The sequence below is a fragment of the Streptomyces sp. NBC_00045 genome, assembly GCF_045041095.1.
Lineage (GTDB): Bacteria > Actinomycetota > Actinomycetes > Streptomycetales > Streptomycetaceae > Streptomyces.
The window spans coordinates 6,318,996-6,433,000 of the sequence record NZ_CP108271.1; the positions used below are offsets into that span (position 1 = coordinate 6,318,996).

Below are 114,005 nucleotides of genomic sequence, written 5' to 3' on the forward strand. Positions count from 1 at the left end.
GGGGTCGAACTTGTCGGCGGCCGCGGCCAGCCCGTCCGGGGCCAGCCGCAGCACGCCCCGGGCCGGGAAACCCGGCCCGCGAAGGGCGAACTGGTCCCACAGCCGCCAGCGGCCGCCAGGTACGTAGGTGTCGGTCATGGCCTGCCCCTCATGCCCGGACGAAGTCGGCGTGGACGACGTCGGCGAGGTCCGCGGGCGACGGGTAGGCGAAGACCAGCGCCACCGGGACCTCGGCCCCCAGTGCCTCTTCGATCCGTGCGGTGATCCGGAACGCGGCCAGAGAATCGCCGCCCCACTCGTAGAAGTCGCTCTGCTCGTCGAGGTCGGCCACCCCCAGCGTCTCCCGGTAGATGGACACGACCAGCTCGGTCAGGGCGGTGGCGGTCAGCTGCGCGGTCAGGTGCGCGGTCTCGTTCACGGTCATGGTCATGAGATCTCCTCGAAGAGCGAACGGGCGGTGTGGGTGGTGCGGGTGGCGCGGTGGGAAGGGGAGGCGGCGGCGGCCGCGGCGGCCGCCGTCAGGGCCGCGGTGGTGTTGCCGCCCGACACGACGGCGACGGAGCGGCCGGTGCCGCGGCCCGCTCGGATCGCCCCGGCCAGCGCGACCGCACCGGAGGGCTCGGCCTCGAACCCGCGCCGTCGCAGCAGCGCGGCAGCGGCGAGGACCTCCGCGTCGGACACGGTCATCAGGTCGTCGACCCGGTCCCGGATGATCGGATAGGGCACGGCCCCCGGCTGCTGGCCGCGCAGCCCGTCGGCGACGGTGTCACCGGGCGGCAGCCGTACGGGGTGCCCCGCGGCCAGGGACCGGGCGTAGCGGGGGGTACCGGCGGGCTCGACGCCCACCACCCGCACCGGGTGCCCGTACGCGGCGAGGCACACCCCCGCGAGCAGCCCGCCCCCGCCGGTCGGCACGTACACGGTCTCGACGTCGGGTGCCTCGGCGAGGATCTCCAGGCCGACCGTGCCCTGCCCGGCGACCACCAGTTCGTGGTCGGAGGAAGGCACGAGGACCGCGCCCGTCTCCTCGGCCAGCGCCTGCGCCCGGGCGTCGCGTTCGGCGACGCCGCCCGGCACGCCGACCGTCCGCCCGCCGAGGGCCCGGATCAGGGCGATCTTGGCGGGGTGCGCCCCGCCCGCCAGCACCACGGTCAGCTCCGCGCCCAGCGAGGCGGCCAGCCGGGCCAAGGCGATTCCGTGGTTGCCGGAGGAGCCGGTGACGATCCGCCGGGCTCCGAGCGCCAGGACGGCGTTCGCGGCCCCGCGCAACTTGAACGACCCGCCGTACTGGAGGTGTTCGGCCTTCAGCAGCAGTCGCCATCCGACCCGGCGCCGCTCGGGCGCGGGCAGCCCCGGCAGCAGCGGTGTGCGGCGCACGTGGCCGGCGATCCGCGCGGCGGCGGCCGCCACGTCGGCCGGACCGAGCGGGACGCGCACGGCGCCGGCCGCTCCGCCGGCCGCGGCGGGGCCCACGGGAGCCGAGGGGGGCGAGGCGGCGCCCGGGCGGGGCGCGGGCGGCGCCGGCCGGCGCCCGGGCGCGTGCGACACGTGGGACGCGGGGGAGCGGGGCGCGTGTGCCGGGGATGCGGCGGGTGCGCTGGTCATGGCCGGCCTCCGGTCTGTGACAGGGCGCGGCGGTCGGCCTTCCCGCCGCGGGTGGTGGGCAGTTCCGCCAGCCGTGCGAAGCGGCGCGGCATCAGGTGCGGGGGCAGCGTGGCGCCCAGGTGGGTGCGCAGCGCGGCGTCCTTCACGTCCTCCAGGTCCCCGGTGAGGTGCGCGACCAGGAACACCCGCCCCTGGGCGTCGGTGTCGGAGGTGACCACCGCCCCCGTGACCCCGGGATGGGCGAGCAGTGCGCCCTCGACCTCGGCCGGGTCCACCCGGTATCCGCGGATCTTGACCTGCCGGTCGCGGCGACCCAGGTACTCCAGCCCGTCCGGGCCCCGGCTCGCCAGGTCGCCCGTCCGGTACATCCTCGCCCCCGGCGGCCCGAGCGGGTCGGGGACGAAGCACTCGGCCGTACGGGCGGGCAGCCCGCGGTAGCCCCGGGCCACGCCCACGCCGCCGATGCAGACCTCCCCGACGGCCCCCTCGGGCACCGGCGACAGCCCCGAGTCCAGCAGGTGGACCACCACGCCGTCGATCGGCGTGCCGACGAGGTCGCTCACGACGTCCGGCTCGGCCGGTACGGGGTACCGGGTCGAGGTCATCGTGCACTCGGTCGGCCCGTACTGGTTGACCAGTGACCCCGGCACCAGGGCCCGCCCTCCGGCGGTCAGGAAGGGCCGCAGCGACTCACCGCTGGACACCACCACCCGTACCCCCGCGAGCAGCCCGGACGCGTCCGGCTGCCCGGCAAGGAAGGCCAGGAAGGACGGCGTCACGCTCAGCAGCGCGGTCACCCGGTGCTCGCGCACGGCGGCCCCGAACTCCTCGGGCCGCAGCAGCGCCGAACGCGGCACCACCACCAGCCGCCCGCCCGCCAGCAGCGGGGCGAACGTGTCCCGCAGGGAGGCGTCGTAGCCCAGCGGGGCCACTTGCAGCGCCACCGTGTCCGGCCCGAGGCCGTAGTCGCGGGCGACGAACCGCAGATAGGAGTCCAGACCGGCGTGCTCGACGAGCACGGCGCTGGGTTCCCCGGTGCTCCCGGAGGTGTGGCTGACGTACGCGAGCGCCCGCCCGCCGAGCGGCCCGCCGGCCCCCGGCTCCTCCCCGGCCACGCTCCCCGGGCGGTCCAGCAGTACGGGAGTCCCCGGAACCGGCAGGTCGAGCCGGCTCGCCAGGGCCGAGGAGGTCAGCAGCATGTCGGCGCCGCCACTGCGGACCAGCGCCGCCAGCCGGGCCGGCGGCTGCTCCGGGTCGAGGCCGAGGAACGCCGCCCCCGAGCGCACCACCGCGGCCGGCCCGACCACGGCGTCGACGCCGCGCTCCACGGCCACCGCGCACACCCTTTCCGGGCGGGCGCCGCGCGCCCGCAGCACCGCCGCCAGCGCGTCGATACGGGCGATGAGCTCCCCGTACGTCACCTCGCCGGTCGGGGTGGTCACCGCGATCCGGCCGGGCGTGCGGGCGGCGTGCGCGGCGATGTCGTCGACGAAGGTCCGCATCACGCTCCTCCGCCTGCGGTCCGGTCGCCCGCGGTCCGGTCGACGGCCGTCTGGTCGACGGCGACGAAGCGCAGCTCCGAGGTGAACGTGTCGCCGAGGTCATCGGTCAGCCAGGCCTGCTCCGGCGTGGGCAGCATCTCGCTGACCTTCAGCTTGGCCCCGGGATCCTTGCGGGCCAGCCTGCGCGCGGCCTTCGCGAGGATGCTCAGGTACACCGGGCTGTCGAAGTCCACGTAGAACGGACGGGGTTCGGTCGGGGAGACCACGAACACGAAGCGCGGCAGGTCGTGTTCCTCCCGCCAGTGCCGGGCCCTCACATACCGCTTGGCCTCGGACTTCTCGTCCGCGAAGGCCAGTTCGGACGCCGGGAAGGCCCACGTCTCGCGCGCCACCACCATCTTGTCGATGCTGATCCGCGGGGTGTGGTCGCCCTCGGGGCGCAGCGTGAACCGGTCCATGACCTGCTGGGTCAGGGTGTTCGCGTACACGTCGAGCAGGTCGAACGCGGCACCGTCGGGCAGCACCGCCGTCAGCCGGCCGCCGCGGTCCTCCACCGTGACGTCGGCGCACAGGACGGTGCGCGGGCGGTGCGGGTCACCGGTGTCGTCGACCAGGGAGACGTAGTAGTCCTGCGGCCGGTCCAGCGAAGGCCTGCTGCGCGTCGACCACTTGAGCGGCAGCTCCTTGGGCAGCATCGGCAGCAGCCGCGGACCGGGGAAGTCACGGGTGGTCTCGGCGATCAGCTCGTCGCGGTCGGGATGCTGGTGGACGAAGAGGGAGGCGCCCATCGTGTTGAGCGCGCTGTGCATCTCGCCCAGCACCATCTCGAAGTCCCCGCGCGCCACCGCGTCCGCGTCCTCGGCGAGCAGCAGTACGTCCGGGCTGAAGTAGCGGGCCAGCGACCAGCCCGCGCCGGGCTCCTCGAACTCCGCGCGCACCCGCTCCGCGATGTCCGCCGAGGACACCCGTACCCGGCGCGCCCCCTCGGGCACCGCCAGGATCCGCGCCCATTTCTCCCGCAGCTCCGCCTGGACGGCGTCGAGGTCGCGGCCCGCCTCCGGGTACGGCGACGGCAGACAGCCCAGCCACATCGCGCCCAGGTCCACCGGACCGGCCGCGCTCAGCCGCTCGTACACCTCGCGCAGCCGGGTCACCACCCGCTCGGCGAACCGGTTCGTCATCCAGCGCGCCGCGGTCAGACACTGCGCGAGCGGGGTCAGCTCGTCCAGCAGGGCGGTGCCCAGGGTCGCCGTCGCCGCACGCCGGGCGTCGGAGTACACGAGCCCCCGGCACGGCGCGGTCCGCGCGCCCTTGGAGCGCTGCGCGTCGGTGGCGGTCAGTGCCGCGAAGTCCGCCTCCAGGGCGCCGATCGCCGAGGTCAGCGCCTCGGCGTTCTGTCCGGCCGCCTGCACGCCGTCCCGGCCGCGCTCCAGGACGGCCAGCTTCTCCAGGGCCGGTTCCCGCAGCGCCGGATCGCCGATCCGCTCCAGGACGGCCCGCAGTTCCCGTTCCGGGTAGGTGCCCGTCGGCACGTCGAGCCGCCAGTGCACCCACCGCTTGGCCAGCAGCCACTGCACCGTCTCGGTCGCCTCCGCCACCGGGATGCCCAGCTGCCCGGCGATCCCGGCCACCGGACGGGTCCCGTCGCACAGGTCCAGTACGGCGCGGGCGCTCTCGCCGATGGGCTGCGGCGGCCGGCCCGGCAGGTGCACGGACAGGCCCTCGGCCCGTACGAAGGACACCCGGCGCGGCGGTATCCACGCACGCAGCGCAGGATCGGCGTTCAACGACTTGGCCAGCGCGTCGATGGCCCAACTGGCGAAATAGACCCGCGAGTCGGCGAGGAACCCGCCGCTGCCGGGGTCGACGCGGACGCCGTCGGTGGTCAGGTCCCAGCGGCCCCAGCCGACGGGTCCGAAGAACCCGATGGTGTCGTTCTTGACGCAGAACCGCTGCCAGTAGTGCGCCACCAGCTCTTCGCGCTGGCGGGGCATGCTGGTCCGGCCCGCCGCGGTCGGCGTCCAGTTCAGGAACGGGGCGATCCCGGTGCGCAGCACCGCCGGGTTCTGCCAGGCCACGGCGGCCCGGAAGCGCGGCGAGGCCGCGATGTCCTGGAGCAGGCCGGCGGTGCGCACCGCGCCGGTGTCGAAGGCCCCGGTGAACGCCTCCCAGTCCGGTCCGGCGAGCTGGTCGCCCGGCCCGAACTTGGCGGCGGCCAGGGCGAGTCCGGGCGGGGCCATGCGCAGGACCCCCTCGGCCGGGAAACCCGGACCGCGGAGTGCGAAGTGCTCCCACAACCGCCACCCGCCGGTGGGCAGGTGCACGGTCTCTGGGGTGTCCGACATGGCGGAGCTCCTTCCAGCCTGATGGGGTGGCGTGGCCGGCGGCGGTGTGCCTCTCGGACGCCACCCTGGCTGCCCCGAACACTGCCGCCGCGCACACCGGCACCACCAGGGAAGGAGCGGCAGCACCGACCGCCGGTCCTTCTGCGCGTTTGTCCCTATGGCGGGTCGGGGCCGGGGCGGCACGCTGTGACCCGCTGACCGAATGAGCGGGAGGACCGAAGCGATGAGTGACACCGACGAGAACGGCTACCGGGTCGTGCGCAACGACGAGGAGCAGTACTCCATCTGGCGTGCGGACCGGGAACTGCCGGCGGGCTGGCACGCCGAGGGCACGACGGGCACCCGGCAGGAGTGCCTCGACCACATCGCGGAGGTGTGGACGGACATGCGTCCGCTGAGCCTGCGCCGCCGCATGGCGAGCGCCTGAACGGGGGCCCGAACGCCGGTCGGCGCGGCTGAGCCGCGGGGGAACGGAGCCCCGCCGACCGGTGCAACACCACCCCGCGCGGCCCCGCCGCTAGCGGGCGGACACCTCCCCGGGGCCGTGGGCGGGGCTGGGGGCGAGCGTGGTCAGGTAGTCGTCCAGGGTGCGGTGCGGGGTCCAGCCCTGGGCGCCGGCCCGGGTCAGGTCCAGGACCACCGGGTGCGCCAGCTGGTCCACCGCGTAGCGGCTCAGGGCCGGTTCGCCGCCCCGCGCGAGCAGCTCCGCGGCGCGGGCCGCCGTACGGGCCACCCCGACGGGTAGGTGCCGGATGCGGGCCACGACGCCGTGCGCGCGCAGCACCCGGCGCACGGCCGCGTCGCGCGCGTAGGGCGCCGCGTCGGCCACGTTGTACGCGCCGGGCGCCCAGCCGGCCGCCGCCAGCGCGGCGTCGGCCAGGTTCTCCACCGCCGTCAGGCTGAGCGGTACGTCCGGCCCCGGCAGCAGCAGGGTCCCGGCCCTCACCCGGGAGAGCAGCCGCGGCAGCAGCGTCCCGTCGCCGGGGCCGTAGACGGCCCGCGGCCGCAGCACGACCGCCCCCGCGGCCAGCGCGAGGGCCTCGCCCGCCGCCTTGGTGCGGCCGTAGGCGTTCAACTGCCCGGCGCGCGGATGGTCCTCGTCGACCAGGCTGCGGTCGCGGCGCGGATCGTAGACGCTGGCACTGCTGACCCAGACCACGGGCCGGCCCCCGGCGGCCCGCAGCAGCCGTTCGGTGCCGCCGACGTTGACGGCGTACATCTGCGCCTCGGCCGGGGAGCCGGGCGCCGGGTCGCCGACCGCCGCCGCGCAGTGCACGACGACGTCGACCCCGGCCAGGTCCGGCAGGGCGCGGGCCGCGTCCCAGGACCGGTGCTCCCCGACGGGCCCGGGCCGCCGCCCCGGGCACACCACCTCGGCCCCGCGGGCCGCGGCCGCCCGCGCCACGTGGCCCCCGCAGAACCCGCTCGCCCCGGTCACGGCCACCCGCAGCCCGTCGCTGCGGCCGGCGGTCACGAGGCTGCCTTCACGGTCAGTACGCGCCAGCCCGGCAGGGCGGCCCGGCGGTCGACCCGGGCGCGGCTCACCACCGGCCGGTACGGCGCCAGGGCCGCCAGGGCGTCGGCCAGCTGGGCACGGGCCAGGCGGGCGCCGGGGCAGGCGTGCGGCCCGGCGCCGAACACCAGGTGGGCCCGTGCCGGATCGGCCGGGGCGAGGGCGTCCGGGTCGCGGCGGTGCGCCTGCGCCGCATGCCGGGTGACCAGCAGCAGCCGGTCGCCGCCGCGGACCGGGCAGCCGCCGACCGTGCCGTCGGCCGCCGCCGCGCGGGGCAGCAGCGGCGAGGCCGCCGTGACCCGCAGCAGCTCGTCGACCAGCCGCGGGCGCAGCACCGGGTCCGCGGCCTGGTCCCACAGACCGGCGTCGGCGCACCACGCCACCGCCCGCGGCAGCGCGGCCACGGTGGTGTTGACGGCGGCCACCGCCACCATCGCGGCGAGCGCCGGGTCCGTCCCGCTCCGGCTCGGCCGCCCGGCGGCCGCCCTCCTGCCGCCGGACTCCGCGGCGTCGCCCGACGGCGGCAGCGCCGCGGCGCTCTCCCCCGGCGGGGCCTGGGACTCGCCGATCGCCGGGCCGCCCGGCGGACGCCCCGACGCGATCCGGGCCGGCCGGCCGGCGAACGGGGCGTCGGTCGCCGGTGCCGGCGCCGGGGCGAGGAGCTGTTGGAGGGCGTGGGCCGTGCGGGCGGCCGACGCCCTGGCTCCCGGGCGGGGCGGGCCCGGCAGGTGGGTGCGCACCGATGCCGCGGCTGCGGCCGCCGCAGCCGTCGCCACCGCCGCCGGATCCGCGTCCGAGCCCAGTAGCCGGCACACCACCGCCCCCGACAGCTCCCGCGCGAGCGCGACCACGTCGACCTCGGCGCCCCGCACGAGCGGAGCCAGCCCGCGCGCCAGCAACGGCTGCCACGCCGTGCGCAGTTGCGCCACCCCGGCCGCGCCGAGCTCCTCCGCGAGGTCCCGCCGGTCCGCCCGGTGCCCGCTGCCGTCCTGGTCGAACAGCACACCGCCCCCTCCCGCGTCCGGGTCCGTCGAACCGGAGAGCGCGGCGCGGGCCGCGCCGCCGGTGGTGCCGGCCGCCGTACGGTCGAGCGGCAGCCGGGTCAGCGCCTCCCGGTACGCTGCCTCCCCGTGCACCAGCAGCGTCCCCCCGAGCCGCCGTACAGGCCGCCCGCGCGTGGCGGCGAGCAGCGCGAACAGCAGCGGGTGGCTGCGTACGTACACTCGGCGGTCGCGCCGCCGCGCCCTCGTCTGCGAAGCCGTCACCGGGTCCCCCTCGGCGCCATCCGGGCCGCCGCGAGCGATGCGGCCGCCGCCCGGTCGGGTTTGCGGGAGCGCCCGGCGAGCGGGATCCGCGCGAACAGCACGGCGTCGGGTCGGGCGGAGCCCATCCGCTCCAGCGGCCCCGCCAGGGCGGCGCGCAGCCCCGGCTCGGACGCCCCGGGCTGCGGCTGTACGAGGGCCACCAGCCGCTCGTCGCCCACCGACTCGGCACCGCGGCCCGCCGGGATGCCGACCAGCACGGCCAGTTCCACCCCCGGCACGTGCAGCGCGGGCTCGTACAGACCCGGGTAGATGTTCTCGGCCCTGCGCAGCACCATGTCCTTGCTCCTGCCTTCGAGGACGATGCGGCCCGCGCCGTCCAGCCGCCCCCGGTCTCCCGTACGCACCCACGGCTCGGGCTCCTCGCCCAGGTAGCGGTGCCGGGCCGCGGCCCCCGCCAGCAGCAGCTGGCCGTCGTCGTCCGGCTTGGCCGCCACACCGGGCAGTGGGGCTCCGACCAGGTCGCCGGGACCCTCGTACGCCGCCTTCTCCCGGGCCTCGACCGCGGCGGCCGGGAACAGCTCGGTGAGCGCGTACACCCCCCACGCCTCCTCGGCGCCGGCGCCCCGCACCCGGGACAGCAGTTCGGCGCTCGCCGGTGCCGAGCCCGTCCACACCCGTCCCCGGAAGCGGGCCCCGGAGGCCAGGGCGTCCCGCAGTTGCGGCGGGGTCAGGTAGGTGTCCCGCGGCCGCAGCCGGTGCAGCTGCCGGGCGAGGACTGCGGGGGACCGGGCAGGCAGGGCGACCGGGGCGCCGTGCGTGAGGGAGGGGACGAGGACGAAGAAGGTGCCGCCGAGCACCGGATCGCCCGCCCGGGCCGGGTCGGCGCCGAACAGCGCGCAGACGCACTCCATCCCGGCGGCCAGGCTCGCCCGGGTGTGCACCACGGCCCGGGGCCGCGAGGTGGTACCGGAGGTGAAGACGATCACCGCATCGGCGTCGGGGTCCCCGTGCGCCGGACGCCCCTGCCCGGGAACCCCGGAGCGCGCGGCGCCCAGGTCCAGCGCGGGCGCGCAGCCGGGCAGCCGCCGCCCGACGGTGGCCACGGGCGCACCCAGCGAGGTCAGGTCCGGTAGGGCCAGCCGGGCCCGCCGGGCCAGCGGGCGCGCCCAGCCCGCGACGGCCTGGGCGGCCGCGTCGGCGAGGACCAGCGAGGGCGCGGCCAGCGCCAGCCGGGCGCGCAGCACATCGGGTCCCGCGCCCGGGTCGAGCACGGCCCCGCGCAGCCCGAGCCGCCACAGCGCGAGCAGTACGGCCAGCGCCCGGGGGCCGGGCCGGACGGCGACGCCGACGGTGTCCCCTGCGCGCAGTCCGCGCGCGTGCAGTGCGGCGGCGAACGCGTCGGCCAGTTCGACGAGTTCGCCGCGGGTGGCACGGACCCGGGTGGCCCCGGTGCGGGTGGCGGTGAGCACGGCGGCCCGCTCGGGGCGGGTGCGCAGCGCGTGGTCGAGTCGGTCGAGCATCAGCGGGGGTCCGTTCCGTGGGTGCCGCTGCCCTGGTCGAGGTACCAGCGGGCCGTGCCGGCGAGCCCGTACGCCTTCAGCCGGCGGGTGGAGTTCTCCACGACCATCCGCCGGCAGTGCGAGATCCGGTCGGTGTGCCGGCGCACGGCGTTGAGGAAGAGCCGGTCGGTGGGCGAGGGCCGCCGCGGCATCCCGCCGACGGCGAGGTACAGCTCGGCGGTGATGGCCATGTTGTTGCCCGCGTGCATCCGGTACGGGGCGCGGAACCCGTTGCGCCGCGCGTGCTCCGGCCGCAGCCGCCCGAACAGTGCGGCGAGCCGCACCAGCCCCGCGAAACCGGCCCGGCCGAGCGGCCCGTGTTCGTCGCGCCGGGCGGTGACGCGCCCGCACACCAGACCCGGGCGGGCCGTGAGCGCGGCGCGCGCCGCGCCCGTCCAACCGGGCCGCGGCAGGCAGTCGGCGTCGGTGCGGGCGAGCAGGCCCGCGCCCCGGCCGATCGCGTACCGGAACCCGGTGTCGACGGCGGAGCCGACGCCCTTCTCCGATTCCTCGATCACCTCGACCGGGAACGGCGCGCGGGCGGCGAACTCCCGGGCGATGTCCGCCGTGCCGTCCGCGGAGGCGTTGTCGACGACCAGCAGCGTGAAATCCCGGTCGCGCTGGGCGGCCAGCGCCCGCAGGGTGTCGCCCAGCCGGGCCTCCTCCTGATGGGCGGGGACGACCACCCACAGCGGCCCGGTCACGACTTCTCCCAGACCATCGTCATGATGCTGATCCCGCCGCCCAGACCCACGCACAACACCCTCTCGCCCGGCTCCAGTTCCCCGAACACCCGGTCCAGCTGCACGCCGATGCTCGCGCTCGCGACGTTCCCGAGCTCCGGCACGGTCACCACCAGCTTCCCGGCCGGCACCCCGGTCAGCTCGGCGAACCGCTCCAGGTACGGCACCGTCACCTGGTGCACCAGCACCCTGGAGAAGTCGTCCCAGCCCATCCGCGTACGGTGCAGCGTCCGGTCGATGACCGCGGTGCCCACCTTCTCGAAGACGCCCCGCAGTTCGTGCCCGTCGCCGCGGAAGTAGGTGTACTCGTCCCCGCGCGGGTGCCGCGAACCGCCGCCCGGGATGCCCCCCACCTCCCAGTGCTCCGAATGCGTTTCGGTGTCCACGTCGAGGATCCCGCCGCGCTCCACCGCCTCCACGACGACGGCCGCCCCCGCGTCACCGAACGTGTACCCCGCGAAGCCCTCGCGGAGCTCCGCGAGGTCGGCCGGCGCGTACTGCACCGCCCGGCTGGGGGTCTCCCCGGTCACCACCAGCGCCCGCCGGGCCCGCCCGGCCAGGATCACGGACCGGGCCAGGTCGATGCCGTTCACGAAGCTGTTGCAGGCGTTGGTGACGTCCAGGGCGTGGGCGCGGGAGCCGAGTTCCGCCTGCACGATGTGCGCGGTGGCAGGTTCGACCACGTCCCGGGACGCCGAGGCGAACAACAACAGGTCGACGTCCATCGGGGTGAGTCCGGCCGCGGCCAGCGCCCGGCGCGCCGCGCCCGCGGCGAGCGTGGAGGCGTACACACCCTCGCCCGCGACCCGGCGGGAGACGATCCCGGTGGCCTGCGTCAGCAGCCTCGGCGGCAGGGTGAGGCCGCTGCGGCGGACCACCTCCCGCTGGACGTCGTCCGAGGAGCGGACCTCCTCGGGCAACAGGCTGCCGACGGCGGTTATCCCGGCGCGCAGCGGCGCGTCACACCGCGCCGGGTCATACGACTGAAGGAACATGCCCCCACGATGCGGCGCCCGCGCCCGCCCCGGCCTGAGTACGGATGCTCAGATCCGCCCCGCGCGCCGCACGGTAGTGCCTGAGTACGAGGGGCCCCGCCGCCGACGACCGGGCTGATCACGCCCAACGGCGGGACAGGCAGGGCCCGTTTCCGTAGGGTGAGCCGAAGACCACGGGGGAGGGACACATGACGGCACCGGGACGCCGGTTACCGGAGCTGGCGCAGTACCGCACCGACGCGGTGACGCGCCATCTGTGCGCGGGCGCACACCTCGACGAGGACTTCGCCCGCGACGTCGACACGGAGCTCACCGAGGACCGGCTGCGCGCCACCGGCCTCTCCCTCGGCATCGACCTGCGGGCGCTGGCCCGCCACGCGCGCGCCGCCGTCCGGCGGATCGACGCACGGGACCGGCGCCTCGCCGTGATCTGCGCCGTCGGCGTGTGGGCGGCGGTACCGGTCCTGCTGTACGCGGTGGCCACCGCCCGATGGGACCTCGCGTACACGGCCGCCGCACTCGTCGTCCTCGCCTACGCGAGCGCCTGGTGGCTGGTGCACCAGGCCGAGAGCCGGGCGCGCACGGCGGCGCTCACCGTGGAGCACGGCGCGCAACGGCCCGCGGACCTGGCCCCGGCCGTCGAACCCGACGTGGAACGGCGACTGCTGGAACAAAAGCGCGCCAACGTGGTCCCGTACACGGCGAGCGCAGAGCGCACCAACCCCTTCGTCGGCAGCGGCTCCAAACTCAAGGAGACGGTCTGGCAGCCCATCGACGTCAGCCGGCCCGCCGAGGACCCGGCGGGCGGCGGCAAACTGGCCGTCAAACCCTTCGACGCGGTCGACCTGCACACCTACGTGGCCCGCGAGATGGAGAACATCGCCGGACTCAAGGGCCTCCAGGTCCGCAACCGGCTCTACGTGATCGGCAACCACGTCCCGTACGTGGGCGCGGAGTTGCTGCCGGACCGGCTGGAGAGGCCGCGCGCCCAGATCCCCAAGCAGCTGGTCCAGGCGGGCCTGATGCAGTCCGGCGCGGGCATGCGGACCTACCTCAGCCTGGTACGGGCCGGCGAGGGCGGTCGGGCCATCGTCTCCATGCACCTGCGGGCCCGCCTCCACCACCCCAGCCTCACCTGGGAGGTCTCGGCGTACGGCATCCCCCCGCTCCAAGCACGCTTCGACCGGGTGAACCGGCTTCCGGTGGACGGCTTCGAGCGCTGGTGGAGCCTGGTCCGCCACGCCACCGGAGCCACCGGGCCCGCCCTGATCGGCGCCGCCTCACGGCTCTCCCGCCGCTTATCGGACCGGCGCCGGCGCGCCCGCGCCCTGGAGAAGACGCGCCGCGAGATCGACAAGCGGCACGTGCTGTACGACTACGGCGCCGTGGACAGCATCCGCGAACGGGTCGCGGACTGGGACCAGTTGGGCTATACCGAGCGCACCGACTCCCAGGACTTCCTACAGCGCCTCCAGCAGGGCGTGCTGATAGCGACCGAACGGTTCCTCAAGGACCACAACGTCGACACCAGCTCCTACGACCAGGCGCAGCAGGTCATCAACACCCACACCTACACCTTCCAGGGCAGTGTGCAGGCCGGTGTCATCGGAGACAACGGCACCGTCAACCACCACAACAACGCGCCAGGCGCGCAGGGAGGGCCCGCGGGCCAGGGTCGCGGCACGCCCTGACCCCGCCCTGACCCCGCCCCCGACCAGCGCAAGCGCAGACAGGAGACCGAGATGGGCACCTTCAATTTCAACGAGAAGGTCACCGCCGGCATCATCGGCGACAACGGCACGATCAACGTCGGGCAGCAGGACGGCGGCGCACAGTCCCTTCGGCTGGCCGCCGAACTCGCCCAGTGGCTCCGCGCGCAGGACGCGGACCCGGGCCGCATCCGGGCGGCCGACGATCTGCACGGCGAACTGGACCGGGCCGCGCAGCAGGGCCGCGCCGCCGAGCCGGGGCTGATCCGCCGCTCCCTGGAGACCATCACCGTCGGCCTCGGAGCCGGGAGCAGTGGACTCGCCCTCGCCCAGGAGATCAGCCGCCTCCTGACGAACTGACCCCCGCCACTGCGCCTACTTCGCCCGTACGACGGCCCGCGCCCCACCGAAGTCCAGCTCCAGGCCCGAGCGCAGAGGCACGGTCTGCCCCGGGTCGATCCGCTGGGTGGAGCCGTCCGCCCGGGTGCCCGTCCACGCCGATCCCGACCGGTTCGCCAGCCCGAACCGGCCCGGCTTCTGCGGGTGTTCGGTCAGCTGCGCCACCAGGGTCCCGTCGCCGTAGTCGTGCCGGGCGGGCTCCGGGGCCAGGTGGTGCGCCTGCACCCGCGAGGACCGGTGCAGCAGGATGTGGTGCTCGGTGCGCGGCGGTGGCGTGGTCAGCACCAGCCGCGGCGGCAGCACCAGCGTGCTCCCGCAGCCCCAGCAGGTGCCCGGATCGGCGGACCGCGGCTCGGTCATGTTCTGCCGCCCGCACTGCGCGCACTCCACGACCGCGTCGAGCACGGCCCGCAGGGTGTCCCGCCACTGCGATTCGCGGACCCGTGTCGTGGGGTCGTGCAGTCCCGCCGTGAAGTTCTTCGTGAACAGGTCCCGCAGGGAGATCGGCGCCGCTGCCCAGGTGGCCAGTACGGTCGACTGCTCGACGGGGTCCGGTGCGTTGGACCGGTCCTGCGGGTCGAAGACGAACAGCGGCTGCTTCCCGTACAGCTTGCGCTCCGCCGCCTCGTCGAGGCAGTGGATCTCCAGCTCGCGCCGTCCCTTGAGCGGATGGTGGTTCATCAGCAGCATGAACAGCAGCACCGACAGCGAGTGCAGATCGCTCTGGGTGCCGGGGGAGACCCCCGGGTCGCCGCGCACCAGCTCGGGCGCCATGAACTCCATGGTCCCCGAGATGCCGGTGCTGTCGCCCTCCACCACGGCGTTGTCGTTGTCACAGACGAGCACGTCGCCGGTGGCCGGGTCGAAGAAGATGTTGCCCCAGGAGATGTCGCGGTACGCGATCCCGCGCGAGTGCAGGGCCTGGTACGCCTCGACCGTGTAGAGGCAGGCCGTCAGCAGGGCGCGGGGCGTGGTGCGCAGCTGCCGCCGGAACAGCAGGGGCAGGCCCTTGAACCGGTCCGGGCGGATGTCCATCAGGTACCCGAACCCGCCGCGCCCGTCGGCCACGAAGTCCAGCGGCCACAGGAAGCGGTCGTCCTGGAAGCCGCGGCCCACCAGCTGGCGGACGATGCCCTCCTGGGCGGGGGTCGCGCAGGCCGGGTAGTACCACTTGAGCGCCTGGTACCCGGCGGGCGTCCGCACCCGGTAGACCTCCCCCTGTCCGCCGGCCCCGAGCAGGTCGAAGACCTCCACGCCCGTCCCGTTGTCGGTCGTCAGCAGGGTCCCGCTGTCGAGCATGCCGCTCATTCGTCTCTCCCGTACGGGTCGGTCGGTGGTGCCGGGTCGGTGGCCGCCGCCCCGGCGGTCCACGTCGTCCCGGCCGGGGGCGCCGGCCCGTCGGCGGACTCCTCGGCCGGAGCCGGAGCCGGAGCCGGAGCCGGAGCCGGGGCCGTGGTCGGCCGGGCGCCCGGGTGCCAGGCGGCCACGAGGGTGGTGTCGTCCCCCGAGTGTTGCGAGGCCTTGGCCAGCCACCCCGGGATGACGGCGCGGACGGTGTCCGCGCCGTCCGCCGACAGCCGGTCGTCCAGCCCGGCCATGAACTGGAGGAACCCCCGGTCCGAGGCGAAGCTCTTGGACAGCCCGTCGGTGGAGAGCGCGACGAGGCGGGGCGCCCGCCAGGGCGCCGTCACCGGGGCCCAGTGCGTCCGTACGCGCAGCCACGCCTCCGGGGTGCACAGCGACTCGGTCTCGTCCCCCAGGTCCGCCTCGGCCGGAGCCAGCGGTACGGTCACCCGCCCGGTGTCGTCCACCACGGTCAATTCGCCGTCGCCGAGCTGCCAGGCCGCGAACACCCGTGGTGTGAGCACCGCGCCGACGAGCGTGCTCCCGTACAGCAGCACCTTGCGCTCCTCGGACAGCCCCGGCTCGTGGTGCGAGCTGGTCCGATCCCAGTTGCCGAGCACCTTCTCCCGCCATGCGCTGACCAGTTGGCGGGGGAAGGCGTGCTCGGCGTAGTGCATCAGCCAGGCCAGGCTCGGCGGCCGTTCTTCACCGCGCGGCTGGGCGAGCGCCCCGAACCGCCGGGCCTCCTCGATGAAGAGGTCCACGGCGAAGCGCGAGCCCAGGTGGCTGCGGGCGTGCACCGCGGAGCCGTGACCGTCGGCCACCGCCATGATCAGCGGCTCTTCGGCCGTGCCGAGGCCAGCGACCTCGCAGTAGTCCTGGTTGCGGGTCTTGTTCACGCCCTGGACGCTCTCCCGGAGCGTGTCCCACAGCTGCCCGGTCGGGAGCCCGGTCGGCGGCCCGGTCGGTGCCACGGGCTGCGGTCCGGACACCGGTGCGGGCGGGGGTACGGACGGGGGTACCGGCGGTGGTTCCGGTGACACGGGCCCGCTCACCACACGTCGTCATCGTCGTCGTCGAGTACCGGCGGTGCGTACGGCGGCTGCTTGGCCATCGGGTCCGAGGACCCGGCCACCGGCTGCGAAGCCGCCTTGACCGCGGCCGTCGAGGCCCAGCGGATGGCCGCCGCCAGCTGCTTGGGGCTGTTCGCGTCCAGGGGCTGGAGCTCCGGATTGCCCAGGAACTCCTGGAGCACGGTGCGGTCGGCGTCCGCCCCGATCGCGATGGCCACCCGTACGGCCTTGCGTCCCCACGGCGTCGCGTCGACGGCCCGCAGCCCCGCCTTCCAGTCGTCCGTCGGCACGCCGTCGGAGACCAACGCCAGCACCGGCTTCAGCGCCCGCTGCGGCATCGGCGGGGTGTCCAGCTCCCGGGCCACCATCTGGAGGGCCTCACCCAGATTGGTCATCCCGTCCACCTGGACGTCCTGCCAGGTGAAGTTCTCCACCGGCACCGGGTCCTGGTGGTGCCAGCGGGCCGTGGTGGAGAACGTCATCGTGCGCAGCAGCAGCTGGGCCGCCGGATTGTCCTGCGCCACCGAACGCATCTCCGGAACGGCTTCTCTGATCGCGTAGTTGAGCTGGCCGATCTTCTCGCCCTGCATCGAATACGAGCAGTCGAGCAGCCAGATGAAGTGGACGGGCCGGTTCGCCATCGGCCCGCCGGGGATGTCACTCACTGCTGATCTCCTTCAACTCCCGAGCCATTGCGGTACGTACCTCACCAACGCCGCCACCCCGGCGGCCGCCGTCATCACGACCGCCGCCACGAACAGGACCAGCATCAGCAGCCGCCCCCGTGCGATCTGCGGTGTCACCATGGGATGTTGCTCCTCTCAGCGACTCTTCGACCCTAGCCTCCGCTCCGGCCCACGTCACAGGCTTGATCGATCCGGTGCCGGTCGGCCGGTCCGGCCGCGCGGCCGGGGCAGGCGCGGAAGGCGTGGTTCCTGTGCCGAGGCCGCCGGGCCGCCGATCCGCAGGCCCGTCCGGGACAGCAGCCACAGCACCGGCTCCGCCGCCCGCCGCTGCTCGGACACCAGCGCCCCCGCCCCGGTGGCCGCATGGGCGCTGACCGCCCAGTAGCGGGCCGCCGCGAAGTCGTGCCCCAGCGCGCGGACGAGCTCGCCCAGCCCGATCTCGGCCAGCCAGGCATCGACCGAACCCTGCGGTCGCGGCAGCGAGCCCAGCCGGTCCAGCACGTCCCGCTTGGTCACCACCGCGGCCACCCCCAGGCGCCGCCGGCGGCCGCCGAGCCCCTGGAGCTCCCCGGTGAACCCCTCGTACGTCTCCACCGGGCCGAGGGCGGCGGGCCGGGCCTCGACCGCCAGCCTCCCGTCACCCTCGCGCAGGGCGCGCCGTACGACGGGCGCGGCCAGCACGTCCGCGACCAGCAGGACCCCGTCGGCGTGCGCGAGGTACTCCTGGCGCCGCGTGGTGTCCGCGTCGCGCAACGACTCGCCCATCGGGTCGTACAGGTACAGCAGCCTTCGGCGGCGCAGCGGTGCGGGCCCGCCGCGCCCGACGAGCAGCATCAGGGCCCGCGGCTGCCCGCCCTGCGTCTTCAGCGCCCATCCCGTCGACTCGACCTGCCGGCCCAAGGTGTTGGCCTCGCGCTGGTCGGCGGGGGAAGCGAACTCCACCGTGAGCGCGGACTCGTGCGACCAGGACCGCAGCCCGTCGAGCATCGCCGCCATCAGCATCGTCTTCCCGGCGGAGGTGCCCCCGATCAACGGCAGGTGCACCACCCGCGTGGTGCCCACCGCCGGTGGCAGCTCCTGGCCGCAGTGCGGGCAGCGGGCCGCGAGCCCCCGCCTCCCCGCCAGGGCGGTGGTGGGCAGGGCCCGACCGCACCGGCAGACGTGCCGCAGCGCCCCGTACCGGCCGGGCCGCAGTTCCCGGTGGGCGGCCCCGCAGTCCGGGCACAGGTGCACGGCCAGCGGGAACGGCCGGTAGCAGCCGGGGTAGGGGCACTTCATACGGATGCCGCGGGCCAGCTTCCACAGCCGCTCCGCGCCCCGTCCGCCCAGCACCCCGGCCAGGGCCGTGCCCCGGACCAGCAGCAGCTGGGCGGCGAACGCCACCGCGACGCCGAGGAGCAGGGCGCAGGAGAGCAGCGCCGACAGCAGTGCGGCCAGTGCCGTCGCCGGTGCGATCAGGCGCAGCAGGAGCCGCCCGAGGACGTGGTCGGCCTCGTCCCCGGTCGTCCCGTGGCGGCCGCGCAGCAGCCGATGGCGGACGATCTCGTCCAGCCAGTGGTGGGCCAGCAGGTACCACACGGCGTACGCCGCGGCGCGTCCCGCGGCCGCCGCGTCGATCCACATCTGCCGCGTCCAGTAGGCGGGCTGCGCCGGCTCCTTGACCGGGTACGGGGTGATCCGCGGGTCGGGGGAACCGGGGGTGCGCCCCGCGAAGGCGGTCGTGGCGGCCCCCAGGGACAGCGCCATGAACCGCCACAGCCCGTACCCGAGGCAGATGGCCACCGCGATCACACCGGTGGCCCACCCGAGGACCTGCGCGATGAACACGAGGTCCACGTCCGGCATCTTCCCCGTGCTCACGGCCACCGTCCGTCCTCGGCGGAGCCGGCCGGCCCGCCGCCGGGGGCGATCGGCCCGCCGGAGCCGCCCCGTGGCGGCGGGCTCCCGAGCGCGCCCCGCGCACCGCGGCGGCCCGAGCCGCCGAAGCGGCCGCGCAGCCGCCCGAAGGCGCCCGGCCGCTGCCAGCCGCGGAAGTCCTCCGCCCAGCGGCCGCCGAGCCGGGCCAGCGCCTCCTCCAGCACTGCCAGCTCCGCGGGCGGCAGGCCCCGTACGACCGGTCGCAGCACCCCGTCGAGCAGGTCCGTGCGGGTCTCCTGCCACAGTGCGCCCGCCTGGGGCTGCGAGGACCAGGTGGCGAAGCACTCCGCCGCGTATCCGGGGTCGAGCCGGAGCCGGTCCGCGACCCGCGGTTCCCCGGCGGCCCGGCGGTACGCCGCCAGCAGCTCGGCGTCATTGCTCTCGATCAGGGCCCGCACCTCGCTCCCGGGCCGGTCCTCGGCGAGCAGCCGTGCGGCCACGGCAGCGTACGCGTGCTCCCGCGCCGTCGGTGTGGGACCGGCCGCGCCCAGCTCCAGGGCCTGACGGACCCAGCCCGGGCCCGTCTCCCGGACCCGCAGGTTCCGGGACAGCTCCAGCAGCAGCAGCGAAGGCCGCAGTGCGGCGGGGAGTTCCGCGGCGAACCGGCGCAGCAGCTCCTGCGCCAGCTCCTCCGCGGAACGGTCGCCGGCCGGGGCGGACACGGCCGCCCGCGCGAGGAGCTCCCAGGTGCCGGCCTCCCGGTGGGCCCGGTCGCCCAGCGCGGACAGGGCCAGCCAGGCCTCGTCCGCACCCGGCGGCTCCGCGTCCCACACCAGCCGCATCGCCGTCCGCAGCACCAAGGGATCCTCCTCCAGCGATACGCCGGAGTGCTCCACGAGCCGGGTCAGCGCCGTCACCCGGTCCCCACCCGCCGCGGGTGCCCGTTGCGCGCACATCCGCAGGTGCGGCAGCACCTCGTCCCCGGCGAGCCGGAGCGGGGTGAGGGCGAACAGTCGGGCCCCGGCGGCCGGATCGCCCGCCGCGAGCCCGTCGAGCCGGTCGAGGACGAGCTGCCGCAGCCGCGGCAGCTCCGTCAGTGCGGCCCCCACCGCCGCCCCGTACGCCCGCTCCGGATCGGCGATCAGGGTCCGGGCCAGCCGCCGGGCCACATCGGGCAGGAGATCGGCGGTGTCCACCCCGAGTTCGGCGGCGATCCGCAACAGCCCGATCCGGTCATCCGGTTCGCGTGCCGGGTCGGTGAGCGATTCCCGCAGCTCCGGTTCCAGTTCGGCCGCGAGCCGCAGCCGCGCGGCCTCGCCCAGGAGCCCGGCGGGCGGAGCGGCGCCGCCCGAGCGGACGGCCCCGGCCAGGGCCAGTTCCACCAGCGGCTCGCTCACCGCCGGGGGTGCCCAGCCGGCCAGGGCCGTCAGCAGCCGCCCGCTCGCGGCGGCCTCCTCGGGCCCCCGGTCCGCGGCCGGCCGGGCCAGCGCCCGGGCCAGCGCGTTCAGTCGTACGTCTCCCAGCGCGCCGCGGTGCCCGGCGGCCCAGTCGGCGGCCGCGGCCCGGCCCGCCGAGTCCAGGCCGACGCCGGCGGCGAGCGCGAGCGCGGCCAGCGGGCCCGCCTCGTACGGCCCCAACGGCTCGCCGGGCAGCCGCCGGACGTCCGCGAACAGTTCCTGCCGCTGCGCCCGCCAGATCAGCGCGGCGGTCTGCGCCCACGGGTCGGGGGCCGGGGCGGGCGCGGCCGCGCGGGCGGCGTCGTACACCCGGTAGCGGTGCTCCTGCCCGGCGAGGCCCAGACCGTCCTCCGGCACCACGCCGATGATCTGCTGCCGGGCGAGCTGCGGCCGCCGGGTGTACGTGGTGAAGGTCAGCCACTGCCCACGCCGGTGCGGCAGCACACTGCACGCCAGCATGATCCACCAGGCCACGGCTTCGCTGTCCTGCTCCACCAGGACGAGCTGCGGGGCGGCCGGATCCTCGACGAGCCGCCGTACGTCGGCGAAGAACCCGGCGAGCCACTGCCCCCGGGCGGCGACGAAGGCCGCCAGCGCGCCGAGGTCGAGCGGCCCGGGGGCGGGCACCGAGGCCAGCTCCGGTACGGGCGCCCCGGCCGGTGGGGAGTCGGCCGCCCACTGCGGGGAGCCCCAGGAGGTGATCGGTAGCTGTCCTTCGGCGGGCCGGCCCGTGCCGGAGGGCTGCGGCAGGTGTACGGCATGGGCGTGGAAGTTGCCCCAGCGGCCGCTGTAGTCGGCGCCCGTGTAGACGGAGCGGGCCAGCAGCCTGCTGCCGTCGGAGAGCACGTTCAGGCTCAAGGCCTGCGGGAAGGAGACCAGTTGCTCCCGGCTCGGGCGCGGCGGGGCGTCCCTCGGGGGCTCGTACCCGATCAGCTGCTCGGCCTCGCGCAGCAGCGAGGCGGGCACCCCGGGGCTGACGGCGGTGAACCGGAAGCCGGAGCCGTCGGGGCCCGGCGGGGCCGAGGTGTAGTGCAGTTGGGCGAGGTTCACGCCTCTCCTCCCGGAACGTGCGGTCCGCCGGCCGCGGCACCCGTGCTCGCGGTCGGCGTCGCCACCGCCGTACGCCGGCCGGCGCCGCCGGTCCCGGTGCGCGGCAGCAGTCCGCCCAGCCCGAGCAGCCACAGGAGCGGGTCCTCGACCCGCAGCGGCTGCGGCCCCGACTTGGGGGCGTCGGCCGGGGCGTGTGCGGGCGGCGGGGAGCCGAGCGCCGAAAGCCCGAACAGCGACAGCTGCGCGAAGTCCCGGTCCAGTTGCCGGAACAGCGCCCCCGAGTCCCAGCCGTCGAAGAGCGCCCGCATCTCCTCGTGGACCGCCAGCCGGTCCTCGTCGTCCACCGCGCCGCCCGCGTGGTCGGCATTGCGGCGCAGCGGGGAGTGGTCCCCCACCAGCGAGAACAGGGAGTCCGTCTTGGTCACCGCCACCGCCACGGGCGTGGTGACCCGGCCGCGCGAGGTGCCCCGGCCGTGGGCCCGCAGCTGCGCGGCCAGGTCCGCCGCGATCTGTTGCGGCGGGGTCTCCACCGTGGGCAGCGGAAGGCCGGCGTCCACCGGCAGCTGGTCCCGTACGGCCCGCATCTGCAGCGGGTCGACCAGCAGGATGATCCCGTCCGCGGCCGCCAGGTAGTGCGTGTAGCGGTCCATGGCCTCGGCGCTGGCGAGGTCCTCGCCCGCCGCGTCGAAGAACACCAGCGCGGTGTGCCGGCTGCCGTCCCCGCGTAACCGGCGGCGCAGCGGCAGGCTCAGCCGGTACAGCAGCGGGTCGTTGAAGCCCAGCGCCGCGGGTCTCGTCGCCTCCGGAAGCCGCAGCCGGTCGTACAGGTCCTCGGCCATCTCCCGGTCCCGGCGCTGGGTCTCGCCGCCCATCGCCGTGATGGAGGCGCCGTACGCGCGCCCCACCCGGTTGCGCAGCTCGTTGATCAGCACCGACACGTACGTGCTCTTGCCCGACGCCTTGGGACCCAGCAGGGCGATGATCCGGGTGTCCTGGTCGGTGTAGTCGCTCGGGAAGTCGCTGTGGCAGCGCAGGCAGAGGCGGACCGGCGTGGACACCCCGCAGTTCGGGCAGTCCGCGCGGGTGCCGCCGCCGAGACGCCCGGCGAGCCCGCGCGGGGCGGTGAAGACGGGACCGCGCATCTTCAGTGCGGGCGGCACGCTCGGGCCCATGAATTCGGCCCATGTCCCGTCGAGTTCCGCGGTGCAGGGTTTGCCGCCGCGCACGCCGGTGGCGGACATCTGGCACCGGAAGGGCAGCCGGGCGGCGGCCGAACGGTCGAAGCAGTAGGGGCAGACGACGGAGGTCATGTCAGCGGACCACCAGGGAGGTGAGGGAGGGCTCGTCGAGCCGGACGGAGGCGGCACGGCCGCCGAGGAGGAAGCCGCGCACGGCGTACGGGCCGCCGGGCGCGGTGGGGACGAGCTCGCGCTCCACGGTCCCCGAGACCGCGAGCTCGGCGCCGGTCACCCGGCACAACTCGATGCCGTCGGCGGCCCGGTGGGGCCGGGCCCCACCGCCCGTTCCGGCGACGAGGACGAAGTCGGGCAGCCCGGGGCCGGGTTCCCCGCCGGGCGCGTGCACGGTCACCCGGAGCACGGCGGGACCGCGCTTGAGCATCCGCCGGGGCCCGGGCAGGACCCGGTAGGCGATGGAGACGTCGGCCGCCAGGACGGCCTGCCCGGCCTCCCGCGGGGCGGCCGCGGTCGCGAGCGCGCTGCGCGGGGCGGCGTACGCGGTGACGCGGACGGCGCCGGGGCCGACGGGCAGCTCCAGTCCCTCGCGCAGGAACACGGCCCGTACGACGGGGTGTTCGGTACGCTCGCCGCCCGGCTCGGGGGTGAGCGCGACCGTGACCCGGCCCGCGCCGTCGGGCCAGTCGAAACTGATCTTGGCCCGGCCGGCGGCGGTCCGCCGGACCGTGAGCCCCGAGACGGCCTCCGGGACCTCGACCGCCACGCCCGGCCCGGCCAGCGCCCGCTCGCCGAGGACCGCCACGGCGCTGACGGTGGCCAGCGTGCCCGGCGGGGGTTCGGCGATCCCGGCCGTGTCCACCCAGGGCAGCGGCGGCGGCAGTGCGCAGGCCGCCAGCTCGGCGCCCTCCGCAGGGGCCGGCTCCGGCCACTCGACGAGCCGTACGTCGGCCCCCGCGGCCCCCGTCCAGCGGAACTCCAGCCCGCCCGCGCCCCGGGCGGCCGCGGCGAGTGCGAGCACCGGATCCGGCCAGGGGTGCACGGTGACCGGCGCCTCGACCCCGGGGGACAGCGCCTCGTCACCGCCGCGGATCTCGTCCGGCCGGTAGCGGCACCGCACCCGCAGCACGTACGCGCCGGGCTCCAGCCGCTCGGCCCGCACCACCTCCCTGCCGTCTGCGGCGCCCGCCCGGGTTCCCGCACCGCCCCCGGGCACGCCGGACGAACCCGCCGCGCCGCCCTGCGGGGTCGTCGCGCCCGGCGTATCAGCGCTGTCCGGCGCGCGCGTCCCGGCGGTTTCCGAGGCGGCGAGTTCCGTGGTGTCCCCGCCGGGCCCGGTCAGGCTGACGCGGACTCCGGACGCGCCGGGCGGCCGCAGCCAGGAGGCTTCGATCCGGGCCCGGCCGTCGGCGAGGCGCAGTTCCGTCACCTCGGGCGCCACCAGCAGCGGCGCGCTGATCAGAGGGGCGCCGGGGGTGTCGGGGGAGCCGGCGGAGCCAGCGCCCGGGAGGGCCACGTACCGGACCTCCCGCCCGAGTGGTGCCCGCAGGTCGGTCAGCGGGCCCGGACCGAGTGGACCCGGTACCTCCGCCAGAGGCGTGGTGAGCGGCTCGCGCCGGGTCAGCCGGACCACCCGCCAGGTCCCGTCCGGGTCGGCGCCGGGCGGCCGGCGCAGGGCGACCCCGCCGGGTACGAGCCGCGCTTCCAGCGGCCCGGGACGTCCTTCGGCCGGCCGGTGGGTGCGGACCAGGCCCCGTACCGCGCGCGGGCAGTCCCAGGCCAGCCGGGCCGCCCGTCCGTACGACACCGCGGCCCGCTCCTGATCCTCCCGGTCCTCGTACTCCCGGGCCTCGTCCAGCAGGGCGTCGGCCGCCCCCACCCGTTCTGCCAGTTCGGCCAGCCGCCCCGCCAGCAGCGGGTCCCCGCCGGCCACGGCCCGCGGCAGCGCGGCGACGCTGCGGGCGGCGGCGCGCACCCGCCCGGCCAGCCACGCGTCCTCCAACCCCTCGGCGGCGGCTCGCTGGGCCCGATCCAGCCGGGGGCTCCCGGCGGCGGCGTGCACGAGGGCGGCGGCTTCGTCGGGGTCGACCCCGAGCCCGGTGGCCGTCTCCGGCACCTGTCCCCGGGGGTGGTCGTGGAGCAGCTGCACCAGCTGGTACAGCAGGATCCGGCGCAGTGCGGCCGGGTCCTGCTCCTGGATCGCGGTCAGCCGGTCCAGCAGCGCGTCGGCAGCGGCCGCCGCGGCGTCACCGCCCGCACCGGCATCCCCCCGGGCGGCCCGCAGTGCGCGGAGCGTGCGCGGTCCCACGTGGCGGCGGCGTCCCGGTCCCTCGACGGCGAATATCCCGTCGAGCACCCGCAGCCGCCCGCCGGCCGGAATCAGAAGCTCGCCGAAGTGGCTTAAACCCAGGGCCTGTTGTGCCGAGACGAGTTCCCCGTACCGTGCCACCAGCGGAGCAGCCGGCAGGCCGGAGAGCGCGCGGGACCACCCGAGGGCATGCCCGAACTCCGTCCCCGCCATCTGCTCTGCGCCCCCCGTGCAGTGTGTTTGGGAGGTCATTTCAGCAGATGCGCGGACCGTCCGGGAGGTCTTTCCGTTCTCCAGCTGTACCGCGTGGTGTCACGAACTGATCTCCGGCCGGTACCCCGGGACCGCTGTCCTTGGGTCGCCCCTCGACACCCCCCCTCACCCGCAGAGGTCGTCCCCCATGGCTGAACTCAATCGCCGCAGGTTCCTGCAGATCGCAGGCGCGAGCGCCGCGGCCTCGATGCTGAACGAGAGCATCGCGCGCGCAGCCGCCATTCCTGCGCAGGGCACCACCGGCACCATCCAGGACATCGAGCACATCGTGGTCCTCATGCAGGAGAACCGGTCCTTCGACCAGTACTTCGGCTCGATGAAGGGTGTCCGGGGCTTCGGCGACCCGCGTCCCGTGCTCCAGGACAACGGGAAGTCCGTTTTCTACCAGTCCAACGGGACGAAGGACATCCTCCCCTTCAACCCGCAGGTCAACGACCTGGGCATGCAGTTCGTCGAGGGCCTGAACCACGACTGGGCCGGCGGCCACCAGGCGTACAACAACGGCAAGTACGACAAGTGGGTCCCGGCCAAGACGGCGACGACCATGGCGTACATGACGCGGAACGACATCCCGTTCCACTACGCGCTCGCCGACGCCTTCACGGTCTGCGACGCCTACCACTGCTCCTTCATCGGCGCGACCGACCCGAACCGCTACTACCTGTGGACGGGCCACACGGGCAACGACGGCACCGGCGGCGGCCCGGTCCTCGGCAACCAGGAGGCCGGCTACGGCTGGAAGACCTACCCGGAGCGCCTGGAAGCGGCCGGGGTCTCCTGGAAGGTCTACCAGGACATCGGCGACGGCCTGAACGCCGCCGGCGGCTGGGGCTGGATCAGCGACTCCTTCCGCGGCAACTACGGCGACAACTCGCTGCTGTACTTCAACAGCTACCGGGGCGCCCAGCCGGGCAGCGCCCTGTACGAGAAGGCCCGTACGGGCACCAACGCCAAGGCGGGCGAGGGCTACTTCGACAAGCTGCGCGCCGACGTCGTGAACGGCACGCTGCCCCAGGTCTCCTGGATAGCCGCCCCCGAGGCCTTCAGCGAGCACCCGAACTGGCCGGTCAACTTCGGCGCCTGGTACATCTCCCAGGTCCTGGACGCGCTGACCGCGAACCCGGCGGTGTGGGCGAAGACGGCGTTCTTCATCACCTACGACGAGAACGACGGCTTCTTCGACCACGTCGTCCCGCCGTACCCGCCGGCCTCCTCGGCGTGGGGCCTGTCCACGGCCGACGTCACGAAGGACCTCTACGCCGGGGGCGGCGGCTACGCGGCCGGCCCGTACGGCCTCGGCCCGCGCGTCCCGATGATCGTGGTCTCCCCGTGGAGCAAGGGCGGCTACGTCTGCTCCGAGACCTTCGACCACACCTCGGTGATCCGCTTCATGGAGAAGCGGTTCGGCGTGCAGGAGCCCAACATCTCGCCGTGGCGCCGCGCGATCTGCGGAGACCTGACCTCGGCGTTCGACTTCACCAAGGCGGACGCGTCGCCCGCGGCCCTGCCCTCCACGGCGGGCTACGTCCCGCCGGACCACAACGCGCACCCGTCCTACCACCCGGTCCCGCCGGCGACGGGCTCGCTGCCCAAGCAGGAGGCGGGCGCCAAGCCGACGCGCGCGCTGGGCTACGTCCCGTACGTGGACGGCAAGGCCACCGTCTCCACCGGCAAGTTCACCCTGACGTTCTCCTGCGGCCCCACCCTCGGCGCGCACTTCCACAGCACCTCGGGCAACCGGACGGACGGCCCCTGGCCCTACACCGTCGAGGCGGGCAAGACCCTCTCGGACACCTGGAGCACCAGCAGCTCCACCGGCAACCAGATCAACCTCACGGTCTGGGGCCCGAACGGGTTCCTGCGCACCTGGAAGGGCCCGGCGAAGAAGTCCGGTCCGGAGGCCACGGCCCGCCACGACGCGGCCACCGGCAACCTGAAGCTGACGCTGACCAACTCCGGTTCGGCGGCGGTGAACCTCACGGTGACCAACTCCTACGACGGCGCGACCCAGACCCTGCGGGTCGCGGCGGGCGGCACGGCCGCGTACACGGCGGACCTGAGCACCACGGGCCGCTGGTACGACGTCAAGGTCGTCTCCGACGCGGACACCACCTTCCTGCGCCGCTTCGCGGGCCACGTCGAAACGGGCGCCCCGGGCCTCTCGGACCCGGCGATCAAGACCGTCTGACGCGGTCGTCCGGTGCGCGCAGCAGCCGCCGTTCCAGGACCGGGAGGTCCCCGGGCCGGTGGCTGCGGGCGTGCCGGAGCAGCAGGTCGCGGGCGGTGTCCGGGACGCGCCGGCGCTTGGGGTGGCGGGTGGTGAACGCCTCGCTCGCGAAGAACCGCACGGCCCCGTCCAGCCCGCCGCGGTCGGTTTCGCGCACCGCCCAGGCGAGCTCGTCCGTGGGCTCGCCGGCGAGCAGCCGCATCGGCGCTTCGACGGCCAGGACCGACGCCGCGTCCGCCTCCTGAGCCCTGCGCGCACCGAGCCAGGAGAAGACCAGGGCGGGGGGCACCCCAGGGCGGCTCGGCTCCTCTCCCCGCGCCATGGCACCGGCGTACCCGCGCAGCCGCGGGGGCGCCGCCTGCGCCCAACGGTCGCGGTGCCGGGCGGGGATCCCCTCCGCGGCGGCGGGAGCGAGGAGGTGCGCCAAGGGCTCCGTGCGGGACAGGGTCACGGTCCGCACGGACTGCCCGCTCGCCTCGTACAGCGTCACGCGGCCGTCATGGCCCTGGCACATGCACTCGACGTGACCGTCGGGCCCGGCGTCGTGCGGCCATGCGGCGAGCAGCTCCCGGATGTCGCCGGGATCGCGGATCTCGTACTCCGCCGGGTGGTGGGGGAGCGGCGGTCCGGCCGCCGGGCCGGTGCTGACGACGGCGAGCACCGCGCGGGATGTCGGCTTCACGGTGTGATCGTAGATCCGATGGGAAAGACGTACGGCGTCCGACTCCGTCACCCCCGTCACCGAGGGAGAATGCATGGCCATCGCCCACCGCAGGATCGGCACCGGCCCCGTCCGCGTCATCGTGCTGCACGACTGGTTCGGCACCTGCGCCAACTGGGGCTCCGTACTGGACTACTTCGATACCGAGGGGTTCTCGTACGTCTTCCTCGACTACCGCGGCTACGGCGACCGCAGGGACGTCGCCGGCCGCTACACCCTTCCCGAGATCGCCGACGACGTCCTCGCGCTCGCCGACGAGATCGGCTGGGACACCTTCTCCCTCATGGGCCACTCCATGGGCGGCAAGGCGATCCAGCAGGTCCTGGTCCGGGCCCCCGAGCGGATCGAGAAGCTGATCGGGATCAATCCGGTCCCCGCCGGGCCGTACGAGATGGACGACACGACCCACGCCCTCTTCGACGGCGCCGCCGCCAGCGCCGAGCACCGGCGGACCATCCTCGACCTCGTCACCGGCCACCGCGCGGGCCGGCACTGGCTGGACCGGATGGTCGCGCACTCGCTCGACGTCTCCCGCGCGGAAGCCTTCGCCGCCTACCTCGCGAGCTGGGCGCCGCTGGACCTGTCGGCCGCCGTGAAGGGCAGTACGGTCCCGGTGCTGGTCCTCGTCGGGGAGTACGACCTCGCCCTCACCCCGGAGGTGATGCGGGCCACGTGGCAGGTCTCGTACCCCGACTGCCGGGTCCACCCCGTCCCCGGCGCGGGCCACTACCCGCCGCACGAGACCCCGGTCGCCTTCGCCGCCGCGGTGGAGGACTTCCTCCGGGGCTAGCGGGTGTCCGGACACGAAAACACCCCTGGGGTACGAGAAGACCTCGTACCCCAGGGGGATAAGGGTGAGTGACGGGACTTGAACCCGCGGCCACCTGGACCACAACCAGGTGCTCTACCAACTGAGCTACACCCACCACGAAGGGCGGAGGACCGCCCGTCGATGTGCACGCACAGCATATCTGATCAGGAGGGTGGTCCCGCCACGCGTTATCCGGCGGTGGCGCGCGCCGCGCGTGCCACCGCCGCCGCCGCGAGCGCCTTCACGACGGGATGCGGGCGGGTGCCGTCCCCGGACAGCTCCGGCTGGAACAGCGTGGCCAGGAAGAAGGGGTGCCCCGGCAGCTCCGCGATCCGCGCCTGCCCGTCCTCGTCGTGCCCCGACAGCCGCAGTCCGTGCGCGGTGAGCACCGGCAGGTACCGCGGCTCCGGCCCGTAGCTGCAGTGGTAGTGCTCCACGGACCGCTCCGCGCCGAGTACGGACTCGGCGAGCGATCCCGGCTCGGCCCGTACGAGGCCCTCGTGGCCGACGAGCGAGCAGGCGAGCGGGGAGATCAACAGCTCCTCGGCCCCCGGATCGTTCTCGGCGTGCGCGACGGCGGACAGCCCGCAGACCGAGCGGGCGTACTCCAGCAGCGCGTGCTGGAAGCCGCCGCAGGTCCCGAGGAACGGGATGCCCTCCTCCCGCGCCACCCGGATCGCGGCGAGCGCCCCCGCCTCGCTGGCGTACGGGCTGCCGGGCAGCACCCAGAGCGCGTCGAACCGGGCCAGGGCCCCGGAGGCGGCCTCGGCCCCGGCGTCGCCGGTGGGGATCCAGTACGCGTCGAGGACGAGCCCGTCGCGAGAGGCGAGGGCGTCGAGGAGGAGCGGGATCCGGGTGTGGGACTTCACGTGCGGGGAGCGGTCGCCGACGAGGGCGATCCGTGCGGTCTGTGCCGTGGTCATGCGGATCATCCTGCGACCCGGACCCGGTTCAGCGCCAACGATCGTTCCTGCACGACCGATCAGCAGATCTGATCACGCGCTACTTCAGTGCGACTTTGGTGGCCACGATGATCAGTCCCAGGACGAGGTTGACCACGCCCTCGCCGACCAGCTGGCGGCGGGTGGCGCCGGCCCGGACCGCACCCACGCAGGCCCAGATGACCTGCTGGGCCACCGCCACGCTCATGGCCAGCCACGCCGTACCCACGTAGTCCAGGTCGAGGGGGACGCTGACGGCGACGGCGGCCGCGGGCAGGACCGCGGCCTCGACGATGGGCCACTCGTGCACGGCGACCCGGCGGACCTCGTGCCGGCTCCACGGGTCGCCGACCAGCCGTTCCCCCGCCAGCTGGGCGTACACGTGGGTTGCCCAGAACACCACCCCCGTGACGAGGAGGAGCAGGACGAGGTGGAGCCGCGGATGCTCGCCGACCACGCTCGCGGTGGCCACCACGGACGTGGCGAGGAGGGAGCCGTACACGGCGCCGGCGGTGTCCGTCCGGGATGAGCCCCGAGGCCCGCCGGGGCCCGCGGGCGGGCCACTGGGGATGCTCACGCCCCCACGATAGGGAGCCCGCGTCCCCCCGCCGCCCGGCCACGCCGAAGCCCCGTCAGCCCGGCCACGCCGAAGCCCCGCCCGGCCCTCGGGCCCGCCCCCGTGCAGGGTCGGGGGCGGGGGTGGTGGCAGGCTGGCCGGGTGGATCCGCATCTGCTTCGCACCTTCGTCGCCGTCGCGCGGCTGGCCTCCTTCTCCGGCGCCGCCCGGGAGCTCGGCTACACCCAGTCCGCCGTGTCCCAGCACATCGCCGCCCTCGAAGGCGACCTGCGCGCCGAGCTCCTGACCCGGCGGCCCGTCGCGCCGACCCCGGCCGGGGTGCGGCTGCTGGAACACGCCGGGCCGTTGCTGCTGCGGTTGGACGCGGCCCGGGCCGATGTGCTGCGGCTCGCCGCCGCGCCGCCCGGGCGGGTCACCGTCGCCGTGTCGCCGCTCGCCGCCGGGCCCCGGCTGCTGGCCGCGCTGCCCGCCACCGGGGTCACGCTGCGGGTGCTGGCGCCCGCCGAGGTGCCGGCCGCCGTCGCCACCGGCGGCTGCGACCTCGGACTGGTCGACGGCCTCGCCGCGCCCAGCGACCCGCTGCGGCTGCCCGACGTGGCCCCGCTCACCGTCACCGGCGCCGGCGAGGACGGGCTCGCCGTACTGCTCCCGGCCGATCACCCCTTCGCCCGCCGCGCCTCGCTCCGGCTGGACGACCTGGCCGACGCCCGCTGGATCGACGCACCCGGCGTGGCACCGGCGCCCGCCGCCGTCCGCACCGCCCCCGCCCTGCGCTACGCCGGCACCGACCTGCACGCCCTGTGCGCCCTGGCCGCCGCCGGGCACGGGCTGGTCCTGCTGCCCCGCCGGGTGGCCGGGGCCGTCGGGGCCGGGGCCGCCGTACCGCTGTCCGAGCCGCGCCTGGTGCACCGTACGGAACTCCTCGCCCCCGGCGCCCCGACGCCCGCCGCGAGCGCCCTCGCCGCCCGGCTCACCGCGTCCCGGTAACCGCTCGCGCGCGGCCCGGCACGGCGGCAGGATCGCACCCATGGACCTCGCACCCGATCCGTTCACACACACCGACTACGCCGCCCGGATGGCCGCCGCCGCACGGAGCGCCGCCGATGCCGGGCTGGCCGGCCTGCTCATCGCCCCCGGGCCCGACCTCGCCCACCTCACCGGCTACCGGCCGGTGGACACCGAGCGGCTGACCCTGCTCGTGCTCGCCGCCGGGCAGGAGCCCGTCCTCGTCGTGCCCGCCCTGGAAGCCCCCGACGCGGCCCAGGCCCCCGGGGCGCCCGCGCTGACCCTGCGCGACTGGGCCGACGGGAAGGACCCGTACGGCGTCACCGCGCCGCTCCTCGACACCGGCGGCCGGTTCGGGGTCAGCGACAACACCTGGGCGCTGCACCTGCTCGGCCTGCAGCGGGAGTTGCCGGGCACCTCGTACGCCCCGCTCACCGACGTCCTGCCGATGCTGCGCGCGGTGAAGGACCGGCGGGAGCTGGAGCGGCTCGCGGCGGCCGGCGCGGCCGCCGACGCGGCGTACGAGGAGATCCTGAAGGTCCCCTTCGCCGGGCGCCGGGAGACCGACATCGCCGCCGACCTGGCCGCGCTGCTGCGCGAACACGGGCACTCCCAGGTGGACTTCACGGTGGTCGGCTCCGGCCCCAACGGGGCCAACCCGCACCACGAGGCCGGCGAGCGGACCATCGGCCACGGCGACATGGTGGTCCTCGACTTCGGCGGCCTCAAGTACGGCTACGGCTCCGACATCTCCCGCACCGTGCACGTCGGCGAGCCGAGCGCCGAGGAGCAGCGCGTCCACGACGTCGTCCGCGAGGCCCAGCGGGCCGCCTCCGCCGTCGTCCGCCCGGGCATCGCCTGCCAGGACGTGGACCGCGCGGCCCGCGCGGTGATCACCGAGTTCGGCTACGGCGACCGGTTCATCCACCGCACGGGCCACGGCATCGGCGTGACCACCCACGAGCCGCCGTACATGGTCGAGGGCGAGGAGCAGCCCCTGGTTCCCGGGATGTGCTTCTCCGTGGAGCCCGGCATCTACCTGCCCGGTCGCTTCGGGGTGCGCATCGAAGACATCGTCACGGTCACCGAGGACGGCGGACGCAGCCTCAACAACGCCCCGCGCGAGCTGGCCGTCGTGGAGTGAGCCACGGCCGCCCGCGCGCTCACGCCTCCCCGGCGACGATCAGGCGGTAGCCGTAGTCCACGCTCTCCTGCTCCAGCAGGTGGGCGTGGCGCCGGCGCCACGCCCCGGAGGCCAGGTCGGCGCGCAGCCGTGCCATCGCCGGCTCCACGACGGAGGCCGGGAGCGTCGCGAAGGTCGAACTGGCCGCCCGTACGACGGGGTCGAGGTAGAACTCGGGCCGGCGCCAGTAGGCCGTCTGCAAACCGTCCGTGAAGTCGTGCGGGATCGGGAACGGCAGCACGGTGTGCGCGTCCATCGCCTCGACGACCTCGGCCAGGGGCGTGAACCGGGACTTGTCCAATGCGCGGATCTCCGGCAGGTATTCCTCCACCAGCCACAGCTCGGGCCGGTGCTCCGGGTCCCAGGTGAAGACGACCTGCCGTCGCGAGACCCGGCGCAGCTCGCCGAGCCCGCGGCGCAGATCGGGCCAGTGGTGCACGGTCAGCACCGCCATGGCGGCGTCGAACGCCCCGTCTGCGAAGGGCAGTTCCTCCGCGCCCGCCTTCACCTTCCGCGGACCGGGATGCTGGTCGAGCATCACCCGGGACGGGTCGACGGCGGTGACTTCGGCGTCCTGCGGCTCGTACGACCCGGTCCCGGCCCCGACGTTGACGACGGAGCGCGCGCCGCCCAGCGCCTGCCGGATCAGCGCCCCCAGCCGGGGATCGGGCCGCCGCACGTTCTTGTAGCCGATCCCTATGTGGTCGTACACGGCCGCCTGCGTGCCCTCTTCTTCCCGTGACTGTTCCATGCGGCCGATCCCATCAGAGCGGGCCGTTCGTGATCAAGTGGCGCCGTAGTGAGGAGGGTTACGGCCCCAGCAGCACCACCGACTCGGCCGGGACGTGCACGCGGCCGTCCGGGCCCGGATGCTCGACCGGCTCCCACGCCGCCAGGACCCGGACCCCGTTGCGGCCGAGCGCGATCGTCACCGGCTCGGGGGACAGGTTCACGGCCACCCGTACGTCGCCCCGCCGGAAGGTCAGCCAGCGGCGCTCCTCGTCGTGGGCGACGCGGACCGCCGCCAGGTCCGGATCGCGTAGGTCCGGGTGGCTGCGCCGGAGCGCGACCAACGTCCGGTACCAGGCCAGCAGCCGGTCGTGCGGTGCGCGCTCCGGCTCCGCCCAGTCCAGGCAGGAGCGGTCCCGGGTGGCCGGGTCCTGCGGGTCGGGGATCTCTTCGGCCTTCCAGCCGTGCGCCGCGAACTCCCGGCGCCTCCCGCTGCGCACCGCCTCGGCGAGCTCCGGATCCGGATGGTCGGTGAAGTACTGCCACGGCGTGCCCGCGGCCCACTCCTCGCCCATGAACAGCATCGGCACGAACGGACCGGTCAGCGTCAGCGCCGCACCGCACGCCAGCAGCCCCGGGGAGAGCGAGGCCGAGAGGCGGTCGCCGAGGGCCCGGTTGCCGATCTGGTCGTGGGTCTGGCCGTAGCCGAGGAAGCGGTGCGCCGGGGTGCGGCGCCGGTCCACCGGGCGGCCGTGGCTGCGGCCCCGGAACGAGGACCAGGTCCCGTCGTGGAAGAACGCCCGGGTCATCGTCTTGGCCAGGGCGGCGAGCGGAGCCTCGGCGAAATCGGCGTAGTACGCCTGGGACTCACCCGTCAGCGCGCAGTGCAGGGCGTGGTGGAAGTCGTCGTTCCACTGGGCGTGCAGGCCCAGGCCACCGGCGCCCCGCGGGGTCGTGGTGCGCGGATCGCAGCGGTCGGACTCGGCGATCAGGAACAACGGCCGGCCGCTCTCCGCGGCGAGCGCGTCCACGGCCTCGGACAGCTCTTCCAGGAAGGTCAGCGCCCGCTCGTCGGCGAGCGCGTGCACGGCATCCAGGCGGAGCCCGTCGATGCGGTAGTCCCGCAGCCAGGCGAGGGCGCTGCCCAGGAGGTACGCGCGCACCTCGTCGGAGCCGGCGGCGTCCAGGTTGACCGCCGCGCCCCAAGGAGTGTGGTGGGTTTCCGTGAAGTACGGGCCGAAGGCCGGCAGGTGGTTGCCGGACGGGCCCAAGTGGTTGTGGACCACGTCCAGCACCACGCCCAGGCCGGCCGCGTGCGCGGCGTCCACGAACCGGGCCAGCCCGGCCGGGCCCCCGTACGGTTCGTGCACCGCCCAGGGCGCGATCCCGTCGTACCCCCACCCGTGCCGACCGGGGAAGGGGCAGACCGGCATCAGCTCCACGTGCGTGATGCCGAGCGCGGTGAGGTGCCCCAGGCGCGCCGCAGCCGCGTCGAAGGTGCCCTCGGGAGTGAAGGTGCCGATGTGCAGCTCGTAGAGGACCGCGTCCTGGAGCCGGATGCCGGGCGCCGGCGTCTGCGGGGCGATCGGCTCGAAATCCACCACCGCCGAGAGGCCTTCCGCCCCGTCCGGCAACCGCCGCCCGCGCGGGTCGGGCCGTACGACCTCCGGACCGGTCGCCACGCCCAGCAGGAATCCGTACCGGTCCCCGTCGGCGGCCGGGGCCTGCCCTACCCACCAGCCGGGCCGGTCCGGATCGCGTCCCATCTCGGACGTCTCGTCCCGCAGCCGCAGCGCGACCCGGTCTGTCAGCGGTGCCCACACCTCGAACTGCACGGACGGTTCCCCTCGTCTGCGGCGGTACCCGGAACGTGTGCCGGACCCATCATCGCGTGGACGGCCGGAGGAGTTCTGGACACTCCGGGCCTGACGGGCCGACAATCACCCTGTGACGTCGAGTTTCGAGTTTCCCGCCTTCCCGGTTCCGCGCCTTTCCGATGTGGAGCGCGACCGGGCGCTGGACCAGCTCCGCGAGGGCGCGGCCCTCGGGAAGCTGTCCCACGACACGTTCATGCGCCGCATGGAACTCGCCCTCGTCGCCAGGCGCTCCGAGGACCTCGCGGTCCTCACCGCCGACCTGGTCGGCCGCGGCGGCGAAGGCCCGTGGACCCGTCGCGTCTTCGGCTGGGTGGGCCGGGCCTCCGCCGTGACCGCCGGGGTCCGACGGGCCTGGACCGCCGAGCGGCTGCCCAAACTGCTGCTGCCGCACCCGAGCGCCCGGGCCCTGCGGATCGGTCGCGATCCCGGCAACGGGCTGCGGCTCACCGACGAGACGGTCTCCCGGGTGCATGCCGAGCTCGGCATGCGCGGCGGCGTATGGGTGCTCACCGACCTCGGCTCCTCCAACGGCACCACGGTCAACGGACGCCGGGTGACCGGCTCGGTGGCGGTCCGGGACGGTGACCAGATCGGCTTCGGCCGGATGAACTTCCGGCTCTCTTCCAGCTAGTCCGCCCGTCCCCCGGATCGCCCCGGGCCCGATGATGGGCCCATGGAAGCCGAAGACCCGAAGGAACACCCGCCCGTGCCGCAACGCCCCGCGAGCCCCGTGGGCTCCGTGCGTCCCGCGCGCCCCGAGGACCTGCCCCGCCTCGTCGAACTCGTCCACGAGCACGTCGCGTACGAGAAGGCCGCTCCCCGGCCCGCCGGCCTGGCCGGCCGGCTGGGCCCGCAGCTGTTCGCCGAGGACGCCCGGCTGTGGGTGCTGTTGGCCGAGGCCCCGGACGGGACGGTCGCCGGGTACGCCGCCTGCTCGGCCGAGTTCGCCTTCTGGGACGCCCGGCACTACCTCCACATGGACTGCCTCTACCTCGCTGAGGAGGCCCGGGGCCACGGCCTCGGCGCCGCCCTGATGGCGGGCGTGGCCGGCCTCGCGCGCGAGCTCGGCCTCGACCAGGTCCAGTGGCAGACCCCGGACTGGAACGAGGGCGCCATCCGGTTCTACGACCGGCTCGGCGCCACCGGCGCGCCCAAGCGCCGCTACGCCCTCTCCGTACCGGCCGGACAGCCCGGGGCCGCTACGCACTGACCGCCCCGTCCGCCCCGTCCGCCCCGTCCGCCCCGTCCGCCCCGTCCGTTCCTTTCGCCCCCGCCGCCGCCACGAGCCGCTCGTAGGCCGCCAGGACCGTACGGGACTGGTGCTCGACCTGCGCGGTCACCGGGATCCGGCGGGCCTGGAACCGGGCGGCGAACTCCTCGCACCAGCCGGTGACGAGCCGGTCCAGCCCGGGGGCGGCCGGGTGGCCCTGGGCGCGGAGCACCCGGAGCAGCATCGCGGCGGCGCGCAGCGACAGGCGCCGCCCGAAGGCGTCGATGCTGGTTATGGCGGCCGCCGTGGCCTCGGCGGGGGCCCCGGCGCCGGTCCACTCCACGGTGATCCGGGGGATCAGGGCGAGCGTCCAGTCGACGGCGCGCAGCAGGGCGGCCGCACCGGGGTCGGTGCCCGCCTGCGAGCCCGGGTCCGGTCCGGGGGCCGTCCCCGGGGCCGCACCCGGTTCCGGCGCCCCGCCGACCCGGTCCCGTACGCGGGCCACGAGCGCGGCGTCCGCGGCGAGCCGGCCGGCCAGGAGCCGTAGCGCGCCGCGCGGATCCGGGTGCGGAGCGGGGTCGTCCACCAGGTCCGAGGCCCACATGGGGACTTCGACGATGGCCGTGGTGCCGGCGTACCGGTGGGCGCGGTACCAGGTGCTGAGCCGGGTGTCCTCTGGGTGGAACGCCCCGGCGGCGTCCGCTCCGGGCTGCGGCATCACGAAGATCCCGGGCCCGGGGGAGGGCCAGCCGGCCGCGTCCGAAGCCCCGGTCTCGACCGGGATCCGCAGCTCGGCGGCCGATTTGGCGAACGGCTCGGCGAGGCCGGGTATGTCCCGGGTGAGCTGCACCCAGGTCCCGCCGAGGTCGGTGCCGTGCAGGGAGACCTGAAGGAAGGGCCGCAGTTCGTCGATGAGGGCGGTCAGGGCGAGGGTTTCGGGCGGCAGCCGGTCCGGAGGCAGTAAAGACGGCGCCCACTCGGGCTGTTCCGGGCCGGGGGGCCGGAAGAAGTTGCGGTGGTATTCGAGCAGGGAGTGCGGGCGGGGCGTGCGGTGCAGGGCTGCTCCGTCGGGGTCGGCGCACAGCACGAAGTGCCAGCCGCGTCCGGCCCGGGTCGTCGGGTCGTGCAGGACGCGACGGGCGAGGGCGAGCGCGGTGGCGCCGCCCACGGGCTCGTTGGCGTGGGCCCCGGCGACGACCAGCACGCCCGCGCCGAGCGGCCGGCCGCTCGGCTCGACGGAGAGCAGCCACAGGGGCCGGCCGCCCCGGGAGGTGCCGGTCCGGCGGAGCCGGGCGTGGCCGGGGTGCTCGTCCGCCAGGGTGCGGGCGGCCAGTGCCAGTTCGGACGGTGTGGGGTAGCACATGTCACGGAGGAGGGTCACGTCTGATGCAATGCCCGCCGTGCACGCCCCCTACTGCTCCGCGCGCCCCACACTTCCCGAAAACCCCTGGCCAACGCCTTGGCCCGAGGCCGCCGCCACCGGGACGGCTACTGCTGGTGGAGGCCGCGGCCGGCCAAGGACAGGAAGGCCTCGCCCACCGCTTCCGACAGCGTCGGATGGGCATGGACGTGGCGGGCCACGTCCCCCGGCTCCGCGTCCCAGCCCACGATCAGCCGGCTCTCCGCGATCATCTCCGAGACGTGCGGCTCCACCGGGTGGACGCCCAGCACCCGGGCTACTCGCCGCCCCCGCCGCCGTCGCGCAGTAGCAGCGCGACCGGGTGGTCCGAGAGCAGCTGCGCCAGCCGGACCTCTCCCTCGTACGCGGCGCCCCCGTCCAGGAGGGCGGTCCACCGGCCCGGCGGGAGGGTCAGGGTGGTGTCCCGCCAGCCGCCGGCCCCGGCCAGCCGGTGCGAGAGCCGGGTGGCCGCCGCCACCAGTCCGGCCGGGCGGGCGAAGGCCAGGCAGTGCTCCGCCGCCGGGCCCCTGGCCGACAGGGGCGTGTAGCCGGTGAACAGCGCGGGCCGGTCGCGGCGCAGTCGCAGCAGGGCGGCCGTCAGCGCGAGCTTCTCCTCCGCCTGCCCCCGCGCCCCGGCGCCCGCGTCCAGCCGGGCCAGGGTCTCGCGGGGGAACCGGGCCGGGCGGCGGTTGTCCGGGTCGACCAGGGCCCGGTATTCCGTCTCGGCGCCCTGGTAGACCTCCGGGACGCCGGGCATAGCCAGGTGCAGCAGCGTCATGCCGAGCAGGTTCGCCCGGGCCGCCGCCGCCAGTTCCGCCGGCTCGGCGAGCTCCTCCGGGTCCGGGACGTACTCCGCGACGGAGGCCTCGTACGCCGGGTCCTGGTCGGTCCAGCTGGTGTGCAGGGCCGCCTCGCGGACGGCCTTGAGGAGCGCCTGCTCCAGGCGCCGGGCGCGCTCGGGCACCTCGCCCAGGCCCAGCGCCGTCTGCCGGGCCACCCAGGCCAGTTGGGGGTCGGCACCGGCGGGCGCGCCCATGGCCTCGGGGGTCTGGGAGAGCGCGGAGATCCGCGCCCGGACGTCCGCGCTGCGTTTGGTGTCGTGGGTGGACAGCACCGTCCCGGAGCCGGGCCAGTCCCGGTCGAGTGTGGCGCAGTACGCGTGGAACTCCGCGGGGGACAGCGCCGGTTGCCCGGGATCGCCGCCGACCTCGGTGGCCGACAGCAGCGGGGCGTGCCGGTAGAAGGCGCGGTCCTCCAAGGACTTGGCCCGCAGCGCCGCCGAGGTCTGGGCGAAGCGCGCGCCGAAGCCCGGATCGCGCAGGACGAGCTCCCGTACGCCGGCCACCGCGTCCGGACCGGCCGGCGCGGCGGCTTCCGCCAGCGCCCGAGCGGAGAGCTCCGGCTCCCCGGGGTACGGCCGGTAGACCGGATAGGCGATCAGCAACTCGCGTACGCCGGGGGCCAGCTCCGGTCCGGCGGCCCGCTCCAGTGCGGCGAGCTCGGCGGCCAGATCGCCGGTCAGCACCTCCCGCGCGCACGCCCGGGCCGTCTCCTCCCAGTCGGCGGTCCCGGTGAACCGCGTGTACCGGCGGGCCAGATCGGCGGCGCCCGCCGGATCGGTGAAGACCCCGTCCACCCGGAGCAGTGCGTCGTACCCGGTGGTCCCCGCCACCGGCCAGAGCGGCAGCCGTTCCTGACGGGCCAGGATCTTCTCGACCACCACCCAGCACCCCTCGCCGACGGCCGCGCGCAGCCGCCGCAGGTAGCCCTCCGGGTCGGCCAGCCCGTCCACGTGGTCGATCCGCAGCCCCTCGACGACCCCGTCCCGCACCAGCTCCAGGATCTTCGCGTGCGTCGCCGCGAAGACCTCCGGATCCTCCACCCGGACGCCGATCAGCTCCGAAATGGTGAAGAACCGGCGGTAGTTGAGCTCGGTCCGGGCATCGCGCCACCAAGCCGGCCGGTACCACTGCGCGGCCAGCAGCTCCGGCAGCGCCAGCCCGGCGGTCCCCGCGCGCAGCGGGAACTCCAGCTGCCCGTGGCGCAGCACCCCGTAGTCCGGGTCGGCGGTGAACGCGCCGGGTTCGGGCGGCCCGGGGAGCACCGGCAGCAGCACCTGGCCGCCGCCCGCCGTCCAGTCGATGTCGAACCAGCGGGCGTACGGGGAGGCCGGCCCGTCCCGCAGGACCTCCCACAGGGGCCGGTTCAACCGCAGTGGGGACGGTACGGCCATGTGGTTCGGCACGATGTCCAGCACCAGGCCGAGCCCGTGCGTCCGGGCGACCGCGGCCAGCGCCCGCAGCCCGGGCTCGCCGCCGAGCTCGGCGCGGATCCGGGAGTGGTCGGTGACGTCGTACCCGTGCGCCGAACCGGGCACTGCCTCCAGCACCGGCGAAAGGTGCAAGTGTGACACGCCGAGGGAGGCGAGGTACGGTACCGCTGCCTCGGCCGCGGCGAAGGGGAACTCCGGTCGTAGCTGGAGCCGGTACGTCGATGTGGGGGCCGGCGGCCGGGCCGCGGATGACGCCGGAGCGACGGCTGCCGGAACAGCAGATTCCATTCGGATGCGTGCGTACGGCTGGCTCATGAGAACGTACGTACCCACCTTCCCGGATTCCGTGCCATTACCCAATGCATCCGGGTGACTGCATCGCGTTAGTGTTGATCAAGTGGCCGGAACCGTCAACACCTATCGAAGAGTCATCGCCCTGACCGGGCCCCTACTCCCCCTCCTTTCCTTCCTCGCGCGACTCCCCGTCGCGATGTCCCAGTTCGGCAGCGTCCTGCTGGTCGCCGAGACCAGCGGATCCCTCGCCACCGCCGGCATCGTCGGCGGCACCCTGTCCGCCGGACAGGTGGTCCTCGGGCCCGTCCTGGGCCGGCTCGCCGACCGCCACGGGCAGCGGCCCGTGGTCCTGACCGCCGCCGCGGTCAACGCCGTCGCCACGGGCGCCCTGGTCGCCGGGGCCCTCGGGGGCCTCGCCACCGCCCCGCTCGCAGCGATCGGCGCCGTCACCGGGGCCTCCGTCCCGCTGATCGGTCCGCTCGCCCGCACCCGCTCCGTGGCCCTCGCCCACCGCGCCAAGGCCGACGAGGGCGTGGTCGGCGCCGTCCACTCGCTGGAAGGCACCCTGGACGAGGTCTCCTTCGTCTTCGGGCCGGCCCTCGTCGGACTCGCCGCGCTCGCCCTGCACCCCGCGGTCGCCCTCGGCGGCGCCGCCGCCCTCGTCGCCGTCTTCGGCACCGCCTACGCCCTGCACCCGACCGCCGCCGTCACGGCCGGTGGGGGAGCGCAGGTGGGTGCCCCGCGGGAGCGGGGCGCCCGCGGCCGGCACCCGCGCGTCGTGCACGCGGTACGGGGCTCCTTGTTCCTCCAGGGCGCCATGTTCGGCGCCTGCCAGGCCGGAATCGCTTCCCTCACCGCTCGTTTGGGCGTCCCCGGCCAGGCGGGCATCGTGTACGCGGCCATGGGTGTCGTCAGCGCCGCCGTGGGCCTCGCCCTCGGCGCACTGCCCGCCCGGTTCGGACTGCGGCTGCGCTGGCGGGCGGCCACCGGCGCCGCGCTGGTGCTCTCCGTCCCGCTGCTCTTCACCGACACCCTGTGGCCGCTGTACGCGGTCGTCACCGTGCTCGGCGCCGCCTACGCGCCCCACCTGATCACCGCGTTCGCCCTCACCGAGCGGGCCGTGGAGCCGGCCCGGCTCGCCGAGGCGACGGCCTTCGCCGCCAGCGCACTCGTGGCCGGACAGGCCGCCGCGCTCGCCGCGTCCGGACGGCTCGCCGAGTGGTACGGGCCCGCCGGGGCCTTCGCCGTCGCCGTCGCGGCGGCCGCGACGGCGCTGCTCCTCGCCCTCGTCACCCGCGTGCCGGCCGCCCGGGCGCACCCCGCCGCGCCGCAGGTCTTCATCCCGGCCCAGCAGACCGCCTCCCCGAACCCGGCCGGGAGCCCGTCGAGGCCCGGAAGCCCCTCGGCTCCCTCGGCTCCCTCGGGCCCCTCGGCTCCGTCGGGTCGTTCGGGTTCGTCAGGCCCGTCGGGTTCGTCCTACGCCGGGCGCTGAAGCACCACCAGAGCCCGTCCCGTCAGCGCCACCCGGTCCCCCGCCGCGAACTGCGGCCCGGTGCCGGGTGGCAGTACGTCCGCCCGCGCCGTGTCCACGACCAGCCGCCACTGCGCCCCGTGCCCCGCCGGGATCGTGAACTCCTGTGGTTCGGCACCCGCGTTGAACATCAGCAGGAACGAATCGTCGGTGATCCGTTCCCCGCGCGAGCCCGGCTCGGAGATGGCTTCCCCGTTGAGGAACACCGTCAGCGAGCGCGCGTGCTGTGCCTGCCAGTCGCGGGCCCGCATCGGCTCCCCGTGCGGGGTGAACCACGCGATGTCGGAGAGCTCGTCGTCGGTACCCTCCACCGGCCGTCCGTGGAAGAAGCGGCGCCGCCGGAAGACCGGGTGGTCGCGGCGCAGCCACACCATCCGCCGGGTGAACTCCAGCAGCGACGGCGGCGGTTTGCCCGGCTCCGGCCAGTGCACCCACGACAGTGCGTTGTCCTGGCAGTACGCGTTGTTGTTGCCGTCCTGGGAGCGGGCGAACTCGTCGCCGTGGCTGAGCATCGGCACGCCCTGCGAAAGCATCAGCGTGGCCGTGAAGTTGCGCATCTGGCGCTCGCGCAGCTCCTGGATCTCCGGGTCCTCGGTCGGCCCCTCGACCCCGCAGTTCCAGGACCGGTTGTGGGTCTCCCCGTCCCGGTTGCCCTCGCGGTTCGCCTCGTTGTGCTTCTCGTCGTACGAGACGAGGTCGTTCAGGGTGAATCCGTCGTGGCAGGTGGTGAAGTTGATCGAGGCCAGCGGGCGGCGGCCGTCGTCCTGGTAGAGGTCCGAGGAGCCGGTCAGGCGTCCCGCGAACTCCGCGAGCGTCCGCGGCTGGCCGCGCCACAAGTCCCGTACGGTGTCGCGGTACTTGCCGTTCCACTCGGTCCACAGCGGCGGGAAGTTCCCCACCTGGTAGCCGCCCTCGCCCAGGTCCCAGGGCTCCGCGATCAGTTTCACCTGGCTCACCACCGGATCCTGCTGGACCAGGTCGAAGAAGGAGGACAGCCGGTCCACCTCGTGGAACTGCCGGGCGAGCGTGGCGGCGAGGTCGAAGCGGAACCCGTCCACATGCATCTCGGTCACCCAGTAGCGCAGCGAATCCATGATCAGCTGGAGTACGTGCGGGGACCGCATGAGCAGCGAGTTCCCGGTCCCGGTGGTGTCCATGTAGTGCCGGGGATCGTCGGCGAGGCGGTAGTACGAAGCGTTGTCGAGCCCGCGGAAGGACAGCGTCGGGCCCAGGTGGTTGCCCTCGGCGGTGTGGTTGTAGACCACGTCGAGGATGACCTCGATCCCGGCCTCGTGCAGGGCCCGCACCGCCGACTTGAACTCCAGCACCTGCTGGCCGCGGTCACCGGAGGCGTAGCCGTTGTGCGGGGCGAAGAAGCCGATCGTGTTGTAGCCCCAGTAGTTGCTCAGCCCGTCGTCGACGAGCCGGTGGTCGTTCACGTACTGGTGCACGGGCATCAGCTCCAGCGCCGTGACCCCGAGCTTGGTCAGGTGCCCGATGACCGCCGGGTGGGCCAGCGCCCCGTACGTGCCGCGCAGCTCCTCCGGCAGATCGGGGTGACGCATGGTCAAACCCTTGACGTGCGCCTCGTACAGCACCGTGTGGTGGTACTCGTGGCGCGGCGGGCGGTCGTTGGCCCAGTCGAAGTACGGATTGACCACGACCGAACTCATCGTGTGCGGCGCCGAGTCGAGGTCGTTGCGCGAATCCGGCCGGCCGAAGTGGTAGCCGTACACCTCCTCGCCCCAGTCCACGCTCCCGGCGATGGCCCGCGCGTACGGGTCCAGCAGCAGCTTCGCCGCGTTGCAGCGCTGCCCGCGCTCCGGCTCGTACGGCCCGTGCACGCGGAAGCCGTAGCGCTGCCCGGGCATCACCCCGGGCAGGTAGGCGTGCCGCACGAAGGCGTCCGTCTCGCGCAGTTCGACGGCCGTCTCGGAGCCGTCGTCGTGGAGCAGACACAGTTCGATGCGTCGGGCGGCCTCGGAGTAGACCGCGAAATTGGTCCCGGCGCCGTCGTACGTGGCGCCGAGCGGATACGCCTGTCCCGGCCAGACCTGCATGGATACGACTCTTCCCCTCGGTGTCGCGTTGACGTTCGGTGCTGATCCGGCGTGGACCGCGTCCCTGCCAGATCTTCCCCGAAAGTGGGCCCGCACGCGGGGACTTGGGATGCTCCTACCGGGTGACCCGGAGAGCTGATATGCGGGTCAGCGGACTATGCGGGCATCCGATAATGGGTCAACGGACCACCGGTGTAAGGGCCATCGGGCTGCACCGGGCGCCGAGCTCGGAGTACCCTTCCGTGATCACTGGAGACGGGCGTCCAGACGCAGAAGGCGGTGCACGGGTGAGCTCGGGAGGTCTGGAGCTGCCCCCTGGTGACAGCGGTCACGAGGGCGGCCCGGCGGACGCCCCAGGAGGTGCACCCGGTGGTGCGCCCGGCGGGGTGTCGGGCGGGGTTTCGGGCGGGGCGCCCACGGGGGTGCCGGCCGGGGCGGTGTCACTGGCCCCGACGGCGGCGAGCCCGCGCGCCGGGGCCGAGCTGGACTGGGGCGCGGACGCGTGGAGCGAGGTCCGCACCCGCGCGCAGCGGGCCGGCCGTGCGTACATTTGGTTGAACCTGATCGAACAGCGGCTGCGCGCCGTCGTCGGCGCGGTGCTGCGGCCGATCTACGAACCGGTGCACGGCGGCGACGACTGGGTGGTCGCGGCCGCCGGTCCCGCCGGACAGGAGTGGGTGCAGCGCGCCGTGGCCGTCCGCGAGGTCAGCCGGCGCAAGGGCTACCTGCTGGACCCGGCCGACGACAACGTGCTGAGCTTCCTGACGCTCCCGCAGCTGCGGGAGCTCATGGTCCAGCACTGGCCGTGCTTCGAGCCGTACTTCGACGACCGCCGGGAGATCGAGCTCGCGCTCGACGAGCTGGAGGTCACCCGGAACGTGGTCTCCCGCAACCGAGCCCTGTCGCGGGCGGTGTTGGAGCAGGCGGAGCGCGCCTCGGCCCGGCTGCTGGAGGTGCTGGGCGGCGGCGCGGGCTCCCCGGCGGCGGACCGGCTTCCGATCGACGCCGTCGAGGACCTGGTGGGCGACCGGTACGCGGACGTCATCTCGGTCCACCCGGACCGGGTGCGACTGCAGCGGCAGCTCCCGGCGGAGGACCTGTTCGGCGGGGCGCGGCGGCTCGACGCCATCGGCATAGGGCTCAACCTGCTGGTGCAGAACTTCTCGGGCCGAAGACTCGTGCGCCTCACGGAGGCCGGCTGCCGGGTCCGGCTGCTGTTCCTGAACCCGGCCAGCAGCGCCGTCAAGCGGCGCGAGCGGGAGCTCGGCCTGCGCAAGGGCGAGCTGAGCCGCTCGGTGGAGATGAACATCCTGCACGTGCGACGGGTGCGCGCGGGGCTGCGGGACCCCTCGCGCTTCGAGATCCACGTCTTCGACGAGACGCCCCGCTTCACCGCGTACCTGGTGGAGGGGGAGTCCTCGGGCATCGCGGTCGTGCAGTCCTACCTGCGCCGGGCGCGCGGCATGGAGGCACCCGTGCTGGTCCTGCGCGGCGGCGGCACCCGCGACTCTTCGCGGGACGCGGAGCACGGGCTGTTCCCGACGTACCGGGAGGAATTCGAGTCGATCTGGGAGGACTCCCGCCCGGTGTCATGACTGTCAGTGCCCCGTGGCAGGCTGAAAGTCGTTGACCGAAGGTGTACGGGGGAGGGGCACGGGGTGGAGGACTGGCGCGACATGGGGGACTGGCACGGCGGCGTGCTGATCGGGTTCGACCTGGAGACGACCGGCACGGAACCGGGCGAGTCGCGGATCGTGACGGCGGCAGTGGTCGAGGTGCGTGCGGGCGAGGTGCGCGAGCGGCGCGGCTGGCTCGCCGATCCGGGGATACCGATCCCGGAGGGCGCCTCGGCGATCCACGGGATCAGCACGGAGCGGGCCGTGGCGGAGGGCCGCCCGGTGCGCGAGGTCGCGGACGAGGTCGCGGGGGCACTGGTAGAGCACTGGCGCCGCGGAGCGGTGGTCGTCGCATACAACGCGGCCTTCGACCTGACCCTGTTGACGGCCGAGCTGGCCCGGCACGGCCTGCCGTCGCTGGCCGACCGGCTGGGCGGGGCGCAGACCGGGCCGGTGGTGGACCCGCTGACGATCGACCGGGCCGTGGACCGCTACCGGCGCGGCAAGCGGACCCTGGAGGCGGTGTGCGGGGTGTACGGGGTCACCCTGGACACCGCGCACGACGCGGGAGCGGACGCACTGGCCGCGGTGCACGTGGCCCGCGCGATAGCCGCCCGCCACCCGGAGGTGGCGGCGCTCACCCCGGCCGATCTGCACGCCCGCCAGGGCGGCTGGCACGAGCGCTGGGCCCGCGACTTCCAGTCGTACCTGCGCCGCCAGGGCACCCCCGACGCGGTGATCGATCCGGCGTGGCCGCTGCGGAGCCTGCTGCCGGCCACGGCCTGAGCGGCAGGGCCGGCTCCCCTACGTGGGCCACTCCTCGCTGTATCCAAGGTGGAGGTCGCGGTCGCAGCAGTGGCAGCGCAGGGTGAGGCAATAGTGCTCGCCCCGGTGGTTGAACACCTGGGCGGGGCCCCTGCGCGCGATGTCCGCGAAGAGCGGGGCGCCGTCCCGGAAGGTCCTGGCGCGGCCGGTCATGAACAGCGTCTCGCTGTGGATGTCCTGGCGGAGCCGGTCCCGGTTCTCCCGGTGGTGAAGGTCCGAGACGTCGCGGTCCGCGTCCGGGTCTGTTCCGGGCCGGTCCACGGTGCGGGGCCGCCCGGGGCCGAGCCGGCCGCGGAGCTCCTTCCACCGGGACGGGGCGAACTGTAGGGAGTGGTGCAGCAGGACCAGGTCGAGCGGGCGCCACCCGTCGGCGGCCCCGTCCGGTTCGTTCTGCGCGTCGGCCCGGATCGGCAGGTGGACGAGCGCGCGCGGCGACGTGGCCGCGAGGGGCCGGAGCCCAGCGGTGGTCTGCGCGGTTTGCTGTTCGAACCACCCGTTGAGGTACCAGTACCAGACGGTGTCGACGAGCACCGCGCGGACAGGGGTCCGGGCGGGGCGGATGACCTTGGGCGGAGGGCGCCGCGGTCGCCCTGGTGGGCGAGGCGCAGCCGCCCCGGATTCGTCCGACGCCGCTTCACCACCCGCTGGTGACCGGCCGTTCGGCGCGGGAAGCCGGGCGGGCCGCGGCTCAGACGACCAGGACCCGGCGCCCCCGGGTGTGGCCGGCGCGACTGTCGGTGTGCGCAGCCGCTGCCTCGGTGAGCGAGTACGACTTCTCGACCGGGATGTGGAGCCTGCCCCGGGAGATGAGGTCGACGGCCTCGGCGAGCGCGTCCGGCACGCTCCCGGCCACGCCGGAGAACCGGACGCCCAGCTGCGGCGCACCGAGGTCGGCGATGGAGATGACCTTGCGCGGGTCCCCGGTCAGCTCGACGAGTTCGCGGATCACGCCCGAGCCGGCCAGGTCGAGGGCCGCGTCGACCCGGCCCAGGTGCCGCACCCGTTCGACCCAGCCCTCGTTGTAGGTCGTGGCGAGGGCGCCCAGGCCGCGCAGGTAGTCCTGGTTCGCAGCCCCGGCCGTGCCGATCACCGTGATGCCGCGCGCACGGGCGATCTGCAGCACCGCCGACCCGACGCCGCCGGACGCGCCGCTGACCAGCAGCGTCTGGCCGGACTGCACGCCGACCTCGCGGATGATGCGCAGCGCGGTCTCCACCACCGACGGGTAACCGGCCGCCTCCTCGAAAGCCAGTCCCTCGGGCATCCGGGCCCAGGCCGACAGCACGGCGAATTCGGCGTACGTGTCGGCGCCTTCGCCGAACACGCGGTCGCCGACGTCGACCCCCTCGACGTCCTCGCCGACCTCATCCACCACCCCGGCGGCGTCCAGTCCGACCCCGGCGGGCAGCTCGACCGGATGGGCTCCCAGGACCTGGCCCTCCCGGATCCTCCAGTCGACGGGATTGACACCCGCCGCCCGTACGGCGATGCGTATCCGACCGGGGCCCGCGTGGGGCTCCTCGGCTTCCACCAGTTGCAGGACCTCGGGACCGCCGAACTCGGCGAAACTGATTTTCCTCATGGGCCGAAGATAGCCCTAACGGTTAGGGTTTCACAACGGATATGGATTCATACCTGATAGTGTCAGGGCATGATCGAGCCGTCCGGACGCCGCGAACGCAAGAAGGCCGCGACCCGTCAGAAGATCGCTGACACCGCGCTGCGCCTCTTCCTGGAGCGCGGGTACGACTCCGTGGGCATCCGTGACGTGGCGGCCGAGGCCGACGTGGCCGTCACCACCGTCTTCGCCCACTTCGCCTCAAAAGAGGCCCTGGTGTTCGAGCGCGACCAGGACTTCGAGCAGCGCCTCACGCGGGCGGTGTCCGACCGACCTCCGCACGAGCCGCTCATCCCGTCGCTGCACCGCGAGGTCCAGTCCCTGGTGCGGCACTGCACGGCGGAGGGCAGTGCCCCCGTCCGACGCATGATCGAGGGATCGCCCGCCCTGCGGGAATACGAGGAGTCGATGAGCCTGCGTCACGCGCAGGCGCTGGCAGTGGCGCTGGCCGCCGATCCCCACCTGTCCCGGAGTGCGACGGCCTGCCGGGCGACCGCGCGGTTCGCCATCGACGCCTACGCGCTGGCCTGCCGGGCGGACGATCCCGGGGCCACGGTGGACGAGGTCTTCCGGATGATCGAGGCGGCCTGGGAAGCCACCGCGCCCTGAGCCGGGGATGCCGGCGCGCTGCGGCCGGCGCCGGCGCCGCACGACACGTGCGGGTTGCCCCGGGCGGCCCGCACCGGACCTGTTCGCCCGATCATGTGACTACCGCCGGCCCGGGCGTCGGGTGGACTCACCCAGTTCGAGCTCGTGCTGGAGAAGGCCCGCGTTCCACGTCCCGAGCCCGCGGACCCCGAAAGACGCCCGGCAGCCCGGCAGCCGACAAGGCCACAGCAACGGACCGTGCCACGACCACCCGCGCAGCCACCGCACCTGGTACACGATCCCGGAGGACACGGCAGTCAGGGCGCCCGCCTGCGGGAGGGCTCCCCCGCGGCGAGCGGCTCGCGGCAGCCCTCGCCATCTGGCTCCACACGTGATCGCCCGGACAGCTCCTCACTAGACCCGTACTTCGCGGGTGACTGTTTCAGGTCTGTGGCCAGCGGGTTTGTGTGATGTCGGGCCGCCTGCTGGCCGGCCGCGACGGCGGTGGAATGGACCAGGATCCGGCGCACGGTCAGCAGTGGATCGCTCTTGCGGCGGCCGGTCAGCGTATGAACGTCTTCCAGGACCCGGTAGGTCTCCCGTTCCGCCCCCGGTTTCCTCTCGTCCCGCGCGGGCACCCAGTCGACGGGCTGTGCCTCCTCAGGATCCAGGACTGCGTAGAACTCGTCCTTGATCTGCGCGGCCGGGACGGGCGCGATGAACTCCACCCCGGCCTGAAGCAGGGCGGTGATGTTGGAGTAGGACACCAGCTTGGAGTCGGCGACCATCAAGAACTCGTGGGTGCCGGCCATCGCTTTGAGGTCTTTCATCGCTCCGACGACCTGGCTGACCTCGGCCGCGGCGCCGTCGAAGACCCGGGAGTGCACGGGGATACCGCCGTCGGCGGACACCGCGAGCCCGGCCTGGACCTGTTTCAGGTCCAGGCGCCGGTCTTTGGGATGCCCGTTGCAGGCGATGAGCGGGTACCGCTCGTCCTGGTCATCGGCGGGGAAGGCGCCATGGACGGACATGCTGGTCATGTCCCAGTGCAGCCGGGAGACGTCGATCCCGAACTCAGTGATGGCCCGGGCACCGACGGTGCCCGCGATGACCTCCAGCTTCGGGGCGATCGCGTCCAGCGCGCGGGCCAGACGGTCGTCGTTGAGCAGGTCCGGTGTGATGCCGAAGACCTCCTCCACCGCCCAGGTGCGGGCCCAGTCCCCGACCCGCACCAGCGGTGCGGGCGAGGTCAGCCGGTTGGCCACCAGTGCCTCGATGACCTGTCCGTGGGTCAGATGGGCGCTCGCGCCGCCCGGACACACCTCATCGACGACCCCGGCAACATCCAGCCGGCGCAGAAACTCGGCAGCGACAGGCAGAGCGCCCAGACGCTTCTCCACCACGGATGTCACCACGCACTCAAAGCGCTGGCGCTGGGACCGTGGCCGCGGGGACCGGGAAGTCATCGACACACCCGGACCAACGCCACACCACCGGTCCGGGACACTCCCGGACCGGTCACACCATACGAATCAACGACCCGCGAAGTACGGGACTAGAAGGCGTGCCACCGCATTTCCGGGTCGCCGTCGCGCAGGGAGGCGACCCGGCGGCGGAATTCCGCCAGGGCCTTCGGGTTGGTCGGGGCGTGCTGGGCGACCCAGGCACAGCTGGCCGTCTCGCGCGCACCGCGCAGCACCGTGCAGCCCTCCCAGTCACGCACGTCCCAGCCGTACTCCGCCACGAAGGCCTCGTACGACGGTGCCGGCAGCCCGTACCGGTCTCGGGCCAGGGCCATCACCACCAGGTCGTGCTCGCGCAGATCGGCCGAGACGGTCTCCAGGTCCACCAGGACCGGCCCGTCCGGACCCACGTGGACGTTGCGGGGGAGCGCGTCGCCGTGGATCGGGCCCGGCGGCAGGTGCGGGGTGAGCGAGGCCACCTCGCCGGCGTACGCGTCGCGCCGGGCCCGCAGGTACGCCGCGTCGGCCGGGTCGACCGCCTCGCCCGCCAGCCGGAGCCAACGCTCGACCCCGCCCAGCAGGTCCCGCGCCGGCAGCGCGAACGGCGCCGCCGGGAGGGCGTGGATCTGCCGCAGCAGCCCCGCCAGGTCCTCGGGACCGGCCTGGCGGACCGCATCCGCCAGACGGTGCCACACCGTCACCGGGTGCCCCGCCACCAGCCGCGGCTTCGGCTCGGCCGCACGGGCCGCCGGGATCCCGGCCCGTTCGAGCCAGCCCGCGACCGCGAGTTCCCGCTCGGCCCGCTCCAGCAGCGCCGCCTCCCGGCCTACCTTCACCACCAGGTCGCCGGCCGCGAACACCGCGTTCTCGCCCAGCGCCAGCAGGGCGGCCGGCCGTGTGAAGCCCGCCTCCGTCAGTACGTTCCGGGCCTGCGCCTCGTCCATGCCGTCTCTCCGGATGCGGATCGTCGTGAATCCGCCAAGTCTCGCATCCCGGTGCGCAGCGCCTTGACGTGCCATCAGGCCCTGCGCACGATGACCGAGCCGGATGCGGATGATCCACCCGTAAGGGGGCCATGTGGCCACGACGTCGGCCGCCACCCGGCACCGCCGGGCCGATCACGGGGCGTGGTTCCTGGTCCTGCCCGCGCTGATCCCGATCCTGCTGCTCAGCGTCGGCCCGCTCCTCTACGGCATCGGCCTCGCCTTCACCGACTCCCAGTCGGGCCGGACCGCGGCGACCCGATGGGCCGGCGTGCTGAACTTCCAGGACCTGCTCCACGACCGGCTGTTCCGCGAGTCCTTCCGGATCGGTCTGCTGTGGGCCGTCGGCGTCACCGTGCCGCAGTTCCTGCTCGCCCTGGGCCTCGCCCTCCTGCTCAACCAGCAGCTGCGGCTGCGCGGCCTGGCCCGGGCGCTCGCGATCATCCCCTGGGCCATGCCCGAGGTCGTCGTCGCCATCATGTGGCGGCTCGTCTACCACCCCGACGCCGGGATCCTCAACGAGACCCTGTCCGGGCTGGGCCTCGCCGGGGACACCGACTGGCTGGCCGGCCTGGCCACCGCCCTGCCCGCCGTCGTCCTCGTCGGCATCTGGGCGGGCATGCCGCAGACCACCGTCGTCCTGCTCGCCGGCCTCCAGAACACCCCGCACGAACTGCACGAGGCCGCCTCCCTCGACGGGGCCGGATCCTGGCGCCGCTTCCTGACCGTGACCTGGCCGGCGCTGCGGCCCGTCGCCCTGTCGGTCTCCGCCCTCGCCTTCATCTGGAACTTCAACGCGTTCGCCCTGGTGTACGTGCTGACCGGCGGCGGGCCCGGCGGACGTACCCGGCTGCCCATGCTCTTCGCGTACGAGGAGGCCTTCCGCTACGGCCAGTTCGGGTACGCCGCCGCGATGGGCTGCGTGATGGTCGCGGTGGTCTCCGTCCTCCTCGCCGTGTACCTCGCGGGCCGGCTCACGGGAGGGGAAGCGCAGTGAACTCCGCGAACGCCGCGCAGGGGAACACCCGTACGCGCAGCCCCGCACGAGCGGCCCGAGAGGCCCGTGCGGCCCGGGCCGGGCGTGCCGGGCGTGCCGGGCGTGCCGGCGGAGCAGCGCGGACGGGCCGGGCAGCCCGGGCCGGCCAGTACCTGGCGCTCGCCGGCTACCTGGCCTTCCTCGCCCTGCCCTTCCTCTGGCTGGTCTCCACCGCCTTCAAGCCCCCGCGTGAGCTCGGCAGCCTGCACCCCACCTGGCTCCCGAAGGACCCGACCCTCGGCAACTTCCGCCAGGCCTTCGCCGAACAGCCCCTGCTGCACGCCGGGTTCAACAGTCTCCTTGCCGCCGTGTGCGCCGCCGTGGCCGCGGTGCTCCTGGCCACCCCGGCGGCCTTCGTCCTGGCCCGGCGCCGGGGGAGGCTGTCGGCCGCGGTCACCGCATGGGTCGTGGTCGGCCAGGCCTTCCCTTTCGTGCTGGTGATCATCCCGCTGTTCCTGGTCCTCAAACAGCTGCACCTGATCAACTCGCTGCCCGGCCTGGTGCTCGTCTACGTCGTGTGGTCGCTGCCGTTCGCGCTGTGGATGCTCGTCGGGTACGTCCGGGCCGTGCCGCCCGAACTGGAGGAGGCGGCGGCCGTGGACGGCGCCGGCCGGCTGCGCACCCTCGTCTCCGTCGTCGCGCCCCTGCTCGCTCCGGGGATCGTGGCCACCGCGCTCTTCGCCTTCATCACCGCGTGGAACGAGTTCTTCTTCGCGCTCGTCCTCCTCAAGACCCCGGAGCAACAGACCCTGCCGGTCGTCCTGACCCATTTCCTCGGCGCGGAAGGGGCCGTCGACCTCGGCCCGCTCGCCGCCGCGGCCCTCCTCGCGACCCTGCCGTCGCTGGTGGTCTTCGCGGTCATCCAGAAGCGCATCACGGGCGGCATGCTCGCAGGGGCGGTGAAGAGCTGATGCTGCGTTCCGCCCTGCGCCCGGCCCTCGCGGCGCTGATCCTGTTGGCCGGGTTGGCCAGCGGCTGCTCCGAGCCCGGCGACGGGCCGGACCGCCTCGGGAGGATCACCCTGCGCTTCCAGTCCCTCGCCTGGCAGCAGGAGTCCGTCGACGCCAACAAGTCCCTGGTCGCCGAGTGGAACGCCACGCACCCCCGCATCCGGGTCGAGTACGTCCAGGGCAGCTGGAGCAGCGTCCACGACCAGCTGCTGACCTCCTTCGCAGGCGGCGAGGCTCCCGACGTCATCCACGACGCCTCCGACGACCTCGCCGACTTCGCGTACTCCGGCTACCTCGCCGACCTGCGGCCGCTGCTCTCCGACCGGCTCAAGGGCGACATCCCCGCCCGCAGCTGGGAGAGCACCACCATCGGATCCGGGATCTACGGGGTGCCCTTCCTCCAAGAACCCCGCGTCCTGATGGCCGACAGCGGGCTGCTGCGCGCCTCCGGGGTGCGCATACCGACCCCCGAAGCCCCGTGGAGCTGGGCGGAGTTCCGTACGGCTGCCGAGCGGCTCACCAGCGACGGGCGGTACGGGGTGGCCTGGCCGCTCAAGGACCCCGTCTCCGCCACCCTCAACCTCGGCCTGTCCGCGGGCGGCCGGCTCTTCCACCGCGACGGCGACGGGAAGGTCGCGATCCGTTGGACCGAGGGCGACGCCGTCGTCCCCTCCACCATCCGGGCCCAGCTCGCCGACGACCACAGCGCCGCCCCGACCACCCTCGGGATGGGCGGCGCGGACACCCTGCCCGGTTTCTTCGGCGGCCGGTACGCGATGGTGCCGCTGGGGTTCTCGTACCGTCAGCAGATCGTCCGGCAGGCCCCGCCGGGCTTCGCCTGGGAGGTGCTGCCGCTCCCGGCCGGGCCGCAGGGCCCCGCTCAGGGCGTCAGCCCGCAGACCCTGTCGATCGCCCGGGACAGCCCGTACAAGGAGGAGGCGGCAGCATTCGTCGACTTCCTGCTCAGTCCGGCCAACATGGTCCGCCTCGCCCGCGGCGACTGGATGCTGCCCACGGGCTCGCAGGCCCTGGCCGACCCGGCCCTGCGCACTCCCGAACTGGGCTGGGCCACGGGCGCGGCGCTGGCCGAGCAGCTGCGTCCGGCGCCGGCGCAGTCGGTGCGCGGTTACCCGGAGTGGAAGGACAAGGTCGCGACGCCGGCCCTGCAGGAGTTCTACAGCGGGGCGATCGGCCTGCCGGAGCTTGAGGAGCGCCTGGTGGTGGACGGAAACCGGGTGCTGGCCCGCTACCAGCGCTGAGTACGGCCGGCGGACGGGTGGCGGGAGGTCGATCGAAACTTCATTGCACGAGACGTATCGTCTCGTTAGGCTCGGTGCATGACCTCAGCCAAGCCCGCCCACATCGCCATGTTCTCCATCGCCGCCCACGGGCACGTGAACCCGAGCATCGAAGTGATCCGGGAACTCGTGGCCCGCGGCCACCGCGTCAGCTACGCGGTCCCCGCCTCCTTCGCCCGGAAGATCGCGGAGACCGGTGCCACACCGGTGATCTGGCACTCCATCCTGCCCACCGACGACGAGCCCGAGGCCTGGGGCACCGAGCTCATCGACACCATCGAACCGTTCCTCAACGACGCCGTCCAGGCACTGCCGCAGCTCGCGGCCGCCTTCGAGGGCGACGAGCCCGACCTCGTCATCCACGACATCACCTCCTACCCCGCGCCCGTCCTCGCCCGCCGCTGGGGCGTCCCCGCCGTGTCGCTCTCCCCGAACCTGGTCGCCTGGACCGGGTACGAGGAGGAGGTCGCGGCACCGATGACGGCCGCGCTGCGCGCCTCCGAGCGCGGGCGGGCGTACTACGCCCGTTTCCGGGACTGGCTCGCAGAGCACGGCATCGACGAGGACTCCGACCGGTTCGTCGGCCGCCCGCGCCGCAGCATCGTGCTCATCCCGCGCGCCCTCCAGCCGAACGCCGACCGCGTGGACGCGTCCGTCCACACCTTCGTCGGGGCCTGCCAGGGCGACCGCAGCGCCGACCAGGGCAGCTGGCAGCGCCCGCAGGCGGCCGACGGCAAGAAGGTGCTGCTGGTCTCCCTCGGCTCCACCTTCACCAAGCAGCCCGCCTTCTACCGGGCCTGCATCGAGGCCTTCGGGGACCTGCCCGACTGGCATGTCGTCCTCCAGATCGGCAAGTTCACCGACGAGGCCGAACTGGGCGCCGTCCCCGCCAACGTGGAGGTCCACCGCTGGGTCCCCCAACTGGACGTCCTGCGCCAGGCCGACGCCTTCATCACCCACGCGGGCGCCGGCGGCAGCGCGGAGGGCCTTGCCACCGGCACCCCGATGGTCGCCGTCCCACAGGCCGTCGACCAGTTCACCAACGCCGACGTGCTCCAGGGACTCGGCGTCGCCCGACACGTCCCGATGGAGGAGACCGACGCCCGGACCCTGCGGGCGGCCGTCCTCGCGCTGGTCACGGACCCCGAGGTCGCCGCGCGCGCCGAGGCCGTCCGCCTCCGGATGGCCGCGGAGGGCGGCACGCGACGGGCCGCCGACCTCATCGAGGCCGAACTGCCCGCAGTGTCGGTGCGCCGTCCTATCGTTCGGGCATGACTACGAAGAAGTACGCGGCCCTGCTGCGCGGAATCAACGTCGGCGGGGCCAAGAAGGTCCTGATGGCCGAACTGCGCGAGGTCCTGACGGGCCTCGGCCACACCGAGGTGCAGACCTACCTGCAGAGCGGCAACGCCGTCTTCGCCTCCCCGAAGCAGGACCCGGCGGCCCTGGCCCGCGAGTTGGAGCGGGCGATCGAGGCCCGCTTCGGCTTCGCGGTGGCCTGCCTGGTGGTCGACGGGACCTACCTGCGGGCCGTCGCCGAGGCCTGCCCCTTCCCGGCCGACGAACTGGAAGGCCGGCAGCTGCACGCGACCTTCCTCTCCGAACAGCCGACCGAGGAGCGGTTCGCCTCGATCGACGGGCCCGCGTACCTTCCGGAGGAGTACCGGATCGGCGACCGGGTCGTCTACCTCTACGCCCCGGACGGCCTGGGCCGCTCCAAACTGGCCGAGGCCCTCTACAAGCCCGCCGTGTTCAAGGGCATCGACGCGACGACCCGCAACTGGAACACGGTCGTCAAACTCGTCGCGCTGACGCAGGAGTAGGAGGCCGGCCGCCCGGCCGCCCGGGGTCCGGGCGAGGTCAGCGGCGGCACAGGGCCGTGTCCGGTGGTGCCGGGGTTCGCCGGCTGAAGTCGACCCGCCGGGCGCCCCGACACCCGCCAGTCCCCTCAGGCCGCCTGCGCGAGCGCCACCGGAACTAGCTCCAGTCGATGTCGGACAGGCTCTCCAGCGGGGCCCGCTCTTCCACGGACTCCGGTACGACCAGGGAGTCCGCCTTCGTCACCACGGCGGGGAAACGGAGGTGCGCACGCTTTTGTATCTCGCTCAGCTTGACCTGGAACACCCGGAACTCGTCCAGTTCGAGCGATTCGGCCAGGACCAGGTTCTGCGTCAGCAGGAACGCCTTGGCCTTGAGCGTCTCCTGTTCCGTGTAGACGAGCACCTTCCAGAACTCCCGCGGTATCCGCACGCCCCGGAACACCCGGTCGTCGTCCTGGAAGACCGGGCCGCCGAACGCGCTCACCTTGAGGTCGTCGACCTCCACGTCCTCGAACACCGCGTCTTCGAGCCGCCCCCAGAGGCCGCCCCGCTTGCTCTGGTTGAAGTCGTCCATCTGCGGAGTGATGTTGCTGTAGAAGAACGAGTCCCGGTTCGCCTTCTCCGCCTCGGGCAGCGTGCCCCAGGTCAGGTCGGCGCGGCGCGCGATGTGTCCACGGTCCAGCCGGTTGCTCGCACCGCCCTTGTACAGCTCGTTGCTGACCTGGGTGTCGGCGGGCAGGCGCGGGTCCTTCGTGAAGTCGATCCCCTTCCGGTCGAGCTTCTTGAGCGCGCCGCCGTCGATGTTCCAGGCGACCCAGATCGCGAACCGGCGCGGCCCGCTCAACGCCAGCGAGAAGTGCGTGTACGGGATGACCGGTGAGCCGTCCAGCAGCACTGCGTCGCCCTTGATCGACGGGTTGAGCAGCGGGGGCCCCACGGGTACCGCGAGGAAGCCCGGGTCGTAACCGGTCAGCGCCTCCAGCGAATCGGACGGAGGCTGCTCCAGGGTGATCTTCAGCTCTTCGAAGACGGCGTGGGGGAAGCAGGCCAAGGCCCGGTCCTCGGGGTTCCCGTCCTCCTCGCCGCCGAAGTGCAGACCGGCCAGTACGTCCGTCGCCTTGCCGGTGCGCCCTTTGAACATCCAGGCGGATCCGGAGTCGCCGGGCAGGCTGATCTCGTCGCCGGCCGCCGGATGCGCGGGGTCGGGCCCTATCTCGAAGCACTCGATCTCGCGTACTCCGACGGGCAGCCCGTAGTTGATGCTCACCTTGGCGAAGGGGCGCGTCACCACCCCGTGCGTGATGCCGGTGGTCCGCCCGCTCTTGACGACCTTGTCGTCGATCTGTGGCTCGCCCAGCTTCGCCGGGGTGACCCCGAGGTCGAGGATGGAGGTGTCGAAGTCGCGTTCGGTGATGCTCGAAACGGCGCAGTCGCCGACCCGGCCGAGGTGGGAGCGCCGCAGCGTGCCGAGCCGGTTCAGCGCGATCCGGCTGTCGTCGGTGGTCCCGGGCTGTACGACCTCGTCACCGATGACGCCCTTGCGACCGTTCAGGACGTGCCAGTTGCTCAGTACGCAGGTCGTGCCGTCGTTCTTGTCGAAGACGATGCAGCCGAGGGTGCCGGCGCCCACCTTGACGTTGCCGACGCTCACCCCGGGACGGACCGGGTCGACGCGCTTCTGCCGCGCGGGCGTCTCCGCCTCGGCCACCACCAGGAAGTGCGGCTTGTAGCTGCGCTGCACGACGTCCGTCGGCACCTTCACCCCGCCGCCTATGTCGATGACGGGAGGTATCTCGACGCTCCCCACGTCGCGTACGCCCTCGGGCCCGACCTTGCTGTCCACCGTGAACTGCAACGCCAGTTCCTTGCTGCGTTTGCCGTTCTTCTCCTTGTAGCCGATGCCGATCGAGGACACGTTCGGGTCGCTGAGGTAGCTCGACCCGCGGGTACGGATGAAATGCTTGAGCGAGGTGATCAGCTCGTCCTGGCCGTTCGCCGCGGGGGCCGCGGGCGTGCCGGGCGCGGTGGCGGACTTGGCGGACGTGCGCTTCTTGGCAGCCATCGAAGGCTCCCTTCGGGCAAGGAGTGCGGACGTGACTCGGGCTCCCCGCTCCGTGCATGCACTTCCAGCCTACGGCCGCCCTGCCGACCGGGCGCGTCGAGGACGGTCGGATCGGCGCCCGCAGAGTGGGGACACGGTTTCCACCGTGCCCCGACCGACACGTAGGACGCCGGGTGTGCCAGGCTCCTGGCCATGCGTTACATCATCATCGGCGCCGGGGCGATCGGCGCGACCATCGGCGGACGGCTGGCGGAGGCGGGCGCCGAGGTCGTCCTCGTCGCGCGCGGCGCCCACGCGGAGGCCCTCACGGCGGACGGGCTGCGGCTCACGACCGCGGACGGCGCCCGGGTACACCGGATCCCCGTGGTCACGGGCCCGGCCGAACTCGGTGAACTGCGACCGGACGACGTCCTGCTGCTGGCCGTGAAGACCCAGGACGCGATCGTCGCGCTCGACGCGTGGGGCGACGCGGAAGTGGCGGGCGGCGGAACGGCGGCGCAGCGGCTGCCGGTCCTGTGCGCGCAGAACGGCGTGGAGAGCGAGCGGCTCGCCCTGCGCCGCTTCGCCCGCGTGTACGGGGTGTGCGTATGGCTGCCCGCCACCTTCCTGGAGCCGGGGGCGGTGTCCGCGCTGTGCGCGCCGCTGACCGGCATCCTGCACATCGGGCTGGCGTCCGGGGGAGCGGACGCACGGGCCCGGCGGATCGCGGCCGACCTGGAGAAGTCCGGCTTCGCGGCGCCGGTCGTCGAGGACGTCATGCGGTGGAAGTACGCGAAGCTGCTGGGGAACCTGGGCAACGCCATCCAGGCGACGACCGGCCCCGAACCGCACCCGGCGAAGGCGGCGCTGCTGGTGCGCGCGCAGCAGGAGGGGCGGGCCGCACTCGGGGCGGCGGGCATCGCCTACGCCTCCGACGCGGAACAGGCGGCGGCCCGCGACGGCAAGGTCGACCATCCTCCGGTCCTGCGGGGCGGTTCCTCCTGGCAGTCCCTGCAGCGGGGCACGGGCTCCATCGAGGCGGACTACCTCAACGGGGAGATCTCCCTGCTGGGGCGCCTCCACGGAGTGCCGACCCCGGTGAACGACACGCTGCGCCACGCGGCGAACATCTTCGCCCGGGAGGGCCTGCCACCGGGGGCGATGTCGATCGACGACCTGACGGCCCTGGCCGACGAAGCGGCGGCCCGGACCTGAGCGACCCGGAGAGCCGGTGCTCCGGGCCGCGGACCCCGTGCACCGGCCGACGGGCCCGTGGCTGCGGGCGGCGGTGGAGCAGGGATCAGGCTGCGGCGAGCAGGGGCACGCCGAGGGGGGCCGTGTCGTAGCGGTGGAGGAGGAGGCGGGCCAGTTCCGGCGCCGCGCCGAGGACGGCGGACACGAGGTCCGCCCCGGCGGTTTCCGCGCCCGCCACGATGCGGTCGGGGAGGCGCCCGGGGGCGATGACGTACGGGGCCACCGCCACCCGGCGCACCCCCTGCGCGCGCAGGGCCCGTACGGCGTCCTCCGTACGGGGCAGCGAAGCGGAGGCGAACGCAGGTCGCACGGCGCACCAACCGGTGTGCCGCCACTCCCGCGCGATTTCAGCGATCACTGCGATCGCCTCCGGGTCAGAGGAACCGGCGGACGCGAGCACCACGCCGGTGGTGGCGCGGTCCGCCGGGGTGAGGCCCGCTTCCGCGAGGCGGCGCTCCAGGGCGCCGACCAGCAGCGGGGACGGGCCCAGGACGTCCGCGATCCGGACCGAGAGGTCCGGCAGCCGGGACGTGGCTTCGGCCAGCACCGCGGGTACGTCGGACTTCGCGTGGAACGCCCGCGTCAGGAGCAGCGGGAGGGCCACGACCTCCCGAACGCCGGACCGGTACAGGTCGGACGTCACCTGCGCCACCGTCGGGGTGTCGAAGTCCAGGAAGGCCGTCTCCACCCGCAGCCCCGGCCGCAGCGCCCGCACCCGCCGGGTGAGGGCGTGCACGGTCGCCGCGTGCCGCGGGTCGCGGCTGCCGTGGGCGATGACGAGGAGGGCGGGGGCGGGGGCGGGGGCGCGGAACACGGGACTCAGCTCTTGACCAGCAGGCCGCGGCTGCGCAGCACCCACCGCTCGACCGGGCTGAAGATCAGCAGGTCGATGGCGATGCCGACCACGAGGATCAGGATGATCGCGAGGAACACGCCCGGCAGGTCGATGTTGTTGCGGCCGTTCTCCAGCAACTGGCCCAGGCCCAGGCCCAGGTCGGGGGAGCTGGCGATGATCTCGGCGGCCATGAGCGAGCGCCAGGAGAAGGCCCAGCCCTGCTTCAGCCCGGCGAGGTAGCCCGGCAGGGCGGCCGGCATGACCACGTGCCGGGCCCCGCGCAGGCCGGTGGCACCCAGCGTGCGGCCCGCCCGCAGGAACAGCGGCGGCACCTGGTCGATGCCGGAGACGAGGCCGTTGGCGATGGACGGGACCGCGCCGAGCAGGATCACCGTGTACATCATGGCGTCGTTGAGGCCGAACCAGAGCACGGCCGGAGGCACCCAGGCGACCGAGGGCAGGGACTGCAGGCCCTGGAGGATGGGCCCGATCGCGGCGCGGACGAACTTGACGCGGGCGACGACCAGTCCGAGCGGCGTGCCGATGGCCAGGGCGAGCAGGAAGCCGAGCAGACCGCGGGAGACGCTGGTCCAGATGACCTCCAGCAGGGTGCCCTTGAGCCACATCTCGGACAGGCTGTCCCAGACCGCGGACAGCGGCGGGAGCTTCGTCGGGTCGGTGACCTTCGCCGCGACGAGGACCTGCCACACCAGGAGCACCAGGCCCACGGCGATGAACGGCGGGAGGACCTTCTTGACGAAGACCTCGCGGGCCGGGGTGCGGTGGGTCTGGACCGCGTCGAGGGCGTCCAGGCCGGCCTCCAGGCCCGCCAGGTCGTCGCTCTTGTCCTTGGCCTTCAGGGTGGTGTCAGTGCTGGCCATGGCGGCGGATCTCCCCACGCAGGTGTTCAGTGATCTCGACGGACAGCTCCGCGACGTCCGCGTCCTCGATGCGGCGCGGCTGCGGGATGTCCACGGTCCATTCCTTCGCGACCCGGCCGGGCCGGGAGGAGAGGAGGACCACGCGCTGGGCGAGGCGCACGGCCTCGCGCACGTTGTGCGTGACGAAGAGCACGGAGACGTCCGTCTCGGCCCAGATGCGGGTGAGCTCGCCGTGGAGGACGTCACGCGTGATGGCGTCCAGCGCCGCGAACGGCTCGTCCATCAGCAGGAGCCGGCTGTCCTGGGCCAGCGCCCGGGCCAGGGCGACGCGCTGGCGCATGCCGCCGGACAGCTCGTGGACGCGCTTGCCGTAGGCGCCGCCGAGGCGGACCAGCTCCAGCAGGCGTTCGGCCTCGGGCTTGCGGTCGGCCTTGGCCACCCCGCGCAGGCGCAGGGCGAGTTCGATGTTCTTGCCCGCGGTGAGCCACGGGAAGAGGGCGTGCTCCTGGAACATCAGGGCGGGCCGGCCGGCGGTCTCGATCGAGCCGGCGGTGGGCTCGTCGAGTCCGGCGACCAGGTTCAGCAGGGTGGACTTGCCGCACCCCGAGGCCCCCAGGATGGTGACGAACTCGCCGGGCGCGACATCGAGGCTGATGTCGTCCAGGACGAGCTGCGATCCGGCCGGACCGGAGAAGGACTTCGAGACGTGCTCGATGCGGGCGGCGTGCGTCTGCTCCGCTACCGTGCCCTCGGCAGCCTTGGCGAGTGTGGTGGCCATGGTCGTCACCTCCTGGGGTTCGTGCGTGCGGGGGGTTACTTGGCGCCGAGACCGGCGTCGGAGACCTCGGGCTTGCCGGCCGCCTTGAGGACCTTGTTCAGGAGCGACAGGTCGTAGATGCCGGCGAGGTCGGGCTGCTCGATGAGCTTGGCCTTGACCGCCCAGTCGGACTCGGTCTTCAACGTGGTGGCCAGCGGGTCGTCGGTGACGAGGATGCTCTTCCAGGCCGGGTCGATGACCGCGGGCTCCAGCTCCTTGCCGCCGAGCGTCTTGAGCGCCGCGTTGGCGGAGGCCTTCGCCTTGTCCGGGTTGGCGTTGATCCACTCGTTCGTCTTCACCGTGCCGCGCAGCACGGCCTCGACGACGTCCGGGTGCTCCTTGAGGAACTTCTGCGACACGATGACGTTCGTGATCACGAACTTCTTGTCGGGCCACAGGTCGGTCTCGTCGAGGAGGATCGAGGCGCCGTCGGAGACGAGCTTGGACGCGGTCGGCTCGGGAACCCAGGCTCCGTCGATCGAGCCCTGCTTGAAGGCGTCCGGGGTCACCTTGTTGTCCGTGCGGACGACGGAGACGTCACCCTTGCCGGACTCCGGGTCGACCTTCCAGCCCTTCTCGGAGATCCAGTTGAGGAACGCGACGTCCTGCGTGTTCCCCTTCTGCGGGGTGGCGATCTTCTTGCCCTTGAGGTCGTCCAGGGTCTTGATCTTGTCCGGGTTCACGACGAGCTTCACGCCGCCGGAGGCGGAGCCCGAGATGATCCGCAGGTTGCTGCTCTTGGACTTCACGTAGCCGTTGATCGACGGCGAGGGGCCGACGAACCCGATGTCGAGAGAGCCGCCGTTGAGGGCTTCGATCTCGGACGGGCCGGCGTTGAAGGTCTGCGGCTTGATCGCGGTGCCGCCGAGCTCCTTGGCGATCAGGCCCTCCTGGATGCCGACCAGCGCGGTGGCGTGCGTCAGGTTCGGGAAGTACCCGATGCGGACCTCGGGGGCGGAGAGCTTCTTCGCGCCGGCGGCGGGGGCGGCCGACGCGTTCGCGTCGTCCTTCTCGGCCTGCGAGCCGTAGCCGCACGAGGCGAGCGCGCCGATCAGGAGCGGCAGGGCGGCAGCGGCGGCGATACCGCGGTGCAGGGACTTGCTGGTGATACCGGTGGCAGGCACGGAGGGTTTCCTCTCACAGCGTCATCTCATGACGCAGGTCTTCGTCTGTGGAGCAGGGTCGGGTACGGCTCGTGGGGGGTGAGGGCGCGCATGCGGTGCGCGTACGTCATCGCGCACATCGCGCCACCCCTCCCTGGCCGCTGCCGAGGCGGCCGCTGCCTACGCGGCCGCCTTCCTTGGCGAAGGTGGAGTAGATGTCGCAGGACATGGTTAGAAGTCCCACCCTTCGTCATCGCCCTGGACCGCCCGTTCGGCGGCCTTCGAGGCGAAGGACTCGCCGGCCATGCCCGCCGCCAGGGTCGTTCCGTCGGCCGGGTCGATCAGCAGGAAGGACCCGGTGCGGCGCGAGTCGGCGTACGCGTCGAGCGCGAGCGGCTCCGCGGTCCGTACGACGACGCGGCCGATGTCGTTGGCCACCAGCTGCCCGGGGTTCGGGTGCTGGGACAGGTCGTCCAGGGTCAGCCGCGAGGGGATCTCCTTGACGATCGCCTTGACCGTGCGCGTGGTGTGCTTGAGCAGCACCCGCGCGCCGACGGCCAGCGGCTGGTCGGCCACGTGGCAGACGGTGGCGACGACGTCCTGCGTGGTGGCCGGGGCGCTCGCGGACGGCGCGATCAGATCGCCGCGGGAGATGTCGATGTCGTCCGCCAGACGGACCGTCACCGACTGCGGGGCCCAGGCGATGTCCACCGACTGGCCGAGCGCGTCGATCCCGGCGATGACCGAGGTACGGCCCGAGGGCAGGACGGTGACGGCCTCGCCGACGCGCAGCACGCCGGAGGCGATCTGTCCGGCGTAGCCGCGGTAGTCGGGGTGCTCGGCGGTCTGCGGGCGGATCACGTACTGCACCGGGAAACGTGCCGGGCAGGCGGTGAGGTCGTGGCTGACCGGGACGGTCTCCAGGTGCTCCAGCACCGTCGGGCCGCCGTACCAGTCCATGTGGGCGGACGGCTCGACCACGTTGTCGCCGGCGAGCGCCGAGATCGGGATCGCGGTGATCTCCGGGACGCCCAGGTCCGAGGCGTACGCGGTGAACTCCTCGGCGATCGACGCGAAGACCGACTCCTCGTAGCCCACCAGGTCCATCTTGTTGACGGCCAGGACCACGTGCGGGACCCGCAGCAGGGCCGCGACGGCGGCGTGCCGGCGGGTCTGCTCGATCACGCCGTTGCGGGCGTCGACCAGGACCACGGCCAGGTCGGCGGTGGAGGCGCCGGTGACCATGTTCCGGGTGTACTGCACGTGCCCCGGGGTGTCGGCGAGGATGAACCGGCGCCGGGTGGTGGCGAAGTAGCGGTACGCGACGTCGATGGTGATGCCCTGCTCCCGCTCGGCCCGCAGGCCGTCGGTGAGCAGCGCCAGGTCGGGGGCGTCCTGGCCGCGGTCGGCCGACACCCGCTCGACCGCTTCCAGCTGGTCCGTCAGGACCGACTTGGAGTCGTGCAGGAGTCGTCCGACCAGCGTGGACTTGCCGTCGTCGACGGAACCGGCGGTCGCGAAGCGCAGCAGCGTGGTCGCTGCGAGGTCCGCCAGGTGGGCGCCCTGCTCGGTGGTGGAGGTCATTTCTAGAAGTACCCTTCGCGCTTGCGGTCTTCCATCGCGGCCTCGGACATCTTGTCGTCGGCGCGGGTCGCACCCCGCTCGGTGAGCCGGGAGGCGGCGATCTCGGTGATCACGGCGTCCAGCGTGGTGGCGTCGGAGTCGACGGCACCGGTGCAGGACATGTCACCAACGGTGCGGTAGCGGATGAGGCGGGTCTCGGTGGTCTCGCCCTCCTTGGGACCGCCCCACTCGCCGGCCGTCAGCCACATGCCGTTGCGTTGGAACACCTCGCGCTCGTGGGCGAAGTAGATCTCCGGCAGCTCGATGCCCTCGCGGGCGATGTACTGCCACACGTCCAGCTCGGTCCAGTTGGACAGCGGGAACACGCGCACGTGCTCGCCCGGCGCGTGGCGGCCGTTGTAGAGCTGCCACAGCTCGGGGCGCTGGCGGCGCGGGTCCCACTGGGAGAACTCGTCGCGCAGGGAGAAGACGCGCTCCTTGGCCCGGGCCTTCTCCTCGTCGCGGCGGCCACCGCCGAACACGGCGTCGAACTTGAGGCTCTGGATCGCCTCCGTGAGCGGGACGGTCTGCAGCGGGTTGCGGACGCCGTCGGGGCGCTCGCGCAGCTTCCCGGCGTCGATGTACTCCTGGACGGAGGCCACGTGCAGGCGGAGGTTGTGCTTCGCCACGGCCCGGTCGCGGTAGTCGAGGACCTCGGGGAAGTTGTGCCCGGTGTCGACGTGCAGCAGCGTGAACGGCACCGGCGCCGGCGCGAACGCCTTCAGCGCCAGGTGCAGCATCACGATGGAGTCCTTGCCGCCGGAGAACAGGACCACCGGCTTCTCGAACTCGCCCGCCACCTCGCGGAAGATGTGCACGGCCTCCGATTCGAGGGCGTCGAGGTGCGACAGCGCGTAGGGCGCGTCGGTCTCTTCGTGCAGGTGAGCGACGGTGGCCGTCATGCCAGACCCCTCTCGGTGAGCAGCGCGTGCAGGGCCGAGGCCGACTCCTGCACGGTCTGCGTGTGCGACTCGATGCGCAGGTCCGGGGACTCCGGAGCCTCGTACGGGTCGTCGACGCCGGTCAGACCGGAGATCTCGCCCGCCGCCTGCTTGGCGTACAGGCCCTTCACGTCACGCTCGGAGCAGACCTCGACCGGGGTGGCCACGTGGACCTCCAGGTACGAGGTGCCCTCGGCGGCGTGCCGCTTGCGGACGGCCTCGCGGCTGTCCGCGAACGGCGCGATCACCGGCACGAGCGCCTTGACGCCGTTGCTCGCGAGGAGTTCGGCGACGAACCCGATCCGCTGCACGTTGGTGTGGCGGTCCTCCCGGGTGAAGCCCAGGCCGGCGGAGAGGAACTCGCGGATCTCGTCGCCGTCGAGGACCTCCACGCGGTGGCCCTCGGCGCGCAGCCGCTCGGCCAGCGCGTGGGCGATGGTGGTCTTGCCCGCGCTCGGCAGCCCGGTCAGCCACACGGTGGCGCCCTGGTCGCTCACGCTCATCGTTCTCGTCTCCGTCGGTTCTTTGAGAAGCGGTTCTTCGATATCGGTCATCAGCCGTGCAGTCCGCACTCGGTCTTGGCCCGTCCGGCCCAGCGGCCGGCCCGCGCGTCCTCGCCCTGCGCGACACGGCGGGTGCAGGGCGCGCAGCCGACCGAGGCGTAGCCGTCCATCAGCAGCGGGTTGGTCAGGACACCGTGTTCCGCGACGTACGCGTCCACGTCGTCCTGCGTCCAGCGGGCGATCGGGGAGACCTTGACCTTCTGCCGCTTCTCGTCCCAGCCGACCACGGGGGTGTTCGCCCGGGTGGGGGACTCGTCGCGGCGCAGGCCCGTCGCCCACGCCTCGTACGCGGTCAGACCCTCTTCCAGCGGCTTGACCTTGCGCAGCGCGCAGCACAGGTCGGGGTCGCGGTCGTGCAGCTTCGGGCCGTACTGCGCGTCCTGCTCGGCCACCGACTGGCGCGGCGTGAGCGTGATGACGTTGACGTCCATCACGGCCTCGACCGCGTCGCGGGTGCCGATGGTCTCCTCGAAGTGGTAGCCCGTGTCGAGGAAGACCACGTCCACGCCGGGGAAGGCGCGGGAGGCCAGGTGGGCGACCACCGCGTCCTCCATGGACGAGGTCACGGCGAACTTCTTGCCGAAGGTCTCGGCCGCCCACGTGAGGATCTCCAGCGGGGACGCGTCCTCCAGGTCCCGGCCCGCCTGCTCGGCCAGCGCCTTGAGGTCGCGCGTCTCCACTGCCTGACTCGTCGTCATATCTGGTCCCCTCCAGCGGTATCGGACTGAACGCCCCGGGCCAGCAGCCCGAGGTACTTCAGCTGGAAGGCTCGGTTGCAGGCCCTGCATTCCCAGGCGCCGTGACCCGTCTCGTTCGGAAACAGGTCCTCGTCACCGCAGTACGGGCAGTGGAACGGGGCCGCGCGCTCGCTCACGAGAGGTCCTCGTCCTTCGCACGGGTCACCCACGCGGCGAAGCGCTCGCCGTCCCCGCGCTGCTCCTGGAAGCGCGTGACGACCCGCTCGACGTAGTCGGGCAGACCGGCCGCGGTGACCTTGAGGCCGCGGACCTTGCGGCCGAAGCCGGCCTCCAGGCCGAGTGCGCCGCCCAGGTGGACCTGGTAGCCCTCCACCTGGTTGCCGTCGTCGTCCAGGACCAGCTGGCCCTTGAGACCGATGTCCGCCACCTGGATACGGGCGCAGGCGTTCGGGCAGCCGTTGATGTTGATGGTCAGCGGCTCGGCGAACTCCGGCAGGCGGCGCTCCAGCTCGTCGATCAGCGAGGCGCCGCGCGCCTTCGTCTCGACGATGGCCAGCTTGCAGAACTCGATGCCGGTGCAGGCCATCGTCCCGCGGCGGAACGGCGACGGCTCGACCCGCAGGTCCAGTGCCTCCAGCGCGGCGACGACGGAGTCGACGCGGTCCGCCTCGACGTCGAGGACGATCATCTTCTGTTCGGCGGTGGTGCGCAGGCGGCCGGAGCCGTGCTGCTCGGCGACGTCCGCGATCTTGGTCAGGGTGGCACCGTCGACGCGGCCTACGCGGGGCGCGAAGCCCACGTAGAACCTGCCGTCCTGCTGGGGGTGCACGCCGACGTGGTCGCGCCACTGGCCGCTGGGCTGCTCGGGCGCGGGGCCGTCGGTCAGCTTGCGCTTCAGGTACTCGTCCTCCAGGACCTGGCGGAACTTGGCCGGGCCCCAGTCGGCGACGAGGAACTTCAGCCGGGCGCGGGTGCGCAGGCGCCGGTAGCCGTAGTCGCGGAAGATCGAGATGACGCCCTCGTAGACGTCCGGGACCTCGTCGAGCGAGACCCAGGTGCCCAGGCGGACGCCCAGCTTGGGGTTGGTGGAGAGGCCGCCGCCGACCCAGACGTCGAAGCCGGGGCCGTGCTCGGGGTGCTGCACGCCGACGAACGCCACGTCGTTGATCTCGTGCGCCACGTCGAGCAGCGGCGAGCCGGAGACCGCGGACTTGAACTTGCGGGGCAGGTTGGAGAAGTCCGGGTTGCCCACGATGCGGCGGTAGATCTCGTCGATGGCGGGCGTGCCGTCGATGATCTCGTCCTGGGCGATGCCGGCGACGGGCGAGCCGAGGATGACGCGGGGCGTGTCACCGCAGGCTTCGGTGGTCGACAGGCCGACGGCCTCCAGGCGGCGCCAGATCTCCGGGACGTCCTCGATCCGGATCCAGTGGTACTGCACGTTCTGGCGGTCGGTGAGGTCGGCGGTCCCGCGCGCGAACTCCTGCGAGATCTCGCCGATGACGCGGAGCTGCTCGGTGGTCAGCCGGCCGCCGTCGATGCGCACGCGCAGCATGAAGTACTTGTCGTCCAGCTCCTCCGGCTCCAGGATCGCGGTCTTGCCGCCGTCGATCCCGGGCTTGCGCTGGGTGTACAGACCCCACCAGCGCATGCGTCCGCGCAGGTCGTTGGGGTCGATCGAGTCGAAGCCCGTCTTGGAGTAGATCGTCTCAATGCGTGTCCGCACATTGAGACCGTCGTCGTCCTTCTTGAACTGCTCGTTGCCGTTGAGGGGGGTGTGGTGTCCAACGGCCCACTGACCCTCACCGCGGTGGCGGCCGGTCTTTCGGCGCGCGGCGGCGGGCGTTTCGGGGGTGGCGGCCATGGCGGTACGTCCTTCTTCGGCGGCTCGGTGCAAGGGCAGGGGGAGGGGCGGCGAGTGCCCCTGGCATCGGCCCTGCTGCTGAAGCAGGTGCGGCCGACCGCCGCCCGATTCCGGTTGTGCCGGTGGTCAGGGCGGTGTTCTGCCTTCGGGGGACTGCGGGCTGGTCGCCTCCGCGACGACGCTGTGCGGGGCGCTGTCCGGCGGTGGCTGGTTCCGTCAGCGCGCCGAACAGATGGCACTGGACATGCGGCCGAGGTCGACGTGCCGCCGACTCACCAAGGCAATTCCAGCTCCATTCATGGCGGAAGCGTGTCATGTGCCGATTGGAGGAGTCCACTACTGTCCATAATGCGGACGATGTAGTCCCGAAATGCGAGATGACGTGACGCCGGTCACGCAGCGGGGGAGCGCGGGATCCGGCCGCCGCTCCGCGCCCACGCTACCCGCCACCCCGCGGGGCGGCGCCGGGGCCGAGGGCGGAGGGGTCCCGGGGACCTCGGGGTCGCAGCGGTGTCGGCGTGGCGGTGATCCCGGCGCCGCCCCGGGGGCCCTCCCGTCGGAACCTCGCCGGCGCACGGCCCGCCGACGTGGTGGCCCGGGAACCGGCCGCCAGGGCGGTGCGCTGCGCATCGGCCCCGTGATGTCCGACGTGACGATCCCCCGGCGCTGCATTCGGGGGCCGCCGTGGTGCGGCCCCGTGCGCGACCGCCCGCCCCGTCCCCTGCGCCGGTCGACATCGGCGTCACAAACGCGGCCGGCCGGCCCGCCCGCCTTCCCGCGGCCCCGCCGCACTCTCGCGAACACCGCCGGCGCCGCATCCGGTCCCCGGTCCTTCGGACAGCCACCCGCCGGGGGTCGGGCGGGACGCCGAGCGGCGCGCGGGGCCCGCAGGCACGCCGCGGGGAGCGTGACGGGCCCGGCCCCCGCGTCCCCGCGCCCCGGATGCCGTACCGGCTACGCCCCCGGCCAGGGGCCCGGCGTCAGGGTGGCGGCCTTCTCCTCCGTCTCCGTCTTGAACACCTTGAAGCCGCGGCGCAGGTAGTTGTCCATGGCCGTCGGGCCGTCCTGGCTGCACGTGTGCAGCCACACCCGCGCCGTCTCCTCGCGTCCCGGCCAGCGGTCGGCCAGGGACCACGCCGCTTCGACGCCCAGCGTCAGCAGGTGGCCCCCGATGCGGCGCCCCCGGAAGTCCGGGAGCAGTCCGAAGTACATGATCTCCACCACGCCGTCGTCCTGCGGGTCCAGCTCCACGTACCCCGCCGGCGTGCCGCGGTCGTACGCCACCCACGTCTCCACGCCGGGACGGTTCAGCTGCTCCACCCACTGCGCACGGGTCAGCGACAGCCGGTCCGTCCAGTGGATGTCACCGCCCACCGAGGCGTAGAGGAAGCGGCTGAACTCCGGCGAGGGGAGCTCCGCCCGCTGGACATGGATCTCAGGCCCTGGGACGGCGGCCCGGACCAGGTCCTGCGGCGAGGTCATTTCCAGGGACCAGGTGGTGAGGGTGATGGTGCTCATGCAGGTCAGGGAATCACGGCCGACCCCGAGCGGCCCAGGCGGGCCTTGATCACAGCCGGCGCCGTGGAGTGGGGCAGCAGCGCCGCCGGGTCCTGCGGGCGGATCAGTTCCACCTCGACGTCGTCCGCGAAGCGGTACGGGCGGTGCGTGAGGACCCCGCCCAGGTGCCGCCGGACCCGGGACAGCTCCGCCCGGACCGTCACCGTCCGCGTCGGGTCCCCGAACAGCTCCGCCGCGAGCTCCGCGGCCGACCGCCCGCGCGGGCCCTCCGCCAGCAGGAAGAGGAGCTCCGCGTGGCGCGGGCTCAGTTCCCGGGACCAGCTCCCTGCGGCCCCGTACACCGTCGCCGACCACGTGCGCGGACGGCTCAGGTCCAGGACGACCCGGCTCGCCGCCGTCGCCGTCCCCGGTGCCTGCGCGACGCGCAGCAGCCAGCCGCCCGGCAGCGGCTCCACCACGCAGTCCCCGAGCTGCGGCACCCACACCCGGCCGGGCCCGAACCCCTTCGGCAGCGGGACCCGGTCCGTCGGCGCCAGGCCCGTCACGGCCGCCGTCCAGCCGTGCGGGTCCACTGCCAGGGCCTGCCCCGGCAGCCTGGCCAGCAGCGGCGCAGCGACCGCCCGCAACCGCTCCAGCGACTCCAGGTGCCGCACCCGCAGCTCCCGCTCCGCGAGCCGGGCCACGGCGCTCACCCACGCCAGGGTGGCCGGGTGCATGGTGGCCAGTGGCCCGCTGACGTCCACCACGCCCAGCAGCTGCCCGTCCCGGGGGTCGCGCACCGGCGCCCCCGCGCAGGTCCACTCGTGGTGGCTGGAGACGAAGTGCTCCGCCGAGAACACCTGCACGGGCTGGCGGGCCACCAAAGCGGTGCCCACCCCGTTCGTGCCGACCACCGCCTCGGCCCAGTCGGCGCCCACCGAGAACCCCAGCCGGTCCGCCTTGCGCAGGATCGACGACGCCCCCTCCCGCCACAGCAGCCGCCCCTCCGCGTCGGCGACGACCATGATGTGCAGTGTCGCGTCCAACGCCGGCAGCAGCCCCTCGCGCAGTACCGGCAGGACCTCCCGCAGCGGCGACACCTGCCGCCGCTCCTCCGTCTCGGCCGCCGACAGCATCCGCGAGCGCGCGTCCCGGTCCGGGTGCACCCCGCGGGCCAGCATCCGGCGCCAGGACTCGGCGATCTCTGGCCGGGGCTCCGCCGGCGGCCGGTCCCCGGCCAGCGCGGCCGCCCGCACCCCCTTGAGCAGACGCGCGGCCTCCCGCGCGTCCATGGCCGAGATGCGTGCCACATCGACCGTGCTGCCTGCGGTGTGGGCCACCGGAACCTCCCCGTGTGGAACAGGACGTACGAGGGAACCGCCCGCGCCGACCGCACGTGCCTTCCCCGGGCACGCACGGCGGACGGTTCCGACTCAGAGGGTTGCAACGGTATGCAACTCTCGCCAAGTCCCGGTCACCCGACGGAAACTGTCCGGACGTCGCCTCGCGACGTGACAGCTCCTCCTCGGGGCTTTCGGTTCAGGGGTGGCGCCGAGTCGGCGCGGCGCCACTCCTGCTCCCGGTCGACGGGTGCCCGGATCCCGGCTCGGACCTGTTTGGGGACAGGGCCCGGAACCTAGCCCGCGATCCGCGCCCGTTCGACCAGCGCAGCCAGTCCCAGGGTGTGCGGCAGCGTGCCGAAGGCCGACCCCCGGTCGCCGCCCAGCCGCGAGGCGCAGAACGCGTCCGCCACCTCCGGCGGCGCCCAGCGCACCAGCAGCGACCCCTGGAGCACCAGCGCCATGCGCTCCACGACCCGGCGCGCCCGCGCCTCGATGCCCTCTAGGTCCGCGAGCTCCGTCAGCAGCCCCTTGATGGCCGAATCCAGCCGGTGGTCGGCGCCCCGCGCCCGCCCCACTTCCTGGAGGAACGCGTTCAGCGCCTGCGGCTCCCGCTGGAGCGCCCGCAGGACGTCCAGGGCCTGTACGTTGCCCGAGCCCTCCCAGATCGAGTTCAGCGGGGATTCGCGCAGCAGCCGCGGCAGCCCCGACTCCTCGACGTAGCCGTTGCCGCCCAGACACTCCAACGCCTCCGCCACCATCGGCGTACAGCGCTTGGTCACCCAGTACTTCGCGGCGGGCACCGCGATGCGCAGGAAGGCCCGCTCCTGCTCCGTCCCGGCGTCGTAGGCGGCCGCCAGGCGCAGCGCCAGCGTCGTGGCCGCCTCCGACTCCAGGGCGAGGTCGGCCAGCACGTTGCGCATCAGAGGCTGCTCGATGAGCCGTGCTCCGAAAGCAGAGCGGTGCTCCGCATGGTGCACGGCCTGTGTCAGCGCCTGCCGCATCAGCGCCGCCGAGCCCAGCACGCAGTCCAGCCGGGTCGCCGCGACCATGTCGATGATGGTCCGCACCCCCCGCCCCTCCTCGCCGACCCGCCGCGCCCACGTCCCGTCGAACTCCACCTCGGCCGACGCGTTCGACCGGTTGCCGAGCTTGTCCTTCAGCCGCTGGATCGCGAACGCGTTGCGCGTGCCGTCCGGCAGCACCCGCGGCACCAGGAAGCAGGTCAGCCGGTCCTTCCCGGCCGACGCCGCCTGCGCCAGCACCAGGAACCCGTCCGACATCGGCGCCGAACAGAACCACTTGTGCCCCGTCAGCAGGTACTCGCCCGTCGCGTCCAGCGGCTTCGCCACCGTCGTGTTCGCCCGTACGTCGCTGCCGCCCTGCTTCTCCGTCATCCCCATGCCGAACAGCACGCCGGCCTTCTGCGCGGGCGGCCGCAGCTCCTCCTCGTACACGTGCGAGGTCAGCCGCGGCTCCCACTCGGCGGCCAGCTCCGGGTCCGCCCGCAGTGCCGGCACGGCCGCGTGCGTCATCGACAGCGGGCAGCCGTTGCCCGCCTCGGCCTGCGACCAGACGAAGAACCCGGCCGCGCGGCGCAGGTGCCCGGCCGGCCGGCCCCACGCATCGGTGAGCCCGGCGCCCACCGCGTGCCCGAGCAGCCGGTGCCACGCCGGGTGGAACTCCACCTCGTCGATCCGGTGTCCGTACCGATCGTGCGTACGCAGTTTCGGAGGGTTCTCGTTGGCCTGCGCGCCCCATCCCTGGGCCTGCGCCGAGCCCGCGGACCGCCCGAGTTCCGAGAGCTCCTGCCGCACCTCGTCGAGGAGTTCGGGCGCCGAGGCCGACAGGTGCCGCTCCACGCCCTCGCGCAGGGCCCGGTCGGTGCCGTAGACGTCGTAGCCCACCAGGGGCGGGGCCTGATTGATGACGGTGTGGGTGGTGGCTGCCATGCGGATACCGTAAGGACGTGCAGCCAGCAAACGAAACACCCGAGCGGGTCCCCGGGCGGCTCCATCGGGCCCGCGCCCTCTACCGCAACGTCTCCAAGCGCAAGATGGCGTGGCTGCTGCTGAAGGACACCGTCAATTCGTGCATCGAGTACCGGATCCTCGGCCTGGCGGCCGAGGCGGCGTTCTTCACGCTCCTGTCGCTGCCGCCGCTGTTCCTGGGCCTGCTGGGCCTGCTCGGGTACGTCGACGGCTGGACGGGCGGCACCTTCGTGGCCTCCATCGAGGAGAACATCCTGCGCGCGGTCGGCACGGTGCTCTCCGACCGGGGCGTCAACGAAGTCGCCAAGCCGATGCTCGACGACGTGACCCGCGGAGGCCGCCCCGACCTGATCTCCCTCGGCTTCGCCTTCGCCCTCTGGTCGGGTTCGCGGGCCGTCAACGTCTTCATCGACACCATCACCGTGATGTACGGGCTCGACGGCCAGCGCGGCATCGTCAAGACGAGGCTGCTCGCCTTCCTGCTGTACGTGGTCGCACTGGTGATCGGCGCGATCGTGCTGCCGCTGATGGTGGCCGGTCCGGACGCCGTCGTCCGCTGGGTGCCCTGGAGCACCGAAGTGATCGCGGTCCTCTACTGGCCGACGGTCACCCTGCTGTCCATCGCCTTCCTGACCACGCTCTACCACGTGTCCGTACCCGTGCGCTCCCCGTGGATCGAGGACGTGCCGGGCGCGCTCGTGGCGCTCGCCATGTGGGTGCTGGGCTCGTTCCTGCTGCGGATCTACCTCACGAACACCGTCGAGGGCCCGACCATCTACGGATCGCTGGCCGCGCCCGTCGCCGTGCTGCTGTGGATCGGCGTCTCGGCCTTCGCGGTCCTGGTCGGCGCTGCCGTGAACGCCGCCATCGACCGCGTCTGGCCGTCCGTGGCCACCGCCGCGGCCCGCGAGGCCAACGAGCGGGCCCGCGAGGCCGAGGCCGCGCAGCTGATCGCGCGCGCCGCAGCCTGGCGGGCGCTGGCCGAGGGCGAATCGGAGGACGACGAGGAGGGCGACGCCGGGATGCCCTCCGAGTTCCCGGAGCGGTGGTCGAACTTCCTGCCGCCGGAGGACTACTCCTCCCGGCTGCGCAAGCACTGACGGCCGGCACCGGCCGCCGGCACTGACCGCCGGGCCCGTGACCGCCGGGCCCGTGACCGCCGGGCCCGTGACCGCCGGGCACCGGCCGCCGGGCCCGCCGTAGCCTGGTGCCGTGTACGAGGAACGGCTGTCCCCGCTGGTGCCCGGCGCGATCGTGTGGCGGCGCTCCGGGGCGCCCGGCGGGCCCGTGCTGCCCGACGGCTGCATGGACCTGCTGTGGGTCGGCGGACGCCTCCTCGTGGCCGGACCCGACACCGGACCCCACCCCGCCGCAGAGGTCCCGGGCGGGGTCTTCACCGGCCTGAGGTTCGCCCCCGGTACCGCGCCCGCACTGCTCGGCGTACCGGCGTACGAGCTGCGCGACCGGCGGGTCGAGCTGGCCGACCTCTGGCCGGGGCCGGAGGTGCGCGGCCTCGCCGAGCGGATGGGCGCGTACGAGGACCCCGGCGCGGGGCTGGAGCGGCTGGCCCGCAGCCGCGCGGCCCGGAGCGCGCCCCCCGACCCCCTCGCCGCACGGGTGGCGGCCGGGCTCCGCGCGGGGGAGTCGGTGGCCGCCGTGGCCGCGGCGGTCGGCCTCGGGGCGCGCCAGCTGCACCGCCGCTCCCTCGACGCCTTCGGCTACGGACCCCGCACCCTCGGACGGGTGCTGCGGCTCCAGCGGGCGCTGGAGCTGGCCCGGCAGGGGATGCCGCAGGCCGAGGTGGCCTACCGGGCCGGATACGCCGACCAGGCCCACCTGGGCCGCGAGGTGCGGGCACTGGCCGGGACCACCCCGGGGGCCTACGCGGCGGCGAACAGCGAGACGCCGCAGCCGTCCGGGTCGCGCACGACGGCGTAGCGCTGCCCCCAGAAGGCGTCCCAGGGCTCCAGATGGCCCTCGTACCCGGCGTCCGTCAGTTCCGCGTACACCGCGTCCACCTCGGCGGGGGAGTCGCACAGGAACGCGAGCTCCCGCCGCCCGTCCCCGGTGGGGCGGGTCCAGGACGGGTCGAAGGAGCGGACGACGTCCTCCGTGTCCCAGGCGATGCGGAGCCCGCCGGGGAGGACGGCCTCCACGTGCGGCTGCTCCTCCGCCCCGGCCGGAACGTCCAGGCCCAGACGGCGGTAGAAGGCGAGCGAGGCGGCCATGTCGGAGACGACCAGGCCGATCAGATCGATTCGGGGAGTCATGCGCCCAGGCTAGGAGCCGCCGGATGCGCCGGTCTTGAACGAATCGGACACGTGCCGGTGGCCGACGGCGGCGCGCTGCGGAAGCGTCCGGAAAAAGAACTGGCATGCGCCGGATCGCACTTGCTACGGTGATCGAGTTCCCGCCGGTGGGCGAGGAACTGCCAGTACGTGCATGACCCGGAGGTGAGTTCATTGATGACTGTCGTCACGCAGGGCGCGAACCGCACCCAGAAGACCATCAATGTCATTTCCGTGGTCTCCGGCTGACCTCACACCCTTCGCGCGCCATCGAGCGCGCGCTGCCGGGGCCACCCTGTGAAGGGTTCCCCTTGTCTTTCTCCACCTCTGCGTCTTCTCCTTCGTACTCGCACGCCCTCACCCCCTTCGGCTGGGACGAGGCGTGGGAGGCCGAGTTCGCCCCGTACGCCGAGCAGGGCCTGGTGCCCGGCCGCGTGGTGCGGGTCGACCGCGGCCAGTGCGACGTCATGACCGCGGACGGCACCGTGCGCGCCGACACCGCCTTCGTCACCCCGCACGACCCGCTCCGCGTCATCTGCACCGGTGACTGGGCCGTGGTCGAGGCGGCCGGCAGCCCCCGGTACGTCAGGACGTACCTGCCGCGCCGGACCGCCTTCGTCCGCTCCACCTCCTCCCAGCGGTCCGAGGGGCAGATCCTCGCCGCCAACGTCGACCACGCGATCATCGCGGTCTCCCTGGCCGTCGAGCTCGACCTGGGCCGCATCGAGCGCTTCTTGGCCCTCGCCTGGGAGTCCGGCGCACAGCCGCTGGTCGTCCTGACCAAGGCCGACCTCGTACCTGACCCGGTGACGCTCGCGCACCTGGTCCAGGACGTGGAGACCACGGCGCCCGGCGTCGACGTCCTCACCGTCTCCTCCCTCACCGGGGAGGGCACGGACGTCCTGGCGGCGGTCGTCGCCGGCGGTACGAGCGTGCTGCTCGGCATCTCCGGCGCGGGCAAGTCCACGCTCGCCAACGCGCTCCTGGGCTCCGAGGTCATGGACGTCCAGGCGACCCGCGACGTGGACGGCAAGGGCCGCCACACGACCACCACCCGCAACCTGCTGGCCCTGCCCGGCGGGGGCGTCCTCATCGACACGCCGGGACTGCGCGGGGTCGGCCTGTGGGACGCGGAGGTCGGGGTCGGCCAGGTCTTCTCGGAGATCGAGGAGTACGCGGCCGACTGCCGCTTCCACGACTGCGCGCACGAGGCCGAGCCGGGGTGCGCGGTGCTCGAAGCCGTCGAGACCGGCGCACTGCCGCAGCGGCGCCTGGAGAGCTACCGCAAGCTGCTGCGCGAGAACCAGCGGATCGTCGCCAAGACGGACGCGAGGCTGCGCTCCGAGATCCGCCGGGACTGGCGCATGAAGTCGGCGGAGGGCCGCGCCAATTACGAGGCGAAGCGCACCGGCCGCCACTGACCGCACCGGCTGACGGGTGACGCCCGGTCCCTGCCCCGCCAGGGACCGGGCGTCACCCGTCCAGGCCCCACGCGAACACCCGCTCCGGGTGGATCCGGATCACCTCCTGGCTGAAGTGCGGACCCAGCGCGTGCGGGCCCACCTCCAGCGTGGCGCGGCCGCGGATCTCGATGCCCCGGACCTTCCACGGCCGCATGCTCACCAGGTCGTCCACGACCAGCGAGAGGCGCGGATTGTGCTGCAAGTTGCGCCACTTCTTCGTCGATCCCATCGCCAGACCGCCGACCAGTACCGTGCCGTCCTCCTGCGGGAAGAACCCCACCGGGTTCGCCTGCGGCTGCCCGGCCGCGTCCACCGTCGCCAGCCGCCCCAGACGCTGCGACCCGAGGTACGCCGACTCCGCCTCGCTGAAACCCTTGAACTCCGTCATGCCCCCAGCCTCGCGGCGCCGCGGGCCCCCCCGCATCGGGCCTGCGCCCGACCCGTCCCTAGGCCCATGGCACTAGGTGTATTGCCCCGGGAGGTTGTGGACGGGTGATGGAGGTCTCGGCTGAGGTCTCTTGAACGGGTGAGGGCCTTCCGGGTTCGGTGTGGATTGCGACATCTCCACCGAACGACAGAAGGCCCTCATGCCCCACCGTAATGCACCTCTGACCGAGACCGGACGGCTGCGTCTGGCCCGCTGCGTGGTCGAGGACGGCTGGCCGTATCGGCGTGCCGCCGAGCGTTTCCAAGTCTCACCGACGACCGCCCAGCGGTGGGCCGACCGCTACCGCGCGCACGGTGAAGCCGGCATGGGTGACCGGTCCTCGCGCCCGCGCCACAGCCCGCGCCGGACACCGTCCCGCACCGAACGCCGGATCATCAAGATCCGCCTCCTTCGCAGGTGGGGACCGGCCCGCATCGCACATCTCCTGGGACTGGTGCCCTCGACCGTCCACCGCGTCCTGACCCGCTACCACCTGGCCCGCCTGTCCCACCTGGACCGGGCCACCGGCCGCGTCATACGCCGCTACGAACGCGACAAGCCCGGTGAACTGGTCCACGTCGACATCAAGAAGCTCGGCAACATCCCCGACGGCGGCGGCCACAAGGCCCTCGGCCGCCCGGCGGGCCGCAAAAGAAGTCCGGCGCCGGCTACAGCTACATCCACACTGCCGTCGACGACCACTCCCGCCTCGCCTACAGCGAGATCCTGGCCGACGAGAAGAAGGAAACCGCCACCGCCTTCTGGACCCGGGCCCAGGCCTACTTCACCGCCTGCGGGATCACCGTCGAACGCGTCCTGACCGACAACGGCTCCTGCTACAAGTCCCACGCCTGGCGCGACCTGCTGGCGGCGGCCGGGATCACCCACAAGCGAACCCGGCCCTACCGCCCGCAGACCAACGGCAAGGTCGAACGCCTCAACCGCACCCTCCTGGACGAGTGGGCCTACGCACGCCCCTACCAGTCAGAAGCCGAACGCCGGGCAGCGTTCCCGCAGTGGCTGCACACCTACAATCACCACCGCGGACACACCGCGCTCGCAGGCAAACCACCCGCCAGCCGCGTCCCCAACCTCACAGGGCAATACAACTAGGCCGTGCCATGTAGTGCCGTGCCGCGCGTGCCGTGCCATGTCGTGCCGCGCGTGCCGTGCCCGTCGCGGATCGTTGTCCGCGCGGCCCGGTCAGCCGGCCAGTACCGCCCCGAGCCAGGCGCCCACCACCATCAGGCATGCCAACAGCTCCACCAGGACGCTCGTCCCCACCGCACGCATCACCGCGCGCACCGAGGCCCGGGCCTCGCCGTGGGTGCCCAGCCGCAGCCGCTCGCACAGGTAGATGCCGCCCACGAACCCCGGAACCGCCCCCAGTACCGGAACCACCACGAAACCGAGCAGCGCACCCGCACCCGCGTACACGGCCATCCGGCGGGTGACGCCCACTCCGCGCAGCCGCCGTGGCGGCAACTCCCACTTGATCACCTGGACCACCAGCAGCAGCGCCGTCGCCGCGACCAGGAGGGACCACGCGAGCGCCGACCGCTCGTGCAGCGTCCACCACAGCACCCCCGCCCAGACCAGCCAGGTCCCCGGAACCCCCGGGACCAGCACCCCGAGCACTCCCAGCAGGAGCACCAGCCCCACCAGGAGCAGCTGAGGCAGATCCATGCGCTCAGCCTGACCGACCAGGACCTATCGGGCCACCCAGCCCCGTTCGTACGCGTGCCAGCCCAGCTGGAGCCGGGTCGTCACCCCGGACAGTTCCATCAGGCCCTTGACCCGCCGCTGCACCGTCCGCAACCCCAGATCCAGGTGCTTCGCCACGCTCGCGTCGGTCATCCCGGCCAGCAGCAGCGTCAGGATCTCCAGGTCCGTGGTGTCGGGAACGCCTTCGGACTCCTCCGCCCCCGCCGCCCCCAGCCGCAGCGGCAGCGCCTCCCGCCACACCGCCTCGAACAGCCCCGTCAGCGACTCCAGCAGCCCCGACGCGTGCACCACCAGCGCCGCGGGCTCCGCCCCGGGCCCCGTCAGCGGCACCAGCGCGAGGGACCGGTCCGCGATCACCAGCCTGGTCGGAACCTGCTGGGTCACCCGGACGCCCTCGCCCCGCGCGAGCGCCGTCGACGCCTCCCGGATCCCGGTCGGCAGGGTCAGTACGTCCCGCTCGATCACCACCCGGTACTCGACGCCCCGCGCGGCGGCCTGCTCCTCCGCCTCGTTGTCCATCGCCGTCACCACCTGGGGCCGGCTGCTGACCAGGGCGCACACCTCCTGCGCCGCGCCGACCTGTAGCTGGTGGAAGCGGTGCGCCACCGCGCTCGCGCCCGTCACCACCTCCACCAGGTCGTGCACGGACGGCTCGGCCGCCTCCGCCCGGTACTCCTGCGCCAGCCGCGCCGCCGCCAGCTCCGCCTGCTCCAGCTCGTGCCGCTGCTGGGTGAGCAGCGCCCCCAACGCCACCCCTGGCGGCGCCGCCACCCACCGCCCCGGCCGGGCGGAGGACTGCGCCGCCAGCCCGTGTCGCTCCAGGTGCCGCAACGCCCGCTCGGTCTGCGGGACCGGCAGCGCCAGCCGGTGCGCCAGGTCCGGTACCTCCGCCGCCCCCAGCGCCACCAGCGCGCGGTACGCCGACTCCTGCCCCTCGTCCAGGCCTATCGCACTCAGCAACCCGTCCACCCACCCTCTTGACGCCGTTCCTGGCGGGAAGCGGCCACGGCGCAAACCCGCCTCGGACATCATCGCCGCACCCCCCGGCCCTCTGCCAAGGTGACGCCACCGCAGCACCAACATCCGCCGGTCAGGAGCCGTTTGCGGGCAGCTTTGCCCTGCAATGCAGCAGCTGGCCGGAATTCACCTGGGGAGAGCGATGCGCCCGACATCGCGCACGGCACGGGGAGCGGCGACCGCGGCCGTCCTGGCCGTCACCTTCGCCGGCCCGTCGGCGGCACAGCCGGTCGACGGAGCGCCGGGAGGAGCGGGGAACGGACCGGTCACCGGGAGCGAGGCGGCCGGAAAGCAGCCGACTGCCCCCGTCACCGTGACCCTGGTCACCGGCGACCGGATCCTGGTGTCCACCGCCCCGGCCGGCGGCACCGCCGCCACCGCGATGCCGCGCGAGGACGGCTCGCAGCCGCTCGTGCAGACCCGCCAGAACGGCAAGCACCTCTACGTCTACCCCGAGAGCGCCGTCAAGGCCCTCGCCACCGGCAAGGCCGACCAGGAACTCTTCAACGTCACCGGCCTGATCCGGCAGGGCCACGACGACGCGCACACCAAGAAGCTCCCGCTCATCGCGGTCTACGACGGCTCCGTCAACCCGGCGCGCAGTGCCCCGCCCGCCGCCGACGACGGCAAGGGCACCGAGGTCGCCGTCCTCGACACCGGCACCGACCTGGTCGGCCGGCAGGTGACGCTGAAGGTGGAGCTCACCCACACGAACGGCGCGGCCGTCACCCAGACGGTCGTGCGGGCGTACGGCATCCGGTAAGTCGTACGAGAGATGCGAAAAGGGGTCCACAGGGCGGCGGCCCGGTGGGCTCCTTTTCGCGCATTCGGCGGTCTCCGCCGCTCCGGGGGGCCGAGAATGGCCCCATGAGTCAGCGGGGCGCGGACGACTGGTGGCAGAAGCTGTACGAGGACCCGGACGCGGAACCGGTCTCGGACCCGGTCCCGGACCCGGGGGACACGCTGGAGAGCCGTTTCCACTCGGCGTCCTCGGTGACGGCCCTCCCGGACACCGTCCCACCTCCGCGGCCCCCGGCCCCACCACCGCCGACTGCGCCGCCCGAGCCGCCCCCGCACGCCGTGGTGCCCGGGCCGCGCCGGGAGGCCGACCCGCAACCGCCGCCACCGTGGGACCCCCCGGCCCCCCGGGATCCCCGGGAGCCCGGCACGACCGGATACGGCCTCGGCAGTGTGACCGTGCCCCCGGCACTCCCGGAGGAACCGCCCGAACTCCCCTCCTGGCGCTGGGGCGTCCCCGACGACGTCCCACCCGAACGGGGCGCCGATGCCTGGCCCGGGACCGGAGCCGGGGTCGCGCCCGGGGCGGGCACGTGGCCGGACCCCGGCTCCGGAGGCGGGGCGGGGCTCCGGGGCGGTGTCCCGGACGGGGCCGGTGGCGACGGCACTTGCGCACCCGGGGAGGCCACGGGCCCCGGAACCGCACCGGGAGCCCCTCCCGGTACCCCGACGGTTGCCGTGGGCGGGGCGGGGGAGTGGCCCGACACCGGCTTCGGCGCCGGGACGGCTGCGCCTGCCGGTACCTGGCCGGTGCCCGGCGGCGGGATCCCGGACGGGGCCGGCACGGAAGGCGGTGCCGCGCCCACGAGTGCCCGGCCGGCCGCCGGTGCGGGAGGCCCGTCCGAGGCATCGGCCGAAGACGCGGCTGATGTCGCAGGACGATCCGGCGTTGCCCGACCGGGCTCCCGACCGGAATCCGGGCAGGGGAGCGGGCCGGGGCTCGGGCCCGGGGCCGATGCCGGCGTCGAGCCGCCGCCCGGGCCGGACTCCTGGCCGGGGTTCGGGGTCCGTGCGCTCGATGTCGATGCGCAGCTCGGGACCGGGCGGGCGGCAGGCGCCGGGGAGCAGGCTCGGCCTGGGGCCGGGGCCGGTGGGGCCGATGGTGGCGCGCAGTTCGGGACCGGTGGGCCCGAGGAAGCCGCGCAGGGCGGGCCCGGCGAGCGGCCCCTCGTGGGATACCTCGGGAATCGGGCGCCGACCTATGCCGCCGAGCCCGGGGCCCTGCCCGTGGCCGATCCGGGGGCGCTCGACGGGCTCGTGCCCGACACCGTCCTGGAAGGGGCCCGGCACGGGGGGTACACCCTGCGGGCGACCTCCGTGCGCGGGGATTCCGCCCGGTTCCGCGGCGAGGCCCGCCGGGACTTCCTGCTGACCGCCCGCTTCGGCACCGGCGACGACGCCCTCGTCCTGGTGGCCCTCGCCGGCGGCGACCGGGCCGCCCCCGGCGCGGCCGAGGCCGCCGCCGAGCTGTGCCGCTGGATCGCGTCGGCCGTCGGCCGGAGCCGGGAGCGGCTGGCCGACGACCTCCGCGCCGGCCGCCGCGACGCCCTGCGCTCGGGGTTGCAGCGGCTCACCGACCGGGGCTACGGCCGTCTGCGCGCGCACGCCGCCGAGCTCGGGCTGCCGGAGGACGCGTACACCGCCGGGCTGCGCGTGCTGCTGCTCCCCATCGATCCCGAGTGCAAGACCCGGGTCTGCTTCGGCGCGGGCGCCGGCGGGCTGTTCCGGTTGCGGGCCGGCGCCTGGCAGGACCTGGAGCCGGAACCGGCACCGGATCCCGCGGAAACCGGGGGCGACGGATTCCGGTTCCGGGCCGCCGTGGCCCGACCCCGGGACACCCTGCTGCTCTGTTCGGGCGGGCTCGCGGACCCCATGCGGGAGGAGGCGCTCCTTCCGGCCGAACTCGCGGTCCGCTGGGCCGACGCGGAGCCCCCGGGCCTGGCGGCCTTCCTCGCGGACACCCAGCTCCGCCTCAAGGGCTATGCCGACGACCGGACGGCCGCCGCGGTCTGGGAGGCGTAACCGCGCGGAGTGTGGATGGATGGGGGCGTCGGGACCGGCAAACGAAGGGCCTCCCTCACGGCCAAGCAGAACGTGGCGGAGCAGTTCGTCGACATCCTCGTACGCGCCGGCGTGCGCCGGATGTACGGAGTCGTCGGCGACAGCCTGAACCCGGTCGTCGACGCCATCCGCAGGACCGGCGGCATCGAGTGGATCCAGGTGCGGCACGAGGAGACGGCCGCCTTCGCCGCAGGCGCGGAGGCCCAGATCACCGGCCGGCTCGCCGCCTGCGCGGGTTCCTGCGGCCCCGGCAACCTACACCTGATCAACGGCCTCTACGACGCCCACCGCTCGATGGCCCCCGTCCTCGCGCTCGCCTCCCACATCCCCTCCGGGGAGATCGGCCTCGGCTATTTCCAGGAGACCCACCCGGACCGGCTGTTCTCCGAGTGCAGCCACTACAGCGAGCTGATCTCCAACCCGCAGCAGATGCCCCGGGTGCTCCAGACCGCCATCCAGCACGCCGTCGGCCGCAGCGGCGTCGGTGTGATCTCGCTGCCCGGCGACATCGCCTCCCTCCCGGCCCCCGAGCAGAGCGTCCAGCACGCGCTCGTCACCGCGCGGCCGACCGTACGCCCCGGTGACGGGGAGATCGAGAAGCTGGTCCGGCTGATCGACGAGGCCGACAAGGTCACGCTGTTCTGCGGCAGCGGCACCGCGGGGGCGCACGCCGAGGTCATGGAGTTCGCGGGCCGGGTCAAGGCGCCCGTCGCGCACGCCCTGCGCGGCAAGGAGTGGATCCAGTACGACAATCCTTAGTGGCGTACGTATCTCGGTGTCACCGTGATGTTGCAGCATGCTCGCGCGGGAGCGCCCCGCAACGCGTGGCTGCGGGGCGACGATCCACTTTCGCAACGGGCCTAGTGGGGTTTAGTCGACCGTCTGCCCGTCGTACATACCGCCCCTGCAGGTCGGGAGCACGGGCGTCGACCGATCGATCGTTCCGCCGTTGTCCGTGCACTCACCCGGGGTGACGCTGGCCGGGGTGACGCTGCCGGCGGTGGCGGTGGCGGTGGCGGCGCCAGAGAGGCCGAGTCCGGCGAAGGCCGCCGTGGCGATGACGGCGGCGAAGATTCGTCGAAGGCGCATGTGGTTCCCCTTTCACGGATTGCCTCGGTTGGGGCACTACTCAGCTTGATCTTCACCCATGTGGGTGGCGCGTTTGGTTACTCCATTCGAGTGACACCTGTCGGGAGCGGGCCACCGGCGACGCAGGGACGGATGGCCGGTGCCGCAACCCGCCGGAGAGGCCTTGCGGGCCGTGCTCGCATTCACGTACGCAGGTATCACCAGTACGACAATCCGTACGACGTCGGCATGAGTGGACTGCTCGGCTACGGCGCCGCCTACGAGGCCACCCACGAGTGCGACCTGCTGATCCTGCTCGGCACGGACTTCCCGTACAACGCCTTCCTGCCCGACGACGTGAAGATCGTCCAAGTGGACATCCGACCCGAACACCTGGGCCGTCGCTCACAGTTGGACCTCGCCGTTTGGGGCGACGCACGGGAGACGCTGCGCGCCCTGAACACCCGGGTGAAGGCCAAGACGGACCGCCGCTTCCTCGACCGCATGCTGAAGAAGCACGCGGACGCCCTCGAAGGCGTGGTGAAGGCGTACACCCGGAAGGTGGAGAAGCACACCCCGATCCACCCCGAGTACGTGGCCTCCGTCCTCGATGAACTCGCCGACGAAGACGCCGTGTTCACCGTGGACACGGGCATGTGCAACGTATGGGCGGCGCGCTATCTTTCCCCGAACGGCAAGCGTCGCATCATCGGCTCCTTCAGCCACGGCTCGATGGCCAATGCCCTCCCGCAGGCCATCGGCGCACAGTTCACCGACCGCGGCCGTCAAGTGGTGTCGATGTCGGGCGACGGCGGTTTCTCGATGCTGATGGGAGATTTCCTCACGCTGGTGCAGTACGACCTGCCCGTCAAAGTGGTCCTCTTCAACAACTCATCCCTCGGAATGGTTGAGTTGGAGATGTTGGTTTCCGGCCTTCCCTCGTACGGAACGACCAATCACAACCCGGATTTCGCGGCGATCGCGCGCGCGGCAGGCGCGTTCGGGGTGCGGGTGGAGAAGCCCAAGCAGCTCACGGGGGCTTTGAGGGACGCGTTCCGGCACAAGGGGACGGCCTTGGTGGACGTGGTGACCGATCCCAACGCCTTGTCGATTCCGCCCAGGATCAGCGCCGAGATGGTGACCGGTTTCGCACTTTCGGCCAGCAAGATCGTGCTGGACGGCGGGGTGGGCCGGATGATCCAGATGGCTCGATCCAACCTGCGCAACGTGCCGCGTCCGTAAGCCGGCAGGAGTGCGGATTGTCCCGGCGGGCATGCATCCCGTAGACCAGTTCGAGATCCGTTGGGACACGGGGGAGGTACATCGCCGTGCGGGTGGGGGCGAAGACCGGAAAGCAGTGGAGGAGAGGGCGGCCCGTGCCGCGTGAACCGTCCGTCGAGGACGGGGGAGCGGTGGACGCGTTGGAGATCACCCGAAGCGTACGCCGGGCCGATCTCAAGGCGGTGGGCGAAGTGCGCCGATCATTACGGGAGTTGATGCGTCACCGATGTCCGGCCGACACCGCCGAGGTGGCCGAGCTGCTGATCACCGAGCTCGTCACCAATGCCCTCGTCCACACGGACCAGGGCGCGGAGGTCTCCGCCAGGCTCGCCGCGGACCGGCTGCGGGTGGAGGTCAGGGACTACGCCGCACGCAGGCCCCGGCCGTACGTACCGACCGCCGACGACGGTACGCACGGCCGGGGGTTGGTGCTGGTGCAGGCCCTCGCCGATGCCTGGGGCGTGGACGCAGCGGTGCAGGCCGGCGGCAAGGTGGTGTGGTTCGAGCTGGACGGCGGCCTCGGCGGCCCTGCGTACGGGGCCGGGTACGACGGTTCGTACGGCGCTGCGTACGACGGGACGTACGACGGAGCGTGACGCGACGTGCTACGGGGGCCCGCCTGACCAGCGGGCCCCCCGCGTGCGGCGGTCGGTCAGCCGAACTGCTGCTCCAGGTCCTTGAGTTTGCGCTCCAGTGAGTCGAGGCGGGGGATGGTCTGGGTGTCGTCCTCGGCGGTGAGGTCCACCGTCCGGGGACCGGTCACCTCAGCGATCTCGGCTCCGTGCACGGCCTGCAGGGAGGGCCGGCGGCGCGGGGCGGGCAGCTGTCCCGTTTCCGCTATGGCCGGCTCCGCGCCGACCGGCGCGGAGCCCGATCCGGGGGTCAGCCCCGGCACGTCGACCTGGCGGGCGCGGGACCGGCCGAACGCCCGGTTCTGCCGGCCCAGGGCCTTGATGCGGGCCCGGTCCAGCCGGTTCTGGTCGCGCCGACGGTGGCGGTCCTGCTCCCGCTCGCGCTTGTCCTCGCGCACTTCGTCCACCGCCTCGTCGAGGGTGCGGACCCCCTCCAACAGCATGAGCGACCAGGCGCCGAAGGTCTCGCGGGGGGCCCGCAGCCAGCGGACCATCCGGATCTGCGGCAACGGCCGCGGGATCAGGCCCTGTTCGCGCAGCGCGGCCCGGCGGGTCTGCTTCAGGGCGCGGTCGAAGAGGACGGCTGCCGAGAGCGACATGCCGGAGAAGAACTGCGGGGCCCCGTCGTGTCCTGCGCCGCGCGGGGCGTGCACCCAGTTGAACCAGGCGGCGGCGCCCGCGAACAGCCAGACCAGCATGCGGGAGCCGAGGGCCGCGTCGCCGTGGCTGGCCTCGCGGACGGCGAGCACCGAGCAGAACATGGCGGCGCCGTCGAGGCCGAACGGAACCAGGTACTCCCAGCCCCCGGAGAGGTTGAGGTTCTGCCGGCCGAAGCCGACGAGCCCGTGGAAGGAGAGTGCGGCGGCCACCGCCGCACAGCAGAACAGCAGGACGTAGGAGGCGGTTCCGTAGACGGCTTCCTTGCGCCGCCGCCGCTCTTCGCTGCGCTCCCAGGTGTCCTCGGTCGCGGCCTTCTCGCCTTCCCGCTTGCCCCGCGCCAGTACCGCAACCGCCGCAAGCACGCCCAGGATCAGCAGGCTGCCGGGCAGCAGCCAGTCCAGCGATATGTCGGTCAGTCTCATGCGGATGTCCCTTGCCTCTGCCTCGCGTGTGCGGCCTTCCGGGAGCCATGGTGGCGCAGAAGATCGGCTCGGCACGCGGGTTTCGGGGCAAGTGGACGCCATCGGGGGGCGTGGCCCGCCGGATAGGGTGTTGTAGCTCGAACTGTCGCTCGTACGACCAGAGTTGTGTTCGATTATGGTCAGTCGTACGAGTGGGTTCAGATGTCAGGCGGCTGTCGTGAGGCGGGCGATGCGGTCCGCGTCGCAGGTGCGGGGGCAGGTGGTGCAGGTGTCCTCGGGCCGGATCGTGTAGAAGAGGCAGCAGCTGGCCCGGTCTCGGGTGGGCAGCCGCTCCCCGCCCGGGCCGGAGAGCGTGCGGAACGCCGCGCCCCCGGTGTAGGGGGCCGTTCTGCCGGGCAGCAGGGCGTCCAGTTCGGCCATGGCTCGGTGCTCCTCGTCCACGAGCTTCCCGAGGTGCCAGACGCCCGAGACGATCTCGTCGGTCACCATGCCCCACAGGGCGCGGCGCCCGCGCCGCATGCGCGGGCCGAAGCCTTCCAGCACGGGTTCGAGGTTCCGGGCCACCGCAGCCCGCACCTCTGCGCGCAGCGCTTCCCCATCGGGCACGACACGGGCCCCGGGGAGGGCGGCCGCCGGATCGTCCGGCAGGCAGGCGAAGGACTCGACGCGCACGCTCATGCGGCCCCCGGTCCGGTGGAACGCCACCTGCCGCGCCGGCAGGTCGGGTACCCGCCCGTGGAGGAACCAGGGGGCCGTGATCAGCAGGCAGGCGGGCCAGGCGTACCGGTGCAGGCCGAAGGTGGCCACGACGTCGGGGCGGGCCTGGCGGCCGTAGTCCCGCAGGACCTGTGCCTCGTCCCAGGCGAGGTAGCCGTCGAGCTCGGCGCCGCCGGCCGCGAGCGCGTCCGCGCCGATCCACCCCACACCGCGAGGGGCGGTCTCGTGCGCGGCGCGCTCGACGACCTGGAGACTGCCGTACACCTCGGACAGCCGTGCGTACGCGTCCGCCACCGGAGAGTCGGCCGGGGGCGGGGCGAGGACGGGGTTGTCGGGCATGGCGGAACCACCGATCCACACGGTCAGAAAGAGAGAAGGTAAGCCTTACCTTAGCTGATCTCGGGTGGCCTGTACCAGCACCCGGCGAATCGGTTCACCTATTCTCGGAGGGCCCAGCTCGAAACCCGGAGGAGGACCGAGTGCACGAAGCGGCCCACGTCAGGGTGACGGCGCTGATCCCCACGCAGAAGGTGCTGCGCCATTCGGTGCGCGGCCAAGTGCTCGACGCGCTGCGCGCGGCGCTCGTCGACGGAGACCTGGTGCCGGGGGAGATCTACTCCGGGCCGGCCCTGGGGGAGCGCTTCGGGGTCTCCGCGACCCCGGTGCGCGAAGCGATGCAGCAGCTGGCCCTGGAGGGGGCGGTGGAATGCCTCCCGAACCGGGGTTTCCGGGTGCTGTCGCGCACGCCGCGGGCGCTGGCGGAGCTCGCGGAGGTACGGGCGCTGCTGGAGGTCCCGGTGATGCTGCGGCTGGCCCGTACGGTCCCGGCGCAGGCCTGGGCGGAGCTGCGGCCGGCGGCGGCCGCCACGGCCGAGGCCGCTGCGGCCGGTGACCTGCCGGCGTACGCGGACGCGGACCGGGTGTTCCACCGGCAGGTGCTTTCCCTGGGCGGCAACGAGCAGCTGGTGTCCGTGGCGGAAGACCTCCACCGCCGGTCGCAGTGGCCGCTGCCGGGCGCCCGGCGGACCCGCCGGGAGGACCTCGTCGCCGACGCGGCGGAACACTCGGCCCTGCTGGAGGCCCTGATCGCAGGCGATCTCCCGGCCCTGGAACCCCTGATCCGCGGCCACTTCACGACCCCCTGACGCACGCCGGGCGGCGCCTCAGGTGGCCGGGGCCGGGTGGAGTTGCTCCGCCAGCCAGGTGGGGATGCCGCCCAGCAGGTGGAACAGGCGACGGGCCTCCGCGCGCAGCCGGGCCGCCTCCGGTTCCGGTTCGGCTTCGGCCAGCGCTGCCAGTGCGGGGGCCGTGCCGATCAGGAAGCCCAGGTCCTCCCGGATGCGCAGGGATTCCGCGAAGCCCTGCCGGGCCTCCGCCACCTCCCCGTCCCTCAGCGCCAGCGCCGCCAGGTGCCGCCAGGTGAACGAGAGCAGCAGGGTGTCCCCGTGCGCCAGTGCCCCCGCGTGGGCCCGGTGGTACGCGGGCCGCGCCGACTGGGGCGCGTCCGCGAGGTGCTCCGCGACCAGGCCCCGGCGGAAGTCCAGCAGGGGCCGCGTACGGGACCCCGGGGACAGCAGCGCCGCCGCCCGGCCCAGCGCGGAACGGGCCTCGTCCGAGCGGTCCCGGACCCCGAGCACGGTGGCCGCGTAGGCCAGCTGCCCGCGCTCGCAGGCCGCCGCGCCCCGCTCGTCGTCGTCCTGGGCGGCCGCCTCCGCGACCCGCAGCGCGTCCTCCGCCTCCGCCCAGCCCTGCCCGGTGAACAGGCACCGCTCGACCAGCAGCGCGGTCCGTTGTACGGCCGCTCCGGCGTCGGGTAGGTGCGGCGTCAGCAGGGCCGCCGCGTCGGTCCAACAGCCGCGCGAGCGCAGCCGCCATATCGCCCGCTGGAGGGGGTCGTCTCCCCCGGCAGTTCCGGCACCGGACATGGCGGTATCCGCCACATTGCCCTCCCCAAAGCAACCAAGCAGCACGTCGTTGAGCCCTGGGCCGAAATGAGAGCACGGATCGACGGCCGCGGCCAAGGGGTTGGGTGAACTCTTTCACAAAGTCCGGACGCCGCGTCAGGCCTCCCTCGCCGCCCCTGGCCGGATCTGCTCAGCTCATCCGCAGTGCCAGGAAGAAGTCGAGCTTGTCCTCCAGCCGCGAGAGGTCACGCCCCGTCAACTGCTCGATTCGCCCGACCCGGTAGCGCAGCGTGTTGACGTGCAGGTGCAGCCGCGTCGCGCAGCGCGTCCACGAGCCGTCGCAGTCGAGGAACGCCTCAAGCGTCGGGATGAGCTCCGCGCGGTGGCGGCGGTCGTAGTCCCGCAGCGGGTCCAGCAGGCGCGCCGTGAAGGCGCGGCGCACGTCGTCCGGGACGAACGGCAGCAGCAGCACGTGCGAGGCCAGCTCGTGGTGGCCCGCCGCGCAGACCCGGCCCGGGCGCGCCGCGGCGACCCGGCGGGCGTGCCGGGCCTCCTCCAGCGCCCCGCGCAGCCCCTCTGCGGAGTGGACGGCCGCACTGACGCCCAGGGTGAGCCGGCCGTCGCCGTCGAGGCCGGCCTGCAGGGGTTCCCGTACGGCGGAGAGCAGCTCGTCGGCGTGCAGGGCGCTGTCCGGGCCGCCCTTCTCCTCGCCGGGCTCCCCGGGCAGGGCGGGCAGCGGGACGAGCGCGATGGCCTCGTCACCCGCATGGGCCACCGCGATCCGGTCCGAGGGCTCGGGCCCCGAAACGGACGGGTCGACCAGGATCTCCTCCAGCAGCGACTGGGCCACCGGGCCGCCGGGGATGTCCCCGCCGTCCCAGTCGACCCGCGCCACGACGACCTGCCAGTGCGGGGCGGTGCCCAGCCCCGGCAGCAGCACCGGGGCCGCGACCCGCAGGCGGGCGGCGATCTCGGCGGGCGGGGCGCCCGTCTGGACCAGCTCCAGCACCTCCTGGGCGAGGCGGCGGCGCACGGTGCGGGCCGCGTCGCGCCGGTCCCGCTCGACAGCGATCAGCTGGGTCACGCCCTGGAGCAGGTCGAGCCGCTCGGCGGGCCAGTCACCGGCGTCCGCCTCGACGGCCAGCAGCCAGTCCGAGAGCACGGTTTCCCGCACGTCACGGGCCCCGGGGCCGCCCGGGCCGCGGCCGGCTCCCCTGATCGGGAACAGGGAGTACGTAATACCCTGGATGGAGATCCGGTGCGGGCCCCTGCGCCCGGTGCGGACCGCCGCCAGGTGCTCGCCGGCCAGCGCCGCACAGACGCCTGGTGCCAGGGGTTCTCCCGCTCCGGCGATCTGCCGGCCCGTGGGGGACAGCACCCAGGCGCGCAGATCGAGGTCGGTGGTGAGCAGATCGAGCACCACATCGGGTCCACCGCCCGCGGGGCCCGAGGTCATCAGACGGCGGTGCCGGTCCACGACGGCCGCGAGGTCTCCCGCGCGCTCGCCCGAGACCTGCCGCACCACGTACTCCGTGATCGTGGCGAATGCAACGTCTTCGTTCACAGCGAACAGTGGCAGCCGGTTGCGCCGACAGGCTGAAACGAGATCGTCGGGGACGTCCCCCAGCTCCGCCTCTCCGGCCGCGAGGCCCGCGACGCCGGCGCTCGCCAGGATTCGTACGAACGGCTCGGAGTCGGCTGAATTTCTTCGCCACGCCAGGCCAGTGAGGACCAGTTCACCTCCGGTGAGGTATCGGCTGGGATCCCTCAGGTCGGTCGTCATGACGCCGCGGACCGTCCGGTCGAGTTCGTCCTCGCCGCCCAGCAGCCGCAGCCCCAGCGCCTCGGTTTCCAGCAGTGCGCGCAGCCGCATGGTGTCGCCGCCGATCTGTCTCGAATGTTGCCGTTGGAAATCGGGCAGGTCGTTGCATCCTGCCTTTCATACGAATCTACAAGACTGGGGAGGCCGCCAGCCAACTCCTTCATGGTTTCGGTGACTGCACCCGGGGGACGCGCGGCTTGTGTACTGGCTCCACACCGCGTTAACAGCACGTGAACGACCAGTCGAGGGCCTCAGGGCCTCCTGGCTTGAAGTGAACGACACGATGAAGAAGAAGAGAGCCGCACATGGACTTCCTTCGCCCCGCCAGCTGGGAGGAGGCACTCGCCGCTAAGGCCGAGTACCCCACAGCTGTGCCGATTGCGGGTGGCACCGACATCATGGTCGAGATCAACTTCGACCACCGCCGTCCGGAGTACCTCCTTGACCTCAACCGCATCGGGCTGCTGCGGGAGTGGGAGGTAGGCGAGGAGGTCACCAAGCTCGGCGCCTCCGTCCCGTACACACAGATCATGGAGAACCTGCGCGGCACGCTGCCGGGTCTCGCGCTCGCCTCGCACACGGTCGCGTCCCCGCAGATCCGCAACCGCGGCGGTGTCGGCGGCAACCTCGGTTGCGCCTCGCCCGCCGGTGACTCCCACCCCGCCCTCCTCGCCGCCGGCGCCGAGGTCGAGGTCGAGTCCGTACGCGGCTCGCGCCTGATCCCGATCGACGAGTTCTACACCGGCGTCAAGCGCAACGCGCTCGCCGCCGACGAGCTCATCAAGACGGTCCACATCAAGAACGCCACCGGTCCGCAGCAGTACTCCAAGGTCGGCTCCCGCAACGCGATGGTCATCGCCGTGTGCGCCTTCGGCCTGGCCCTGCACCCCGACACCCGGACGGTCCGCACCGGCATCGGTTCGGCCGCGCCGACCCCGATCCGCGCGAAGGCTGCCGAGGAGTTCCTGAACGCCGCGCTCGAAGAAGGCGGCTTCTGGGAGTCCGGCAAGGTCATCACTCCGTCGATCGCCAAGCAGTTCGGTGAGCTCGCCACCGGCGCGGCCAACCCGATCGACGACGTCCGCGGCACGGCGAAGTACCGCCGCCACGCGGTCGGCATCATGGCTCGCCGTCAGCTCGTCTGGACGTGGGAGCAGTACCGCGGCACGAACGGCCGCTCGCTCGAAGGGGCTGCGTAATCATGCGCGTCAATTTCACTGTCAACGGCCGTCCGCAGGAAGCCGACGACGTGTGGGAGGGCGAGTCCCTCCTGTACGTGCTGCGTGAGCGCCTGGGCCTGCCCGGCTCCAAGAACGCCTGTGAGCAGGGCGAGTGCGGTTCCTGCACCGTCCGCCTCGACGGCGTGCCGGTCTGTTCCTGCCTGGTCGCGGCCGGTCAGGTCGAGGGTCGCGACGTCGTGACCGTCGAGGGCCTGGCCGACTTCGCCAAGCAGCGCGAGGAGCACGGCCACGGCGGTGCCTGCGGCACCGGCGGCGGCTGCGGCAGCAACGGCGTCTCCACCGACGAGGCCAAGCGCTGGGCCGCCAAGCCCGGTGACTCCCAGACCGGTGAGGGCGTCGAGCTCTCCAACATCCAGCAGGCGTTCATCGACGCCGGCGCCGTCCAGTGCGGCTTCTGCACCCCGGGTCTGCTCGTCCAGGCGGACGCGCTCCTGGAGCAGAACTCCGACCCGTCCGACCAGGACATCCGTGAGGCCCTGTCCGGCAACCTCTGCCGCTGCACGGGCTACGAGAAGATCCTCGACGCGGTCCGCCTGGCGGCCGCCCGTCAGGGAGAGGCGGTCTGACCATGGCTCAGAACACCCGCACCGTGCCCGCCGGTTCGCCGACGAACGTCACCCAGAAGCACAACAAGGGCGGCATCGGCGAGTCCGTCCTGCGTCCCGACGGCACCCTCAAGGTCACCGGCGAGTTCGCGTACTCCTCGGACATGTGGCACGAGGACATGCTGTGGGGCCAGACCCTGCGCAGCACGGTCGCCCACGCCGAGATCGTCTCCATCGACATCTCCGAGGCGCTGGCCATGCCGGGCGTCTACTCGGTCCTGACGTACGACGACCTGCCGGCCGAGATGAAGAACTACGGCCTGGAGATCCAGGACACCCCGGTCCTCGCCAACGGCCGGGTACGTCACCACGGTGAGCCGGTCGCCCTCGTGGCCGCCGACCACCCGGAGACCGCCCGCCGCGCGGCCGCCAAGATCAAGATCGACTACCGTGAGCTGCCGCTCGTCACGGACGAGGCCTCCGCCCTCGCCCCCGGCGCGCCGCTGATCCACGAGGGCCGCGACGACCACCACATCGGTCACGTCCCGCACCCGAACATCGTGCACCGCCAGCCGATCATCCGCGGCAACGTGGAAGAGGCCCGCAAGCGCGCCGACGTCATCGTCGAGGGCGAGTACACCTTCGGCATGCAGGACCAGGCCTTCCTCGGTCCGGAGTCCGGCCTGGCCGTGCCGTCGGAGGACGGCGGCGTCGAGCTCTACGTCGCCACCCAGTGGCTGCACTCGGACCTCGGGCAGATCGCCCCGGTCCTGGGCCTCCCGCCGGAGAAGGTCCGCATGACGCTCTCGGGCGTCGGCGGTGCCTTCGGTGGCCGCGAGGACATCTCGATGCAGATCCACGCCTGCCTCCTGGCCCTCGCCACCAACAAGCCGGTCAAGATCGTCTACAACCGGTTCGAGTCCTTCTTCGGCCATGTGCACCGGCACCCGGCGAAGCTCTACTACGAGCACGGCGCCACCAAGGACGGCAAGCTCACGCACATGAAGTGCAAGATCGTCCTGGACGGCGGCGCGTACGCGTCCGCTTCCCCGGCGGTCGTGGGCAACGCGTCCTCCCTCTCGGTGGGTCCCTACGTCCTGGAGGACGTGGACATCGAGGCGATCGCGCTCTACACGAACAACCCGCCCTGTGGCGCGATGCGCGGCTTCGGAGCCGTCCAGGCCTGCTTCGCCTACGAGGCCCAGATGGACAAGCTCGCGGCGAAGCTGGGCATGGACCCGGTGGAGTTCCGTCAGCTGAACGCCATGGAGATGGGCACGATCATGCCCACCGGCCAGGTCGTGGACGCCCCGGCGCCCGTCGCCGAGCTGCTGCGCCGGGTCAAGGCCCGCCCGCTGCCGCCGGAGCGCCAGTGGGAGACCGCCGGCGAGGGTGCGGACGTCCGCGCGCTGCCCGGTGGCCTCTCGAACACCACGCACGGTGAGGGCGTCGTCCGCGGCGTCGGCTACGCGGTCGGCATCAAGAACGTCGGCTTCTCCGAAGGCTTCGACGACTACTCCACCGCCCGCGTGCGCCTTGAGGTCATCAACGGCGAGCCCGTCGCGATGGTCCACACGGCCATGGCGGAGGTCGGCCAGGGCGGCATCACCGTCCACGCGCAGATCGCCCGTACCGAGCTGGGCGTCACGCAGGTGACCATCCACCCGGCCGACACCCAGGTCGGCTCCGCCGGTTCCACGTCCGCCTCGCGGCAGACGTACATGACCGGTGGCGCGGTGAAGAACACCTGTGAGGCCGTCCGCGAGGCGCTCCTGGAGATCGGTCGCCGCAAGAAGGGCTCGTACCACCCGGCGTGGGCCACCGCCGAGCTGCTGCTCGAAGGCGGCAAGGTCGTCACCGACGGCGGAGAGGTCCTCGGCGACATCGCCGAGATCCTGGAGGACGAGGCGATCGACCTCGAACTTGAGTACCGGCACCACCCGACCGTCCCGTTCGACCTGGTCACCGGCCAGGGCGACGGCCACGTCCAGTACACCTTCGCCGCGCACCGCGCGGTCGTCGAGGTGGACACCGAGCTGGGCCTGGTCAAGGTCGTCGAGCTGGCGACCGCCCAGGACGTCGGCAAGGCGCTGAACATGCTCTCCGTGGTCGGCCAGATCCAGGGTGGTACCACCCAGGGCCTGGGCGTCGCGATCATGGAAGAGATCATCGTGGACCCGAAGACCGCGAAGGTGCGCAACCCCTCCTTCACGGACTACCTGATCCCGACCATCCTCGACACCCCGACCATCCCGGTCGACGTCCTGGAGCTCGCCGACCCGAAGGCGCCGTACGGCCTGCGCGGAATGGGCGAGGCCCCGACCCTCTCGTCCACCCCGGCCGTCATCGCGGCGATCCGGCAGGCGACCGGTCTGGAGATCAACAAGACGCCGATCCGTCCGGAAGCCCTCACCGGCACCCTCTAGGACGGCCTGGTCCGGGGGCCGCGAGGCCCCCGGACCCCCACAGACTCTCCGGGCGGTGTGACAGCGGGAACGTCACACTTCCAGTCGCACCGCCCGGAGCCAGAAGTCCGGAACACGAGAACCGCACCGCTCGCGGTCCGTCCCACCGGCAACACCCCCACCGCAACACCCGGTGGCCCCGGCACCCCGGAGCCGCCACCCGTACCGCAGAACCCCCGCAGTACCCGCAGTACACGCAGTGCACCTTCGCGTCGCCTCGGGCCGTCACCCCGGGTCGTGCAGCCAAACGGAGTTTCCCAAATCCCGCGTCTCCAATCTCCATGCGGGTGCCCCTTTGAACCTTGGGAGTTAGGCACCATGACCCAGTCGTCTGTAGAGCCCAAGACCACCGCGGAAGAGGCCGGCGACGGCTCTCGCACCCCCGCCGGGCGTTCTTGGCTCGACCGGTACTTTCACATCACCCATAGAGGGTCCAACGTCGGCAATGAGATTCGTGGCGGAGTCACGACCTTCATGGCCATGGCGTACATCCTCCTGCTCAACCCGCTGATCCTCTCCGGCAAGGACGTCGCCGGAGACACCATGAGCCAGAAGGCCCTCATCACCGCCACCGCGTTCGCCGCGGCGCTGACCACGCTCCTCATGGGATTCGTCGGCAAGGTCCCGCTCGCCCTGGCCGCGGGCCTCTCGGTCTCCGGCGTGCTCTCCTCCCAGGTCGCCCCGCAGATGACCTGGCCGCAGGCCATGGGCATGTGCGTGATGTACGGCGTCGTGATCTGTCTCCTGGTCGTCACCGGCCTCCGCGAGATGATCATGAACGCGATCCCGCTCGCGCTCAAGCACGCGATCACCATGGGCATCGGCATGTTCGTCGCCCTGATCGGGCTCGTGAAGGCCGGCTTCGTCGGCAAGGGCTCCGAGTTCGGTCCGCCGGTGCAGCTCGGTTCCGTCGGCGAGCTCGCCGGCTGGCCCGTCCTGATCTTCTGCGTCACCCTGCTCACGATCTTCATGCTGCAGGCCCGCAAGGTTCCCGGCGCGATCCTGATCGGCATCGTCGGCGGCACCGTGCTCGCCGCGATCCTCAACGCCGTCGCCCACATCGACGCGAAGGCCTGGCGCAACGGTCCGCCGACCCTGGAGGGCTCCGCGGTCTCGATGCCCGACTTCTCGCTCTTCGGCAAGGTCGAGTTCGGCGGCTGGGGCGACGTCGGCGTCATGACGGTCGGCATGATCGTCTTCACCCTGGTCCTCGCCGGCTTCTTCGACGCGATGGCCACCATCATCGGCGTCGGTACCGAGGCCAAGCTCGCCGACGACAAGGGCCGCATGCCGGGCCTGTCCAAGGCGCTGTTCATCGACGGCGCCGGCGGTGCCATCGGCGGCCTGGCCGGCGGCTCCGGCCAGACCGTGTTCGTCGAGTCCGCCACTGGCGTCGGTGAGGGAGCCCGCACGGGCCTCGCCTCCGTGGTCACCGGCCTCTTCTTCGCCGCCTGCCTCTTCTTCACCCCGATCACGCAGATCGTCCCGGGTGAGGTCGCCTCCGCGGCCCTCGTGGTCATCGGCGCGATGATGATGCAGAACGCCCGCCACGTGGACTGGGCCGACACCGCCACTGCCATCCCGGTCTTCCTGACCGTGGTGGTCATGCCCTTCACGTACTCGATCACCCCGGGTGTCGCCGCCGGTGTCATCTCCTACGTGGCCATCAAGATCGCGCAGGGCAAGGCCCGCGAGATCGGCGCCTTCATGTGGGTCCTGACCGGCGTCTTCCTGGTCTTCTTCGCCCTCCACCCGATCGAGGCGTGGCTCGGGGTGAAGTAAGGCCGGGCCGGTGATCCGGCCCCCGTTCTCCACGCATCCGATACTGGAAACCGAACCTCTCCGAGGAGGCCGCAATGCTGGACATCGCCGAAGAACTGAACCGGTGGGTCGAGCAGGGACGTGACTTCGCCGTCGCCACCGTGGTGGCGGTCGGCGGGAGTGCGCCCCGGCAGCCCGGAGCCGCACTCGCCGTCGACAGCGAGGGCACGGCCATCGGATCGGTTTCCGGCGGATGCGTGGAGGGCGCGGTGTACGAGCTGTGCCAGCAGGCGCTGGAGGACGGCGAGACCGTCCAGGAGCGCTTCGGCTACAGCGACGACGATGCCTTCGCCGTGGGCCTGACCTGCGGCGGGATCATCGACATCCTCGTCACGCCGGTCCCCGTGGGATCCCCGGTGCGGAAGGTGTTCGCGGCCGCGCTGGCCGCGGCCGCCCGCGGGGAGGCCGCGGCGGTCGCCAGGATCGCGGAGGGTCCGGCCGAGCTCAGGGGCCGCGCCGTACTCGTCCGGGGCGAGGACGGCCACGAGGGCGGTTTCGGGGGGCACCCCGAGCTGGACCGCACCATCGCGGAAGAAGCCCGCGCCATGCTCGACGCCGGCCGGACGGGCGTGCTGGAGATCGGCGCCGACGGCAGGCTCTGCGGAGAGCCGCTCAAGGTGCTCGTCGAGTCCAGCGTCCCGCCGCCGCGGATGATCGTCTTCGGCGCCATCGACTTCGCCTCCGCCCTGGTGCGGATCGGCAAATTCCTCGGCTACCACGTGACCCTGTGCGACGCACGACCCGTGTTCGCGACGAAGAACCGTTTCCCCGAGGCGGACGGGATCGTCGTCGAATGGCCGCACCGTTACCTGGAGGCACAGTCCTCGGCAGGTCTGATCGACGGCCGGACCGTGCTGTGCGTGCTCACCCACGACGCCAAGTTCGACGTCCCGCTCCTGGAGCTCGCCCTGAAGCTGCCCGTCGCCTACGTCGGCGCCATGGGCTCCCGCCGCACCCACGAGGACCGCAACGAGCGGCTCCGCGAGGTCGGTGTGAGCGAGCTGGAGCTGGCCCGGCTGCGCTCCCCGATCGGCCTGGACCTCGGCGCCCGCTCCCCGGAGGAGACCGCGCTGTCCATCGCCGCCGAGATCGTCGCGAACCGCCGCGGCGGCTCCGGGGCGGCCCTCACCGGAGCGCACATACCGATCCACCCGGACACCTCGAACACGGTGATCGGCAGGATCGGCTCCGTCGCCTGAAGGACGGCGGGCTCCCCACCGTTGCCGGAGGGGCACCGGAACGGTACTTGAGGAGCCGTCGGGCAGAGCAGGGCGCAATCCCCGTGAGGGTTGCGCCCTTTCGCTGTTCCGCCTATTTTACCGGCCGGTAACAGCGCCTTCCTGCAACGGAGTTGAGCGGATGTCTCGGACCGCACGCACCGCCCGCACCCCCGTACGTACGCTCCTCGCCGGCTGTGTGCTGGCCGCGGCCTCGCTCGTGGCGGGCCCCGCATCGGCGGCCGGGTCGGCCGCCGATGCGGCCGGCCCCGGCGCGCGCGAGGTGCTGTTCGTAGGCAACAACTGGGAGGGCACCGCCGACGTGCTCGCCTCCACCGGCGACCTCGCCAAGGTCGGACGGATCAACATGATCCCCGACAAGGAGGAGCGGCTCCGGGAGATCTACCTCAACCCGATCAAGCTCGCCTTCTTCCTCGGCATCCGGGGCAGCGCGGGCGAGGGCCACGACCAGTTCGTCGACGACATGTACACCACCCCCGACGGCACTGCTGTGGTGGCCTCCCGCCCCAGCTTCGCGGACGTCGTCTCGATCGACGTGCGGACGGGCCGGGTGAACTGGCGCTTCCCCGTCTCCGGATACCGCTCCGACCACATGGCGGTCTCGCCGGACGGCACCCGGGTCGCCGTCTCCGCCTCCACCGCCAACACGGTGCACGTCCTCGACATCGCCACCGGACGGCAGGTCGGTTCCTTCTCCACCGGCGACAAACCGCACGAGAACACCTTCAGCCGGGACGGCCGCTTCCTATGGAACAGCGCCATCGGGGACGTGACCTCCGCCCTGGACGCGCCGTGGCTGGACTGGACGAAGGGCGACCGGAAGATCACCGTCGTCGACGCGCAGACCTTCCGCACGGTCCGCGTCATCGACATGCGCGAGCGGCTGAACGCCTTCGGTCGCCCGGACCTGTCCGACGCCGTCCGGCCCATGTCGTTCAGTCCGGACGAGTCCAAGCTCTACTTCCAGGTGTCCTTCTTCAACGGGGTCGTCGAGTACGACGTGGCCACCGACCGGATCACCCGGATCAAGGAGCTCCCCCGCAACCCCGCCACCAACGCGGACCGCACCACCTGGGTCAACGACTCCCGTCACCACGGCATGTCCATGAGCCCCGACGGGACCAAGCTCTGTGTCGCCGGGACGATGGACGACTACGCCACCGTCGTGGACCGCGCCTCCCTCACCGAGGGGCCGCTGGTGCCCGCCGACAAGCCGTACTGGGCCACCGTCGACGGGGACGGCACCGCCTGCGTGATCTCCGAGAGCGGCGCCGACCGGGTCACGGCCATCGACTTCGCGACGGGGGCCAAGCGGGTGTCCGTCCCCGTCGGCGACCACCCGCAGCGCGTCCGGATCGGCCACGTTCCGGCGGGGTGGACCGGCCCGCAGTAGCAGCCGGCCTCCCCGATCCATCCCACCCCCCCGCAGGGCCGCGCCCGCCCGGGCGGCAGTACCCGCCACCGCCCGGGCGGCCGTGCGCGACGCGCCCCGGCGGGATCAGGTGGGCAGGGAGATCCGGGCCGCCGACATGCCGAAGGAGGGGCTCCCGGGTCCCGGCGTCCGTCCCGGCGTCGGCCCGGCCGGCCTCGGGTACAGGTCTTCGTCGCGGTAACGGCGCGCCTTCTGGTGCCAGTTGAGGACTGCGGCCAGCCAGTCCTCCAGCTCCCGCACGTACGCGTCGAGCGAGGCCCGTGCTTCGGGGCCGAGGCCGTGGTCCTCGTAGAGCACCGGCAGCTGGTCGTCCCGGATGTGCTCGAACTCCTTGGTGCGCTGCACCATCAGGTCGGCGACGATCGCGAACGCCTGTGGGTAGTCGATGTCGAAGAAGTTCTGGGTGACCAGGACGTGGTTGTGGACCTCGCCCTCGACCTCGATCTCCTTCTGGTACGAGAACAGGTCGTTGATGATGCACCCGACGTCCGCCGCCGCGCTCTCCAGCGAGCGCATCACCCCGCTCCGGTAGACCTCGGCCGGGACGCCGTCGCTCTCGTGGCCGAGTCGGGCCAGGAACATCGTCAGGTACGAACCGAAGGTGAGCCGGCGCATCTCGGCGTAGTCGACCGGGTCGGGAATCCGGTTCACGGCGGTGTTGCCGATCTCCCAGACCCAGCTGTCCAGCATTCCGGCGAGGTGCTGGCGGAACTCGGCGCGCATCGCTGCGCCCATCCCGGCGGCGGTCCGCACCCACAGCTCCTGCAGGCTCCGCTCCAGCACGGTGACCGGCGCAGGGGCCTGCGCGGGATCGTCCGTGAGCAGGGAGACCAGCCGGTCGGTCGCCGCCCGGGCCGCACCGGGGGATTTCGCACCGCCGAAGACCTTGGGGTAGTAGTCGTCCGCGTACGTGCCCCACGTCAGCCACTGCGCACTGAGGTTCAGCGCCTCCGGCGAGGCGTCGGGGTCGATGCCCGCCGCGCACAGGGCGAAGTCCATGCCGACCAACTTGGGCTCGTCCCAGATGTCGGAGCCGGGATCGCCGGGTTGCGGTTCCAGCATGCCCATGTCCCGGCACCAGAGCACCAGTTCGCGGCGCGCCTGGTCCAGGTGGGGATTGAGGGTGAGCGGGAACGGCATGGGGAAGTCGGGCAGCAGCGACGGGCCCACCCGCTGGAACGGCACGTGCGTGAAGCTGCGCCGGCGCAGTTCCGCGGAGCGGGGGGCGAACAGCGAGCGCAGGTCGAGGGCGGCGGTGCCCGGTCCGGTGGGCATGAACGGCAGGGTGAGCGGGGCCGGCGTCCCCTTGGCCCCCTTGGCCTCCTCGTTCATGTAGCGGCTGGAAACCATGTGCCATTCGTGGCCGCCGGACTGCCAGTCCTGGAGTCCCTTCGCGTACGCGAGGAGGGACGCCAGCTCGAAGAGGTCGAGGCCGTGCAGGGCGGCGAGCGCGGGGACCTCGGCGAGGGCGGTGTACTCGAACTGCTGGAGGCGTGAGGTCAGCAGGTCGTTCGACAGGTCGGCGGCCTCCTGGGTGGTGCACCCCAGGAAGGTCTCCAGGACCAGGACGGCGTTGGAGAGTTCACCCTCCTGCTCCACCTCGCGCTGGTAGGAGAAGATGTCGTTGCGGATGTGCACCGCGTCGGCGAAGGCGTCGCGCAGCACTTCGAGCGGACGCGTGTGCGCGACCCGGGCCGGCACCTCGGCGGACACGTACTCGATCAGTCCGGCGGACCAGGGGGCGCCGCCGACCTTGCGGCGCATCTCGATGTATTCGAGCGGGTTGGCCACGCGGCCGATGTCGATGTTGTGGAGCTCCCACATCGACTCGTCGAGGAGGTTCCTCGTCGACTCGGAGAACCGTTCCCTCCAGTCCATCGACATCTTGGGCACGGTCCGCGACCACAGGTCCTTGAGGCCCGCCTCGACCGGGTTCGAGGGCTCGGGGAACCCGTCCGCGAGGTCCATCGGCATGAACGCGGCAAGCCCTTGGAGGTACTTCCTGGCGCCCTCGCGGTCCCGGGTGCGCTTGAAGACCTCCAGGAAGTGGTCGTCGAAGAAGAACACCCACACGTACCAGTCGGTGACCAGGTCGAGCGCGGCCCCGTCGCAGTCGGGGTGGGTGTACGAGCACAGCAGTGCGTAGTCGTGCGCGTCGAGGTCCTCCTCGTCCCACACGCCGGACCCCTCCAACATCCCGAAGCCGCGGGCCCACTGCTTGGTGTGCGTTCTCGCGGCCTCCAGGTGGGGGTTCAGTCGTGCCGGATACGGCACGTAGAAATCCGGCAGTCGAAACGGCTGTGTCACGGCGCGACGGGCCTTTCGTCGGGGCGCGGGGGCTGCGGACGCGGCCCCCGCACGAGATCAGCAGGGCCCCTACCCCTGTTGCCGGGGAGACAAGGGGGAGTTCACCGCTTCAGGTGACGGCGGTGTCGTTCCGCGACGGCGGGGTCCGGTGGGAGCTAGAGAAGCCCCTGAGCCAAGCGGGACGCGCGTGCGGGCCCGGCGTGCGGGCCCGGCGTGCGGGACGTGGTTGACCCGGCGATCGAACGCCACATGACCGTGCCGTGATCGCGGGACTCCCCGCAAAGTAGCCAGGCTGACCGGCTTTGTGCGGGTGACGGGTCAATTCCAAAGGGCGCCCGGTATACGTCCCGTCACACGGCGTTCGAATTCATTCGAATGGTGTGGAGGGGTCCTTTCGAAGGTATTGCGCCGAAAACTGGGCTGCGCATGTATCCGGCCACTGGTGGCTGAAAATGGTCAGACCGAAAGCCGGACCATTGACTATCTCCACCCCGTGCGTGTCTACTCGGTGCGCCGGCCACGTAATGAGGCGGATGCACCTCCCGTGCATATCAACTGCCTTGGCCGGTCAATCCATCGATGTGCGTGAGCACGCGTAAAGAGAGGGAATTACATGAACAAGGTTCTTGCAGTCCTGCGCAGCACCCCGATCTGCCGGGATCTCTCGTTCGTCAAGAAGAGCGAGCCGAGCCTGAAGCAGAGCGCCTGGTACTTCTGGTACTAAGCCGAAAATTTTAGAACCGGGCCCGTACCCGGCAGGGCCGGACCCCCGACTCTCCGGCCCCGCCGTGTACGGGCCTTCCGCATTCCCCGGAGCTTTCATATGCCAGCCACGTCCCACACGGATTCGCGCACGCGCCGTGTCACCGTATTCGCCCCGCGACTCCAGGCGCTCATCGACGACCACCTCGGCAAGGACCTCGTCCGACTGGAGCCCGATACCATCGGAATTGCGGGAGCAGAACTCTCCGACCGGATTCTCGCTGCTCGAAAGGCGACCGAGACCGAGCGGCCCACATTCAAGCCCCTGCACGGCCGGTCCATTTCCAAGGCCGAGGCCTCGTCGGTGATGCGCACCATCGGGAAAGACGTGCGCAAAGCCCTGGAAGAACCGATAGCGCAAGACGCGGACCTATCGGGACCGTGGCCCCTGACCGGACACAATTTCCTGCGCGACCTGATCCTGCGCGATGATCCCCACCGGCTGCGGATCTTGATGTCCCGGACGCTGGAGATCGACCCGAAGCTGACCTGGTCCACGATCGTCGCCGGAGCCGCGCTCCCGCGCCGGCCCCGGCCCGGCCCGCACCTGACGCACATCGCCGGCCTGTTCGCCGAGGCCGAGGGCTACCACGACCGCCGGTACGCCATGGGCATGTACCGGCGCGCGGCAGCCCCCGTCTGTTTCACCGTCTCGACCCTCGTCGCCAACGCCCTGTGGCTCGGCGCCCCCTTCGACGACGGCGACTCGAACCGCAACATCCTCCACGAGGCGATGCGGCTGCTGCCGCCCTCCTGGAACCTGCTGCGCAACCGCTGCCCCGAGTACCCCGCCCTCGACTCCCGCATCGGACCCGGCGACGACGTACTGGTGCTGCCGCTGCTCACCCACCGCGACCCCGCCCTGTGGGACGCCCCGCAGGAGTTCCGGCCCGCCCGCTGGGACACCCTCGACCCGGACACCACCCCCGGCTACATGCCGTTCGGCCACGCGAGCGAGCGCTGCTGGGGACGGCACATGGTGATGCCGCTCGCGGAGCTCCTGCTCGACCACATCCGCCGGACCGGGCTCGTCGTCGCCCCGGGCCAGCGCACCGCCGACGTGCCGCTCGTCGGGCTCCTCGGAGTGAAGACCGTCCACATCGGCCACAGGAACCGGGTGAAGCATGCGTGACCGCAAGGCCCAACACCCCGAGATCGTGGAAGTCCTGGACAACGACTGGCACGGCCACGCCCACGAGATCTACCGGAACTGGCGCCGCGACGGCGGCATCCGGTACGTCCGCTACCCCGGCCCCGGCGCGATCGAAGGCTGGGTCGTCACCGGGCACGCGCAGGCCAAGGCCCTGCTCGCCGACCCGCGGCTGTCGAAGAACCAGGCCGTCCAGCGGTTCGGCCGGCACACCGGGCTCACCGAGGGCCCCGGAGCGGCGATGTTCTCGCACATGCTCAACGCCGACCCGCCCGACCACACCCGCCTGCGCAGGCTCGTACAGAAGGCGTTCACCGCCCGCCGCACCGCGAGCCTGCGCCCCATGGTCGAGCAGCTCGTCACCCAACTGCTCGACGCCCTCGACGGCAAGGCCGAAGCGGAGCTGATCTCCGAGTTCGCCCTCCCGCTGCCGGTAGCCGTCGTCTTCGAGCTGTTCGGCGCCTCCGACGCCGACCACGAGATCCTCCGGATACGCGGCAACAGCCTCGGCGGCGGCCAAGACGACGGCGAGGTCTCCGTCTTCACCGCGGAGAGCATGCTGGCCTACCTCCGCGCCCTCATCGCCCTCAAACGCGAGGACCCGGTGGACGACGGGCTGCTATCCGCCCTGCTCACCGCCCGCGACGAGGACGGCGACGCCCTCACCGAGGACGAGATCACCTCCATGTCCTTCCTCCTCGTCGTCGCCGGACACCAGACCACGGTCAACCTCGTCGCGAACGGCATCCACGCCCTGCTCACCCACCCCGACCAGCTGGCCGCGCTGCGCGCCGACCCGGCACGGGCGCAAGGAGCGGTCGAAGAGGTCCTGCGATACGAGTCCCCGTCCGGCCTCGCCTCGCTGCGCTACGCCACCGAGCGCATCACGGTGGGCGGAGTGACCATCCGCAAGGGGGACTTCGTGCAGATCTCGCTGCTCGGCGCCGACCGGGACCCCGCCGTCTTCGCCGACCCCGACCGGTTCGACATCGGCCGGGCCGACGCGGGCCGACACCTGGCCTTCGGTCACGGCATCCACCACTGCATCGGGGCGCCGCTCGCCCGTCTCCAAGGCGAGATCGCCCTCACCCGGATCGTCGAACGCTTCCCCCGCCTGCGGCTGCACGAGGCGCACGAGGCGCGGTGGCAGTCCAACCCCCGCCACCGGGGCCTGCTCAGCCTGCCCGTACGGCTGGACTGAGGGGGTACCGACGAAGGAGCCGCCCTCCGCGCCCCGGCAGGGGAGGGCGGGGAGGGCGGCTCCTTCGCTGTGGACGTCGACGCGCGGACTACTCCGCCTCGCCCTCCAGATTGCCCTCGGTGTCCAGGTACACCTGGCGCAGGGCTTCGAGGACCTGCGGGTCCGGCTTCTCCCACATGCCGCGCGACTCGGCCTCCAGCAGCCGCTCCGCGATGCCGTGCAGGGCCCAGGGGTTGGCTTCCTCCAGGAAGGCGCGGTTCTCGGGGTCCAAGACGTACGTCTGCGTCAGCTTGTCGTACATCCAGTCCGCCACCACGCCCGTCGTGGCGTCGTAGCCGAAGAGGTAGTCGACCGTCGCCGCCAGCTCGAAGGCGCCCTTGTAGCCGTGGCGGCGCATCGCCTCGATCCACTTGGGGTTGACCACGCGGGCGCGGAAGACGCGGGAGGTCTCCTCCACCAGGGTGCGGGTCTTGACCGTCTCCGGGCGGGTGGAGTCGCCGATGTACGCCTCCGGGGCCGTGCCCCGCAGTGCGCGGACCGTGGCCACCATGCCGCCGTGGTACTGGAAGTAGTCGTCCGAGTCGGCGATGTCGTGCTCGCGGGTGTCCGTGTTCTTCGCGGCCACCGTGATCCGCTTGTACGCGGTCTCCATCTCCTCGCGCGCCGCCCGGCCCTCCAGACCGCGGCCGTACGCGTACCCGCCCCACACCGTGTAGACCTCCGCGAGGTCGGCGTCCGTACGCCAGTCTCGGGAGTCGATCAGCTGGAGGATGCCGGCGCCGTACGTGCCCGGGCGCGAGCCGAAGATACGGGTCGTCGCGCGGCGCTCGTCGCCGTGCTCGGCCAGGTCCGCCTGGGCGTGGGCCCGGACGAAGTTCTGCGCGGCCGGCTCGTCGAGCGAGGCGGCGAGCCGTACGGCGTCGTCCAGCAGGCCGATGACGTGCGGGAACGCGTCCCGGAAGAAGCCCGAGATGCGCAGCGTGACGTCGATGCGCGGGCGGCCCAGCTCGTCGAGCGGGATCGGCTCCAGACCGGTGACGCGACGCGAGGCCTCGTCCCAGACGGGGCGGATGCCGAGCAGCGACAGCGCCTCGGCGACGTCGTCGCCGGAGGTGCGCATCGCGCTGGTGCCCCACAGGGACAGGCCGACCGAGGCCGGCCACTCGCCGTTGTCCGTGCGGTAGCGGTTCAGCAGGGACTCGGCGAGCGCCTGGCCGGTCTCCCACGCGAGGCGGGAGGGGACGGCCTTCGGGTCCACCGAGTAGAAGTTCCGGCCGGTCGGGAGCACGTTCACCAGGCCGCGCAGCGGCGACCCGGACGGGCCCGCCGGGACGAAGGCGCCGTCGAGGGCGCTCACCACGTGGGCGATCTCGTCGGTCGTGCCGGCCAGCCGCGGGACGACCTCGCGGACCGCGAAGTCCAGTACGGCCGCCACGTCCGCCGAGTACCCGTCGGCGACCGAAGCCACCGCCTCCGGGGCCCAGTTCGCGTCCTCCATCGCCTGTACCAGCGCGCGGGCCGTCTCCTCCGCCTGGTCGGCGGTCGTACGGGTGGCCGCGGACTCGTCCAGGCCGAGCGCCTCGCGCAGGCCGGGCAGGGCCGTCGTACCGCCCCAGATCTGGCGGGCGCGCAGGATCGCGAGGACCAGGTTGACCCGGGCCCCGCCGGTCGGGGCGCCGCCCAGGACGTGCAGGCCGTCGCGGATCTGGGCGTCCTTGACCTCGCACAGCCAGCCGTCGACGTGCAGCAGGAAGTCGTCGAAGCCGTCGTCGTCCGGACGCTCCTCCAGCCCCAGGTCGTGGTCCAGCTTCGCGGCCTGGATCAGCGTCCAGATCTGGGCGCGGATGGCCGGCAGCTTCGCCGGGTCCATCGCGGAGATCTGCGCGTACTCGTCCAGGTGCTGCTCCAGGCGAGCGATGTCGCCGTACGACTCCGCGCGCGCCATCGGCGGCACCAGGTGGTCGACCAGGGTGGCGTGCACGCGGCGCTTGGCCTGCGTGCCCTCGCCCGGGTCGTTGACCAGGAACGGGTAGATCAGCGGCAGGTCGCCGAGCGCGGCGTCCGGCGCGCAGGCCGCCGACAGGCCGGCGTTCTTGCCCGGCAGCCACTCCAGGTTGCCGTGCTTGCCCAGGTGGATCATCGCGTCGGCGCCGAAACCGCCGTCCTCGGCGCGGGCCTGGATCCAGCGGTACGCCGCCAGGTAGTGGTGCGAGGGCGGCAGGTCCGGGTCGTGGTAGATCGCGATCGGGTTCTCGCCGAATCCGCGCGGCGGCTGGATCAGGATGAGCAGGTTCCCGCGGCGCAGCGCCGCCAGGACGATGTCGCCGTCCGGGTTGGCCGAACGGTCCACGAACATGTTGCCCGGGGCCTCGCCCCAGTGCTCCTCGACGCTTTCGCGCAGCTCGGCCGGGAGCTCCGCGAACCAGCGCTTGTAGTCGGCGGCCGGGATCCGGACCGGGTTGCGGGCCAGCTGCTCCTCGGTCAGCCAGTCCTGGTCGTGGCCGCCGGCCTCGATCAGGGCGCGGATCAGCTCGTCGCCGTCGCCGGACACCAGGCCCGGGACGTCCTCGACCGGGCCGAAGTCGTAGCCGCCCGCGATGAGCGTGCGCAGCAGCTCCACGGCGCTGGCCGGGGTGTCGAGGCCGACCGCGTTGCCGATGCGGGAGTGCTTGGTGGGGTACGCGGACAGGACGAGGGCGATCTTCTTGTCGCGGCGCTCGATGTGCCGCAGCCGGGCGTGCCGCACGGCGATGCCGGCGACGCGGGCGGCGCGCTCGGGGTCGGCCACGTACGCGGGCAAGCCGTCCTCGTCGAGCTCCTTGAAGGAGAACGGGACGGTGATCAGACGGCCGTCGAACTCCGGGACGGCGACCTGCGTCGCGGCGTCGAGCGGGGACAAACCCTCGTCGCTCTCCTCCCAGGCGCTGCGCGAGCCGGTCAGGCACAGGGCCTGGAGGATCGGCACCCCGAGCGCGGCCAGCGCGCCCGCGTCCCAGGACTCGTCGTCACCGCCGGCCGAGGCGGTGGCGGGCTTGGTGCCGCCGGCCGCGAGCACCGTCGTGACGATGGCGTCCGCCGACTCCAGCTCGGCGATCAGCTCCGGCTCCGGCGTGCGCAAGGAGGACACGTACAGCGGGACGGGCGTGCCGCCGGTCTCCACGATCGCGTCGCACAGGGCGTGCACGAAGGCGGTGTTGCCGCTCATCTGGTGGGCGCGGTAGTACAGCACGGCGATCCGCGGGCCGTACGGGCGCACGGGGGTGCGCTCCAGCGGGCCCCAGGTCGGCGCGGCGGCGGGCGGCTCGAAGCCGTGGCCGGTCAGCAGCACGGTGTCGGAGAGGAACCGGGCCAGCTGGTCCAGGTTGGCGGGACCACCGTGGGCGAGGTAGCCGTGTGCCTCGGCGGCGATGCCGATCGGGACCGTGGAGGCCTCCATCAGCTGTGCGTCCGGGGCCTGTTCGCCGGTGAGGACGACCACCGGACGGGTCTGTTCGGGAGCCAGGAGCAGGTCGAGCCCGTCCTGCCAGGCGCGCAGGCCGCCGAGGAGGCGTACGACGACCAGGTCGACGCCGTCGAGCAGCCCGGGGAGGTCGTCGAGGGGAAGGCGGGAGGGGTTCGCGAACCGGTACGGCACGGGGCCGTCCGCGGCGGCGCGGGCGCTGAGCAGATCGGTGTCGGACGTCGACAGCAGCAGGATCATGCGGCGGCAGGCCTTCCTCGGGGTTTCCGCGCCCCGGGCAGTGAGAACAGCGGGAGTTCCTGACTCACCCGGCGGGTTGCTCCGCAGGATTCACAGTGGCGGGACCGCGCCGGATTCGCACCGGGCTTCCTCCCGGCGGGGCCACGTGGCTCCGCCGGTGGTCATCTTAGGTGCCGTTCTCCCTGGCCGGGAGTGGGGGTGCCCCGCCCCGCCCGCGCCCCCGGCGCACGCCCGGCCTTGCGCAACCGTGCCGTTGTGCGCCGCAGCCCGCGCGCCGGGGAGCGCCCGGCCGGCAGGCGCCCGCTCGGTGGGGGCGGCCAACTCGTCGAGCGGGGCCGGTGCAGGGAGTGCGGGAGGTGTCCCGGCAGGTCGAACGGGGAAGGGTGGGGTGGTGACGGCCACAGGCCGGGGCGGGGCAATCGTGGGTATGCTCGCCGCCATGCCGCCCCAGCCCCCCTCCGCCGCATCGCGGGACGAACCCGTCATACGCGACCGCGGTGACGCCTGCCCCGGTGCGCTGCGGCTGCACGCCGCGGACGACGGGTTCCTGGCCCGCGTCCGGATCCCCGGTGGGATGCTCGACGCGGACGCGGCCCTGCTGCTGGCGGACGCCGCGGACCGGCTCGGAGACGGCCACATCGACCTCACCTCACGCGGCAACGCGCAACTGCGCGGGCTCGGTGCCGGCTGCGGCGGCGAGCTGGAGGCCGTGCTCGTGCGCGCCGCGCTGCTGCCCGCGCCCACGCACGAGCGGGTCCGCAACATCGTCGCCTCGCCGCTGACCGGCCTGGACCGGCGTGGACTGCCCGACGTGGCCCCCTGGGTCGCGGAGCTGGACCGGCTGCTCTGCGCCAGCGCGCCCGCGGCCCGGCTGTCCGGGCGGTTCCTGTTCGCCCTCGACGACGGCCGCGGTGACGTGACCTCGCTCGCCGCGGACGTGAACCTGGCCGCCCGGGACGCCGACCGGGCCCTGCTGTGGACGGCCGATCCGGCCGACGCCGTGCTCGTGGCCGCCGCCGACGCCCCCCGGGCCGCCCTCGAAGCCGCCGCGTACTTCCTCGACACCGCCCTCGAAGCCGGCACCCGGGCCTGGCGGGTTGCCGAGCTGCCCGCCGAACACGCCCTGCACGCGGCCGGGTTGGCCGCCCGACTGGCCGCCGCCGGGATCGATGCCGTCCTCGTGGGGGACACCGCCGCCGCGCACGGGCCGGCTCCCGAGCCCGGCCTCGTCGAAGGCCCCGACGGCGTCACCGCGCTCAGCGTGCTCGCCCCGCTCGGCCGCCTGACCACCGCGCAGTGGCGCCGGCTGGCCGGCCTCACCGGCCGCATCCGCCTCACCCCCTGGCGCGGGATCATCGTCCCCGACCTGACCGCGGAAACCGCCGCCGACGCCCTCTTGGGCCTCGCGGAGGCCGGGCTGATCACCGCCGGCGACAGTCCCTGGCGGTCGGTCACCGCCTGCACCGGCCGCCCCGGTTGCGCCAAATCCCTTGCGGACGTCCGCGCCGACGCGCAGGCCGTCGTCGTACGGGCGACCGGTCTGCTGCCCGTGCACTGGTCCGGCTGCGAACGCCGGTGCGGGCACCCCCGCGGCACCGCATGGGTGGACGTGGTCGCCACCCGCGCGGGGTACGACCTCACCGCGGCCGGCGGCACCCCGCGCCGGGGCCTGCGCACCCCCGAACTTCCCGCGGCCCTCGCGGACGCACGCCGCACCACCTCCCACGACGCAGCGAAGAAATGAGCGAGTACACAGTGTTCGAGTACGAGAAGGACGGCGCGGCGATCTACCGCCAGTCCTTTGCCACGATCCGCGCCGAGGCGGACCTCTCCGGGCTGCCCGCCTCCGTCGCCCAGGTCGCGGTGCGCATGATCCACGCCTGCGGAATGACCGACCTGCCCCAGGACCTCGGCTACACCCCGGACGTCGTGCTCCGCGCGCGCGCCGCCCTGACCGCGGGCGCGCCGATCCTCTGCGACGTGCAGATGGTCGCCAGCGGCGTCACCCGCAAGCGGCTGCCCGCCGACAACGAGGTGATCTGTACCCTCTCCGACCCGGCCGTGCCGGCCCTCGCCGCGAAGATGGGCACCACGCGCAGCGCCGCCGCACTCGAAGTCTGGCGCGACCGCGGCCTGCTGGAGGGCTCCGTGATCGCCGTCGGCAACGCGCCGACCGCCCTGTTCCGGCTGCTGGAGATGATCGAGGAGGGCGCGCCGCGCCCCGCCGCCGTCATCGGGGTCCCGGTCGGCTTCATCGGCGCCGCCGAGTCCAAGGACGCGCTCGCCGCCCACGCTTCCGGGCTCGACCACCTGATCGTGCGCGGCCGGCGCGGTGGCAGCGCCATCGCCGCAGCCGCCGTCAACGCGATCGCGAGCGAGGAAGAATGAGCACCGGAAAGCTGTACGGCGTCGGGCTCGGCCCCGGCGACCCCTCCCTGATGACGCTGCGGGCCGTCGAGGTGATCGCCGAGGCGCAGGTCGTCGCGTACCACAGCGCCCGCCACGGCCGCTCGATCGCCCGCTCGATCGCCGCCGGGCACCTGCGCGCGGACCACATCGAGGAGCCGCTGGTCTACCCGGTCACCACCGAGACCACCGACCACCCCGGTGGCTACCAGGGGGCGATGGAGGAGTTCTACGAGGAGTCCGCCGCCCGGCTGGCCGCCCACCTGGACGCCGGCCGGACCGTCGCCGTGCTGGCCGAGGGCGACCCGCTCTTCTACGGCTCGTACATGCACATGCACAAGCGGCTCGCCGACCGCTACCAGGCCGAGGTGATCCCCGGAGTGACCTCGGTGAGCGCCGCCGCCGCCCGGCTCGGCACCCCGCTCGTCGAGGGCGAGGAAGTGCTGACGATCCTTCCCGGCACCCTCCCGGAGGACGAGCTCACCGCCCGCCTCGCCGCCACCGACTCCGCGGTCGTGATGAAGCTCGGCCGGACCTTCCCGGCCGTGCGCCGCGCCATGGAGGGCAGCGGGCGCCTCGCGGAGGCCCGCTACGTCGAACGCGCCACCATGGCGGGGGAGCGGACCGGCGTCCTCGCCGACACCGATCCCGAGAGCGTGCCGTACTTCGCCGTCGCCGTCGTGCCCAGCCGCATCGGCAACCCGGGCAGCGTCCCGTCGGGCCCCGGCGAGGTCGTGGTCGTCGGCACCGGACCGGCCGGGCCGCTCTGGCTGACCCCCGAGACGCGGCGGGCCCTGGCCGACGCCGAGGTGCTCGTCGGGTACACCACCTATCTGGACCGGGTCCCCGGGAAGCCGGGCCAGGTCCGGCACGGCTCCGACAACAAGGTCGAGTCGGAGCGCGCCGAGTTCGCGCTCGACCTCGCCCGCCGCGGCAAGCGGGTGGCCGTGGTCTCCGGCGGCGACCCGGGCGTCTTCGCCATGGCCACCGCCGTCCTGGAGGTCGCCGGGCAGCCGCAGTACAAGGACGTGCCCGTACGGGTCCTGCCGGGGGTGACCGCAGCCAACGCGGCGGCCGCCGCGGCCGGGGCCCCGCTCGGCCACGACTACGCCACCGTCTCCCTTTCCGACCGGCTCAAGCCGTGGGAGGTCATCGCGGAGCGGCTGCGCGCCGCCGCCGCGGCGGACCTGGTGCTCGCCCTGTACAACCCGGGCTCGCGCAGCCGGACCTGGCAGGTCGCCCAGGCCAAGGAGCTGCTGCTGGAGCTGCGTTCGGCGCAGACCCCGGTGGTCGTCGCCCGGGACGTGGGCGGTCCCGAGCAGTCGGTCCGCGTCCTTTCGCTCGGCGAACTGGAGCCGTCCGAGGTGGACATGCGCACCATCCTGCTGATCGGCTCCTCGCAGACCCAGGTCACCGAGCGCCCGGACGGCACCCGCGTCACCTGGACCCCGCGCCGCTACCCGGAGGCCTGACCGGCAGCACGTGCGACCCCCGGGCGCCCCGGAGCGCCCGGGCGGGAGGCGTCCGGGGCCGGGCGTGGCGGGGCGCTCAGCACTGCCAGAGGAACGCTGCCCGGCCGCAGGGCTCGCAGGCGTGCGCATAGGCGCTGCCGGAGCCGAAGTTGGGGGCGGTGACGGGGTCCGGACCTTCTTCCAGCCGGGCGATGAACTCCATCGGGCCGCCGCAGCCCGCGCAGTCGGGCGTCTCGTCGTTCTGAAGCCACTCGGGGGTGCCGCCGAGCTGCCCGAGCACGTGGCGCGGCGGGCGCCCGCTCCGCTCGGACCAGGCCTTGGCGGCAGACCGGTACCCCGGCTGGGCCACCTCCACCCGTTCGACGGCACGGACCGCCCCGAGCTGCCGGACGTCGTCGTCCTCGTCGTCCTCGTCCTCGTCGTCCTCGTCGTCCTCGTCCTCGTCGTCCTCGTCGTCCTCGTCGTCGGGGAGCGCGGGCAGCGGTATCGGCACCAGCCCGGCCGGCGGGAAGAGGTACGCCCTGTTGCCGCCGGCCGTCGCGCTCCATTCGGCGCAGCTGCCCGGGTCGTTCGCGCACATGAAGACCGAGAGGACCCCGCGCCCGCCGTCGAGGACCATCTG

The 114,005-nt window shown here is 73.3% G+C and carries 93 protein-coding genes, 1 tRNA gene, 5 pseudogenes and 1 riboswitch (2 of these 100 cut by a window edge); of the genes and pseudogenes, 40 read left to right on the forward strand and 59 right to left on the reverse strand.

All coding sequences use genetic code 11. The features are described from left to right. The 5 genes in view from OHA65_RS29360 to OHA65_RS29380 are tightly spaced (at most 10 nt apart) and all read right to left on the reverse strand, a layout consistent with a single transcriptional unit that may run on beyond the window. Positions 1–138 carry the start of a lantibiotic dehydratase gene (locus OHA65_RS29360; protein WP_327279195.1) on the reverse strand. It extends 2,154 nt beyond the left edge of the window, so 138 of the gene's 2,292 nt are visible here — the first part of the coding sequence; its start codon is at positions 136–138; the stop codon falls past the left edge of the window. Positions 139–148: 10 nt separating this feature from the next. Beyond that, positions 149–430: an acyl carrier protein gene (locus OHA65_RS29365; protein ID WP_327279196.1), complete on the reverse strand. Its 282-nt coding sequence runs from the start codon at positions 428–430 to the stop codon at positions 149–151. Beyond that, positions 427–1,605, reverse strand: a complete 1,179-nt coding sequence (locus OHA65_RS29370; protein WP_327279197.1) for a pyridoxal-phosphate dependent enzyme — start codon at positions 1,603–1,605, stop codon at positions 427–429. The genes OHA65_RS29365 and OHA65_RS29370 overlap by 4 nt, the downstream gene beginning before the upstream one ends. Continuing rightward, complete coding sequence (locus tag OHA65_RS29375; protein ID WP_405762697.1) at positions 1,602–3,107, reverse strand: amino acid adenylation domain-containing protein; 1,506 nt, start codon at positions 3,105–3,107, stop codon at positions 1,602–1,604. Before OHA65_RS29375 ends, OHA65_RS29370 begins: the two co-directional genes overlap by 4 nt. After that, positions 3,107–5,452 carry a lantibiotic dehydratase gene (locus OHA65_RS29380; RefSeq protein WP_328764133.1) on the reverse strand — a complete coding sequence of 782 codons (2,346 nt, stop codon included), beginning with the start codon at positions 5,450–5,452 and terminating at the stop codon, positions 3,107–3,109. Before OHA65_RS29380 ends, OHA65_RS29375 begins: the two co-directional genes overlap by 1 nt. Positions 5,453–5,675: 223 nt before the next feature. On the opposite strand from OHA65_RS29380, the gene OHA65_RS29385 reads away from it, so the two are divergent. Then, a complete protein-coding gene (locus OHA65_RS29385; RefSeq protein WP_054223070.1) occupies positions 5,676–5,879 on the forward strand; it encodes an MbtH family NRPS accessory protein in 204 nt (67 codons plus the stop codon). Positions 5,880–5,969: 90 nt separating this feature from the next. Here OHA65_RS29385 and OHA65_RS29390 read toward each other — a convergent pair whose 3' ends face one another. The 5 genes from OHA65_RS29390 to OHA65_RS29410 are packed head-to-tail and all read right to left on the reverse strand — an operon-like array spanning position 5,970 to position 11,527. Next, positions 5,970–6,926, reverse strand: a complete 957-nt coding sequence (locus tag OHA65_RS29390) for an NAD(P)-dependent oxidoreductase (protein ID WP_328764134.1) — start codon at positions 6,924–6,926, stop codon at positions 5,970–5,972. Beyond that, a complete protein-coding gene (locus OHA65_RS29395; RefSeq protein WP_328764135.1) occupies positions 6,923–8,188 on the reverse strand; it encodes a cytochrome P450 in 1,266 nt (421 codons plus the stop codon). Before OHA65_RS29395 ends, OHA65_RS29390 begins: the two co-directional genes overlap by 4 nt. Positions 8,189–8,226: 38 nt before the next feature. Next, complete coding sequence (locus OHA65_RS29400; RefSeq protein ID WP_327279202.1) at positions 8,227–9,750, reverse strand: class I adenylate-forming enzyme family protein; 1,524 nt, start codon at positions 9,748–9,750, stop codon at positions 8,227–8,229. Further along, positions 9,750–10,493, reverse strand: coding sequence for a glycosyltransferase (locus tag OHA65_RS29405; protein ID WP_328764136.1), 744 nt, complete (start codon positions 10,491–10,493; stop codon positions 9,750–9,752). Before OHA65_RS29405 ends, OHA65_RS29400 begins: the two co-directional genes overlap by 1 nt. Further along, positions 10,490–11,527, reverse strand: coding sequence for a 3-oxoacyl-[acyl-carrier-protein] synthase III C-terminal domain-containing protein (locus OHA65_RS29410; protein ID WP_328764137.1), 1,038 nt, complete (start codon positions 11,525–11,527; stop codon positions 10,490–10,492). Before OHA65_RS29410 ends, OHA65_RS29405 begins: the two co-directional genes overlap by 4 nt. Positions 11,528–11,715: 188 nt before the next feature. Between OHA65_RS29410 and OHA65_RS29415 the strand changes: the two genes are divergently transcribed. Together OHA65_RS29415 and OHA65_RS29420 are read left to right on the forward strand one after the other, a co-directional pair. After that, positions 11,716–13,218, forward strand: a complete 1,503-nt coding sequence (locus tag OHA65_RS29415) for a hypothetical protein (RefSeq protein WP_405762701.1) — start codon at positions 11,716–11,718, stop codon at positions 13,216–13,218. Between the two features lie 51 nt (positions 13,219–13,269). After that, positions 13,270–13,596 carry a hypothetical protein gene (locus tag OHA65_RS29420; protein ID WP_327279206.1) on the forward strand — a complete coding sequence of 109 codons (327 nt, stop codon included), beginning with the start codon at positions 13,270–13,272 and terminating at the stop codon, positions 13,594–13,596. 15 nt (positions 13,597–13,611) lie between these two features. On the opposite strand, the gene OHA65_RS29425 is transcribed toward OHA65_RS29420, so the two are convergent. The 8 genes from OHA65_RS29425 to OHA65_RS29460 form a co-directional block, all read right to left on the reverse strand. Then, complete coding sequence (locus tag OHA65_RS29425; RefSeq protein WP_329314920.1) at positions 13,612–14,943, reverse strand: protein kinase domain-containing protein; 1,332 nt, start codon at positions 14,941–14,943, stop codon at positions 13,612–13,614. Further along, positions 14,940–15,953, reverse strand: coding sequence for a protein phosphatase 2C domain-containing protein (locus OHA65_RS29430; protein ID WP_405762702.1), 1,014 nt, complete (start codon positions 15,951–15,953; stop codon positions 14,940–14,942). The genes OHA65_RS29425 and OHA65_RS29430 overlap by 4 nt, the downstream gene beginning before the upstream one ends. 77 nt (positions 15,954–16,030) lie before the next feature. Then, positions 16,031–16,693 carry a VWA domain-containing protein gene (locus OHA65_RS29435; protein WP_327285831.1) on the reverse strand — a complete coding sequence of 221 codons (663 nt, stop codon included), beginning with the start codon at positions 16,691–16,693 and terminating at the stop codon, positions 16,031–16,033. A gap of 36 nt (positions 16,694–16,729) precedes the next feature. Further along, positions 16,730–16,858: a hypothetical protein gene (locus OHA65_RS29440; RefSeq protein ID WP_327279209.1), complete on the reverse strand. Its 129-nt coding sequence runs from the start codon at positions 16,856–16,858 to the stop codon at positions 16,730–16,732. A gap of 54 nt (positions 16,859–16,912) precedes the next feature. Then, the gene (locus OHA65_RS29445) at positions 16,913–18,598 is read right to left on the reverse strand and encodes a hypothetical protein (protein WP_405762704.1); all 1,686 of its coding nucleotides are present in this window, start codon (positions 18,596–18,598) and stop codon (positions 16,913–16,915) included. Then, the gene (locus tag OHA65_RS29450; RefSeq protein WP_405762706.1) at positions 18,595–21,102 is read right to left on the reverse strand and encodes a GTPase-associated protein 1-related protein; all 2,508 of its coding nucleotides are present in this window, start codon (positions 21,100–21,102) and stop codon (positions 18,595–18,597) included. Before OHA65_RS29450 ends, OHA65_RS29445 begins: the two co-directional genes overlap by 4 nt. Next, complete coding sequence (locus OHA65_RS29455; RefSeq protein ID WP_327279212.1) at positions 21,099–22,412, reverse strand: TRAFAC clade GTPase domain-containing protein; 1,314 nt, start codon at positions 22,410–22,412, stop codon at positions 21,099–21,101. The genes OHA65_RS29450 and OHA65_RS29455 overlap by 4 nt, the downstream gene beginning before the upstream one ends. A 1-nt stretch (position 22,413) precedes the next feature. Next, the gene (locus OHA65_RS29460; RefSeq protein WP_405762709.1) at positions 22,414–24,816 is read right to left on the reverse strand and encodes a hypothetical protein; all 2,403 of its coding nucleotides are present in this window, start codon (positions 24,814–24,816) and stop codon (positions 22,414–22,416) included. 187 nt (positions 24,817–25,003) lie between these two features. Between OHA65_RS29460 and OHA65_RS29465 the strand changes: the two genes are divergently transcribed. Further along, entirely contained in the window at positions 25,004–27,064 is a 2,061-nt protein-coding gene (locus tag OHA65_RS29465; protein WP_328764142.1) for a phosphocholine-specific phospholipase C, read from the forward strand. Here the strand turns inward: OHA65_RS29465 and OHA65_RS29470 are convergent. After that, on the reverse strand, positions 27,051–27,785 hold the full coding sequence (locus OHA65_RS29470) for a hypothetical protein (RefSeq protein WP_328764143.1): 735 nt from the start codon (positions 27,783–27,785) through the stop codon (positions 27,051–27,053). The two genes, OHA65_RS29465 and OHA65_RS29470, sit on opposite strands and share 14 nt — an antisense overlap. Positions 27,786–27,858: 73 nt before the next feature. On the opposite strand from OHA65_RS29470, the gene OHA65_RS29475 reads away from it, so the two are divergent. Further along, positions 27,859–28,614 carry an alpha/beta hydrolase gene (locus OHA65_RS29475; protein WP_327279216.1) on the forward strand — a complete coding sequence of 252 codons (756 nt, stop codon included), beginning with the start codon at positions 27,859–27,861 and terminating at the stop codon, positions 28,612–28,614. 63 nt (positions 28,615–28,677) lie between these two features. On the opposite strand, the gene OHA65_RS29480 is transcribed toward OHA65_RS29475, so the two are convergent. The 3 genes from OHA65_RS29480 to OHA65_RS29490 form a co-directional block, all read right to left on the reverse strand. Next, a tRNA-His gene (locus OHA65_RS29480) sits at positions 28,678–28,750 on the reverse strand. Positions 28,751–28,823: 73 nt separating this feature from the next. Continuing rightward, a complete protein-coding gene (locus OHA65_RS29485) occupies positions 28,824–29,558 on the reverse strand; it encodes a glutamine amidotransferase-related protein (RefSeq protein ID WP_327279217.1) in 735 nt (244 codons plus the stop codon). 79 nt (positions 29,559–29,637) lie between these two features. Continuing rightward, positions 29,638–30,153 (reverse strand): hypothetical protein, encoded by a 516-nt coding sequence (locus tag OHA65_RS29490; protein WP_327279218.1) that lies wholly within the window; start codon positions 30,151–30,153, stop codon positions 29,638–29,640. 141 nt (positions 30,154–30,294) lie between these two features. On the opposite strand from OHA65_RS29490, the gene OHA65_RS29495 reads away from it, so the two are divergent. Next, positions 30,295–31,140 carry a LysR family transcriptional regulator gene (locus OHA65_RS29495; RefSeq protein WP_328764144.1) on the forward strand — a complete coding sequence of 282 codons (846 nt, stop codon included), beginning with the start codon at positions 30,295–30,297 and terminating at the stop codon, positions 31,138–31,140. Between the two features lie 40 nt (positions 31,141–31,180). After that, positions 31,181–32,302 (forward strand): aminopeptidase P family protein, encoded by a 1,122-nt coding sequence (locus OHA65_RS29500; RefSeq protein WP_327279220.1) that lies wholly within the window; start codon positions 31,181–31,183, stop codon positions 32,300–32,302. A 19-nt stretch (positions 32,303–32,321) separates the two neighbouring features. Here OHA65_RS29500 and OHA65_RS29505 read toward each other — a convergent pair whose 3' ends face one another. Next, on the reverse strand, positions 32,322–33,092 hold the full coding sequence (locus OHA65_RS29505) for a class I SAM-dependent methyltransferase (RefSeq protein ID WP_371645173.1): 771 nt from the start codon (positions 33,090–33,092) through the stop codon (positions 32,322–32,324). A gap of 58 nt (positions 33,093–33,150) precedes the next feature. Further along, entirely contained in the window at positions 33,151–34,905 is a 1,755-nt protein-coding gene (treZ, locus tag OHA65_RS29510) for a malto-oligosyltrehalose trehalohydrolase (RefSeq protein WP_405762712.1), read from the reverse strand. Positions 34,906–35,017: 112 nt separating this feature from the next. Here treZ and OHA65_RS29515 point away from each other — a divergent pair, with 112 nt between their 5' ends. After that, the gene (locus OHA65_RS29515) at positions 35,018–35,578 is read left to right on the forward strand and encodes a DUF1707 and FHA domain-containing protein (RefSeq protein WP_327279223.1); all 561 of its coding nucleotides are present in this window, start codon (positions 35,018–35,020) and stop codon (positions 35,576–35,578) included. A gap of 42 nt (positions 35,579–35,620) precedes the next feature. Next, the gene (locus OHA65_RS29520; RefSeq protein WP_328764147.1) at positions 35,621–36,157 is read left to right on the forward strand and encodes a GNAT family N-acetyltransferase; all 537 of its coding nucleotides are present in this window, start codon (positions 35,621–35,623) and stop codon (positions 36,155–36,157) included. Here OHA65_RS29520 and OHA65_RS29525 read toward each other — a convergent pair. The 3 genes and pseudogenes from OHA65_RS29525 to treY all read right to left on the reverse strand — a co-directional run bounded on the left by OHA65_RS29525 (position 36,147) and on the right by treY (position 40,116). Beyond that, the gene (locus tag OHA65_RS29525; protein WP_329314938.1) at positions 36,147–37,538 is read right to left on the reverse strand and encodes a M14 family zinc carboxypeptidase; all 1,392 of its coding nucleotides are present in this window, start codon (positions 37,536–37,538) and stop codon (positions 36,147–36,149) included. The genes OHA65_RS29520 and OHA65_RS29525 overlap by 11 nt on opposite strands. Before the next feature lie 107 nt (positions 37,539–37,645). After that, positions 37,646–37,840, reverse strand: a pseudogene (locus OHA65_RS29530) (dihydrolipoyl dehydrogenase); the annotation flags it as partial. Further along, positions 37,834–40,116 (reverse strand): malto-oligosyltrehalose synthase, encoded by a 2,283-nt coding sequence (gene treY / locus OHA65_RS29535; RefSeq protein WP_327279226.1) that lies wholly within the window; start codon positions 40,114–40,116, stop codon positions 37,834–37,836. The gene treY and the pseudogene OHA65_RS29530, both read right to left, overlap by 7 nt. 109 nt (positions 40,117–40,225) lie before the next feature. Here treY and OHA65_RS29540 point away from each other — a divergent pair, with 109 nt between their 5' ends. Further along, entirely contained in the window at positions 40,226–41,614 is a 1,389-nt protein-coding gene (locus OHA65_RS29540; protein WP_405762715.1) for an MFS transporter, read from the forward strand. On the opposite strand, the gene glgX is transcribed toward OHA65_RS29540, so the two are convergent. Further along, positions 41,599–43,713: a glycogen debranching protein GlgX gene (gene glgX / locus OHA65_RS29545; RefSeq protein ID WP_371645182.1), complete on the reverse strand. Its 2,115-nt coding sequence runs from the start codon at positions 43,711–43,713 to the stop codon at positions 41,599–41,601. The genes OHA65_RS29540 and glgX overlap by 16 nt on opposite strands. Before the next feature lie 287 nt (positions 43,714–44,000). Here glgX and OHA65_RS29550 point away from each other — a divergent pair, with 287 nt between their 5' ends. Then, positions 44,001–45,308, forward strand: a complete 1,308-nt coding sequence (locus tag OHA65_RS29550; RefSeq protein WP_327279229.1) for an SAV2148 family HEPN domain-containing protein — start codon at positions 44,001–44,003, stop codon at positions 45,306–45,308. Positions 45,309–45,389: 81 nt separating this feature from the next. Further along, entirely contained in the window at positions 45,390–46,115 is a 726-nt protein-coding gene (locus OHA65_RS29555; protein ID WP_327285832.1) for a 3'-5' exonuclease, read from the forward strand. Between the two features lie 18 nt (positions 46,116–46,133). Here OHA65_RS29555 and OHA65_RS29560 read toward each other — a convergent pair whose 3' ends face one another. Then, positions 46,134–46,685, reverse strand: a complete 552-nt coding sequence (locus OHA65_RS29560; protein ID WP_327279230.1) for a hypothetical protein — start codon at positions 46,683–46,685, stop codon at positions 46,134–46,136. 157 nt (positions 46,686–46,842) lie between these two features. Beyond that, positions 46,843–47,736 carry an NADP-dependent oxidoreductase gene (locus OHA65_RS29565; protein ID WP_327279231.1) on the reverse strand — a complete coding sequence of 298 codons (894 nt, stop codon included), beginning with the start codon at positions 47,734–47,736 and terminating at the stop codon, positions 46,843–46,845. Between the two features lie 69 nt (positions 47,737–47,805). Here OHA65_RS29565 and OHA65_RS29570 point away from each other — a divergent pair, with 69 nt between their 5' ends. Then, entirely contained in the window at positions 47,806–48,381 is a 576-nt protein-coding gene (locus OHA65_RS29570) for a helix-turn-helix domain-containing protein (protein WP_327279232.1), read from the forward strand. 296 nt (positions 48,382–48,677) lie between these two features. Here the strand turns inward: OHA65_RS29570 and OHA65_RS29575 are convergent, their stop codons facing one another. Then, positions 48,678–49,763, reverse strand: coding sequence for an IS1634 family transposase (locus OHA65_RS29575; RefSeq protein ID WP_405762718.1), 1,086 nt, complete (start codon positions 49,761–49,763; stop codon positions 48,678–48,680). Positions 49,764–49,915: 152 nt separating this feature from the next. Beyond that, on the reverse strand, positions 49,916–50,767 hold the full coding sequence (locus OHA65_RS29580) for an aminoglycoside phosphotransferase family protein (RefSeq protein ID WP_327279234.1): 852 nt from the start codon (positions 50,765–50,767) through the stop codon (positions 49,916–49,918). A 133-nt stretch (positions 50,768–50,900) separates the two neighbouring features. On the opposite strand from OHA65_RS29580, the gene OHA65_RS29585 reads away from it, so the two are divergent. The 5 genes and pseudogenes from OHA65_RS29585 to OHA65_RS29605 all read left to right on the forward strand — a co-directional run bounded on the left by OHA65_RS29585 (position 50,901) and on the right by OHA65_RS29605 (position 55,913). Beyond that, complete coding sequence (locus OHA65_RS29585; RefSeq protein WP_327279235.1) at positions 50,901–51,803, forward strand: sugar ABC transporter permease; 903 nt, start codon at positions 50,901–50,903, stop codon at positions 51,801–51,803. Positions 51,804–51,955: 152 nt separating this feature from the next. Next, complete coding sequence (locus tag OHA65_RS29590; protein WP_329316457.1) at positions 51,956–52,753, forward strand: carbohydrate ABC transporter permease; 798 nt, start codon at positions 51,956–51,958, stop codon at positions 52,751–52,753. Further along, positions 52,753–54,051, forward strand: a complete 1,299-nt coding sequence (locus tag OHA65_RS29595; protein ID WP_371645187.1) for a sugar ABC transporter substrate-binding protein — start codon at positions 52,753–52,755, stop codon at positions 54,049–54,051. Before OHA65_RS29590 ends, OHA65_RS29595 begins: the two co-directional genes overlap by 1 nt. A 31-nt stretch (positions 54,052–54,082) precedes the next feature. After that, positions 54,083–55,365 (forward strand): annotated as a pseudogene (gene mgt, locus OHA65_RS29600) (macrolide-inactivating glycosyltransferase). Further along, the gene (locus OHA65_RS29605; protein ID WP_327279237.1) at positions 55,362–55,913 is read left to right on the forward strand and encodes a DUF1697 domain-containing protein; all 552 of its coding nucleotides are present in this window, start codon (positions 55,362–55,364) and stop codon (positions 55,911–55,913) included. Before mgt ends, OHA65_RS29605 begins: the two are co-directional and overlap by 4 nt. 154 nt (positions 55,914–56,067) lie before the next feature. Here the strand turns inward: OHA65_RS29605 and OHA65_RS29610 are convergent, their stop codons facing one another. Continuing rightward, positions 56,068–57,972 carry a DNA/RNA non-specific endonuclease gene (locus OHA65_RS29610; RefSeq protein WP_327279238.1) on the reverse strand — a complete coding sequence of 635 codons (1,905 nt, stop codon included), beginning with the start codon at positions 57,970–57,972 and terminating at the stop codon, positions 56,068–56,070. Positions 57,973–58,164: 192 nt separating this feature from the next. On the opposite strand from OHA65_RS29610, the gene OHA65_RS29615 reads away from it, so the two are divergent. Then, positions 58,165–59,166: a 2-dehydropantoate 2-reductase N-terminal domain-containing protein gene (locus tag OHA65_RS29615; RefSeq protein WP_327279239.1), complete on the forward strand. Its 1,002-nt coding sequence runs from the start codon at positions 58,165–58,167 to the stop codon at positions 59,164–59,166. An 85-nt stretch (positions 59,167–59,251) separates the two neighbouring features. Here OHA65_RS29615 and OHA65_RS29620 read toward each other — a convergent pair whose 3' ends face one another. The 14 genes from OHA65_RS29620 to OHA65_RS29685 all read right to left on the reverse strand — a co-directional run bounded on the left by OHA65_RS29620 (position 59,252) and on the right by OHA65_RS29685 (position 73,319). Further along, complete coding sequence (locus tag OHA65_RS29620; protein WP_371645188.1) at positions 59,252–60,019, reverse strand: sirohydrochlorin chelatase; 768 nt, start codon at positions 60,017–60,019, stop codon at positions 59,252–59,254. A 5-nt stretch (positions 60,020–60,024) separates the two neighbouring features. Next, positions 60,025–60,921, reverse strand: coding sequence for an ABC transporter permease subunit (locus tag OHA65_RS29625; protein WP_329314946.1), 897 nt, complete (start codon positions 60,919–60,921; stop codon positions 60,025–60,027). Continuing rightward, a complete protein-coding gene (locus OHA65_RS29630; protein ID WP_327279242.1) occupies positions 60,908–61,699 on the reverse strand; it encodes an ABC transporter ATP-binding protein in 792 nt (263 codons plus the stop codon). Before OHA65_RS29630 ends, OHA65_RS29625 begins: the two co-directional genes overlap by 14 nt. A gap of 35 nt (positions 61,700–61,734) precedes the next feature. Beyond that, positions 61,735–62,862, reverse strand: coding sequence for an aliphatic sulfonate ABC transporter substrate-binding protein (locus OHA65_RS29635; RefSeq protein ID WP_329314948.1), 1,128 nt, complete (start codon positions 62,860–62,862; stop codon positions 61,735–61,737). 210 nt (positions 62,863–63,072) lie between these two features. Further along, positions 63,073–64,425: a GTP-binding protein gene (locus OHA65_RS29640; protein WP_327279244.1), complete on the reverse strand. Its 1,353-nt coding sequence runs from the start codon at positions 64,423–64,425 to the stop codon at positions 63,073–63,075. Positions 64,426–64,427: 2 nt separating this feature from the next. After that, entirely contained in the window at positions 64,428–65,366 is a 939-nt protein-coding gene (gene cysD / locus OHA65_RS29645; RefSeq protein WP_327279245.1) for a sulfate adenylyltransferase subunit CysD, read from the reverse strand. Next, positions 65,363–65,908: an adenylyl-sulfate kinase gene (gene cysC, locus OHA65_RS29650; protein WP_327279246.1), complete on the reverse strand. Its 546-nt coding sequence runs from the start codon at positions 65,906–65,908 to the stop codon at positions 65,363–65,365. Before cysC ends, cysD begins: the two co-directional genes overlap by 4 nt. Before the next feature lie 50 nt (positions 65,909–65,958). Further along, entirely contained in the window at positions 65,959–66,666 is a 708-nt protein-coding gene (locus OHA65_RS29655; protein ID WP_327279247.1) for a phosphoadenylyl-sulfate reductase, read from the reverse strand. Continuing rightward, on the reverse strand, positions 66,663–66,842 hold the full coding sequence (locus OHA65_RS29660; protein WP_327279248.1) for a hypothetical protein: 180 nt from the start codon (positions 66,840–66,842) through the stop codon (positions 66,663–66,665). The genes OHA65_RS29655 and OHA65_RS29660 overlap by 4 nt, the downstream gene beginning before the upstream one ends. Then, positions 66,839–68,530: a nitrite/sulfite reductase gene (locus tag OHA65_RS29665; RefSeq protein ID WP_327279249.1), complete on the reverse strand. Its 1,692-nt coding sequence runs from the start codon at positions 68,528–68,530 to the stop codon at positions 66,839–66,841. The genes OHA65_RS29660 and OHA65_RS29665 overlap by 4 nt, the downstream gene beginning before the upstream one ends. Positions 68,531–68,746: 216 nt before the next feature. Further along, complete coding sequence (locus OHA65_RS29670; RefSeq protein ID WP_351782709.1) at positions 68,747–68,830, reverse strand: putative leader peptide; 84 nt, start codon at positions 68,828–68,830, stop codon at positions 68,747–68,749. Between the two features lie 654 nt (positions 68,831–69,484). Further along, positions 69,485–70,048, reverse strand: a complete 564-nt coding sequence (locus OHA65_RS29675; RefSeq protein ID WP_327279250.1) for a GNAT family N-acetyltransferase — start codon at positions 70,046–70,048, stop codon at positions 69,485–69,487. Positions 70,049–70,053: 5 nt separating this feature from the next. Next, positions 70,054–71,319, reverse strand: coding sequence for a GAF domain-containing protein (locus OHA65_RS29680; protein ID WP_327285835.1), 1,266 nt, complete (start codon positions 71,317–71,319; stop codon positions 70,054–70,056). Positions 71,320–71,663: 344 nt separating this feature from the next. Continuing rightward, complete coding sequence (locus OHA65_RS29685; RefSeq protein WP_327279251.1) at positions 71,664–73,319, reverse strand: acyl-CoA dehydrogenase family protein; 1,656 nt, start codon at positions 73,317–73,319, stop codon at positions 71,664–71,666. A gap of 17 nt (positions 73,320–73,336) precedes the next feature. On the opposite strand from OHA65_RS29685, the gene OHA65_RS29690 reads away from it, so the two are divergent. Together OHA65_RS29690 and OHA65_RS29695 are read left to right on the forward strand one after the other, a co-directional pair. After that, complete coding sequence (locus OHA65_RS29690) at positions 73,337–74,458, forward strand: YihY/virulence factor BrkB family protein (RefSeq protein ID WP_327279252.1); 1,122 nt, start codon at positions 73,337–73,339, stop codon at positions 74,456–74,458. Positions 74,459–74,570: 112 nt separating this feature from the next. Beyond that, positions 74,571–75,296: a helix-turn-helix domain-containing protein gene (locus tag OHA65_RS29695; protein ID WP_405762723.1), complete on the forward strand. Its 726-nt coding sequence runs from the start codon at positions 74,571–74,573 to the stop codon at positions 75,294–75,296. Here OHA65_RS29695 and OHA65_RS29700 read toward each other — a convergent pair. Next, entirely contained in the window at positions 75,239–75,628 is a 390-nt protein-coding gene (locus tag OHA65_RS29700) for a VOC family protein (RefSeq protein ID WP_327279254.1), read from the reverse strand. The two genes, OHA65_RS29695 and OHA65_RS29700, sit on opposite strands and share 58 nt — an antisense overlap. A 329-nt stretch (positions 75,629–75,957) precedes the next feature. Between OHA65_RS29700 and rsgA the strand changes: the two genes are divergently transcribed. After that, on the forward strand, positions 75,958–77,067 hold the full coding sequence (gene rsgA, locus OHA65_RS29705) for a ribosome small subunit-dependent GTPase A (protein ID WP_327279255.1): 1,110 nt from the start codon (positions 75,958–75,960) through the stop codon (positions 77,065–77,067). A gap of 52 nt (positions 77,068–77,119) precedes the next feature. Here rsgA and OHA65_RS29710 read toward each other — a convergent pair whose 3' ends face one another. Next, positions 77,120–77,497 carry a PPOX class F420-dependent oxidoreductase gene (locus OHA65_RS29710; RefSeq protein ID WP_327279256.1) on the reverse strand — a complete coding sequence of 126 codons (378 nt, stop codon included), beginning with the start codon at positions 77,495–77,497 and terminating at the stop codon, positions 77,120–77,122. A gap of 199 nt (positions 77,498–77,696) precedes the next feature. Here OHA65_RS29710 and OHA65_RS29715 point away from each other — a divergent pair. Then, positions 77,697–78,649 (forward strand): annotated as a pseudogene (locus OHA65_RS29715) (IS481 family transposase). Between the two features lie 90 nt (positions 78,650–78,739). Here OHA65_RS29715 and OHA65_RS29720 read toward each other — a convergent pair. Together OHA65_RS29720 and OHA65_RS29725 are read right to left on the reverse strand one after the other, a co-directional pair. After that, the gene (locus OHA65_RS29720) at positions 78,740–79,222 is read right to left on the reverse strand and encodes a DUF456 domain-containing protein (RefSeq protein ID WP_327279257.1); all 483 of its coding nucleotides are present in this window, start codon (positions 79,220–79,222) and stop codon (positions 78,740–78,742) included. 24 nt (positions 79,223–79,246) lie between these two features. After that, entirely contained in the window at positions 79,247–80,221 is a 975-nt protein-coding gene (locus tag OHA65_RS29725; protein ID WP_327285836.1) for a helix-turn-helix domain-containing protein, read from the reverse strand. A 199-nt stretch (positions 80,222–80,420) separates the two neighbouring features. Between OHA65_RS29725 and OHA65_RS29730 the strand changes: the two genes are divergently transcribed. The 3 genes and pseudogenes from OHA65_RS29730 to OHA65_RS29740 form a co-directional block, all read left to right on the forward strand. Further along, a complete protein-coding gene (locus OHA65_RS29730; RefSeq protein WP_405762726.1) occupies positions 80,421–81,041 on the forward strand; it encodes a hypothetical protein in 621 nt (206 codons plus the stop codon). Positions 81,042–81,145: 104 nt separating this feature from the next. Then, the gene (locus OHA65_RS29735; protein ID WP_329314964.1) at positions 81,146–83,098 is read left to right on the forward strand and encodes a protein phosphatase 2C domain-containing protein; all 1,953 of its coding nucleotides are present in this window, start codon (positions 81,146–81,148) and stop codon (positions 83,096–83,098) included. Between the two features lie 15 nt (positions 83,099–83,113). Further along, a pseudogene (locus tag OHA65_RS29740) lies at positions 83,114–83,893 on the forward strand (thiamine pyrophosphate-binding protein); the annotation flags it as partial. Between the two features lie 114 nt (positions 83,894–84,007). Here OHA65_RS29740 and OHA65_RS29745 read toward each other — a convergent pair. After that, the gene (locus OHA65_RS29745) at positions 84,008–84,226 is read right to left on the reverse strand and encodes a hypothetical protein (protein WP_327361286.1); all 219 of its coding nucleotides are present in this window, start codon (positions 84,224–84,226) and stop codon (positions 84,008–84,010) included. A 201-nt stretch (positions 84,227–84,427) separates the two neighbouring features. Here OHA65_RS29745 and OHA65_RS29750 point away from each other — a divergent pair. Both OHA65_RS29750 and OHA65_RS29755 read left to right on the forward strand, forming a co-directional pair. Continuing rightward, a pseudogene (locus OHA65_RS29750) lies at positions 84,428–85,447 on the forward strand (thiamine pyrophosphate-dependent enzyme); the annotation flags it as partial. 254 nt (positions 85,448–85,701) lie between these two features. Beyond that, entirely contained in the window at positions 85,702–86,082 is a 381-nt protein-coding gene (locus tag OHA65_RS29755) for an ATP-binding protein (RefSeq protein ID WP_371646700.1), read from the forward strand. Positions 86,083–86,138: 56 nt separating this feature from the next. On the opposite strand, the gene OHA65_RS29760 is transcribed toward OHA65_RS29755, so the two are convergent. Both OHA65_RS29760 and OHA65_RS29765 read right to left on the reverse strand, forming a co-directional pair. Further along, positions 86,139–87,200 carry a DUF2637 domain-containing protein gene (locus tag OHA65_RS29760; protein ID WP_327279262.1) on the reverse strand — a complete coding sequence of 354 codons (1,062 nt, stop codon included), beginning with the start codon at positions 87,198–87,200 and terminating at the stop codon, positions 86,139–86,141. Positions 87,201–87,404: 204 nt separating this feature from the next. After that, positions 87,405–88,256 carry a (2Fe-2S)-binding protein gene (locus tag OHA65_RS29765; protein WP_327279263.1) on the reverse strand — a complete coding sequence of 284 codons (852 nt, stop codon included), beginning with the start codon at positions 88,254–88,256 and terminating at the stop codon, positions 87,405–87,407. Here OHA65_RS29765 and OHA65_RS29770 point away from each other — a divergent pair. Beyond that, positions 88,193–89,062, forward strand: coding sequence for a GntR family transcriptional regulator (locus tag OHA65_RS29770; RefSeq protein WP_371645196.1), 870 nt, complete (start codon positions 88,193–88,195; stop codon positions 89,060–89,062). The genes OHA65_RS29765 and OHA65_RS29770 overlap by 64 nt on opposite strands. An 18-nt stretch (positions 89,063–89,080) precedes the next feature. Here OHA65_RS29770 and OHA65_RS29775 read toward each other — a convergent pair whose 3' ends face one another. Further along, entirely contained in the window at positions 89,081–89,842 is a 762-nt protein-coding gene (locus tag OHA65_RS29775) for a hypothetical protein (protein ID WP_327279264.1), read from the reverse strand. Positions 89,843–90,011: 169 nt separating this feature from the next. After that, on the reverse strand, positions 90,012–91,694 hold the full coding sequence (locus OHA65_RS29780) for a PucR family transcriptional regulator ligand-binding domain-containing protein (RefSeq protein WP_327279265.1): 1,683 nt from the start codon (positions 91,692–91,694) through the stop codon (positions 90,012–90,014). 254 nt (positions 91,695–91,948) lie between these two features. Here OHA65_RS29780 and OHA65_RS29785 point away from each other — a divergent pair, with 254 nt between their 5' ends. The 6 genes from OHA65_RS29785 (at position 91,949) to OHA65_RS29810 (ending at position 100,346) form a co-directional block, all read left to right on the forward strand. After that, positions 91,949–92,842 (forward strand): xanthine dehydrogenase family protein subunit M, encoded by an 894-nt coding sequence (locus tag OHA65_RS29785; RefSeq protein ID WP_266634408.1) that lies wholly within the window; start codon positions 91,949–91,951, stop codon positions 92,840–92,842. 2 nt (positions 92,843–92,844) lie between these two features. After that, positions 92,845–93,450 (forward strand): (2Fe-2S)-binding protein, encoded by a 606-nt coding sequence (locus OHA65_RS29790; RefSeq protein WP_327279266.1) that lies wholly within the window; start codon positions 92,845–92,847, stop codon positions 93,448–93,450. 2 nt (positions 93,451–93,452) lie between these two features. After that, positions 93,453–95,855, forward strand: coding sequence for a xanthine dehydrogenase subunit D (pucD, locus tag OHA65_RS29795; protein ID WP_327279267.1), 2,403 nt, complete (start codon positions 93,453–93,455; stop codon positions 95,853–95,855). Between the two features lie 357 nt (positions 95,856–96,212). Further along, positions 96,213–97,676, forward strand: a complete 1,464-nt coding sequence (locus OHA65_RS29800; protein WP_405757382.1) for an NCS2 family permease — start codon at positions 96,213–96,215, stop codon at positions 97,674–97,676. Between the two features lie 74 nt (positions 97,677–97,750). Further along, positions 97,751–98,914, forward strand: coding sequence for an XdhC/CoxI family protein (locus OHA65_RS29805; protein ID WP_329314968.1), 1,164 nt, complete (start codon positions 97,751–97,753; stop codon positions 98,912–98,914). Between the two features lie 160 nt (positions 98,915–99,074). After that, the gene (locus OHA65_RS29810; protein ID WP_328764162.1) at positions 99,075–100,346 is read left to right on the forward strand and encodes a YncE family protein; all 1,272 of its coding nucleotides are present in this window, start codon (positions 99,075–99,077) and stop codon (positions 100,344–100,346) included. A gap of 105 nt (positions 100,347–100,451) precedes the next feature. Here OHA65_RS29810 and OHA65_RS29815 read toward each other — a convergent pair whose 3' ends face one another. Beyond that, positions 100,452–102,692, reverse strand: a complete 2,241-nt coding sequence (locus tag OHA65_RS29815) for a germacradienol/geosmin synthase (RefSeq protein WP_328764163.1) — start codon at positions 102,690–102,692, stop codon at positions 100,452–100,454. A gap of 823 nt (positions 102,693–103,515) precedes the next feature. On the opposite strand from OHA65_RS29815, the gene OHA65_RS29820 reads away from it, so the two are divergent. Together OHA65_RS29820 and OHA65_RS29825 are read left to right on the forward strand one after the other, a co-directional pair. Then, a complete protein-coding gene (locus tag OHA65_RS29820) occupies positions 103,516–104,586 on the forward strand; it encodes a cytochrome P450 (RefSeq protein ID WP_405762729.1) in 1,071 nt (356 codons plus the stop codon). Further along, positions 104,579–105,805, forward strand: coding sequence for a cytochrome P450 (locus OHA65_RS29825; RefSeq protein ID WP_327279272.1), 1,227 nt, complete (start codon positions 104,579–104,581; stop codon positions 105,803–105,805). The genes OHA65_RS29820 and OHA65_RS29825 overlap by 8 nt, the downstream gene beginning before the upstream one ends. Before the next feature lie 88 nt (positions 105,806–105,893). On the opposite strand, the gene cobN is transcribed toward OHA65_RS29825, so the two are convergent. Next, entirely contained in the window at positions 105,894–109,505 is a 3,612-nt protein-coding gene (gene cobN, locus OHA65_RS29830) for a cobaltochelatase subunit CobN (protein ID WP_405762732.1), read from the reverse strand. Between the two features lie 32 nt (positions 109,506–109,537). Beyond that, positions 109,538–109,677, reverse strand: a riboswitch (cobalamin riboswitch). 267 nt (positions 109,678–109,944) lie between these two features. Here cobN and cobG point away from each other — a divergent pair. From cobG to OHA65_RS29845, 3 genes are read left to right on the forward strand one after another with little or no spacing between them, the layout of a single operon-like run. Then, on the forward strand, positions 109,945–111,249 hold the full coding sequence (gene cobG / locus OHA65_RS29835; RefSeq protein WP_405762734.1) for a precorrin-3B synthase: 1,305 nt from the start codon (positions 109,945–109,947) through the stop codon (positions 111,247–111,249). Then, positions 111,246–111,893, forward strand: coding sequence for a precorrin-8X methylmutase (locus OHA65_RS29840; protein WP_082410948.1), 648 nt, complete (start codon positions 111,246–111,248; stop codon positions 111,891–111,893). Before cobG ends, OHA65_RS29840 begins: the two co-directional genes overlap by 4 nt. Then, positions 111,890–113,383 (forward strand): precorrin-2 C(20)-methyltransferase, encoded by a 1,494-nt coding sequence (locus OHA65_RS29845; RefSeq protein WP_328764166.1) that lies wholly within the window; start codon positions 111,890–111,892, stop codon positions 113,381–113,383. The genes OHA65_RS29840 and OHA65_RS29845 overlap by 4 nt, the downstream gene beginning before the upstream one ends. A 76-nt stretch (positions 113,384–113,459) precedes the next feature. Here the strand turns inward: OHA65_RS29845 and OHA65_RS29850 are convergent, their stop codons facing one another. Further along, a protein-coding gene (locus OHA65_RS29850; protein WP_405762736.1) for a hypothetical protein crosses the window boundary here: on the reverse strand, positions 113,460–114,005 show its 3' portion. The gene runs 144 nt beyond the window's last position; the window shows 546 of its 690 coding nt (coding positions 145–690); its start codon lies beyond the right edge, outside the window — the gene reads right to left on this strand; the stop codon is at positions 113,460–113,462.

What these genes read in the sequence shown, in the direction of transcription:
- OHA65_RS29365 (WP_327279196.1), bottom strand. Translation starts at nt 430, where the DNA reads ATGACCATGACCGTGAACGAGACCGCGCACCTGACCGCGCAGCTGACC.
- OHA65_RS29370 (WP_327279197.1), bottom strand. Translation starts at nt 1,605, where the DNA reads ATGACCAGCGCACCCGCCGCATCCCCGGCACACGCGCCCCGCTCCCCC.
- OHA65_RS29375 (WP_405762697.1), bottom strand. Translation starts at nt 3,107, where the DNA reads ATGCGGACCTTCGTCGACGACATCGCCGCGCACGCCGCCCGCACGCCC.
- OHA65_RS29380 (WP_328764133.1), bottom strand. Translation starts at nt 5,452, where the DNA reads ATGTCGGACACCCCAGAGACCGTGCACCTGCCCACCGGCGGGTGGCGG.
- OHA65_RS29385 (WP_054223070.1), top strand. Translation starts at nt 5,676, where the DNA reads ATGAGTGACACCGACGAGAACGGCTACCGGGTCGTGCGCAACGACGAG.
- OHA65_RS29400 (WP_327279202.1), bottom strand. Translation starts at nt 9,750, where the DNA reads ATGCTCGACCGACTCGACCACGCGCTGCGCACCCGCCCCGAGCGGGCC.
- OHA65_RS29410 (WP_328764137.1), bottom strand. Translation starts at nt 11,527, where the DNA reads ATGTTCCTTCAGTCGTATGACCCGGCGCGGTGTGACGCGCCGCTGCGC.
- OHA65_RS29415 (WP_405762701.1), top strand. Translation starts at nt 11,716, where the DNA reads ATGACGGCACCGGGACGCCGGTTACCGGAGCTGGCGCAGTACCGCACC.
- OHA65_RS29420 (WP_327279206.1), top strand. Translation starts at nt 13,270, where the DNA reads ATGGGCACCTTCAATTTCAACGAGAAGGTCACCGCCGGCATCATCGGC.
- OHA65_RS29425 (WP_329314920.1), bottom strand. Translation starts at nt 14,943, where the DNA reads ATGAGCGGCATGCTCGACAGCGGGACCCTGCTGACGACCGACAACGGG.
- OHA65_RS29435 (WP_327285831.1), bottom strand. Translation starts at nt 16,693, where the DNA reads ATGGCGAACCGGCCCGTCCACTTCATCTGGCTGCTCGACTGCTCGTAT.
- OHA65_RS29440 (WP_327279209.1), bottom strand. Translation starts at nt 16,858, where the DNA reads ATGGTGACACCGCAGATCGCACGGGGGCGGCTGCTGATGCTGGTCCTG.
- OHA65_RS29455 (WP_327279212.1), bottom strand. Translation starts at nt 22,412, where the DNA reads ATGACCTCCGTCGTCTGCCCCTACTGCTTCGACCGTTCGGCCGCCGCC.
- OHA65_RS29460 (WP_405762709.1), bottom strand. Translation starts at nt 24,816, where the DNA reads ATGGCGGGGACGGAGTTCGGGCATGCCCTCGGGTGGTCCCGCGCGCTC.
- OHA65_RS29465 (WP_328764142.1), top strand. Translation starts at nt 25,004, where the DNA reads ATGGCTGAACTCAATCGCCGCAGGTTCCTGCAGATCGCAGGCGCGAGC.
- OHA65_RS29475 (WP_327279216.1), top strand. Translation starts at nt 27,859, where the DNA reads ATGGCCATCGCCCACCGCAGGATCGGCACCGGCCCCGTCCGCGTCATC.
- OHA65_RS29485 (WP_327279217.1), bottom strand. Translation starts at nt 29,558, where the DNA reads ATGACCACGGCACAGACCGCACGGATCGCCCTCGTCGGCGACCGCTCC.
- OHA65_RS29500 (WP_327279220.1), top strand. Translation starts at nt 31,181, where the DNA reads ATGGACCTCGCACCCGATCCGTTCACACACACCGACTACGCCGCCCGG.
- OHA65_RS29505 (WP_371645173.1), bottom strand. Translation starts at nt 33,092, where the DNA reads ATGGAACAGTCACGGGAAGAAGAGGGCACGCAGGCGGCCGTGTACGAC.
- OHA65_RS29520 (WP_328764147.1), top strand. Translation starts at nt 35,621, where the DNA reads ATGGAAGCCGAAGACCCGAAGGAACACCCGCCCGTGCCGCAACGCCCC.
- treY (WP_327279226.1), bottom strand. Translation starts at nt 40,116, where the DNA reads ATGGAATCTGCTGTTCCGGCAGCCGTCGCTCCGGCGTCATCCGCGGCC.
- glgX (WP_371645182.1), bottom strand. Translation starts at nt 43,713, where the DNA reads ATGCAGGTCTGGCCGGGACAGGCGTATCCGCTCGGCGCCACGTACGAC.
- OHA65_RS29555 (WP_327285832.1), top strand. Translation starts at nt 45,390, where the DNA reads ATGGGGGACTGGCACGGCGGCGTGCTGATCGGGTTCGACCTGGAGACG.
- OHA65_RS29565 (WP_327279231.1), bottom strand. Translation starts at nt 47,736, where the DNA reads ATGAGGAAAATCAGTTTCGCCGAGTTCGGCGGTCCCGAGGTCCTGCAA.
- OHA65_RS29570 (WP_327279232.1), top strand. Translation starts at nt 47,806, where the DNA reads ATGATCGAGCCGTCCGGACGCCGCGAACGCAAGAAGGCCGCGACCCGT.
- OHA65_RS29580 (WP_327279234.1), bottom strand. Translation starts at nt 50,767, where the DNA reads ATGGACGAGGCGCAGGCCCGGAACGTACTGACGGAGGCGGGCTTCACA.
- OHA65_RS29595 (WP_371645187.1), top strand. Translation starts at nt 52,753, where the DNA reads ATGCTGCGTTCCGCCCTGCGCCCGGCCCTCGCGGCGCTGATCCTGTTG.
- OHA65_RS29605 (WP_327279237.1), top strand. Translation starts at nt 55,362, where the DNA reads ATGACTACGAAGAAGTACGCGGCCCTGCTGCGCGGAATCAACGTCGGC.
- OHA65_RS29610 (WP_327279238.1), bottom strand. Translation starts at nt 57,972, where the DNA reads ATGGCTGCCAAGAAGCGCACGTCCGCCAAGTCCGCCACCGCGCCCGGC.
- OHA65_RS29615 (WP_327279239.1), top strand. Translation starts at nt 58,165, where the DNA reads ATGCGTTACATCATCATCGGCGCCGGGGCGATCGGCGCGACCATCGGC.
- OHA65_RS29625 (WP_329314946.1), bottom strand. Translation starts at nt 60,921, where the DNA reads ATGGCCAGCACTGACACCACCCTGAAGGCCAAGGACAAGAGCGACGAC.
- OHA65_RS29630 (WP_327279242.1), bottom strand. Translation starts at nt 61,699, where the DNA reads ATGGCCACCACACTCGCCAAGGCTGCCGAGGGCACGGTAGCGGAGCAG.
- OHA65_RS29640 (WP_327279244.1), bottom strand. Translation starts at nt 64,425, where the DNA reads ATGACCTCCACCACCGAGCAGGGCGCCCACCTGGCGGACCTCGCAGCG.
- cysD (WP_327279245.1), bottom strand. Translation starts at nt 65,366, where the DNA reads ATGACGGCCACCGTCGCTCACCTGCACGAAGAGACCGACGCGCCCTAC.
- cysC (WP_327279246.1), bottom strand. Translation starts at nt 65,908, where the DNA reads ATGAGCGTGAGCGACCAGGGCGCCACCGTGTGGCTGACCGGGCTGCCG.
- OHA65_RS29655 (WP_327279247.1), bottom strand. Translation starts at nt 66,666, where the DNA reads ATGACGACGAGTCAGGCAGTGGAGACGCGCGACCTCAAGGCGCTGGCC.
- OHA65_RS29665 (WP_327279249.1), bottom strand. Translation starts at nt 68,530, where the DNA reads ATGGCCGCCACCCCCGAAACGCCCGCCGCCGCGCGCCGAAAGACCGGC.
- OHA65_RS29670 (WP_351782709.1), bottom strand. Translation starts at nt 68,830, where the DNA reads ATGAATGGAGCTGGAATTGCCTTGGTGAGTCGGCGGCACGTCGACCTC.
- OHA65_RS29675 (WP_327279250.1), bottom strand. Translation starts at nt 70,048, where the DNA reads ATGAGCACCATCACCCTCACCACCTGGTCCCTGGAAATGACCTCGCCG.
- OHA65_RS29680 (WP_327285835.1), bottom strand. Translation starts at nt 71,319, where the DNA reads ATGGACGCGCGGGAGGCCGCGCGTCTGCTCAAGGGGGTGCGGGCGGCC.
- OHA65_RS29685 (WP_327279251.1), bottom strand. Translation starts at nt 73,319, where the DNA reads ATGGCAGCCACCACCCACACCGTCATCAATCAGGCCCCGCCCCTGGTG.
- OHA65_RS29700 (WP_327279254.1), bottom strand. Translation starts at nt 75,628, where the DNA reads ATGACTCCCCGAATCGATCTGATCGGCCTGGTCGTCTCCGACATGGCC.
- OHA65_RS29710 (WP_327279256.1), bottom strand. Translation starts at nt 77,497, where the DNA reads ATGACGGAGTTCAAGGGTTTCAGCGAGGCGGAGTCGGCGTACCTCGGG.
- OHA65_RS29720 (WP_327279257.1), bottom strand. Translation starts at nt 79,222, where the DNA reads ATGGATCTGCCTCAGCTGCTCCTGGTGGGGCTGGTGCTCCTGCTGGGA.
- OHA65_RS29730 (WP_405762726.1), top strand. Translation starts at nt 80,421, where the DNA reads ATGCGCCCGACATCGCGCACGGCACGGGGAGCGGCGACCGCGGCCGTC.
- OHA65_RS29735 (WP_329314964.1), top strand. Translation starts at nt 81,146, where the DNA reads ATGAGTCAGCGGGGCGCGGACGACTGGTGGCAGAAGCTGTACGAGGAC.
- OHA65_RS29745 (WP_327361286.1), bottom strand. Translation starts at nt 84,226, where the DNA reads ATGCGCCTTCGACGAATCTTCGCCGCCGTCATCGCCACGGCGGCCTTC.
- OHA65_RS29755 (WP_371646700.1), top strand. Translation starts at nt 85,702, where the DNA reads ATGCGTCACCGATGTCCGGCCGACACCGCCGAGGTGGCCGAGCTGCTG.
- OHA65_RS29760 (WP_327279262.1), bottom strand. Translation starts at nt 87,200, where the DNA reads ATGAGACTGACCGACATATCGCTGGACTGGCTGCTGCCCGGCAGCCTG.
- OHA65_RS29765 (WP_327279263.1), bottom strand. Translation starts at nt 88,256, where the DNA reads ATGCCCGACAACCCCGTCCTCGCCCCGCCCCCGGCCGACTCTCCGGTG.
- OHA65_RS29775 (WP_327279264.1), bottom strand. Translation starts at nt 89,842, where the DNA reads ATGTCCGGTGCCGGAACTGCCGGGGGAGACGACCCCCTCCAGCGGGCG.
- OHA65_RS29780 (WP_327279265.1), bottom strand. Translation starts at nt 91,694, where the DNA reads ATGCGGCTGCGCGCACTGCTGGAAACCGAGGCGCTGGGGCTGCGGCTG.
- OHA65_RS29785 (WP_266634408.1), top strand. Translation starts at nt 91,949, where the DNA reads ATGGACTTCCTTCGCCCCGCCAGCTGGGAGGAGGCACTCGCCGCTAAG.
- OHA65_RS29790 (WP_327279266.1), top strand. Translation starts at nt 92,845, where the DNA reads ATGCGCGTCAATTTCACTGTCAACGGCCGTCCGCAGGAAGCCGACGAC.
- pucD (WP_327279267.1), top strand. Translation starts at nt 93,453, where the DNA reads ATGGCTCAGAACACCCGCACCGTGCCCGCCGGTTCGCCGACGAACGTC.
- OHA65_RS29800 (WP_405757382.1), top strand. Translation starts at nt 96,213, where the DNA reads ATGACCCAGTCGTCTGTAGAGCCCAAGACCACCGCGGAAGAGGCCGGC.
- OHA65_RS29805 (WP_329314968.1), top strand. Translation starts at nt 97,751, where the DNA reads ATGCTGGACATCGCCGAAGAACTGAACCGGTGGGTCGAGCAGGGACGT.
- OHA65_RS29810 (WP_328764162.1), top strand. Translation starts at nt 99,075, where the DNA reads ATGTCTCGGACCGCACGCACCGCCCGCACCCCCGTACGTACGCTCCTC.
- OHA65_RS29820 (WP_405762729.1), top strand. Translation starts at nt 103,516, where the DNA reads ATGCCAGCCACGTCCCACACGGATTCGCGCACGCGCCGTGTCACCGTA.
- OHA65_RS29825 (WP_327279272.1), top strand. Translation starts at nt 104,579, where the DNA reads ATGCGTGACCGCAAGGCCCAACACCCCGAGATCGTGGAAGTCCTGGAC.
- cobN (WP_405762732.1), bottom strand. Translation starts at nt 109,505, where the DNA reads ATGATCCTGCTGCTGTCGACGTCCGACACCGATCTGCTCAGCGCCCGC.
- cobG (WP_405762734.1), top strand. Translation starts at nt 109,945, where the DNA reads ATGCCGCCCCAGCCCCCCTCCGCCGCATCGCGGGACGAACCCGTCATA.
- OHA65_RS29840 (WP_082410948.1), top strand. Translation starts at nt 111,246, where the DNA reads ATGAGCGAGTACACAGTGTTCGAGTACGAGAAGGACGGCGCGGCGATC.
- OHA65_RS29845 (WP_328764166.1), top strand. Translation starts at nt 111,890, where the DNA reads ATGAGCACCGGAAAGCTGTACGGCGTCGGGCTCGGCCCCGGCGACCCC.